Consider the following 113,054-nt stretch of genomic DNA (forward strand, 5'->3'; position numbering starts at 1 on the left):
GATTGGCCCCAACGATGCCCTGATGCGCGTGACCACCACCACGATCTGCGGCACCGATATCCATATCCTGAAAGGTGAGTACCCGGTGGAGCGTGGCCTGACCATTGGCCATGAACCCGTGGGCGTGATCGAAAAACTGGGGGCCAACGTAAAAGGCTACCAGGAAGGCCAGCGGGTAATTGCTGGCGCCATTTGCCCCAGCTTTACTTCTTACGCCTGCCAGGATGATTGCTGCTCACAAGATGGCGGCCACCACGGCCACGGGTATAAACCGATGGGCGGCTGGCGCTTTGGTAACACCATCGATGGTGCCCAGGCCGAGTACCTGCTGGTACCGGATGCCCAGGCTAACCTATCGCCAGTGCCGGATGGCCTAACCGACGAACAGGTGCTGATGTGCCCGGACATTATGTCCACCGGTTTTGCCGGTGCCGAAGCCGCCGGTATCAAAATCGGCGACACGGTGGTGGTCTTCGCCCAAGGGCCGATTGGCCTATGCGCCACGGCGGGGGCGCGGCTGCGTGGGGCCGGGATGATCATTGCGGTAGACGGGGTTGATGAGCGTTTGGCCATGGCCAAGCAGATGGGCGCGGACGTAACGCTGGATTTCCGCAAGGTGGATGTGGTCGAGGAAATTCTCAAGCTCACCGGCGGGCGCGGCGTCGACTCCGCGATTGAAGCGCTTGGCCTGCAACAGACCTTTGAATCCGCCCTGCGGGTGTTAAAACCCGGCGGAACGCTCTCCAGCCTGGGCGTTTACTCCCAAGACCTAACGATTCCGCTGAGCGCTTTCTGTGCTGGCCTCGGCGACCATAAGATTATCACTTCGCTATGCCCCGGTGGTAAAGAGCGCATGCGCAGGCTGATGAGCATCATCGACGCCGGTCGGTTGGATCTTGGGCCCATGGTCACCCACCGCTATGCGCTGGAGAATATCGTCGAAGCCTACGATCTCTTCGCCCACCAGCGAGACGGCGTATTGAAAGTGGCGCTTGAGGTCTCCTGAGGTTCAAAGCTAAGATTGATGTTCAGCAGCAAGGCTGTTCTTCAGTAGGAGGTGTGCTCAGCTCACGCCTCCTGGTACAGTACTCTGCTTTTGTGGCGAAATTTCTCCGCCCGTTCTTTTATACCTGTCATCATTGCTTATCTGCGCAGAGCACTAGGCAGTGGTGGTAAGACGCAGCTGGGTTGAATTTCAATTACTATATTCGGTTAGGTCTTGATGCAAGATACGCCTGATTTCCAGAATCGCTTGGGCCGTTTCCTGGACGCTGTGCCCAGCGATAAACACTTTTTCTGATATGGCTCCCGGCAAATGTGCGCTGGCGTACGGCACTATCCCATCATCTGAAACCTCTAACGGTACACTGGTGTCACGCTGGGCAATGATAGAATGGTAGTGAACTTGAGGGGAGATAGGCAGATTGGCCGTTGCTCTAATGAACGGATCTGCCTCACTCAAATTATCGATACTGTTGGGAAGGCGCAGGTATGCCCCATCTGATTCGGCGTCAGTATTAGCCAGAGCCCTGATGACATCGTCGAACTCTTCCAGCAGGGTGAGTGGTAGACGAACGAAACGAGCGACTGCTCTCCCTAGACGATTACCGGCCACCGGTGTGCCGCGATGTGGTGCTGCGATGAAAATTGCTCGTTTTATCTCTGGTAGCGATTCGAAACGTAGTAGGGGGGCTAGGCGTTGTTGGGCGAGCTGCCTATGTGCCTTTGGCAATTGGCGTTGTTCCACGAATTCGCTCCACAACCTACCTTGGCTAGAAGAGACCATCAGGCGCGCCAATACACCCCCCATGCTATGGCCAATTAGAACGATACCTTGTGAAGCCAGCGTTTCTGTGGTGGGGTCAAGTTCCAGTAGTGTTTCATTCACAGTGCGTCGTATCGCCGTATGATTAATCGGCAGTGGCATATTGGTAGGGTAGTAGATTTGCCATACCTGAAAATGTTGCCGCAGGCTCTCATCGCCCAGCACTTCATTAGCTACATTTACCCAGGCTTCGGGACTACTGCCAAGGCCATGCAGCATGAGGATGATGCGTCGCTCAGGATCGAAGGGCTGCATCATATAAAGGTGTGGTCGGTTGATACCTTGGCTGTGGCCTAGCAGAGAGCGTATGGCCTGACGCGAAAAGCCTGAATGCGCCAGCCATAGTCCATAGCCCGCAGTGAAATTTGCGGCTAGGGGAATCTGTTGCCCATGCAACTGTATGCTGGCGTCTTGGTAGGGGTCTCTTACGATCACCTCTAGTGATTGAGTCGATAGCACCTGAGCTAAATCCTCACCGGAAAAATGGATTAGTGCGGTGAGTGCCGGAAAAGGCATTTCGCTATAAGGTCGAGCGCGATGAAGCGCGAGGCTATCGTCTATTACCGCGACCAGTTCGGCACCAAAGCCGTCACGGCGATAAGTGCTACGCAAGCCGGAAAAGACCAGTGAAGATGCTGGAACTAGGTTCTCGGGTAAGTCGATGTCGCCGGCGAAGCGTACGCCGGTGAAGTCGGTTGTAACCTTCCAGCCAGAAAGCCTAGGCGTATCCAAAGAATAGGAGCGGCTTTTATCTTCAATGGCTGAGAGATTCTGTTGAAAAAGCCATGAAACAATCTGTTGAACTGAATAGTTATAATAGTCGCGTACTTGTATCTGACGATCTTCGAAGGCGCGTTCCCCAGGAGATCGTTCGGAGAAAAACAAGTAAGCATAAGTATGTCTGGCAACCTCAATCCAAGCGTAAATGTCAGCCTCGGTACTCGGGATATCACTTGATGATCCTGCTTTTGACATCGCTTCTTGAAGCCACAGTTCTGCCAGTGCGGAAAGTCTGCGTTCTTCAGCTATGCCAGCGGTGCTGGATAATATATCTATACAGTTTTGGGAGTGCTCACGACATCTCCCTTCATCCAGCCCGATAACTTTGATGGTTTCCTGGGTAGCTGCGCTTAGCTCGCCACTGGTAAGCAGGTCTCCGCGTTTAAGCGCGGTATACTCACCAGGGCTAAGCGAAGAGACGCCAACCATGGCACAACCATTCACTATTAGGATAATAAGTAGCGTGTTGAGTAAGGTGATAAGCTTAGCTGGTTTCACAACGACACCTTATTAATCGGTCATGTGGCGCTTTCGGGGCGATTTTTAGTGAATGAACTTTACCTACAGTTAACGGTGATTTGGGAGTCAACCATCAGTTGATCATGGTGCTAAGAATTCATGCAGCATTCGCAAATGGGCTCGGCGCAGCGAGCCAACGGTGGCGGCGGCAGTCGCTTCATCAAAAATCATTTGCCAAATGGCACCATATAGCGCTGGTGCCATTAGCAGCGCTGCGTCTTCAAGGAAGGCGCTGTGACGAAGGTGCCCTTTATCGGCTGCAGTTTTCAAAATGGCCTGTTGTTCTGCGAGGTATTTGTCAATTACCTCCCTGCGCCAAAAATCAACAAGATGAGGGATGCGTCGGCTTTCCGTCATCAGCAGCTTCAGCATAGCTATGACATCTGGATCACTCAGTTGGCTATAGAGGTGATCAATAAAGGATTCGATAGCTTCGCTCAGAGAGTCGCCGCCGCTGAGCACCCACTGCTGATTGTTGAACCTTGGTGTCAGGCGTTTTAATAGTAGTGCTTCAAATATCGATTCCTTGCTCTTGAAGTGAGCATAGAGGCCGCCTTTCGAGAGTTCCGCCCGCTGAGCAATATCCTCCATGCGGGCAGAGGCGAACCCGTGTTGCGAAAACTCGTACAAAGCCGCACAGAGGATCTGCTCTATACGCACATCGGGGGGGAGTCGGCGATGTTTGCGAGCTTGTTTAGTAGGAGAGGAAGGCAAGGTGCAGTTACTCATCAGTTGGTTGCTTTAATGCGGCACCTTTTATCATTTCTTTGTCTAGAGTACGAGAAATTGCTTGTGTGTTTACGTCTCTGACCAGCATGACGGGCACCGGCGCAATACGTGCCACTTGCTCGGCGTCGCTGCCGAGGAGAAGTCGTTGCATGCCACGTCGGCCATGGGTGCCTAGAATTATCAGATCGAACTGACACTTAGCTGCGTGATCCGCAACGTGTTCTGATACTCGTTTGCCCTCGGCCTCGACAAGTACTGTGGTGACATTGAGTTCTTGGGCTTCCAGCTGTATCCGAGCGTTGTCGAGCAGATCATTGCCGACTTTCAGAAAATAGGGTCTGACTTTTTTTATATAGGCGCGCGGGCTTTCGAAACCATTGGAGTACTCCATTGCATTAACCACATGTAGTAGCTCGATGCTGGCTCCCGTCAGCTTTGCTAAATAGCTTGCCTGTGCCAAGGCTAAAAGTGAGGTGCAGCTGCCGTCTATAGGTACCAGCAATTTGGTGTACATGGATGACTCCTAAGTGAATACTTCTAATATAAGTCAGGCACGAAGCTTGGCGGTTATGGCTCTCCAGGCTTGGCAGTGTTATTTTCGTTCGACCTTCCTAGGCTGCGTTTACCTGCTGTGATGATGGCTTCCTGTTCATGGGCTGCATCGTCGAACACCTTCAGCATTTGCGCTAAGCTTGCCTCTTCTTCTGGCAATAATGCTTCCGTGGCGGTCAGCATCTGCTCAAGAAGCCGCGCCTGATCGCGTATCTCGTTCGCGGCGCTGTCCGCCAGCAGTCGCGGGATGGCAGCGGTTGCAGCATCAAGATCAAGGCGCATCAGGTTGGCCTGGCGACGTACTAGCTGTCGGAATGAGGCCATATCTAAGTGGACTAGATAGTCCGGCTGTTGCAAGCTGGCCGCTAGATTAAAGCGGCGCTCGTCGGCTTCGCCACGAAAGCGGCTGACGTAGAGCAGCGCGCGGATACTGGCTTCAAGCAGGCCTCCCTGATAAATTCCGGCGCGCAGCCGCTCAATTTCTTCAGCAACGAAAGTGAGATGCTCGGGCGAGACCCCAGGATGTGTACGCGGGGGGCAGTCATCGGCAGATAGCCCTGCCATGGCTTGTACCCACGGCGATCCATAGACTACGTTGAATATTTGTTCGTAAGCGTTATCGCGCCGTTTCCTCCAATGATCCAACGCAGAGATCACGGTATCGGAATAGGCTTGTTGCCACTGCAGGAAAGGATTGTCTGCCGCTACTGGTTGGCGTGCTGCGAGGATTTTCTGTGCATATTCAGCCACTGTCAAAGCCATCGGGTTGCGGCTCGACCAGCGTTCGTAAGAGAGACGCAACGGATGTACGCTCTGCAGCCATCGTGCCGATTCGGGAGTAGTCCAGGTACGTACCCAGGGCTGAACGAACTGGCGATAAAGACCTAAGTTAATTCGCGATATATGGTTGACTGCGGCGAATTTGCGGTCGTTCTCAGCATCCACTTGCACAATCTGGCTCACATCCTCGACGCTGCGCCGCTGGATCGACATCACATAGTCACCCTCGACGAGTTCCGCAAGGGGCATATCCACTCGCTTATCCTGAATCTGCGTCTGGTAGATACCGGCGGGTAGCACATCAATTAAGTCGATATTGTTGGTGAATTCGCGGTGCTCTTTGCGGCCGACGCTGCCCGAAACAAAGATGCCCAGATGTCCAATGTTATCGTGCGTGGCATAGACAATGGTTTGGTCGTGGCTGAGTACTTCATCATCATCGCGATAGAGGTCGGTGATCCAGCCCATTGCTTGCGGCGGTGGCGAGATATTGTCGCCGTTGGAGCAAAAAACCACGATGGGCGAGCGGATATTGCGCAAGTCCAGGCGAATACCTTCGGAGGTTATCAGTTCGGAACTTGACAGCCGATTGCCGATGAAAAGGTTGTCGACGATGTATTGCATCTCTATATCGTTGAGGAATACGTAGCCACCCCAGTATTTTTCGAAGCCCAAGTAGCGTGTTGCCTCACTGTCGGCATTTGCATACAGATTGTACTGCTTGCCCCATAGTGTGTTGGCCGGATTGAGGTTCTCGAAGTTCTGAACCAGGTAAGCACCATCGAAGCGGCCATTGCCCAGGTCGCTAGCGAGTGCGGTTAGCCAACTGCCGCCGAGCAGACCGCCAGCGTAGCGCATCGGATTTTTGCCTGGCCAACCCGCCCAGTACGACACCGGCGTACCAGCCACGATGATGGGCCCGAATAGCTCGGGGCGAAGGGCTGCGGCCATCAATATCTGCCAGCCAGCCTGGCAGTTGGCGACCACTGCCGGCTTGCCCTCGCTGTGTGGATGAAGTGCGATGACTTTCTCAAGGAAAGCGACTTCGGCGAGCACCACATCTTCTATTGTCTGACCGGGCTCAGGGTCGGGGCCAAAACCGATAAAATAGCAAGGATGTCCTGCGCTGAGAGCAGCGCCAACCTCGCTTTCGGCCTTAAAGCCGCCGATGCCGGGGCCATGGCCAGCACGCGGGTCAACCACGACGAAGGGGCGTTTGCTTGTGCTTGGCGCGGGGGGAGAGCCCTCTGACAGCAGAATGCGCGCCAGCCCATAGTTGACTGGGCGCGGCAGCTCATGGCCAGATATCACTACCTCATAGGGAAAGTCGAGCACGTGAGGAGCGTCATCCTCAAGGTGTGCTTGGTACTGATCACCACGCTGACGCATCACATCGGCGTAGAGTATCGAGCGTTGCCATGCATCGGTTGTGTAGCTTAGCGCGGCAGCTACATAGTCTTGAGCCATGCTCAATAGTGGCCATGCGTCCGTATACCAGGGGCGATCATTGGAACCTTCGCTTGCCATGAGAACTTCTCCTGCGTGAGTGCGAGAAAATACCGGACGGGATAGACGACATGGCCACCCATCCCGCTAGGCCGCATGTTCAAAACATATGCTGGCCGCCATTCATTGCCACGTTGCTGCCGGTCATGAAACCGGCTTGTTCGCTGCAGATGAAGGCGACCAGCGCCGCTAACTCGTCTGGTTTGCCTAACCGCCCAACCGGGATCTGCGAGATCACCTTCGATTCCAGTATCTCCTTAGGAACCGCTAGCACCATCTTGGTCTCCAGGTAGCCGGGTGAGACGGTATTGACAGTGACACCCCGCTTTGCCACTTCCATTGCCAGCGACTTGGTGAAACCGTGGATGCCGGCCTTCGCCGCGGCGTAGTTGGTCTGGCCAAACTGGCCCTTGGAGCCGTTAATCGAAGAAATATTGACGATACGGCCCCAGTTGCGCTCGACCATACCTTCGCAAAACGGCTGGGTTACATGGAACATCGAGTCCAAATTAGTTCGCATCACTGCATCCCAGTCGACCTTGGAGAGCTTCCGGAAAGTGGTATCGCGAGTGATGCCAGCGTTATTGATCAATATGTCGACAACGGTGCCTTCGGCTTGGATATCGTTTGCGAGTCGCTGGCAGTCGTCAAAATCGGCCACATCGACAGAGTAGGCAGAGAAGTGGTAGCCCTCACTGGCCTGCTTCTGCAGCCAGGTCTGGACATGGTCGTTGTTTGGCGAATGGGTGACGAGAACGCTATGCCCTGCATCGTGCAGAGTTCGGGCGATGCTTTCACCCAGGCCACCCATACCGCCGGTGACCAGAGCTGTGTGCTGATAAGTCATCGGTTCAATCTCCTTTATTTGTTGTACCCGGATCGTCTTGCGAACTGGCGGTTAACCAGTAGAGTGCTGGGGAGACAACGCTGACAGTCTCAATCAAGGCTTTTCCCGTTTGTACCTGCCAGGCTTGCATCGTATCGAAGAGGCCAAGCAGCAGAGCGCTCTGATTATCAAAGATCTGCTGCATTGGGGGGCCGCCAGCGAAGGGTTGTGTACCCAATTCGTACCATGTCTGCTGACTTTTCTGCACTAGCGCTATCGTTTGTTGGCAAAGGTTCTGATTAGCTTGATAAAGTGCCAGAGGTAAGATGGTATTGTGGTTCATTGTATATTCCTTCTGGTGTGATGCGCCGATGTGCGCGCGGGTTGCATCAGGCCATCTGGCTGATGGTCTTGCGAAAGCGAGAGAGCGAAATGGCGAACAGAGCGCTGCCAATGACTAACAGTGTCAGAAACTGTCCCCATACAACGTCGATGCCGGCACCGCGAAACAGAATGGCCTGGCTTAGCTCGACGAAGTGGGTTGTGGGTGCCAGCAGCATAAGGTTCTGGACGAGCTCGGGCATGCTCTCGCGGGGCGTGGTGCTTCCTGAGAGCATCTGTAGGGGTAGCAGGAACAGGATCATCAGCATGCCGAACTGGGGCATGCTACGGGCCAGCGTCGCCAGGAAGATGCCCATTGAGGTGGTGGCAAACAGGTGCAGGGCCGCGCCAGCCAGAAACAGTGCAACCGATCCCTCTATCGGCACTTGAAGCAGGCCGCGTACGACGAAAGTCAGCGATAACGTCACCGCTAGCAACACCACAACCCCCATCGACCACACCTTGGCCAGCATGATTTCGGCAGGGGTCACTGGCATCACCAGCAAGTGCTCGATGGTGCCGTGCTCGCGCTCGCGAATTAGTGCCGCGCCAGTGAGGATGATTGAGAGCATGGTCACGTTGTCGATGATCGACATCAGTGAGCCAAACCATGCTTGGTCAAGGCCCGGATTGAAGCGCGCTCGTAGTGCCAAGTTGACTGGTGGGATGGTGCTTGCGCGGTAGCGGCTTACGAACTCATTGATCTCGCCCATGACGATCTGCTGTACATAACTATTACCCGAGAAGGCCTGGCTCATGCGCGTGGCGTCGATATTGAGCTGAATGTCGGGGCCGCGTCCGGCCAGCACGTCGCGCTGAAAGTTGGCGGGAATAACCAGTACGAACGTGTAGTCTCCGGCATCTAGACCCGCATCCATTTCCTGGAAGGTGATGATTTGCGGGTGCACGAACTGTGGTGGGTAGAAGGCCGATACGATACGCGTGGAAAGCGGTGAGTCGTCTTCGTCGACGATAGCGATAGGAGCGTTGTTCAGCGTCTCGGGCATTGCCGTCGCGGAAGTGTAGACCGAAGCAGTGAACACATAGACGATCAGCACCAGCATTATGGGGTCACGCAATAGACTCCAGAACTCTTTGACGCCCAGGCGATAAATGTTTGCAATCCTGCGCATCTCAGCTCTCCTGCTTTTTCAGTAGGGCGATCGCCATGCCCATGATCACCGGTACCGCCAGCAGCATCGGCAGGAACGACCCGATAAGGTCACCTAGCCCTAGGGACTTGCTGAATACGCCGCGGCTAATGGTGAACATGTAGCTGGCTGGATAAATATTGCCGATGAAGCGTCCGGTGCCTTCCAGCGACGAGACCGGATCGGTGAGGCCCGAAAATTGGATGGCGGGAATCAGCGTACCGATCATAGCGAAGAACATAGCGGCGATCTGGCTGTGGGTGATGGTCGAGGCCAGCAGGCCCATGCCGGTGGCGATGATGGAAAATACCAGGGCCGACAGCGCTAGGGTCGGGAAGCTACCGGTGATCGGTACGCCGAACAATGTGATCGCCAGCCCGGTCATCAATAAAAAATTGACCATTGCCAAGCCGATGTAGGGAATTTGCTTGCCGATCAGAAACTCGGCGCGGGTGACAGGGGTGACATAAAGGTTGATGATTGAGCCCATCTCTTTTTCACGCACCACCGAGAGTGCCGTGAGCATTGCTGGCAACATCAGCAACAGCAGTGGAATCACGGCAGGAACCATTGCTGGCAGGCTCTGAATGTCAGGATTGTAGCGGTAGCGGTTCTCGATATTGGCTGCCGCTCCGCTGACGGCGGTTCCGGATTGCCTTGCTTGCGCCAGCAGCCACTGCTGGTGGATGCCCTGTACGTAGCCTTGCACGGTTTCGGCGCGTTGAGGCATGGCGCCGTCGATCCATGCTCCGATCTCGACATTGTGGCCACGCTTTACATCACGACCAAACCCGGGGGGAATTTCGATTGCCAGGGACAGCTCCCCGCTGCGCATACGTCGATCCAACGCGGCATAGTCTGAGATAGGCGGGCGCTCTCTAAAGTAATGGGGCGATCCCGAGAGGTTCAGCGCGTAGCTCTGACTTAGCGACGTCTGGTCGCGGTCAAGGATGGCGTAGCTGAGCTCCTCCACGTCCATGCTGATGCCAAAACCCATAACGAACATCAGGATCAGCGAGCCAACCAGCGCCAGGGTCGCACGCACCGGATCGCGGCGTAGTTCGAGAGTTTCGCGCCACATGTAGCTGAGCATCCGCTGGAGACTGAAGCGTCGATGGCGTGTTGTGTCGTGATGAGTCTCTGCGGTGACGAGCGGCGTATCCGGGGCATCGCTGGCTTTTTGTGGTGAAGTCTCCTGCGCGGAATTCTCCTGATCGGCGCCAGCTTCGAGCAGGTAGCCGATGAAGGCTTCTTCCAGGGTCGCCGCACCGCGTTTCGCTACCAGTGCTGAGGGGGTATCGCTGTCGAGCACCTTCCCTGCGTGCATCATCGACATGCGGTCGCAACGCTCGGCTTCGTTCATGAAGTGGGTGGAGATGAAGATCGTCACGCGGTCGCGGCGCGACAACTCAATCAGCAGGCGCCAGAAGGCGTCGCGGGCGATGGGGTCCACGCCGGAAGTGGGTTCGTCAAGAATCAGTAGCTCGGGTTTATGGACCATTGCCACCGCCAGGGAGAGACGCTGACGGATGCCCAGTGGCAGGCTCTCCGGCAGGGCGTCGAGCGCCTGCTCGAGACTGAACCGTTCGACCATCTCGGCGACCTTTGCCGATATGTCATGTTCTGCGATCTGGAACAGGCGCGCATGCAGCACCAGGTTCTGACGTACGGTCAGTTCGCCGTACAACGAGAATGCCTGGGACATGTAGCCAACCCGGCGACGCGTGTTAATGTCGCGGGGATCCACTTCCTGGCCAAACAGCCAGGCTTGGCCCTCGCTGGCGGGTAGCAGCCCCGTGAGCATCTTCATGGTGGTCGACTTACCGCAGCCGTTGGAGCCGAGAAAGCCAAAGATCTCGCCACGCCGGATGCGGAAGCTCACATGGTCGACGGCGATGAAGTCGCCAAAACGCATGGTGAGGTCCTTGGCCTCGATGGCGACTTCATTGTCATCCTGCGCCAGCGGCGGGATGTGCACCGGCGCATAGCCGCGCTTTTTTTCTTCCGGCAACAGCTCGATGAACGCCATTTCCAGGGAGTCGCTGTGGGTGCGTGCAAGTAGTTCCTGCGGGGAGCCGGTGGCAAGTATTTTGCCGGCGTCCATAGCCACCAACCAGTCGAAACGCTGGGCTTCGTCCATGTACGCGGTGGCGACCAACACACTCATCTGCGGGCGGTCAACACGAATGCTTGCAATTAACTCCCAGAATTGGGCGCGGGCCAGCGGGTCCACGCCGGTCGTGGGCTCGTCGAGAATCAGCAGGTCGGGGTCGTGAATCAGCGCGCAGCAGAGTCCGAGCTTCTGCTTCATGCCGCCAGAGAGTTTGCCAGCGGGTCGCTCGAGGAAGGTATATAGCCCGGTGCTGCGGGTCAGGTCGTCGATACGCCGCCGGCGTTCACCGGCTCCGTGGCCGAATAGTCGGGCGAAGAACTGCAGGTTCTCCTCCACCGAGAGCGTAGGGTAGAGGTTCTTACCTAGCCCTTGTGGCATATAGGCGATGCGCGGGCCAACTGAGTTACGGTGGCGCTTGTCGCTCATGTCGCCGCCCAGCACCTTGATCACACCCTGTTGCACGGCACGAGCGCCAGCGAGCAGCGACAGCAGGCTGGATTTGCCGACGCCATCCGGGCCAATCAGCCCGACCATACAGCCGGACGGCAGTGCCAGATCCAGCGCGTCCAGGGCTATGGTGCGGCCGTAGCGTAAGGTGAGCGCGCTGACTTGGGCTACGGGTTGCGTCTTCTCGCTCATGGGGTGACGTTGACCTCTAGGTGGTCGGGCCAGGTGGCGTCATCCTCGAGCTTCAGGTAGGCCATGCCGGGCAGGCCTGTTTTGACCTGCTCGATATGCTCAAGCAGCAGCTTTGGATCGATCTGGGCGCGCACGCGGAACATCAGTTTCTCGCGTTCGCTCTCGGTTTCCACGCTCTTGGGGGTGAACTGGGCGACGCTGGCCACGAAACTCACCCGTGCCGGGATCACGAAGTCAGGGGCAGCATCCAGCACCAGGCGTACCTCGTCACCAATGCCCACCCGACCAGCATCTCGAGTGGGCATAAAAAAGGTCATGTAGACCTTGGTGAGGTCGATCAGGTTGAGTACCTTGCCACCGGCACTGAGCACCTCGCCCGGTTCGGCCACCCGGAGCTGTACACGGGCCAAGCGGTCGGCTTTGAGCTCGCTGTCGTCCAGGTCGGCCTCAATGCGCTGGATCGCGGCAAGGGTGGCTTCTATCTCTGACTCGGCCTCAATGACCTGGGATTCGGAAGCGCGGATGGCGGCCTGAGCGGAGAGTACTTGGGCATTGGCTGAGGCCAGGGCGGCCTGCTGGCTCTGGTAGTCGGCCAAGCTATCGTCGAACTGCTGGCGAGAGATGGCGTTGCGCTCCACTAGGCTGGCTGAACGCTCGTAGCGCTTGCGAGAGGCGTTTAGTTCTGCCTGGCGCTGGTTGACGATGGCTCTGGCGGTTTCCAGCTCGCTCTGGCGCATGGCTACCATGGCTCGAGCTGTCTCCAGGGCGTTTTCGGCCCGGCGGGACTGTGCGCTGGCCTGAGCCAGCTCAGCCTCCAGGGTGGCGGTATCCATACGGGCGACCACTTGGCCTGGATCGACGAACTCACCTTCCTCGACCAGTACTTCCTCGAGGCGGCCAGCGACCCGGGTGGCGATGTCGATCTCGGTGGCTTCGATGCGCCCATTGCCTTGGGTGATGCCCTCGCCTAGGCCCTCCGGCTGCAGTTCCCACCAGGTCAACCAGGCCGCGATGCCTATAACAACTATGGCTGCCAGGCCCTTGAACCACTGTCTTTTACTGCTGAACTTCATAATGTTGCATCCTCGGTTGGCGGATGGCCAGACGATTGATGAGCAGCTCAGAGGATGGGCCAGGGCCAAAGGGCTTAAGCTCGTCGCTCTGTGCCAGCGGTGGCGCATCACAGAACGTAATAAACGGATTCTATTATCCTATTATTATTAATTGTGATTTTGATTTAGGTCAATTAAATACCGACTAGTCGGTATTTAATTGATAGTATTTGCTATGAGCTGGGTAGCTATACCAAGGTTTTTTTCGTCACTCTCAAATGTTAAATGAGCTACGTTGCGCAAAACTACTGTTAAGCCATACTTTTGGGGCAGCGCTAGAAAACAAAGGAGCACACAAGCGATGGGAGGTTGCGGCCATTTTTTAGCGCTCCCCAGGGAAAAGCCGCAGCAAGCAGTAAATTATCGTGCGTTGGTAGATTTAAACTTCCTGATACAGCTCACTCCCTTTGTTGCGGAACTTCTCCGCCTGCTCCTCCATGCCTTTCATCACCGCTTCCTGATCACCGTTCAGGCCGTGCTCATTGGCATAGTCACGCACTTCCTGGCTGATCTTCATGGAGCAGAACTTCGGCCCGCACATGGAGCAGAAGTGCGCCACCTTGGCGGAATCCTTCGGCAGGGTTTCATCGTGGTATTCACGGGCGGTATCCGGGTCTAGGCCCAGGTTGAACTGGTCCTCCCAACGGAATTCGAAGCGCGCCTTGGAAAGCGCGTTGTCGCGCCGCTGTGCCGCCGGATGGCCCTTGGCCAAGTCCGCTGCGTGGGCGGCAATCTTGTAGGTGATGATGCCGGTTTTGACATCGTCTTTATTGGGCAGGCCCAGATGTTCTTTCGGAGTGACGTAGCAGAGCATGGCGCAGCCAAACCAGCCGATCATCGCTGCCCCAATACCCGAGGTAATATGATCGTAGCCGGGAGCGATATCCGTCACCAGCGGGCCGAGGGTATAGAAGGGCGCTTCGTCGCAGTATTCCAGCTGCTTATCCATGTTCTCTTTCACCAAGTGCATGGGCACGTGGCCGGGACCTTCGATCATCACCTGCACATCGTGTTTCCAGGCGATATGGGTCAGCTCGCCAAGGGTCTTGAGCTCCGCCATTTGCGCTTCGTCGTTGGCATCCGCCACCGAGCCGGGGCGCAGACCATCGCCGAGGGAGAACGCCACATCGTACTGCTTGCAGATCTCGCAGATGTCCTCGAAGTGGGTGTACAGGAAGCTCTCCTGGTGATGGTACAGACACCACTTGGCCATGATCGACCCGCCGCGGCTAACAATGCCGGTGACTCGTTTGGCGGTGAGCGGCACATAGCGCAGCAGCACGCCCGCGTGAATGGTGAAGTAGTCCACCCCCTGTTCGGCCTGCTCGATCAGCGTATCTCGGAAGACTTCCCAGGTAAGGTCTTCGGCCACGCCTTTGACCTTTTCCAGTGCCTGATAGATAGGCACCGTGCCAATCGGTACCGGCGAGTTGCGCAGAATCCACTCGCGGGTTTCGTGGATGTTCTGCCCAGTGGAGAGATCCATGATGGTGTCCGCGCCCCAGCGGATACCCCAGGTCATCTTATCCACCTCTTCCTCGATGGAAGAAGTTACCGCCGAGTTACCCAGATTACCGTTAATCTTGACCAGGAAGTTACGGCCAATAATCATCGGCTCGCTTTCGGGGTGGTTGATGTTGTTAGGAATAATTGCCCGCCCTCGGGCGACTTCATCGCGCACAAACTCTGGCGTGATCTCCTCCGGCAAGCTGGCGCCAAAGCTCTGACCTTTGTGCTGGTGGCCCAGAATCCGCTCTACTTCAGCGGTACCTAACGTTTGGCGACGCTGGTTTTCCCGCAGGGCGATGAACTCCATTTCCGGCGTAATAATGCCCTGGCGGGCGTAGTGCAGCTGGGTCACGTTTCCAGGCCGCCCGTCTTTTGTAGAGAGGGCACGCCGCGGGGTGCGGGTTAAATCAAAGCGTAGCTGGGCAAGCGTCGGGTCGTTGGCGCGGCGGTTGCCGTAATCCGATGTTGGCCCCGCTAGAAATTCGGTGTCGTTGCGCTCTTCAATCCAGGCGCGGCGCAGGGCGGGCAGGCCCTGGCGTAGATCAACCTGTGCATTGGGGTCGGTATAGGGGCCGGAGGTATCGTACACCAGCAGCGGCGGGTTCTCTTCGTCAATGCTGCTGGTTTTGGTGGGCGACAGCGAAATTTCCCGAAACGGCACGCGGATATCCGGGCGCGAACCTTCGATATACACCTTACGTGAGCCGGGAAGCGGCGCAATGGCGGCGGCATCGACCTGTGCGGTTTCGGCTAAAAAATGGTTGGTTTTGCTCATTACGGTCTCCATAGTTTGTTGTTGTGCTGTATTAAGCTGTCAGGTCTTGGTCTATTAGCGCTAACCCCATCTGCCAGAAGTCGATTTCCAGGCGAGTGGCATCGCGGAAGATCTTGCTGAGTTCGGCAAAGCGGGCGGGGGTGACATCGGCTAAGCGGGTATTGAGCCATTCAAGCTCTGCCTGCATGGCGGCCTGAAACTCCTCGCCTTCGTACATGGCAATCCAGGCGTCAAAAGGGTTTTGGCTACCGCGTAGGGTAGAGGGCTGGGCGTTCAACCAGTTGGCGATTTCGCCATAGCCCACTAGGCAGGGGGCCAGCGCTACGTGCAGATCGAGCAGATCGCCGCGGTTGCCGGTATCCAATACATAGCGGGTGTAGGCCAGGGTGGCCCTGGCTTCGGGGAGCGCTTCCAGCTCCTGCTCGGAAATCCCCCACTCCTGACAAAAGCCCACGTGCAGGCCCAACTCCACATCCACAATGGCTTTTAAGCCTTCATGGGCCTGGCGAAGATCGGCAAGGGTGGGGCTTTTACAGGCAGCCAGCGCGTAGGCGCGAGCGAAGTGAATCAAAAACAGGTAGTCCTGCTTTAAATAGTGGCGAAACGACGCCTCAGGCAGCGTGGCAGTGCCCAATTGGCACACAAAATCGTGCTCAATATAGGCGCGCCAATCTTCATGAGAGGCGGTGGTGAGATCAGTAAAGCGGTAGCCCATGACTTCTCCGGTGGTAATGATCCGGAGGGGGGCGAAAAAGATCGAGGAAATGGCACTAAGGGAGGCGTGAAATGAAGCCGTGGCCATCGCTTGATCCCTACGCCGGTACCCGCGCTGCGACTTGTGTAAGTAGCAGTGCATTAGCCGGATCAGGTTCAGCGGGACCAGCACTTGGCAGCATTAATTGCTACGCCCTGCGCCATCTCAGCCGGATATCACCGGCACCCCGTCAAGCTGTTCGTGGGTGGAGTGTAGGAGGCGGGTGGGGGAGATGCAAGGGGGGGCTGCCGAATTAGGCTTTGCTTGGTTGTGAAAGAGTGGAGTAGAGTCAAGCTAGAGTTGATAGAACTTCAATGGAAGAGCCGCCATCACTGAAGAAAAAGGCGATATGAACACGGCTCCCGATCCGCTCGACACGCCCGGCGCTCTGCCGTTCGTCGATCAGCATGCTGTGGATTATGTGGGCAGCGTCAACTTGCTGGTGGCGCCCGTCCGCGATCGTGTACTGTTACCTATCGACCTAGACCGGAGAACGCCATGTCTTCCCCCCTTGTGACCACCGACTGGCTTCAGGACAATCTGGATAACGAACATTTGGTACTGATCGACGCTAGCATGGCCAATGTCGTTGGCAAGGAGCCGATTGTTTATGACCGTCCGATGCTGATCCCGGGAAGTTTCCGGATCGACCGGGAAGGAGCGCTTTGTGATACCGGAGCTTCCCAAGCTCACGCCTTCCCGACGGAAGAGCAGTTCACTGCGGAGGTTCGTAGATTGGGCATCGAGCCCGAGAGCCTGGTGGTGTTGTACGACGATCAGGGGATCTACTCGGCACCACGCGCCTGGTGGATTCTGCGGGCTATGGGCCTCAAACAGGTGTTTGTTCTGGATGGCGGCCTGCCGCTGTGGTTGGCCGAAGGGCGGGAGGTCGATTCTGCTTCGGTGGCAGATGCGGCCAAGCATGGCAGCGTGGTTGGCAAACTCGACCACACTCTGGTTCGAGATGCTGCTTATGTTTTCCAGCATCTGGAGGACGAGCGAGTAACTGTCATCGATGCGCGATCACAGGCACGTTTCCTGGCGCAAGCGCCAGAACCCAGACCTGGTGTGCGCGGTGGCCACATCCCCAACTCCCTCAACCTACCGTTTACAGAGGTGCTGGAGGGCTATCGGTTCAAGCCAGCCAGCCAACTGGCGTCAATGTTTGCCCACCTCGCTCCCTCCCTTCAGCCCAGCAACGGGCACCAACTGGTGTTGTCCTGTGGTTCTGGCATCACCGCCTGCATCATCCTACTGGCGGCCGAGCTGGCCGGGTATACTCAGCTGTCGCTGTACGATGGTTCTTGGGCCGAATGGGGCAGCAGTGAATCGTTGCCTGTGGCGTAGCGGACATCATCCCACTATGACAGGAATTGGCAGTTCCTAACAATCACAGGCACGGTACGTCTACTCCATAGGAGCTTCTTCTCCATGGCGCAGCCGCAGGTGCTGTCTGCGTTAAATCAGTAGTGGTACCGAAGTTGAGCAATAAGCAAAGCTTCATCCGTGACTTGTAAACCATTCGGGGTTCTTCGTTGATTCGCCGAGACGAGTAACCGGCGAGGCTGTGTTTGAGAGGCGCTGGTTTGCCGACCCCTTCAAACGGCTCTCGCTGGGTCTCTTTGATGAACTTTTTTCAGATCTGAGTCGATGATCGAAGTGCCTCTACTTTCCCGGTAGAGGCGCTTTTGTAACAAAAACTTACCTATCGCAACCGAATCCTCCTTGTTATCGAACAGTGTTTTTCCTATGTTTGATACGTGTGAATCAAACGACTGTCACATTATGTGAACCAAGGCAGGATCGCCTTTCAATACCATGACGATTCATAGAATCTTTCATAGAAAGTCGTCACAAGGAGAAGACACGTGAAACTCAGAACCCTACTTACCGCCTCGTTTGCCTCTACCGCGCTGCTCACCGCGGCGCCGTCGGCATTCGCCGCACCCAATGCTGATGGCCTTTATCTGGGCATCGGTACCGGTTTCAGCTCACTGGAGAATGACGACGACGAAGTCGACAATTTCATCTCCGATGGCGCTGAAGATTTTGATCTGGATGATGACGAAGACAACGTCTTCAAAGGTTTCGTCGGCTACGAAATCAATCCTTATTTCGCTACCGAAATCTTCTATGCCGATCTGGGTCGTACGCGCCTAGAGGGTAACAGCGGCGCCAATACCGATTTGGAATCCAACGCCTACGGGGCGAGCTTGGTCGGTCAATTGCCCGTCACCTCCTGGTTTACCGCTTTCGCCAAGGCCGGTGTGGCCAAGTGGGAAACCGACGTCGACGGTAACCTTGGCGGTGCTAGCGTTGATCTTGAAGATCAGGACGGCACTGACCCAGTCTACGGTGTCGGCGCGCAGTTCAACTTCGACCCCTTCCTGATTCGTGCTGAATACGAGCGCTACGACTTTGACAGCGACTACAAGATCGACACCTTTACCGCGTCAGCCGGTATCCGCTTCTAACCGTCAATCTGTTTTGCCATGTACGATATCAGCGCCGGGGCTTGCCCCGGCGCTGTGGTTTTATCTCACGCAACTCTCCCATACTTCCAGGCGGTACGCTGTCAGCGCGTTAAGGCGCTGGGCTAGCTCTGGCTCATAACCATTATCGGCCCCGTTACGATGCAACTTGCACTGATCGTGCTGTTATGGATGCCAACGTCTCTGGCAAATTGTCGCTGGAACATACAGTAAACAAGGGAGCATCTATGAACCTTCTATTCATCTGCAGCGAAAACAGGCTACGCAGTCCGACGGCGGAAAGTGTATTTTCAGCTTATCCCGGTATCCAGGCAATCGGCGCTGGCACAGGGGTACATGCCCAAACGCCTGTTTCCCGGGACTTGATTGAGTGGGCCGATATCGTTCTGGTGATGGAAAAGCACCACCAGGGTGAGGTCGCAAGGATGTACAAGGACGTGTTGAAGGAAAAGCCGCTGGTCTGCCTGGATATTCCCGATCACTATGAGTTCATGCAGCCGGAACTCATTACCTTGCTCAAGGAAAGGGTTCCTGAGTATGTGCGGTTATCGACGGATGAAAAGTAGCCAGGTTAGCCACAGTGATAACAACCCAGACGCATAGGATCGTCCTTGTGCTCCAGTGTCGTAAGTATTGGTGCTGAGATGCTATCGCTTGAACTCGATACTCTTCCAAACAAGCCCAACCAGCGCAATCACCAGTACGGCGAACAGCACAGCGGCACCCGTCGACTCTAGTACCTGCAACGTCAGGCCTGAAACCACCAGCCATAGCGCTGGGATGATGGCGGCGAGCCAGAGGGCAAAACTTCGTAGCATGATAAGCACCAGGCCCAGCGTGGTAACCGCCGTGGGGTCGGCGTGTATGCCGAACACTTCCGCCTGGTACCAGGTGCCGCCGCTTAGAGGCGCTATCAGCGGCATGATGATCAGGCCGAAGAGGGTGATGGCGGTGCCCATAACAACGGGTGGGCTGGTGCGGCGCGAGGCTTTATCCATTCCCCATCCCGTTAGCGCCATCAATACCAGCAGCAGGGACTGAGCGATGAAAGCGTAGCCAACATAGCCCCCGGCCCAGTTGAGCGCTGCATAGCGCTGAAAGAAAAACGCGACGGCGACAAAGGCCCACAGCGGGGCGGGTAGCAGGCAGGCGATTCGCGGGCGGTGTTGCAGCGCCAGCACAAGGGCCGCGGCGCCGAGTGCGAGAGTGAGCAGATGCAGCGGCCAGAAGGTTTCGCCCATGCGCTCCAGCAGGCGAAAGTAAACCTCCGCAGTGAAGGGAATAAAGTCCTGCAGTTGGTAGCTCGTCCACGCATTCATAGCGACTCGATATAGTCGGCCATCCGCTGCCGGGCTTCGGGCGAGGGCATGGGGGCGTGGCCGGCGCGCATGTTCTCGCGCATGTGCTCGACTTGGGTGGTGGCGGGTATCGCGCAGGTGATCGCCGGGTGGCTGACGATAAACTTCAGCAGGAAGTCTGCCCAGGTGTTGCAGCCGCATTCCTCGTTGACCCACTCGGGCAATGGCGCGTCACGGCGCTTGAGGTTCTTGATCAGGCTGCCGCCATCGTAAGGCCGATTGGCGATCACACCGATGCCCCGCTCTTCTGCCAGGGGCAGTAGCCGGTTTTCGGCCTCGCGGTGGGTGATGTTGTAGGTGAGCTGAACGAAGTCGATATCCTCTGACGTCATGATCTGCTCGATCTCGCTGTGGCGGCGCCCGTGTGAGGTGGTGATGCCGACATGGCGGATGATGCCTTCGGCTTTCATCTCCTGCAGCGCGGCGAGGTGCTCGCGCCAGTCGGTCAGGTTGTGTACCTGCACCAGATCGAAGTGTTCCACCTTCCAGCGCTCTTTAAGCTCGGCCACCTGCTCGCGGGCGGAACCACCGGCGGGGCTCCAGACTTTCTCTGCGGCAAACAGACTCTCGGGCGTGCCGAGCTGTTGCAGGGCATAGCCCATCACATCCGGCGCCGAGCCATACATGGGCGAAGAGTCGATCAGGCCGCCGCCATGCTCGAAGAATGCCTTGACCACCTCGGTACGCGCATCGAGCAACTTTGGGTCGTTGCCAACGTTGAAGGTGCGCCAGGTGCCCATGCCAATCACGGGCAGCGTTTTGTCCGTGCCCGCAAAAGCCTTCTGACGCATCCCTCTCGTGTTGGCAAAAAGCGATGCGGTGGGGAGCGCCATGGCGGCGAGCGTGGCGCCGATGAGCGTAAGGCTTTGTCTTCGCGTGATGCGATGTTTGATGCGAGAGTTCATAGTGGTCGCTCCTTCCGATTTTTTTGAATCGGCACCGTGGCAGCCAACACCAGCACAAAGCAGGTCAGTACAAATACCTTATTCACAAACCAGTTGGTGCGCCAGATCGACCATTCAGGGTCGGCGAGAAAACGGGCGAAAAGCGTGCCGATGATGAGGATTTCAATGACGGACATGCCCACCGCCAATGCACGCGTATAGCGAGGCCGTTCGAGCAGCGCCCAGCCTAGCCAGACGTGCGCCAATGGCCATAGATCCCAATAGATATAGCGTGCCCAGGGCTCGCCGTATGCCAGCGCGTAACCAACGGGAAACAGGTATTTGATGAACAGCGTCCACGCGGCAAGGATAAACAGCAGGTGGGCGAGGAAGCGGCTCCAGCCATTGGGTTTTGGGGCGGGCAGTGACATGACAGCGCTCCTGTCCTAGTCCGTTAATCCTGATCCGTTAATGGCGCGTCCTCACACCATCTGCAAAGGCTGCTTGCGCGTTGGCGGGGGATAGGCGGCGTCGATTTGTGCCAGATCATCGCCGTCGAGTCTGACGTTATCTGCCCCGGCGTTCTGTTTGAGGTGATCCAGATTCACGGCCTTAGGAATTGCTATCACGCCGGGGTGGCGCAGTGCCCAGGCGAGGGCGACTTGCGCGGTGGTGGCGCTGTGTTTGTCGGCTATGTGTTGGAGTGTGGCATCATGCAGTAGCGCGCCGCCTTGCCCGATTGGGCAGTAGGCCATGAGCGGCATGTTGTGTTGTGCTTGCCAGGGCAGCAGGTCGTATTCAATGCCGCGTGCTTCGGGGTTGTAGAGCACCTGATTGGTGGCGCAAGCTGGCGCGTCGAGCTCTGCCAAGTCGTCAAGGTCAAAGTTCGACACGCCCCAGCGCAGAATCTTGCCCTGCTCGCGCAGCCGCTCAAACGCTTCCACTGTTTCGCTCAGCGGGTACTGGCCGCGCCAGTGCAGCAGGTAGAGATCGATAGTGTCTGTGCCCAACCGGCGCAGGCTGCGCTCGCAGGCGGCTTGTACACCCTTAGTGCTGGCGTTGTGGGGATAGACCTTGCTGACCAGATACACCTCATCGCGCCGACCGTGGATTGCTTGGCCAACGATCTCTTCAGCGCCGCCCTCGGCATACATCTCGGCGGTATCGATCAGCGTCATGCCCAGATCGATACCTTCACGCAGTGCCCTGACCTCAGCCTGCCGCTGCCCGGCATTCTCGCCCATATGCCAGGTGCCCTGGCCTATACGGGGTATGCTTTTTCCACCTAGCTCAATCATCTGCATACCGCTGTCTCCTCCTGTATTGACTGCTGTGATACTGGCTCTGACTTCCCGTCGCCATTGCAGTTCATGGATCAAAACCAGTACCTTACGCAAACCTGCTATCGCTATTGATAGAGCGTTGTGCAGCTTGAGGAAGTGCTGTTTGTTACCCTACTTCTCGGCGGTTTTGTCACCGGAGATAAGCGTCGTTAAATGCGTATTGGAGTCCCATGTTTAGGATCGAACTCACAGCATTAGTTACTGGTTTAGCAAGTATTGTAATTGCTTTGCTCATCCCTTTTGCCTGGAGTTTGTTTCCCGAAATAATGCGCGCCTACTTTCTCGGTGGCGAGCCAGGGGCGATAGTTGTTGGATTAGGTGTTTTAGTTGGGATGGTAGGAAGTATGCTGTTTGTTATAAACCTGTTTCGCAGGCAGTTTACGCTATGGTGGGTTAGGTTGTTAGCAGCGTTAGCTCTCTACCTGGGTTTAGCCATCGTAGGTGCAATCGGAATTTAACAAACGTAAGCAGCAGACAGCTATCTGCAAACAACGAGTTTCTTTTAGCGTGTGATTGGGTCTCCTTTACGCACCCCGCTAGGTTAACCATAAAATGAACATCATCTAATTTCTAATTGATTGATATTAAGCTTTATTAGAGTATGAGAGCGAATCGGTTAGAAATGGACATATGATTAGCAACTTCACGATTGCCGGGTGGGGCAGTTATCGCCCCCGTATCCTGCTAACTTCGCGCAGCCTGGACGAGCGCCAAGGTCATCCGCCTGGCTGGACTGAACGCCAGTTTGGCATTGCCGCGCGCCATGTCGCGAGCGGGGATGAGACAACCTCAATGATGGCGACTGAGGCCGCTCGCGAGGCGCTGAACCGCGCAGGCTGGGGCAACTCGCCTCCCGACGTCATCATTGGCGGTTGTGGTGTTATGGAGCAACCGATTCCGTCTACAGCCGCTTTAGTCCAGAACCGACTCGGCTTTGGCCAGTCCGGCGTGCCTAGCTTTGACGTTAACCAGACCTGCTTGTCCTTTATGGTGGCACTGGATATCGCCGCCATGGGAATTGCCTGCGGACGCTGGCGGCGAGCGCTTGTATTTGCGAGCGATATCGCGTCGGCAGGGCTTAACCCCGATGAACCGAAAACGCGTTCCATCTTTGGCGATGGCGCAGCGGCACTGGCGATTGAGGCGACGTCAGACCCTACCTGCGGAATGCGTTCAAGCGTTTCGGTTACCCATGGTGCTCACCACGCGCTAGCGCAGCTTCGCGCGGGCGGCACAAAGTTGCGCATTGCTGAAGGTTACCAGGCGCTGGTCGCCGGTTCCTATTTCGAGATGGACGCCTTTGGCATCTTCAAGGCCGCTGCCAAAGCGTTGCCTGGCGTCATCGAGCGTGCACTCACACAGGCGGAAATAAGCAAGGATGATCTTGCCTGCGTAATTTGCCACCAGGCCAGTGCACCTGGGGTCGAGCATATCAAGCGGCTTTTCGCACCCAACAGTGACCGCGTGGTCAATATTTTCCCAACGACCGGTAACCAAATCGCCGCCTCAATCCCGTCCGTGCTCGCCCACGCACTTACGACGGGTGTCGCCAAGCCGGGTGACTATATCCTGCTGCTGGGTACCGCTGCTGGGATCAGTGCCAGTGCTATGGTGCTCAAGCTATGAGTCAACGGCGCATCCTTATCACCGGGGCGACCGGCGGGCTGGGCATGGCGCTAGTGCGCGAGGCGCTAAAACGCGGGAATGCTGTGCGTGCCACAGGGCGTTCGCAGGCGGCGGGAGGCGCGCTAAAATCGCTCGGCGCGCAGTTCGTTAGGGTGGATCTTACCCACCCAGAAACTGAGCTTCGCGAGCTCCTGAAGGATGTCGATAGCGTGATTCATGCCGCCGCCTTATCGGCCAGTTGGGGCCCACGGCGAGCATTTGAGATCCACAACATTCAACTGACCGAACGCGTGCTTGAAGCGGCCAGCCGCTCGGGCGTTGGGCGTTTCGTGTTTGTTTCTTCGCCGTCAATTTTTGCTGCGTATCGTGACCGGATAGCTATCGGCGAACATGACGGCCCCGCGCTTCAGCCACTTAACCACTACGCGCGTACCAAGCTCGCGGCGGAACGCCGCGTGCTTGCGCCGCGGGAAGACGCCATGGCCTGCTGCGCCATTCGCCCGCGCGCACTGGTGGGGCCGGGCGATCGGGTGATCCTGCCCAAGCTGGCCGAACTGGCGGGGCGTGAGCGGATGCCGCTTCCGCGTGGCGGTAGGGCGCTGATTGAGTTGACCGATCTGCGCGACGTCGCGTGGGCCATCTGCGCCGCTGAAGAGCGGGTAGCCGGGCTTGCCGGAAAGGCGATCAATATATCGGGAGGTAGCCCCATTAGGGTACGCGAAGTGGCTGGTAAGCTCGCCGATGCGTTAGGCAAAACACCGCAGCTTGTCTCACTGCCGGTTGGCTTGGCGCGTGCTATTGCTGTGCTCAGTGAAAACGCTGCGCTGCTGATGCGCTCCGCCCGCGAGCCGATGCTGACACGCTACAAGCTGGCGACGCTGGCCTACTCTCAGACCTTTGATCTCGAGCCTGCTCAACGATTACTCGGCTACCGACCCCAGCATGATGCATTGGCGACCCTGCTGGCCGAAGCGCGGCAGCTTGCCACGCAGGAAAGGCTGTCATGATCCGCGTCGGATTCCGTTGGCTTGAACGCGGTTTATGCTGCCATCCAGAGATCGCCACTCTCTCGGGTGGGAGCCTATGTGCGGTTGATTTTCCCGCCATGGTGGGTGTGATTGAGCACCCGTCGCGGGGTATTTTGTTGTTCGATACCGGATATGATCCTGCTTTTATCGATGCAACCGAGACGTTTCCCGAGCGGTTCTATCGCTGGACAACGCCGGTCAACATCGATGCGCAGCAGGCGTGGAGCGCCTGGCTCGCGACTCATGGGATTGAAGACAGCGCGATTGTTGGCACCATTATCTCGCATTTTCATGGCGACCACGTCGCGGGAATGACCCACCTTGCCCAGCGGCCGGTCTACTGCGCCCGTGCGGGCCTATCCGAATTGCGTCGGCCGGGTCGCTTTGGCCGCGTGCGCCAGGGCATGCTGCCTGCACTGGTTCCCCAGGCGGCCGATGCTAACGCTCGCTTTTTCGAAGATGCGCCAGCAGTGGCGCTACCCAGTGGATTTGCGCCCTTTAGCGAAGGTCGTGACATTCTGGGTGACGGTAGTCTGATCGCCGTCGAACTACCCGGTCATTGCGTCGGCCACTGGGGGCTGGCACTGCGCACCACCGACGATCGCCAGGTCTTGCTGGCTGCCGATGCGGTGTGGCTTGGCAAGTCAATCACGCAGCGCCGACCGCCGCCGCGGCTGACCACCACACTTCTCGGCGATACCCGGCGTTATCGCGCTACGCTAAACCTGTTGAGCGAGGCGGCGTGCTGCAATGGCGACTTGGTCATCCTACCTTCGCATTGCGCTGCCAGTGCCAAGCGCTTTGGCGGCCATGATGCGAACTGACCGGGTCTTAGCCGCGTGGCTACGAACGCGGCGTGCGCTGAGCCTGTCGCCGGTGCAACTGGCTGCGCGACGAGCCAATATGTGGCGCAAGCTGCAGCCTGTCATTGCCCGTACGCCCGCACTGGCAAACTATGCTGGTCGTGATCTGGCTGAGTTTCCGGTCACTGACATCGCGGATCTTCGTGCTGATTACGGTGCCTGGAACAGCCTAGGCATGAGCGATGAGGAACTGCGCGGGTTGGCCGCCGCCGCAGAGCAAGGGACTGCCGTTGGCGAATTGTCGGCAGGCTGGTCGACCGGAACGGGAGGCGGTGCGCGAGGGCTCTTTCTCGCCAGCCCCGCCGAGCGTGCCGACTACATCGGCCAGAGTCTTGCCCGACTGCTACCGGCGCGTGCTTTGCTCAAGCGCCAACGGCTCGCCCTGCATTTGCGCGCCAGTAATGCGCTCTACAGCGATGTTGGGCGAGGGCGGTTTACGTTTGCCCATTTTCCGCTCGAAGCGTCGATTGAACAGAGCATTGCGGAATTAACGCAGTTCGCACCCACGATTCTGATCGCACCGCCGCATAGATTGGCCGCTTTCGCTGAAGCAGGGGCGCATTTCCCCTCGCTGCAGCATCTGTTTTGCGGCAGCGAACCCGCCGGTGATGCTGAGCGCCACTTCTTTACTGAGCGGTTGGGGGTAAGGCCACGTCAAATATACCAAGCGACCGAAGGGTTTCTGGCCGCTGAGTGTGCGAACGGCCGGCTGCATCTCAACGACCATGCGTTGGCTATCGAGCTTGAGCCGGTTCCCGGCACGCCCGGCTATCGACCGATCATTACCGACCTTCGCCGCACCAGCCAACCGATTGTCCGTGTTCGCGGCGACGATTATCTTGAGCTCGACGCTTGTTCCTGCCCGTGCGGTTTTGCGGGTCGCGTCATCCATGCGCCTCAAGGCCGGGTGAACGATATCTGGCGTTTTGCAGGTCGCAGCGTTACGCCACCTCAAGTGGTAGCCGCGCTTGAGGCGGTGCTTGGGGGCGACAAGATCTGGCAGGCCGAAGCAGGGCCTGAGCGCGTCGCGCTGCATTTGTCGCCGCCTTGCCCAGATGCTAATTCCACCCCGATTTACACCCCAAGCGCAACGACTGCTGCTCGGGCGCTGAGCCAGGCATGGGATTTGCCGGTGCCGGTTGAGGTCTTTCATGATCTAAGCGCGTGGAGCGGCCCCAAGCGCCGTAAAGTGGTGTGGCGTGATGGCTAGACGCGTGCTTATTACCGGCGCCCGGGCGGTTGCCGCGCTGGATCTTGCTCGGGATTTCGCCGCCGCCGGATGGGAGCCGCATCTGGCTGACAGCGTACCGGTGCGCATGGCGCGCTGGTCGAAAGCACCTGCGCGGGTTCACCGCTATCCCGCGCCACGGCAGCAGGGCGCAGCCTTTCGCGCGCGTATTGTCGAGCTAGTCGATACCTTCGGTTTCGAGCGGGTGGTGCCGACCTGCGAGGAGGTTTTCCATCTTGTGGCGCCCGCCCTTCAGTGCCGATTGGGTGAGCGCCTGTTTGTGCCTAACCTTGCCACGTTGCGCCAACTACACGACAAGCTCGCCTTTGCGCGCCACTGTGGCGAATGGGGCCTGCCCGTGCCGGAAAGCCATCCGATAGACTCCGTAGAAGACTTGACTCGCTTCGTTAGCAGAAGTCGCGAGTGGGTGTTCAAACCGCGCTTTAGCCGATTTGGTGATAGCGCACTGGTCGCCCCAGGCCGGCGTGCGTTGTCCGCTATTACACCCAGCCCCGACAACCCCTGGATGGCACAAGCGCGTATTTACGGCGAAGAAGTCTGCTTTCACGGCGTGGCGCATCGGGGAGAGTTGGTTGCCTTTGCTGCCTACCGTTCCAGCTGGCGCCTGGGCGGAGGGGCTGGCTATGCTTTCGAACCTGTCACTGACCACCATCGCGAAACGCTGCGTAAAATAGCTTCTCGCCTGGCGCAGTGTGCCGCCATTCATGGGCAGTTCGCCTGCGATGCAATGTTCGATGAAGCTGGCGCTGCCTACTTGCTTGAATGCAATCCGCGCGCGACCAGCGGTGTGCAATTGCTCACTGGTGCCGGTCATCTTGCCCATGCAATCGGTGACGGGATCGCCGCACCTGAGGCCGCGCCACGCACTCTTTATCTTGGCCCGGCAATGGTCGTATTTGGCCTGCCGCAGGCGGTGCGTGGTGCGCGTATGCGCGATTGGTGGCGCTGCGTTGCTACCGGGCACGACGTGGTGTCTCGGCCTGGCGATCGTGGGCCTTTGCTTGGTGCGCTTTGCGATGCCGCCTCTTTCGCCCTGACGGGGTTCAAACACAATATCTCGACAAATGCCGCCGCCACTTACGATCTCGAGTGGAATGGTGAGGAGTTGCCTTAATGACATTCCCCCAGTCAGTCCGTGATGCCTGGCACCTGGTTGCCTTATCGAAAGACCTGAAACGCGGCAAAGCGCAAAAGGTCATGTGTTGCGATACACCGATTGCACTCTTTCGCAGCGAAGAGGGGATTGGCGCCTTGGTCGATCGCTGCCCGCACCGCAATTACCCACTTTCTGAAGGGCGTGTGCACAAGGGGGCACTTGAGTGCCCTTACCACGGTTGGCGCTTCGCAAGCGATGGAACCTGCACCGAAGTGCCCGGTTGTCTGGTCGATACGACTCATGATCAAAAGCTGAAGGCCGATGCACTGCGCGTAGTCGAACGGCACGGAGGGATCTTTGTGACGCTTTCTGACGCGGCACCGCTCGAACCCGAGTTACCCCCTGATTTTGGCAACCCTGAACTTGATCATTTCTGGTGGCAACAAGGCACCTGGGTGGGTCGCGCCTACGATGCGGTTGAAAATGTGATGGATCCGTTCCACACCAATCATCTGCATCATGGTTTTATTCGTCGCCGGGATCGACGCTTGCCAGTGGAGCTGATTGTTACCAGCCACGGCGACGGGATCGATATGGCCATCGAGCAAACCCAGCCTGACTATGGTCTGATGTCGCGCTTTTTGGAGCGCGACCGCTCGCGCAGTGTATCGCGCTATTATCCGCCCACTACGGTTCAAGCGCGGTGGGAAGGTGAGACCAAGCTAACCCTGTGTGTCACCGCCATTTTCACGCCAGCGACAGGAAGTAGTTTCACGCCTTTCGCACGTTTTTCGACGCCCAAGGGGTTGGCGCCAAGTTGGCTTAAACAAGCGGCCATTCGGTTGTTCCTGGCCCCAGTTGTCTCGCAGGATCGTCGTGCACTAGAGCGCCAGCACGAAGTGATGACTCACTTCGGACAACCTAAATTCATCTCTGGGCCTGGCGATATTCTCAAAACCCGATTGCATCAGCTCTGGGTTGGTGAGCAGTTAGAGCCCGGCACTGATCCAGCCGTTGAGGTAAGGCTTTAGCCCCCGCGTAAACCGTAGTCAATGCGGGGAGCAGGCACCTTAATTAATCCGAACATCGTTTGCCTCTAACGGGCTTGTATTTGTTGCCTGACGCTTTCGAGGCTGGGCTGCAAGCTATATAGGCAGATACCACTCTGGTAGGCATTTAACGACCCTGGTATGGGCTGTAAATCGGTTGGCGGTTTGGTATTTCGACAGTCGTCAGCATTTTCATTCTGCGCTGCGCCTAACTCAGTCAGCGTGCCTAGATGCTGCCAGCCTGCATTGTGCTCGGTATAGACCTGTCCATGCGAGCTGTAGGACGCGTAGATAAGCCATTGGAACCCTGATCCATTGCTTACCTGCAACGCTTGGCAGGGTTCAACTTGGCTCAGACAGGCTGAGCCCTGCTCAATTAACAAGGCGAGCAGTGGCTCGGGTAGCGTGGCGTCTTCAGGGGTCACGCTAAACTGCTGGGCGACATCATCCAGGTTGTGGGTATCCACTAGTGGATCCTGGTTCCAGCGATTGGTTTGCTTTAGCGAGAGATCAATACGCCGTATCAGCTCAGGTCGCGATTGGGCAAACTCGCTGTCAGCGAGTGCTTGTAATGCCAAACTGCCCGGCTGGCCGAGGTGAAAGCGTAGATAGCGGTAGTCGAAAGCATCCGCAGTGGTGCGTCCGTCTATCAACCGCTTGACCTGATGCTGGGCCACCCAGTGGCGCATATCCGCCAGCGGCGTATTAACCACGATCAGCGCCCCGGCCACCAGCAGGGCCAAGCCAACATTGGCGCGCTGTAGATTGGGTACTGCTGCTTGCCGTTGCCAAAGCAGAATCAAACTATAGCTGAAGGTAAAGGCCGCGGTTAGCACTTGCAGCAGTGCCGCCCAGAGCCTATCCAAGCTGAGTCCATATTGGTCGATTCGTAGCCAGAGCGCCCAGGCGGCCAGCAGGCTACCTATCGGCAGCAATACGACGGCGAGCATAACGGCGCTGCGTAACCATATAGGATAGGGCAGCTTGTTATCGGTTTGATAGAAAACGGCGTTGAAGAACAGCAGCAGGGTCAACATCAGCGCCATAAGTATTTGCGCGGCTCTGCCGGTATCCCATATCGGCTGCAGGCCGGTCCAGGGCAGCACGGCAAAGAACATCAATAATATTAAAGCAACCAGCGGCAGTAGCGCCTTGATAAGCGCTTCGCACATCAGTCTTACGCTCGCGATAAAACGAAAGCGATTGCGGACCATCACCAGCCCCATGCCAATCACCAGCCAGGTGACTGGATAGAAAAAAGCGGGTGTTTGGAACAATGTTTTGAAAAAGTCTAAGCCAATGGCTGAAAAGAGCGCTGCCCACAAAGATAGCAAGCTCCAAAAAACGCCAATGAATAGGCCTAGTTGGGCGATTGTCAGGGCATGCTCCCATGAGTAATTCAGCATGGGCTGATAGGTTTTTGGCCAAGTGCCACTGGCGGCGCTGCTACGAAAGAACAGCGCAAGAATAAACAAGGCAGTTCCTACGGCCATGCAAAAGGCAAAGGTAAACGGGTGGCCTCCCCACTGCTGCGGCTCGGGCACCTGCTCAACCCAGCCAAGGTGCCAGCCCAGCCAAAACAGTAGGGGAGCCAGCAGCAGCGGTAGGAAGTTGATGCGATCACGCAGTCGCACGATGCTGATCAGATAAAACGCTGGCAAGGCGACTGCGACGGTGTAGAGCGCCTTAAGCCAGCGCTGGTCGGCGACCAGCCAGTACTCATGGTCGATAGCCAAATGCAGCACATAGAGCGCACAACCCTGTACGAAGGCGAGAAAAATCAAGCCCAGGCTAGTGGCCCGATCGAGGGTGTTTAGGCGATTATCGTCCATGACAGCTCTTCTACGGTTGAGTGGTGGCGTGGGGGCCGTAATTCTTCTAAGCAGCTAACGAGCCCTAAGTAACTAGCTGGCCCTAAGTAATTAACTAGCTCTAAGCAACTATAATAACGTGAGAAAGTGACAAAGGTTGCAAAGTGCAAAGATAGACGGAACGAAATACTGCTAATTAATTATGCTGTGCTTTAGGCACGTCGTAAAGCCGGGCCAGGGAGGAGCTTTGAATCTTCTGTTTATATGCAGCGCAAATAGACTCCGCAGTCCGACGGCTGAACGTATCTTTTCAGCTTACCCCGGTATTCAAGCAATTGGAGCTGGGACAAGTTCGAGTGCTAAAACGCCGGTTTCTTGGCGCTTAATTGAGTGGGCTGACATCGTCCTGGTGATGGAAAAGAGTCACCGGGATGAAGTCGCTAAGAAGTACGGGGAGTTACTCAAGGGGAAGAGATTAGTCTGCCTGGATATTCCCGACCACTACGAGTTAATGCAGCCTGAACTCATCACCTTGCTCAAGGAAAGGGTTCCTGAGTATGTGCGGTTGTCAGCAGTCGAAACATAGCGAGGAGCTGGTGCGCCGTAGGATTGATCATAGCGATGAAGAGTCGTTCTCCTCCCATTTCAGGTTTATATGAAATTATACTTATAAAAAACCCTGGTTTTTTAAAGCTCTGGTCAGGTAAAGTTTACTTGGACTGCCATAGACCATAACCAGGAGGGAAGCATGTATCGAGTAGTGATCGTTCTATGTATTTTTTTAGCGGGCTGCACCACAAAACTGTGGGAGCCCAAGCCAGAGAGATTGATGGCCGTTAACGGCTTCTACGTTAATAAAGAAACGAACGATTTAGTGGTCACTACGCGGCGTGAAGCTTTTTTGTTTCCCTCTCAGCAGCAACTTGGCCAGGCGCTGGTGCTTAGCCGAGAAGTTGAGTTTCTTCCCGAATTTAGCGGCTTCTCGCTCTCTAGCTCCAATGTGGTGACCGGCAGCATTAAGCTCACACTGCATGAACAGAACCCTTCAGCCGAACTTGTCAGTCAATTAACCGCATTGGGCTTTACGAAAAACCCCGTCACCGATAGCTTCCAGTTGATACGGGAGATTAGAGGCGAGCGATATACCATTGAAGGAAGTTTGCCGCTTGAAAAACTCGAAAAGGAGTATCAAGTCAGGATGAACATGCCCAGGGGGCCCATCGATACAGCCGGGCGTGTTATCGCAACGCCAGTTGCCATTACATTTGATGCGGCCGCAACGGTCGTGGCAATTCCTCTCTTCGCACTCTTTGCGGTGTCACAGGGTTTGCTTGGGCCATGAGTAAACAGAGCGTCTTAACGAGCGCACAGGGGACGTTTAAAATCTGTTGCCTATAGAGTCAGACTAATGTCTAGGCTTTTTCTGAAAAGTCGGCGTGCGCAGGCCAGGTAAGGCCACAGCCTATTAAAAAGAATCGGATTCGCGTGCGAATTTACGGGTTGTAAATGAGTACTTTGATTGGACTCGTGCACGAGCCGATTCTTAATAGAGTATGGCCAAGCGTAATAGTTAACCAGAGGTTTCCTGGTATTTATTAAAGAACGGAGGTTAAGGGTGGGGCTACTCGATAACTTTAAGAAGAAGCGTGCTATTAAAAGCTACATAGAGAAATTGCCTAACGTTTTGGTCAACGATTATGGCCGCCAGGAATATTACACACAGCTGCAGGTAAGGCGGAGTATTGAGCGTGCGGGGCTAAATAGCCAGCATCAGCACTACGCGCTGGCGATGTATACCAATCATCCAGAATTTGTCGTTTATCAGAGCGAGCTACATGAAAATTTCAGCTATGAAAAGCTGCGTGAAGAGGTCGGCGGTGCCTACTTTTCGGGTAGTACTGAGTTCAACTGTTCAAGCGTAATAGCAGCGTCAGCGAGTTTTGGAGGTGACGCGTCTAGCATCGATTGCTCTGGCGGCGGAGGAGATGGCGGCGGTCAGTGAGCCAGTAATAGCCCATGGCGAGGCTACTTGCATCTGTTTTAGCCAATATGTTAAAGCTGCCAATGCATTGTTCCAGCAAGCCGATAGCCATCTTAAAAGCTAAAGCTGTTTGAAAAGTCGTGTGTGCTGCCGCATCAAGCAGCCAGTGCTGGTCATCACAAAGCCGCCTATAAGCTCAGTCCCGTGGCCGATGAACTTGTCCAGCTTGTTTTTCATTAGGCCACTGTCCTGATGAATTATCTGCTCGTGATGCGTGAGAACATTCCTACTTTGGCTATGTAGATTGTGAAGGTTTCGCCGAGATTGTTCACGACTATCAGCGTCGTGGAGTTAATATCTTTTAGAGAATCACTGATAAACCGTGGGGCCTGCATGAGTTTGGGGTAGTAACACCCGAGGTCATAAGCTTATGTTTGATGAAGATATTGGGCCACCTAAAAACTCAAAAACACTCTCTATCTGGTTCGATTTTTACCATCGCCGCATTTCGTCAGTGTAGGAAACTACATTCCAGCAAAAGTGGTGTGACCCGTGATTCCATATGAAGCACAACAAGCGCAATCCATCGCGGAAGACGTGCTTGGCGAGTCGATTGTGGGTATTTATCTTTTTGGTTCTGCCGTTGCCGATGGCTTACAGCGTAACAGCGATGTTGATGTTCTGGTGGCAGTGAGCGACTCACCAACCTGTAAGCAGAGGGAGGCTCTGGTTGCGCAGCTGATGAAGGTCTCTGGCACGATTGGCAATGCACAAGCTACCAGGCCAGTAGAGCTGACGGTCATCACGATCTCTGATGTTGTGCCCTGGCGGTTCCCGCCGCGGGCGGAACTTATATACGGTGAGTGGTTGCGGGATGAGTTCGAGGCAGGGCACATCCCGAAACCAGCCTGTGATCCTGATCTGGCGATTGTGCTGAAAAAGGTGATCGATAACAGCCTGCCGCTATATGGGATCAACGCCGCTGAGGTGTTTGAGCCAGTGCCAATGGCTGATGTCCAAAGAGCGATTCGTGATTCCTTGCCTACGTTGCTGGCAGAGACAGCAGGTGATGAACGCAATGTGCTCTTAACCTTGTCTCGCATGTGGCTGACCGTAGCAACGGGTGATATTGCTTCAAAAGATGTGGCAGCAGAGTGGGCAAAGGAACAGCTGGCAAAGGAAGATGCGGCTTTATTGGACTACGCTAAGCAAGGCTACCTCGGAAAGGTCGTCGACCAATGGCAGGGGAAGCAGGGGGAGTTCCAGGCGCTAATTTGTTCCATGCGGCAATCCATCGAAACGTGCCTTGCCACCCCGCATTGATAGAAGCGCTGACCCTTACCGAAAGGGAGGTGACTATGGTGCTACTCAAGCACTGAGTCGGCTATTGGTATCAACCCATGAATTAGATCTTTCTGCGGAGCGAGAACAAACGGGCTTTAAAGAAGAAGGGCCAAATATGCCAACAACTAAACACCCTTTACCGCAAGTTGTCTCCCCTGAAGAGTGGGAGGCGGCACTCAACCGATTGCTCATTAAAGAAAAAGAACACACTCGGGCACGCGATGCCTTGAGCGCTGAGCGGCGCAAGCTACCCATGGTGAAAATGGAAAAGCCTTATGTCTTCCAGGGCGATGAGGGCAGCGTGTCATTCCTCGACTTGTTCGCTGGGCGACGTCAACTGATTGTTTACCATTTCATGTTTGCCCCCGATTGGAAGGCGGGGTGTGATGGGTGCTCGTGGGTGGCCGATGCCATGACGCACCCGGCGCACCTCCATGCACGTGACACCTCGCTAGTCATGGTGTCACGCGCTCCGCTAGAGAAAATCAATCAATATAAGACGCGCATGGGCTGGACGATTCCCTGGTACTCCTCTTACGGAAGCGACTTCAACGAGGATGTCGGCGCAACGACAGAGGAGGGCGAAAAGCATGGCGCGAGTGTCTTCCTCCGCGATGGAAACGACATTTATCGCACCTACTTTACCGGTGCTCGTGGCGTCGAATATTTAGGTAGCCACTGGACATACCTGGATTTGACGCCGTTTGGTCGCCAGGAAACCTGGGAGGACTCACCGGAAGGTTGGCCACAGACGAAGCCGTATGTGTGGAACCGCCGCCACGACGAGTATGGCGGCTGAAACTCATATGTGAGCTAAACAACCATTGAAGCGAGGCGTTTTTTTGCAGATCGTGCATGCGTTTCAAAGGCCGTTCTGCTTCAGTCTGATCACCTCGGTTTGCAATCTTATAAGGAACCGAAAAAGCTAAGCCTTAAAAAGCTCTTCAACCATAAAATCAATAAATACCCGTAGCTTGGGGGCCAAGTGTTTGCTGGAGGGCCATAGCATGCGAAATGTTCCTTGGTGCTCGATATGCTCATTCAGGACAGTAACCAGCTCTCCCTTACTAATAGCTTCTCTCACCATAAAGTCCGGTAGGCACGCGATGCCCAGTCCTGCACGGGCCACTGCGATTAACGCTTCAGAGGTGTTGCACACCATGGCTGTATTTAGCGTGGGAGTTGTTTCGTTGCCAACTGCCCGAAGCGGCCAAGCCTCATATTTACCGGTACTGGGAAACTTGTGCTGCAAACAAGCATGATCGACCAAGTCAGCGGGTGTTTGTGGGTGACCGTGCTGGGATAGATACTCCGGTGAGGCCACAAGCACCAGGCTATAGTTCCCAAGTGGGCGTGACATCAAACGAGAATCTGCTGGCTCTCCGGTGCGAATAACGGCATCGAACCCTTCCTCGATTACATCTACCATCCGGTCTGAAAAATCCACATCTAGCTCGATCAAAGGATAACGATGCATAAAGGAAGTCAGCACTGGCATCACAAGCTGCCCAACGAGTGGAAAACTCACCCGAAGTTTGCCCTTGGGCTCCGTATGTATCTCTGACAACTCCAGTTCTGCTGCTTCCACCTCACTTAATATACGACGGCAGCGCTCAAGAAAGAGTACTCCCTCCGCCGTCAACGTGATACTGCGAGTGCTTCGATGAAGTAAACGAACACCTAGGCGAGTTTCCAGTCGGGCTACGCTTTTTCCTACTGCTGAAGAAGACACGCCCAGGTTTCGCCCAGCTGCAGAGAAGCTACGGGTTTCAGCCGCCTGTACGAAGTACTCAATGCCGCTTAATACATCCATATTTTTCCATTAAGGAATTTTGTTCCGATATATTCGGAAAATTAGCATTATTCTCCTAATTGCTCAATATGCCTAATGTGAGTGCCTATTCTCACATGCGGCAGGTAAGCGTGCTTTAGCACCTGAACCTTCGCTTTAGACGGGGCAATAATGATGTCTACATCGGAAATGAGTAACTTAGATCGGGAGAGAAGCGAAACCGAACAATCGGATCGACTGCCCATTACGGCTTTGCTCGCACTTGCATTAGCGGGTTTCGTGACTATCTTGACCGAGGCTTTGCCAGCGGGCCTGTTGCCTCAGATCGGAGCAGGACTGGAGGTTTCAGAATCTCTTGCGGGACAACTTGTTACCCTCTATGCCATCGGCTCCTTAGTAGCCGCTATTCCATTGATGGCAGCCACGCAAGGGGTGCGGCGTAGGCCCTTATTGCTGGCCGCTATCGTGGGCTTTGCTATCGCCAATACGATCACGACGCTTTCAACGAGCTATATCTGGACGATGATGGCCCGATTTCTCGCTGGTGTAGCAGCAGGCCTATTGTGGGCTCTATTGGCAGGCTATGCCGCTCGAATGGTGCCAGAGCATTTAAAAGGGCGCGCTATTGCTATTGCGATGGTGGGAACACCATTGGCACTCTCTTTGGGTGTCCCGGCTGGCACGTTTCTAGGCACACTGATGGGGTGGCGCGCTTGCTTTGGAATAATGACGCTTATGGCGCTGATCCTGATCGTGTGGGTTCATATAAAGGTGCCTGACTTCGCGGGTCAATCCGTTGGTAAGCGGCTAACGCTTAGGCAGGTATTCACCCTTCCAGGTATTCGTCCGGTGCTATTTGTAGTACTGGCCTTCGTGCTCGCGCATAACATCCTTTACACCTATATCGCTCCTTTTTTGGCTGATGCTAATCTGGCTGAGCGAACCGATCTGGTCTTGCTGGTATTCGGTATTGCTGCGTTGGTCGGCATTTGGGTCATTGGCGTGTTGATTGATCGCTATCTTCGTGTAATGACGCTCGCCAGCACCTCCCTGTTCGGGTTAGCGGCACTGATGCTTGGTATCGCAGGTGATATGCCTGTTGCCATTTATGTAGCTGTCGGCGCCTGGGGACTCGCATTTGGGGGAGCTGCCACGCTGTTCCAAACAGCTCTCGCCAAGGCGGCTGGAGAAGCGGCAGACGTTGCGCAATCGATGCTGGTTACTGTCTGGAACTTGGCTATCGCTGGCGGTGGTATCGTCGGAGGCGTGCTTTTAGATCGCTTTGGCGCTGGCTCTTTCTCGCCCGCGCTCTTGGTGTTACTGACGGCAACTCTGTTGGCTGTCTGGGCCGCTCGAAAGCATGGTTTTCCAGTTTCGTAGCGTTAAACAGGACGACTGCTGGGTGAAAACTCTTTGATAGGCAAGATTGGTGAAAAGCACTGGTCGGCTCACATCGATGGATCCATCTCGATCTAGATGTAATTGACACTTACTGATCTTCCCGCCGCAACGCCCAGACAGGATGTTCAGCGAGCCGCTCTCCCAGAAACGCCACAAACGCCCGCACCCGAGGTGGCACCAACTGGCGCTGGGGCATCACCGCGTAGATGCTGGTTTCCGTTAACCGGTAATCCGGCAATACCACGCTCAATTGACCGCTGTGCAGGTATTCGTGGATGTGCCACACCGAGTGCTGTGCGATGCCCAAGTCGCCGAGTACCCCTTCGGTGAGCATTTCTCCCTGATTGCTGCGTATGCGGCCGCCTACCTGTACCGCCTCGCTTTGCCCTTGTTTGTCGGTGAGATGCCAGATGTCCTGTCGACGCCGATTGCTGGAAAGCACCAGGCATTGGTGATCGACCAGGTCGCTGGGGCGTTGCGGGGTGCCGTGGCGGGCCAAGTAGCCGGGAGAGGCGCACAGTATCCGCTCGTCGTCGGCCAAGCGCCGGGCCACCAGGCTGGAGTCTTCCAGCATGCCGATGCGAATGCCCAGGTCATAGCCCTCGCCGACCAGGTCGACCACCTGATCCGTCAGGCTGACATCCAGGTTCAAGCGGGGGTAGCGGTTAAGGAACTCGGGCAACAGCGGCGAAATGTACTGGCGCCCGAAGGAGTGGGGTAGGGTGACGCGCAGGGTGCCGGTGACGTTGTCGGCGCCGCTGCGTAGATCCTGGGTGAGTGCTTCCAGACCCTCCACTAGATCGCGGCCCTGTTCCGCCAGCGCCAACCCCTCGGGGGTGGGGTGAAGGCGTCGGGTTGTGCGGTGCAGTAGTCGTACATTGAGGCCCTTTTCCAACCGTTGCAGACGTTGGCTGGCCACGGCCACCGAGAGGTCAAGGCTGCGGGCGGCGGCGCTGATCGTACCCAGATCCACCACGCGCAGAAAGAGAGCGATGTCGCTTAGACGATCCATGATGGCCTCATTATCAATAAAATCTTGAAAGTCATTAAAGATCCTAAAGGTATCAAGGAGGGTGATGCAGGTCTAGCATTCGCCTCATCATTCCCTGATGGACGTTTTGATGATGACTTCAACCTCTTCGCGCCCGATCCCCTGGGCGCTCTACGCTTTGACCATTGGTGCCTTCGGCATCGGCACCACCGAGTTCGTGATCATGGGGGTGCTGGAGCAAGTGGCCGCCGATCTGGATGTGAGCATCCGCCAAGCGGGCCTGCTGATCTCCGGGTATGCCCTGGGTGTGTTCGTGGGCGCGCCGTTGCTCACCATTGCCAGTGCCCGCTGGCCTCGCAAGAAGGTGCTGGTGTTGTTGATGGTTATTTTTACCTTCGGCAACCTGGCTTGCGCGCTGGCTCCGAACTACTCGATGCTGATGGTTGCCCGGGTGGTGACCTCCCTAGCACACGGCACTTTTTTCGGCGTCGGTTCGGTGGTCGCCACTGGCTTGGTGGCGCCGGACAAACGGGCCAGTGCCATCGCCACGATGTTCACCGGCTTGACCGTGGCGACGCTGCTGGGTGTGCCCGCGGGCGCTTGGCTGGGGCACGAATATGGCTGGCGCTTCACCTTTTGGGCAATTACCGGCGTGGGGGTGCTGGCGACCCTAGTGATCGCCCTCATGGTGCCTCGCAACAGTGGCGACGGCGAGGCATTGGGTTGGCGTAAGAGTCTGGCGTCGATCGGTCGACCCACAGTGTTGCTGGGGTTGCTGATGACAGCGCTTGGCATCGCCGGGGTGTTCACCGTGTTTACCTACATCCAGCCGATGCTGACCGGCATCGCCGGTTTCTCCCAGGATGCTGTGTCGCTGATTCTGCTGGTATTCGGCGTCGGCATGATCGCCGGTAACCTGCTCGGCGGACGTCTTGCGGATCGGGGACTGGCACCGGCCCTTATAATCACATTGGCAGTGCTGGCGGCGGTGCTGGGTCTGTTTCCGTTTGCGCTCGGCTATCAGTGGACAACGGTGGTCTTCGTCGGACTGCTTGGCATGGCCGGTTTCGCTACGGTGGCGCCCTTGCAACTGTGGGTACTTAACCGGGCGGAAGGCGCGGCCAGCCTGGCGTCCAGCTTCAATATCGGTGCGTTCAATCTGGGCAATGCCATTGGTGCGGGCTTGGGCGGTGTGGTGATCGAGCGCAGCGGCAGCTTTACCGCCGTGCCTGGCGCCGCCGCACTGGTTGCTCTTACCGGACTGGCGGTGGCCGTTTGGGCAATCAAACGTGAGCATGGCGAGTCCCTTCGGCCCGCCTCGGCAATTTCCTGCGAACAGGAGTGAGTGTGATGGAATATCGTTATCTAGGGCGATCTGGTTTCAAGGTGCCTGCATTGGGTTTCGGGGCCGGCACCTTTGGTGGCAAGGGGCCGCTGTTCAGTGCCTGGGGCAATACCGATGTTGAGCAAGCGAAGCGGTTGATCGATATATGTCTGGACGCTGGGGTCAATCTGTTCGACTCCGCTGATGTTTATTCCGACGGTAAATCGGAAGCGATCCTTGGTGCGGCGATCAAAGGCCGTCGTGACCGGGTGATCGTGTCCACTAAGCTGTCATTACGCAGCGGGGAGGACGCCAATGACGTGGGCAGTTCTCGACACCACTTGATCCGCGCCACCGAGCGCGCACTAAAAAGGCTGGGAACCGATTATATCGATGTGCTGCAACTGCATCACTTCGATGCCATGACCCCGGTGGAGGAGGTGATGTCCACACTGGATGATCTAGTGCGGGCTGGTAAGGTTCGCTACTTAGGGGCGTCCAACTTCTCTGGTTGGCAGTTGATGAAGTCCCAGAGCGTTGCTGAGCGTTATGGCTATGCGCGCTTCGTGGCGAACCAGACGTATTACTCCCTGGTGGGCAGAGATTACGAGTGGGAGCTGATGCCGTTGGGGCAGGATCAAGGTCTGGGTGCTCTGGTGTGGAGCCCTCTGGGCTGGGGCCGCCTGACCGGTAAGATTCGTCGCGGCCAACCACTGCCCGCCGGGAGCCGTCTTCACGAGACCGAAGGATTCGCGCCACCTGTGCCGGATGAAAGACTGTACCGGGTATTGGACGTGCTATTCGAGATAGCTGACGAAGTCGGCAAGAGCGTGCCCCAGGTAGCGATTAACTGGTTGCTGCGCCGTCCGACGGTGTCATCGGTTTTGCTGGGTGCCCGGGACGAAACCCAGTTACGGCAGAATCTTGGTGCGGTTGGCTGGCGCCTTGATGAGTCTCAGGTTGCACGATTAGACGTGGCGAGCGCGGTAACTCCACCTTACCCCTATTATCCCTATTGGAACGGCCAGTTCGCTGAGCGTAATCCACCACTGGTATGACTGAAATAAACTGAAAAAGCCGGGCCCACGACAGGCACGGCGACTGAGGGGGGACCACCTCGGGTGAACGTTGCACTATTTATTACAACCAGTTACAACCGGTGGACGGTTAACGCTAGGTTGGGGGCTAAGGGCAACCGTGGCAGCAACGTGGACTGGTAGGCATGGTAGAGATCGGGTTTGACGTCGCCTTCGGCGGGGTCGATCTGCAACTCACCGCTGAGCTCCTGGTACCAGCCGCCCCGTTTACGATCGATAAAGAGGGTGTCGATCGCATCCCAGAGTTGCCGATACCAGTGCTCGTAGTGGGCCTCGCCGGTGCGCTGTAGGAACGCGGCCGCCGCGCCCGCCGCCTTGGCGTGGGTCCAGTGGCGTCGCCGCAGGGAGTGCGGGTTACCCTCCCAATCGACGGTATATACCAGCCCCGGGGCGCCGTCGGTATTCCAGCCGTCGCGCAGGCTGGCGTCAAATAGCGCCGCAGCGTCGGTGAACAGCCAGGCAGGAACCGTTCGGCCGCGGGATTGCAGCGATGCTTCCAGGTGCAGCATCAAACGCGACCACTCAAAGCCGTGCCCCGGCGTAGCGCCATAGGGGTAGAAGCCGTCGTCAGGGCGGTCGGCGTTGTGTTCCGGCCACTCCGACCAGTCGCCGTGAAAATGCTCGAGGATGCGGTATTCCCGGGGAGTCGCGTGGCGGTGAATCAGTCGTTCGACGATGGCCAGCGCCCGATCAAGCCACAGCGGTTCGTCGCGCACATCGGCTAGCGCCAAGCACAGCTCTACGCCGTGCATGTTGCTGTTACCGCCGCGGTAGTCGCTCAGTTCGCTCCAGTCCTGACTGAAACTCTCGACGAAAGCTTGCTCATCCATCGACCAGAAGCGGGTGTCGATCACCCCAATGGCCTCTTCGAGCAGAGCAGCCGCGCCGGGAATATCGGCGTGGGTCGCAGTGGCGGCACCGAGGGCGACGAAGTGATGGATATAGCACTGCTTGGTGCGGTCGTCGCTGGTGGCGGGGTCGGCGCCGAACCAGCCGCCGTGTTGCTCGTCGTGCAGCTTACCTTCCAACGCGCGAATAGCATGCTCGGCCAGCGCGGCAGCGCCCGGCACGCCCTGTAGCGCTGCTAAGGCACAACTATGCGCCATGCGCGCGGTAAGCATGGTGTCGGCCACGGCGTCGTCGGGTATGCGCCCGTCACCATCGAGCGGTGCGAAGCCGCCGGAGTCCAGTCGCGCCTGGCGGTGGAACTCAAACAGCGCGAGCCCTTCGCGGGTCAGCCAGAAGGGTGGGTGGCGCTATCGAGCCAGCGCCGGGGCTTTTGATCGGTGTCATGGGGCTTTGTGCCGTGGTTCATTGCATCCATATCCTTATGTGATCAAGAGGGCGCTCGCCTCAGCCATTGACGATGGTGCCACCGTTGGGGTGGATCGTTTGGCCGCTGACGAAGGCGGCCTTGCTACCGGGCAGTGTCTGCGACTGGGCGTGGATCCTGAGCTTGCTAACAATATTCACCTCCGTGTGATGCGTGAAGGCACGGCAACAGGCTGCGCCTGCATCCAACGTAGACCTTGATCTATATCATCACAAGGTCGATGATCTCTTGAAGGCTATGCGCGTTGCGTCGCTCAGGTGTGCGGATCGAAAGTAACCGTTCGCTTTGAGACTGATTAGTTCCAAAACCTAACAAGCCTGTTGAGCGACATTAGTCGCCCAAGTCCTAATTATTATTTACTGGATATGTTTCATGGCGAAGAAAGTAGTTATGTTTGAATACGAGAAAGAAACCAAAAACAGCGTTCGCTATAAAGAAGTGCCTGATGAAGGAACGGCGCCTATCGTGGGCACTCTGTATGTTCAGAAATGGTTTGCTGGCGATAGCAAATCGATTGAGGTAACGATAGACAAAAAAGACTAGCTGGCTGGCCATTTTTCAGTATAGTTAATGATCTTAACTATTTGAAAAATTAGTTATTTTTCTCCAGCCCTAAATAATGCTCTATGCCTGTTATCTGATCTTCCGCGTGGTGGTTGACGTAGAGCACGGTGGTTTCTGAGCCTTGGCAGATTTTCTCGATCAGGGCGAGGACGAGTTGGCGGTTTATGTCGTCCAGGCCAAGGCAAGGTTCGTCTAGAATCAACAGGGGCGGATGTTTGACCATGGCGCGGGCAATGAGTAGCAGGCGCTGGTCGCCGTAAGAGAGTTTGTTAAACGGCTGGTCGGCGCGGTCTTGCATGCCCAGTAGTTCGAGCCATTGGTCGGCAATTTTTTTCTGGCTGTCAGTGGGCTTGGTGTACATACCGATGCTGTCGTAGAAACCGGAAATAATCACGTTTTTGCAGCTGGTGCTAACCCGGTATTCCCACTGCAGGTTAGTGGATACATAGCCGATAAACTGTTTAATCTGCCAGATGCTTTCGCCGTTACCGCGCTGGAAACCAAACACGAAAATATCGTTGGTATAGCACTGCGGATGATCGCCGGTGATCAACGATAAAACGCAGGTTTTGCCGCTACCGTTAGGCCCACTCAGTTGCCAATGCTGGCCCCGTTCTATCGTCCAATCGAGCTTATCGACAATCACGGTGTCGCCGTATTGGATGGTCGCTTGCGTTAGTTTTACTAATGGCTGGCTCGGGTCGAGAGCGGGTAGCTTATTGGTGGGGTCGGCCTCTGGCACGCTTAGGTCGGTGGTTTTCAAATGCAGTAATTGGTAGAGCTCATTAAAGGCGGCGTCGTCCAGACGATCTACCGTGAGCTTCAAGCGGCCTTTGTCGCTACTCTGTTTATCCCCTCTCTTTTTATTCCCACTATTGTTATCCGAACGGTCTTTATCCCCACGTTCTTTATCTAAGTAGGCCACATGGGTGATGAAGTCGGGCATTTCATCAAAGCGATTCAGCACCATGACCATGGGAACGGTGTCGATGATAGACGCTAGATGTGCTTGAAGCATGGCGAGGGTATCGACATCCAGGCCATCGAAGGGCTCGTCTAAAATAAGTAAATCAGGCTTATTGGCCAAAGCGCGAATCAACATGACTTTACGGGTTTCGCCGGTGGAAAGTTTGCGAAACGCGCGCTCGAGCAGTTTCCCTAGGCCAAACTTTTCGACCAAGGATTGGGCAAGTTCAGTGTCTTTGCAATGGTCGAAAATCATTTCACTGACGGGAGTGCCGAGTGAAATGACGTCCATAATGTCGGCGTCGTCTTTTTTCAACTCTTGGGCGATGAGCTCTGCCTGTGCTTCAAAAGAGACGATTTCCACGTTGTTGGGAAGGCCTTGAATGCTTCCGCTCTGGATGTCACCAATGCCCGCGAGCGCAGCCGCAAGGGCGGATTTACCTGCGCCATTGGGGCCAGTGATAACCCAATGCTGTTCTGGCGTAATGGTCCAATCAATCTCGCTTAGTGTGAAACGATCATCAAAGCTAACCGTCGCTTTTGATAGGCGTATATTGTCTAGGCGGGTTAACGAATCCATTACTCTCTTCCTTACGCTGTTCGAGGTACCAAAAAAGCCGAGCATATCGTGATGATATCTCGGCTTTTTTTGGCGGCTTAAACGTCTATCGGTTAATCAGGCGATTAAACGATTTTTTTCATGTCAGCCATGTAGCCGCGAAGAACCGAGCCAACGGCTTCTACGGGGTGTGAACGAAGGGCGGTGTTAACTTCGATCAGGCGTGCGTTATCAACGCCGTTGTCGTCTAGCGAAAGCCCTTTACCGATCACGTCGGATTTGATGCCTTTCATAAAGTCTGCCAACAGCGGCACACAGGCGTGGTTGTAGAGGTAGCAACCGTATTCCGCCGTATCAGAGATAGTCGCGTTCATTTCGTACAATTTCTTACGCGCGATGGTGTTCGCGATGAGCGGCGTTTCGTGTAGCGACTCGTAGTAAGCCGATTCAGCGATGATGCCCGCCGCTGTCATGGTTTCGAAAGCAAGTTCAACACCGGCTTTCACCATAGCGACCATCAAAATGCCGTTGTCGAAGAACTCTTGCTCAGAGATTTCTACATCGCCAGCGGGTGTTTTCTCGAAGTTCGTCTCAGCCGTTTCTGCACGCCATTTTAGAAGGTTCGCATCATCGTTCGCCCAGTCTTCCATCATCGTTTTAGAAAAGTGACCACTCATGATGTCGTCTTGGTGCTTGTTGTACAGCGGACGCATGATGTCTTTTAACTCTTCAGAAAGATCGAACGCTTTGATCTTCGCTGGGTTAGAAAGACGATCCAGCATGTTCGTCACACCGCCGTACTTCAGCGCTTCGGTGACTGTTTCCCAGCCGTATTGAATCAAACGTGAGGCGTAGCCCGGGTCGATACCTTCTTCGACCATCTTGTCGAAGCAAAGCAGGGAGCCCGTTTGCAGCATGCCGCAAAGGATCGTTTGCTCGCCCATCAGGTCGGATTTCACTTCCGCGATGAAAGAGGACATCAGCACGCCCGCTTTATGGCCGCCAGTACCTACTGCGTAAGCTTTGGCGAGCGCAAGGCCTTCGCCTTTGGGGTCATTGTCTTCGTGAACAGCGATCAAGGTGGGAACACCGAAACCACGCACGTATTCAGCGCGAACTTCAGAGCCAGGGCACTTCGGTGCCACCATGATGACGGTTAAGTCGTCGCGAATTTTCATGCCTTCTTCTACGATGTTGAAACCGTGAGAGTAAGACAGGCAGGCGCCTTCCTTCATCAGCGGCATCACTGTGTTCACTACTGAAGTGTGCTGCTTATCAGGGGTGAGGTTCAAAACAACGTCTGCGGTGGGGATCAACTCTTCGTAAGTTCCTACCACAAAACCGTTTTCAGTGGCGTTTTTCCAGGACTGGCGCTTTTGCTCAATGGCTTCAGGACGCAGTGCATAAGAAACATCTAGGCCGCTGTCACGTAGGTTCAAACCTTGGTTAAGGCCTTGTGCGCCACAGCCGATAACCACCATTTTTTTGCCTTTTAGCGCTTCGACGCCATCAGCAAACTCAGCGGTGTGCATGAAGCGGCATTGCGCTAGCTGAGCCAATTGCTCGCGTAGCGGTAACGTATTGAAATAGTTAGCCATCGTTAGCATCCTAATTTTATGATCAATGTGTCGGTGTAAGGTACACCGATATTAAAAAGGTGACACCGTCGCTAGGGGGAAACGCTAGCGCCATGTCGGTAAGAGCATGTGATGAGAGGTAATGTATAGAAGAGTGACTCTTTCTTAAATTGATATATTTGCAATAACACGTCCCATTTTTCGCAACTGTCGGTTAGTATTCGGACATCGCCACAAGCGCAGTCGCGGAGCGTCGGTCTTATTATGAATATTAAACTTTTAAAACAATTCCTTGCCCTGGCAGAAACGCTGCATTTTGGACGCGCCAGCGATGAGTGTCATATCAGCATTTCTGCGCTGTCGCGCAACATTCGTCATTTAGAAGACGAGCTGGGTGTACCGCTGTTTAATCGCGACAATCGGACTGTGGCATTGACCCAGGAAGGCCAGAAATTTCTTAAATACGCGCGCGATACCAGCAGCCAGTGGAACTTGATCCGCCATGAGTTAACTGACAACTCTGATCAATTAAGCGGTGAAATCAGCTTGTACGGTTCAGTCACCGCGAGCTACAGTTTTCTGTACGAGCTGCTGCGCCGCTTTCGTATCGCCTATCCTGCGATTGAAATAAAGCTGCGCACAGGGGATCCAGAACACGCGATTGCGCATGTGCTGGACGGTAAAGAAGACCTCAGCATCGCGGCACGCCCCGCAAACTTACCTCGCGGGTTAGCATTCAAGCCCATTGCCACGTCGCCTTTGTTATTTATCGCACCACTTGAGCAGCAAGTGCCAAATATTCCCACGACCTCGCCAACCGCACCCGGAGAGTGGGCGAATATCCCGATGATTTTATCTGAAAGCGGTGTCTCAAGAACTCGTGTGGACGAATGGTTTCGCCAACGCGATATTGCCCCGCGCATTTATGCACAGGTCACGGGCAATGAGGCGATTGTAAGTATGGTGAGCTTGGGCTTCGGCATTGGCGTAGTGCCAAAAATTGTGCTCGATAACAGCCCATTGAAGGATCGTATTCGGGTGCTTGATGTGAAGCCTGAGCTGGAACCCTACGATATTGGCTTGTTTACGTTAAAGAAAAACTTAAAAAACCCGCTGGTCGATGCATTTTGGAGCTTGATGTAGGCCTGTAAGCCTGGATTCATAGAATAACCCCTATAAATCGATTCACTATAGGCTTGAAGATGGCCGAGCGGTTGAGGTGCAATTTATAGAAACACAGCATAGCGTTTAGCTCATAGAAACGTTTGAAGTTGAAGATGAATATTCAGCGGATCTGCAAAAGCAGGGTTGGCTCGGTATTCTTAACAATGTTAAGAAGCACGTTGAGAGCAAAAGCAATTAACAATGGGGCTCGCCCTTGAGCGGCTGCTCCAAACAGAATGGCCCGGATATTATGGCGTAGCTAGCCCCGGTAATGCGCGCCGAGATCTTATGGCGTATTCAAACCGCAATCAATTGCCTGTCGGCCTCGTGGCATTTGTCGGCTCGGAACCTTGCGGTGTTGTAGCGCTTAAGTCAGAGTCCATCACAACACACAGACCTCTTTCGCCGTGGGTGAGTGGGGGGATGGTCGCACCGCAGTACCGGCGCCACGGTATTGGTGCCTGTATGGCCTCTGCCCTTGAGAAGGTAGCCCGCAACCTCGGTTTCAAGGCTATCAATATCGATCCCCGGCGTCATCCTGCCCAACGCCGCTTCGGCCCTCTTCACTTTTCCGCGAGATTACAGACGATGGTCTCCGGCAAAGTCGTCTGCCAGGTGGCGCATTACCAGCTTGATGCGTTCCACCTGGCGCAGATCCGGGTGAGTTAGCAGCCACAGGTTCGATGTCTTGCCTGGCGGTAAAGCGAACAGGGCTTCCAGTTCTGGTCTCTGCTGATCGTTCGGCAACAGGGCCAGGCCGTGGCCACTCTGGGCTAGTGAAGACATAGCCACCAGGTCGTCGCTGCGCGCCGACACACACTGCGCCAAATTGCGTTCCACCCAGACGAAAGCTGGTAAGTGCTGCATACCACCGCTGGCACCGATTAGACGATGATGCTGTAAAGCGTCCAAGTCGTCCGGAAAGCCGTATTTTTCCCTGTAGGCCGCACTGCCGTAAACACTCCAACCTATAGACCGCACTTGTCGGCCAACTAGATGCTCTGGCGGAGCATCGGTAACGCGAACTGCAATGTCCGCTTGCCGACTGTTCATATTGACCTCGAGATTACTGACCAACAATTCGACCTTGATATCCGGATAGCTCCGATTGAAGTCGGCTAGATAATCCGGCAGGTACCTGTACGCGAGATTGTTGGGCGCGGTGATCCGTACTTTACCTTTCGGCTGCACGTCGCGACCCGCAATGTGACGCTCCATATCGTTGAAGGCGCCATCGACGCGATTGGCGATATCTCTCAGCTCCTCCCCCAGAGGTGTCAGCGCATAGCCGCCGGACTGGCGTTCGAACAGACGGGAGCCCAGATCCTTCTCGAGGGCGTTCAACCGGCGAAACACGGTCGAATGGTTCACACCCAGCGCCCGAGCCGCGCCAGCCAGAGACCCCGCCTGTTCGATGGCGAGAAATATCTTCAGTGCATTCCAGTCCATCAGGGTTTTCCCAGTGTTTGCAAAAATGCAATTTTAACTTGCTGGTATCGTGAATTCCATTCGCCAGATGCAAGAGCGATATTGAACCCGAAACCAATGCCAAGGAGAACGCAGATGTTAGACAGATTAACCCCCCAACTGGCCGCCCTGATACTGCGACTATCACTCGGGTTGGTGCTTCTGGCTCACAGCCTCTATCTGAAAATGGTGGTCTTCACTCTGCCCGGTACCGCCGAATTCTTTGACAGTGTCGGCCTGCCTGGCCTGCTGGCGTACGGGGTATTCCTGATCGAAGTCCTGGCCGGAACAGGCCTCATCGCAGGCTGGCACAGCCGGGTATGGGCATTAGCGGTAATACCCGTCTTGTTGGGCGCTACCTGGGTACATGCCGGCAATGGCTGGCTTTTTACCAATACCGGAGGTGGCTGGGAGTACCCGTTGTTTCTGACCGCCATGGCCGTGGTTCAGCTGTGTCTGGGCGACGGACAATATGCGCTCAACGCCCGACAATCTTTTGTTCACCACAAGGAGCCTCACCAATGAGCCCAGAATTCGAACTCATCACCCATGTACTTTGCCCCTACGTACAACGCTCGGTCATTGTGCTGCATGAGAAACAAATTCCTTACCGTCGCACGGACATCGACCTGGCCGACAAGCCGGATTGGTTCCGGCAAATTTCCCCGCTGGGAAAGGTGCCGGTACTGGTGGTCGGAGCACGGCAGTCCTTGTTCGAGTCTGCGGTGATCTGCGAATACCTGAATGAGGTTACTCCGGGCTCACTGCATCCGGAAGATCCATTGGAGCGTGCCGATCATCGCGCCTGGATCGAATTCGGATCCGGCCTGCTGAGCAGCATCGCTCAACTCTATAACGCCCCGACACAGGAGAGGTTCAGTGCCGCGCTCGCGATGTTACGGAAGGGGCTTTTACAACTGGATGAACGGCTGGGCAATGGCCCCTATTTTTCCGGACATAACTTTCGGATCATCGATGCCGTTTATGGCCCGATTTTCAGGTATTTTGACGTATTTGATTCGGTGATAGGGCTGGATTTGTCTCGGGAAGCGGGGAACGTTCAGCGCTGGCGAGGCCATCTGCGATCTCGCGAGTCTATCCGGCAGGCTGTCACCGTTGACTACCCTGAGCGCCTGTTGGCCTATATTCAGAACCGGGGAAGCTATATGTCCACGCTGGTAACAGGCGTGGCTCATGAGTGATTGGGAACTTGCCAGGTCTTATGACTATATTGAGGATGCCGGACACTTGATTATTGAAGAGACGCCTGATGAATTGGTAAAGGAAATTCTGGATTTCACTCAGGCTTAGAAATACGTTGTTAAGAAAAAATTATTTCAAATTCCTAGTGACTGGAAAATTGATGAAAAATTATTAAGAAATCTAGTAATAGCTCGGCTTGCTGAGCTGGAATGATTTTGACTCAACTTTCGTTTAAAGCGAAGTCAGTCCATTCCAGTCTTAATATTCCATACAATGCTGCTATGCAGTGCGGCTGAAATAGGATTTTAGGGTAATGAAAGCTACCAGCGAATTTATCGCAAACCTCAGCGACGTATTTGCGCTATTTGGTGCAATAGAAACTAAGCGCATGTTTGGAGGATATGGCGTTTATCGCGATGGTCTTATGTTTGCGCTCGTCGCCGATGATGTTCTTTACCTCAAAGCGGATGAAAGTTCGGTAGGCTCCTTTATCGAATTGGGCATGGAGCAGTTTGAATACGAGAAGAGGGGTAAAAGGGTGAAAATGGCTTATTACGCTGCACCCGAGGAAATCTTTGAAAATCCAGTTCATGCCCAGGAATGGGCCGATCGTGCTTATGAAACTGCCTTGCGGGCGAAACGCCTGAAGGGTAAGGCCAGAGTAAAGAGAAAGTAAATAGGTAATTATATCTCTATCAAAGAGTAGAATAGACTAAACATCCGCCCAAATTTTCGTTGTAATGACCCATATAAGCCGACACCTTTTAGTTACATCGTGGACTTATTCCGGAGCAGTATAAGCAACGGCTCGCTGCGCCATAACAGGACTCTGATGTAATCAGCATCTGCGTACCCGCGTAATATAGCAAGTTTCGGGTCGGCGCTGGGTAAACGACCTCTTATGATCTTCGCTGTTGGTGGAGGGTTGTTCCTTCTTTTGAACAGTGATGGAGGTCACAAAGATGAAAGCACTCGAAAATAAAGTCGCCATTGTTACTGGTGCCAGCGCAGGCATCGGTTATGCGACTGCCCGACTTTTCGCTAAGGAGGGGGCTACTGTAGTGGTAGCTGCCAGAAGAGAGGCAGAGCTGGATGCGTTGGTCGACGCTATAAAAGAGGAGGGTGGCCAAGCGTTAGCGGTTGCTGGCGACGTAGGTGATGAGGATTTCGCCAGAAAGCTCGTTGACGAGACGCTCGCGAGGTTTGGTCAATTGGACGCGGCATTTAACAACGCAGGCATTTTAGGTGCGATGGGGCCGGTGCCCGAGATGTCGTTGGCCGATTGGAATCAGGTGATCACGACCAATTTAACGAGCGCTTTTCTGGCAGCTAAGTATCAACTGCCGGCCATGCTAACGAGTGGCGGTGGTTCGTTAATTTTCACTTCAACATTTGTTGGCTATAGCGCTGGAATGCCAGGCATGGCTGCTTATGCGGCCAGTAAAGCGGGATTAATCGGGCTGACGCAAGTACTCGCTTGTGAATATGGCTCTGATAACATTCGAGTGAATGCGCTACTACCGGGAGGCACGGATACTGCTGCAGCCAGGGAGTTTGCCAACACTCCCGAAGCATTAGCGTTCGTAGCCAACCTACATGCAATGAAGCGGACGGCAAAGCCTGAAGAGATTGCTCAATCCGCACTCTACCTGGCTTCAGATGCATCCAGCTTTACGACCGGAACGGCACTATTGGCAGATGGTGGAGTATCAATAAATCGCGTCTGAATATAGGGCCTCACTCTGACTATAATCAGGATTAGGGGCCTTGAGCTATGCAGCAGCATGCCACAGGCAGCCCGTTCTGAAGGAGGGGCTGCCCCTTTTGATTGGAGTACTGTTAATTGCCACACTAAAAATAGGATACAAAGAGCTATGACATCTCAGTTTAAAGCAACGCTTCTTCGGCCCGCCAAGCAGGATAGCGATAATTCATGGGCTTTTGTCGTGCTGCCCAAAAGCGTGAGTGAGAAGCTCCCACGGCGAGGCAGGACAACGGTAGAGGGCACTCTCAATACTTATGCCTTCCAGGCTACTCTTGAACCGGACGGCCAATTGAGCCATTGGTTGCGGGTAAGTAAAGAGCTGCTTGAATCGGCAGGCGTTAACAGTGGCGACGATGTCACCTTTGAGATTACGCCCGTAGAGCAGGAGCCTGAACCCGAGGTGCCCGCTGATTTGCAGGATGCCCTTGCAGAGTCTCCAGAAGCTCAAGCCGTTTGGAGCGATACCACGACGATTGCTCGCCTGGACTGGATTCATTGGATTACGTCCGCCAAGCAGTCCAAGACTCGAGCGAAGCGGATTCTCGATGCTTGCGACATGCTTGCTTCTGGAAAGCGCCGCGTTTGCTGCTTCGATCCATCTGGCTATTACAGTAAAGCGTTTAGCCCACCTAAAACGGCAGGTTAGCGTTGCAGTTTCTGTATTACTGTTCAAGATTAATAGCTTTTAAGCAGGGCAGCGCATATTGCACTGCCCTACTACTGCTTAAGGATTTATGCTTTGCTAGCCAAATCAGTCGCTAGTAATCCTGCATTTTTAAGCGCATTAGCAACTGATTCCTGATGCCTTTCGTCCCCAAATTCTTGGTACTCTGACGTTATTTCATAAAATGACTCGACACCCAAGTATCTGCCCAATGTTTTAATGTGTGGCCCGAGGTGATTCATATGCTCACGTTCACCTCCTGGCCCAAACCCAAATTCTCCGCATGAGGTCACTAAAATAAGTGTTTTTCCAGACAAAAGTGGCTCTATAGGATGGTCGCCACGAGCCAAGTCAAAGCTAAATGTTTTATTTATACGCATTACCTGATCGAACCATGCTTTAAGAGGGGCGGGCATGCCGTAGTTATACATAGGTGAAGATATTAAAATGACATCCGCTTGAGATAACTCGTTAAATAGCTGATCTGATAAAGCCAGTTTTTCGCGTTGCTCAGAACTTTTTCGGTCATCCGGAGTAAACACAGCGCCTATCCAGTCTTGGTCAATGAAAGCTGGTGGATTTAAGCCAATATCACGATAAATGTAATTATCTGTACTTTTAGCAGACCTCCATTTATCAACAAACTGCATAGCAATGCGCTTTGATATTGAGTTGTGGTCGGGGTTTGGGTTGGACGTCTTGCGTACGCTGGCGTCTATATGAAGTAATGTGTGCATAGTGGGCTCGACGGATAGTGATGTGGAGTGGCTATGCTGCCTTTTTGCCAATACTGCGACAAATGAATAAACTGGCTCGATAGATGAGTAAAACTTACCTATTGAGAAACGAGATTGAGTCCAAAATGGGGGGCTGGCGGTGAAGGCTTCATTGCAAGCGATTAAGGTGTTTGAAGCAGCAGCTCGACTGGGGAGCTTTAAAGATGCCGCTGAGGAGCTGTCGATAACGCCAGCAGGTGTGTCGCACCACATCAGCAACCTTGAGAGTAGGTTGGGAGTGCGGCTGTTTAACCGAAAAAACCGAAAAGTGATATTAACTTCAGAGGGGCACCAGCTCGCTGAGGCAACAACAGCAGGTCTGCAGAAAATTCAGACTGCGCTAGATAATATAAAGTCAGGGGCATCACGGCTGAATGTTGATACCACTTCATCCTTTGCTGCCCTGGTGTTAATTCCGTTATTACATGATTTCAATAAAATCTATCAAAATATTGATGTTGAAATATCAACAGGTGAAGTGGTGGCATCTAAAATTAATGCCCTCTCTATCCGTTTGGGAGACGTAACCCGTGTTGATGAGTCAAGCTTATTGAAAAAAGAACGTTTTAACGTGTATGGAGGCTCTTCTTTTATCAACTCTATCACAGCGGATAAGCCTCCTATTGTCTACCTGACTAAATGGAAGAATAGTAAATTACCGGATTCACCTTGGGAAAGCTGGTTAATGGAAAATGGGGAGTCTCTTCCAAACTTTGAAATAAGATATTTTGATCAGGAGCTCTATGGCGTGTATGAAGCTATTGCTGGGAAAGGGCTGGTGTTTTGTTCAGAGACTCTGGTTTCTGACTTTGTGAAAGCTAACACATTGCAGCCAATGTCGTATCAAGGCGTTGATTCAATGCTGTGTTACTACATCCCGACCCAAAGTTGGCAGCATAGCGCCAAAATGCAGGCCTTTGTCGATTGGCTTAAGTCTAAAGTTAATTAAATTTAACATTGTGTTTGCTAAATCTACCCTTATAAGAGTGAGTAAGGCATGGCAATTCAACACATACAAGCGAGCCTACATGCAGGCCCTTGAAAGCCTTTTGTTAAATAAAGGTGCGCTTACCAGCATTGAGCGAGCAACTGGTCTGTTGATTGCAACGTTTGAACGGAAAGGCCGTGTTCACTCTTGTGGTGGCGGGGGGGCAATGTGCAATGCACTTTGCCGAAGAGCTTGCTGAGACAACGCTGGAAAATCGATGGTGTTGTCTCAGATTCCGCGCTATATGGAAAGACCCCCTACAACACACTGTTGGGCTCAGCTTGGTAGGCTTTATGAAGCAGACTGATGAACGGGGTTATTTCTGCAAAAGCAGTGGTAGCAATGGCAGTGACTGCGATCCCAGGTGTCCATGAATTCATCACCGCGGCACCGGGCAGTTCCTGAAGACGCTCAATGGTGATCTCCTCGTGGCGCTGGGCAATACCGAGGCGGTTTAGTTGGCGTTGAACAATACCCATCATGGTGCCCTGCAATATCGTTGCCTGTGGCCAGATCACCGTCTCACCGTCCCAGAAGGCAAGGTTCCAGATGGTTGCCTCGCTCAATCGCCCATGGCGGTCGACAAAGGCTGCATCGTCGAAACCCTGGCGCAGAGCTTGATGTAGATAGTAGGTTTTGCCCGCCTCACCAACGTGCTTGATAGAAGCTAGAGGTCGCTCGTGATCTACCCTACTCAGCCTCAACGGCCCTTTAGGGCCATTAGCCGGTGCGCTGCTACGGACGAGCACGTCTGGCTCCGCATCCATGCTGGCCGCGGTGAATTCACCGTGGCTGGAGAAGAGAGTAACCGTTAATGACTGGTCTTTCGGGCCTTCATCAATAGCTGTTCTGATGTAGGAGATTAGCTGCTCTTCGGGAAGCATCTTTCCAAAAAACTCTTTTGACGCTTTCTGCAGACGGGCAAGATGAAGATCTAGCCCTTTGATCTCTCGATCTCGTACCTGCATGGCCGTGAAATGGGCAAACCCTGCAAAGGCCAGGGGTATCAGCTCTGAAAGAGTGGCTGGCTGCCCATTAATATGGGCCTGAAAATTGCTGGCGTTAGTGGACATAGCAGTGACTCCTGATTGAACTTGCAGTGAAGAATCACTACCCTAAACCCTAACAGCGCTGTAAGAGTCAATAGAGTGAAATGAAAATAGGCGAGCTGGCAAAACGCACCGGAGTAAGCATTCGCATGCTGCGCTACTATGAAGCGGAAGGTTTGCTTAAGCCAACGCGCGCCACCAATGGGTACCGTCATTACGGGCAGGGTGAGATTCGCACTGTCGAGCGGATCAAACTGCTCGGTTCAGCAGGCATGACTCTGGCAACCATCAAGCAATTCCTACCGTGTGTGAGAGGGGAGGGCCCAGTCTTCGAGCTCTGTGACGAACTACGCAATGTCTTGCACGAACAAATTGAGTTTGCCGACCAGAAAGCAGCCAAACTGGCCCAAAGCCGTGCCATTCTGGAGAGTTTCCTGTGCGATATTGAACGGTGATGAACAGTGGGTAACGGGAACTGCAAGAGGCATGTAACGCTTGAATCACCGCATTTCCGCTGGGTGGTCTAGTCAACTGAGGAGCCGGGAAGTCTCACTACTCCCGGCTCTCTTGCTATCAGGCCGGGCTTTGTGAGCGTGGCCCAAATGACAGCACAAGCAGGGTTCCCAGGCTGGTAGTGATCAGGACTAATAGGGGCCCACCCAGCGCGCCGAGGTAATCCACTAGTATGCCGCCGCCTATAGCGCCACTGGCGATAGCAACCTGAAAGGCGGCAACTATCAAGCCCCCTGCAGCTTCAACTTGATCCGGCGCGGCACGAACTATCCATGTTTGAAATCCGATGGGAAAAGCGCCGAAAGCAAACCCCCACAGTGCGATAGACACGGCAGTAACGCTGGCCAAACTACCCGCGAACAGTAGCGTAATGGTGATCGCAATAATGAGTGCCCCACCAAACATAATGGCGTTGCGCTCGCTACGCTCCGCGATAAATGCACCGGCGAAATTGCCAAAAAAACCACCAATACCAAAGCCGAGCAGTACTGCAGAGATTGCACTGACGGATAATTGCGCCACCTCTTCAAGGAGCGGTCGTATGTAGGTAAATCCGGCAAAATGGCCTGAAATCATCAGCACTACGGCTAACAGCACAACGCGAACCTGCGTGCGTTTAAGCAGTTGGAAGAGAGTGCGCAGGCTTGGGTTGTCTTTTGGCGGCATAGCGGGAATGGTGAAAAGCTGAGTCACGAGCGTTATTAGACTAAGGAAACCAGCGGCAATAAACGCACTTCGCCACCCCCAGAGACCACCGATATAGGCGCCCAAAGGTGCTGCACAAACGGTAGCGACAGACACGCCGGTCAAAACAATAGACATGGCGCGTGCAAACAGATTGTCGGGCACCATGCGCATTGCCAGGGCAGCGGCCATCGACCAGAACCCTCCCAAGGCAATTCCCAGCAGTACTCGAGCAAAAATTAAAACAAAAAAGCTATTCGCCGTTGCCGCCAAAGCGTTGGAAACGACAAGCAGCAGCGTTAAAAAAAGCAGCACAAACCTGCGATCAAAATTGCGGGTCAGAAGTGGGATTGTTAGCGCGGCAAGCGCAGCTACTGCAGCAGTAGCCGTGACCGCTTGGCCCGCGGCGCCAACGGAGATGTTGAGATCCGCTGCCATGGCCGTCAGCAGGCTGGCCGGTAAAAATTCGGCAGTCACTAAACCAAAAACCCCCAGCGCGAGGCTGACAATGCCCATCCAATTGGCTGAGGTAGGTTCAGCGGTGGGTGTTGCCGTTAGTAATGACGGGCTAGCGGAGCAAGTAGTGTCGTTCATTGCAGGCCTACTAAAGTGTTAGTTGAAGCTGCAGTGTAAAATTAAGGGTTTGGCTTTTCTATGATATAAAATCCGTAAAGAATGACTATTTGTCCAAACCGGGTTCATTAATATGCGCGACACCTTAACTGAAATTCTGCTCGGCCTGCGCCTTGAGGGCGTGGAGTATGGGCGCTGCCTGCTGCGCGCCCCTTGGGCCGTCGCAACCTCTGCCCAGCCAGCAGCACTTTTTCTTTTTGTGGCTCAAGGCGGGTGTTGGTTGCGTACCGAGACAACCGAGTGGACATACCTGAACGCTGGCGATGCGGTGCTCTTTCCGCGTGGAGCGTCCTACGTAATGGCCAGCTCGCAGGACGTGCCTGCAGTGGATAAGGCTACGTTGGCTCGTAGGCCGGTCTCCGAGAATATTTATCTGGTGAACAGTGAGTCAAAAGAGAGTGATATTGAGCCGGATGTGCTTTTTTGTGGCGCCATGCACTTCAATCTCGACCCGCTACACCCTCTGATTGCGATAATGCCTGACATGATGCGCGCTAGCGATTTGGCTAAACGTGATCCCTCGGTACCTGCCTTATTGGAGGCAATGGAGCGAGAAATTAGCCTGGATCGAATCGGTGCCTGCGGCATACTTGCCCGTTTGGCCGATGTGCTGGCCGCCACTATTATTCGTGCTTGGATTGAGTGTGCCTGCAGCGACTCTAGCGGCTGGATTGCAGCCGTGCGCTGCCCACAACTCGGCAAGGTGCTGGTAGCCATCCATACGCAGCCGGAGCGCGATTGGTCAGTCGCCGAGTTAGCGGATGTCATGGGAGCTTCGCGCTCAAGCTTTAACGATAAGTTCAGCCGGATGTTAGGGGTGACTCCCGCCAAGTATGTGGCGCGGGTAAAGATGTTTCAGGCTCGACAGTGGATAGCGCGGGACAATATGCGCATCGCCGTGGCCGCGAACCGGCTTGGCTATGACTCTGAAGCCTCATTCAGTCGCGCGTTCAAACGCATTATTGGACACCCGCCGAGTGAGGCACGTGAAGCAGAGACCGTGTGACGGTTGAGTCTTCTCTTCAATATTCCGTGAAAGAAGATGGCATAGGAACGATTTAGCTGTCGAAGTAAACAACCATCTTGAGATGACGGTGCTCATCAACGATTAGCGTCTCATGGGTATAAGTATGATGCCCGCCCTCTGTATCGAGGAGGCTGCTGATTCCTCGATGGTAGCCTTCCATACTTGAAGCTTCCCACCAGCGCCGAAAGTCTGGAGATAACTGACAAAGCTCGTCGATCAGCGTTTGCATGATCGGGTCTTCAGGGGCGACAGCTAAGTCACAACGAAACTGCGCCAGCATATGCGAGGCATCCAGTTGCCAGTCAGGAAGTCGTCGGCGTAGATCGGGGGCGGTAAATACCATCCTTAGCAGGTTGCGTTCAGACGCCTCTCGGCTGCTGAACTGAAGTAGCTTATCGGCCTGCGCATTCCAGCCAATAACATCCCAGCGCAGGTTCATGACGTAGCTAGGGCGAGAGAGATCATCCATCAGCGATCGTATCCGGGGAGATATGCTCTGCTCTTGATACGCTTCTGCTGGCGGCGCTCGGCGGTGTGCCAACAGAAAAAGATGACAGCACTCGGCATCATCCAGTTTCAGGGCACGGGAGATATTGAGCAGGAAGCGTTCGGAGACCTTAATGTCACGGCCCTGCTCAAACCACGTGTACCAAGTCAGTCCTACCCCAGCAAGCGCCGCAACCTCTTCTCGCCTTAGGCCCGGTGTACGCCTTCGCCCGCTGGTGGGAAGTCCAACGTCCGCGGGCGTCAATTTGCGACGATGCCGCAGCATGAATTCGGTGAGATCACTCTGTGTTCGTTCAAGCCTATGATTCGACATGCTATTACCTTTGGTAATAGGATAATTGGCTATATTGTAACCCCATATTGAGTGTCTGAGAATGCCTGCTTCCATGATGAAGTCGGAGGCTACATGTCATTCAATTGTGATGTTCACACCCCTCTCTATACGGTTGCAGGAGGACGGCCTTATAACAAGGCTGGCCTTAAAGAGTGGGCGGGGCTTGCGGTATTGGCACTGCCCACCATGCTGCTTGGGCTCGATGTAACTATTCTCTACTTGGCGCTTCCAGCCCTGGCGGTAGAGCTACAGCCAAGCAGTACCCAGGCGCTGTGGATTATGGACGCCTACGGCTTCATGATCGCCGGTTTTCTGATCACTATGGGCACGCTAGGGGATCGGATTGGCCGGCGTCGGCTACTGATGATGGGAGCCTCTGCGTTTGCGGTCGCGTCGGTGTTTGCAGCTTATGCATCCAATGCCGAGTGGCTCATTGTGGCGCGGGCAGCACTGGGTATTGCCGGAGCAACCCTGATGCCTTCTACGTTGGCCCTGATTAGCAATATGTTTTTTGATTTGCACCAGCGGGCACTGGCGATCGGTATATGGGCAACCATGTTCGCACTGGGTATGGCGTTAGGCCCGGTGGTCGGTGGGTTGCTGTTAGCACCCTTTTGGTGGGGAGCCGCTTTCCTAATTGCCGTGCCCATCGTCATCATACTGTTGTTAACTGCCCCATTACTCCTGCCGGAGTACCGTAACCCACAGGCAGGCCGTCTGGATCTTTTGAGTGTTCTGTTGCTGTTGATAGCAATTTTGCCAAGTATCTATGCCATAAAGGAGTTCTCTAAAGCAGGATTGACGCCACTGGTATTGGTTACTCTCGCACTAGGCGTAGTGGGAACACAGTTCTTTGTGCGTCGCCAAAAGCAGCTTCTCGATCCACTGCTTGATCTCAAACTGTTTGCCAGTAAAACCTTCACTGCCGCCCTTTTTATACTCCTGATAGGGCTGGTGGGCGTGGCAGGAATGATGCTCTTAGTTACCCAATATCTTCAGCTAGTGGCGGGCTACACGCCGCTGATTGCTGGGTTGTGGATGGGGCCGCCAGCGCTGATGATGGTACTAGCCGGTATCCTTGCCCCTATCTTTGCGCGCCGAATTCGGCCAGCGTTTGTTATTGCTTTAGCGTTTATGCTTTCAAGCATCGGTTGTGGTTTTCTGGCTCAAGTAGACCCACTCTCCGTTCAGGTACTCCAGGTCGTAATCGGATTTTCACTGGTATACCTGGGGCTGGGTACCATCGCCGCGCTGGGCACAGACTTGGTGGTAGGGTCTGCACCTCCGGAAAAAACCGGGTCTGCATCGTCGATGTCCGAGATGGTTCAAGAGTTGGGGGTGGCACTAGGCGTAGCACTTCTCGGCAGCATGGCGACCCTGTTGTATCGCGTGCAGATTGCCAGTGCGATCCCTAACGGGATGCCAGACGATATCTCCCGTGCCCTTGGAGAAAGCTTGTGGGCAACAACGTCAGTTGCTGAACGACTTCCCGATGGGATACTTGAACAAGCCCAGTCTGCGTTTACGCAAGGTATGAATATGGCCGCCGTAGTAAGTGGCGCCACCCTTTTGGCGCTTGCGTTGATATCAGCCGTTACTCTACGGCATGTGAAAGCCGTTGGAAAAGAGAGTGATTGAGTGGCCCACAGGGTAGGGGAGATAGCGATAAGTATCCGAAATGCCCTGGCCACTAGCCAATGCTTTGGCGTACTCCTCGTCTCCCAGGCGTTTTATTTTCTAAATTATTTCTCACCATGTCACAAACATTAAGGCTGTTCCGTCTACCTCTGTAGAACGACCGGTGGATAGCTTTCCACTCCATATAAAACAGAGGAGCAAGACAATGGAAACACGCCTGAACGCCTTTAAAGCCTCTCAAGAGGGCATTACCGCGATGACTAAGCTAGAGGAGTACGTTCGCCACTGTGGACTGGAGTTTAGTCTGATTGAGCTAGTTAAAACACGCGCCTCTCAGATCAATGGCTGTGCATTTTGCCTGCATATGCACACCAGCGATGCCCGCGCAGCGGGTGAGAGCGAGGCACGCCTTTACCTGCTGTCTGCCTGGCGCGAGTCCACTCTCTATACGCCACGGGAACGGGCGGCGTTGGCCTGGACCGAGGCATTGACAAAGCTACCCGACACAGGCGCTCCTACGAAGGATTACGAGCAGGGCGTGGCGAATTTTACCGAGAAAGAGTTCGTTGACCTTACCTTACTGATTGGAGCGATTAACGTCTGGAACCGCATTAGTGTGGGGTTTCGTTCGCTTCATCCGAATGAAACCCAAAGCCGTCAGTAATCAGAGCTGAGGGTTAGTGGTATGTTTTGTTGCATCATAAAACGCTTTAAATGGGGAATTATCGCTATGGCGCTGAACACAGCTCACGCAGGTGGAGTGACAACAACCATCGTCAATTCTGATGAACTTTATGATCCTGCACCTAACGGCTATAGCCACGCGGTGGTTGCCAGCGGAGGCAGCCGGGTTGCCTACATTGCCGGTCAGGGAGGCGAAAATGCCCAGGGAGTACTGCCTGAGTCGTTTGCGGATCAAGTTGCCCAAGCTTATCGCAACCTTAGAACTGTGTTGCAAGAACTTGATGCGAGCCCGTAACAGGTTACTCGTATTAACACCTATGTCGTCAATTATGATCCTTCGATGTTGGAGGTTATGACCCGCTATGTGAAGGAGACCTTTGGCGATGCGCTGCCTGCGCAAACACTTGTGCCGGTACCGCGGTTAGCGCTGGATGGTATGTTGTTTGAAGTTGACGCGACCGCCGTTCTTGAGTAACGGGAGTCAGGCACCATGACGGAACAATTCGCGCGCCAGTTTAATCACTGGCGCCGTTATCTGACCGGTATCGCCTATCGAATGCTGGGTTCGGTGAGCGAAGCGGAGGATGTGGTACAGGATGCCTACCTGCGCTGGCATGATGCTGACCACCTTTCGGTGAACGATGTGCGTGCCTACCTGACCACTGTCACCAGCCGGCTTTGTCTTGACCGCCTTAGGGTAGCTCATCGGCAACGGGAGGTTTATGTGGGCCCCTGGTTGCCTGAACCGCTGGTGGAAACGCTGGATACTCCGGTAGACCCCGAGGCGCTAGCCAGCGATGTCTCTTTCGCCCTGATGCTGGCGCTGGAGCGGCTGTCGCCTTTGGAACGGGCTGCTTTCCTACTGCACGATGTGTTCGGGCTGGATTTTGGTCAGGTCGCCATCAGCCTCGAACGTAGTGAAACAAGCTGTCGCCAACTTGCCAGCCGGGCTCGCAAAAAGGTGCGGGCCGCACGCCCGCGCTATCAGGTGGCGGCTGGAGAGCACAGCCAACTGACCCAACGCTTCTTTGAAGCAGCACGCAGTGGCGACGTCACCGAATTGAAGGCTTTGTTGAGCGCCAGCGCGACGCTGCATGCCGATGGAGGCGGCAAGAGAGTTGCTGTACGCAGACTCATTATCGGCGCAGATAAAATAAGCCGGTTCTTTGCAGGCTTGGCCCACAAGTCGACGTCATCCAACCCTTGCTGGGTAAGTCATGTAATTGTCAATGGGCTTCCGGGGTGGTTAACGATCGAACACGATGGGCTACCTCAGGTCATGACTCTGGAGGTCGTGGATAGTCGTATCCAGGCACTTTACGTTGTGCGTAATCCGGATAAATTATGCCACTTGGCTGACCAGCTACCGCAGCTTTAGTCTTTAGTTAAGTAAATAGATTTTTCTCAAGCTTTTCTTTTACGACAGCTTCATGTGTAAAAGCTCAATCGCTTAAGAAGGACTTTCAGGTTTAAAAGAGGTCAAGGTTATAAATTGCTGGTTAAGCATTAAAAAAAGCTGTGTGCTCGGCCAATACTGCTAAGCCAATTCCGATTAGCACAATACCGCCGATAAGTTCTGCCCAGTGACCGACGAACTTGCCAAGCTTATTGCCCAGAAAAGTGCCTATAGAGGCCATTACCGTAGTAGCGAGGCCGATAGCTAGGCTGATGGCGATGATATTGGCATCGATAAAGGCGAGGCTGGCGCCCACAGCCATGGCATCAATGCTGGTTGCTGTGGCGGTCAACACCAATAACCAGAGCGTCTGTTTGCGATGCTCTATCTTGTCTTCCTTTTTGAGCCCGGCATGCATCATGTGAAGGCCGATAAGCGTCAGCAGGGTAAAGGCCACCCAGTGATCCCAGGCTTGCACATACTGCTGAGATGCCTTGCCCGCTACCCAGCCGAGTACCGGGGTAATGGCTTCGATCACACCAAAGACCAGGCCAATCCCGATGGCGTGACGATACCGTGGCTTTTGCAGCTCGGCGCCTTTGCTGATGGAGGCGGCGAAGGCATCCGCCGACATGGATACGGCCAGAAACAGCAGGGTAATCGGTGTCATGGAGTGTGAACTCGCTCGCTGGAAAAGTACCGCGCACATTTACCCAGTGGCAGAGTAGTAATACTATGCTTGAGTGTAAAAGTCGGGTATTCAATAGCGATGAATCCTACCACGATTTATTAAACAAACAAGACAGAGTCTTAAAAATTAAGTTTGTAATAGTGAACTAATATAGCCTTGGCTAACAATGTGTGTGTTAGCTGATTTTGTTTGCTTTTAATATACTTTTTGCGGCTTGTGCGAAAGATGTGAACCTATTGTGTTTGTCATGTTTAATGACATTGTGATGTGCTTTTAAGGTTAAGGGTTTATAGTCATCTATAGCGTTATTGTTGCTGGTAATTTAGTTGCAATAATTCAATATTAAGTGGCTTGAAGTTATAAAAGACTAAATAGCCGTTATCAGAATCATCGGGAAAACCAGAAGCCGATCACACTGGAAGTCATGCAGTCTGCGGTGCTGTTCCCGCTGCCCGCAGTTGAATAACATCAGCTCGGGGTGGCGCACCGAACATGCGGCTGTATTCGCGGCTAAAGTGGGAAGGGCTTTCATAACCTACCCGGTAGCTGGCGGTAGCCGCCTCGAGCCCTTCGGCCAGCATGAGTCGTCGGGCCTCGTGCAGGCGAAGTTTCTTCTGGTACTGCAGGGGCGACATGCGTGTGACTTGCCGGAAGCTATGGTAAAGCGTCGATTCACTCATGTTGGCGGTTGCTGCCAGTTCACGGATCTTGAGCGGTTGCGTGTAGCGCTCTTTAAGCGCATAGATGACCCGCGCAATCCGGTTGGCCTGGGAGTCGGAGGCGGCAAACCGGCGCATGTGAGGCCCCATGGCACCCATGAGTGCCCGATAGATCAACTCCCGACGGGCCAAGGGGGAAAGCACCTTGATGTCTTCCGGGGAGTCGAGCAGGCTCAACAATCGATAAAGTGCACCCTGCATGCGTGCATCCATGGGGGCCGATTTTAATCCGCAGTCCGTCTCGGAGCAGATAGTATCATTTCCCGCGGGCGGCGCTGTGTCGCCCAGTTCCAGTATCAGTCCTGCTACCTCCTGGGGATCCACCGAGACTTTTACCGCCAAGTAGGGCTTTTCCGGGGTGGCATGGTCAATCCTGCCTACCACCGGTAGGTAAACGGCGCTACCCATGTAGCTGGGCCCGGTGTAGACGATCTCCTTGTCACCTAGTAGCACGGTCTTGCTGCCTTGAATGACAAAACACAGGCACGGCTCGTATACCGCACAGTGAAAGCTGGTAGGGGCGTCAGCGCGCACCAGTTGCACTTCGGCAATCGCCGTATCCTGAAGCTCTTCAAGTGGGCTCCAGCGACGGGCAACGCTGATTAACTGTTGCGACAGGTTGTCGCTGAGCTGGACAATCTGCTCAGGCAAGATAGTGGTCAATGGCTTTCCTCCCTATTAGTTCGCAGTATATGCCTTCGATTTATAAATCGTAGGCTTTTTCATTTGATTCTGCAGGATCAGGCAAGTACCCCGTAGAAATCGACAACCCGCATCAGCTGTCACCTGACCGTCATGCTGTGCAAGTCCGAAAATCGTTCGTTTGTTTGATTGGGCCTGCTTATTGGGCCGCTCTCTGCCCGTGACAGAAACAGGCAAGCTTTCCGCAGGAACACGATACCTCCCTCGCGCTCGTACCGCCTATTGTAGGTAGCGTCTGATGGGCGCTAAGCCCGCAGCCTGGTGCTGCGGGCTTGCCTGTCCTCCGTATGACCAGAGCGTCTTTCAAGAACGCTACCGGTCTGAGACTCCCCCTCACGGTGGAAGCCGTAGGGCAATGTCGAAATGGATCGTGCTGAACCGACTAATTAAATGCCAACCGCCAGCGCGGTGAGGCGTTATATAACGAATGCTGCTATCGGCGTCCGATAGCCACTGGAGCAAGTAATCATGGGAAGTCTGTCTCTAAGAACCCGCTTTGCAAGCAGCCGGGCGATATTCCTGTTCCTGCTGCTGATGGCCTTGCTTACCGGCTGCGAAGCCAAGAGTGAGGAGGCGGCTTCTGCATCGCCCCCGCCACCCCCAGAAGTCGAGGTGGCAGAAGTGACCGCTCAGCCAGTGGTGTTGAGTGAGTCATTCACCGGGCGGGTGGAAGCGGCTGAAACGGTTGAATTAAGGTCGCGAGTCAGCGGCTATATCCAGGAAGTCGCTTTCGAGGAGGGAGAGCTGGTAGAGCAGGGAGATCTGCTGTTCTTGATCGATCCACGCCCATACCAGGCCCGTGTTAACGCCGCCCAAGCGGATCTTGCCCAGGCCAGGAGCCAGCAGGTTCAGGCTGGCAGTGAAGCTGAACGCGCCCGGGTGTTGCTGGGGCGTCAGGCCATTTCCCAGGAAGTGCATGACCAGCGTCAATCGGCCCTGAGTAATTCGCGTGCCATGGTCGATGCTGCTGAGGCAGCGTTGCAGACCGCCGAGCTTGACCTTGAATACACCCGCATTACAGCACCGGTCAGTGGCCGCGTCGGTCGGGCGATGGTCACTCGCGGTAACTTAGCCAACGCCGACCAGAGTCTGTTGACCACGCTGGTCACCATTGATCCGATCCACGTCTACTTTGAGGCCGACGAGCAGGCCGCGTTTGCCAGCCAGACACTTCTCACCGGTGACGCGTCGAACAGCCTGAATATCGAGCTGGGCGGCGACCCGCAGCGCCAGTACAAAGGCACCCTGGACTTTATCGACAACCGCTTGAACCCCAACACCGGTACCCTGCAATTCAGGGCAGTGCTGGACAACCCGGATGGCCGCATTCGGCCCGGGGAGTTTGCGCGGGTCGAAATGCCGGTCGCGCGGTTGGACCAAGCGTTGCTGGTGGATGGCAAGGCGGTCCTGACCGACCAGGATCGCCGCTACGTCTACGTGGTGGATGAGAACAACCTCGCCCAGCGTCGCCAGGTCGACACAGGGCGCCGGGTGGATGAACGCACGGTCATCAGCGAAGGGCTTGCTGCCGGCGACCGGGTGATCGTCAACGGGGTGCAAAAAGTCTTCATGCCGGGTATGGAAGTGAGCCCCCAAACGGTGCCCGCCGCCCCGGCTGCTGACGCCCAACCCGCCATTGCTGCCAGGGAGGACTAGACCGCCATGAATTTCTCGCGTTTCTTTGTGGATCGACCGATTTTTGCAGCGGTGCTGTCGATCATTATTCTAGCGGTGGGGCTGATCTCCATACCCAACCTGCCCATTAGCGAGTACCCGGACGTGGTGCCGCCATCAGTGGTCGTTCGCACGGTCTACCCCGGCGCTAACCCGAAGGAGATCGCCGAAACGGTCGCCACGCCACTGGAAGAAGCCATCAACGGCGTTGAGGATATGATGTACCTCAAGTCCGTGGCGGGCTCTGACGGTGTGCTGCAAATGACCGTCACCTTCCGCCCTGGTACCGATGCTGAGCAGGCCGCCGTTCGGGTGCAGAACCGCGTCAGCCAGGCGGAAGCCCGACTGCCGGAAGCCGTGCGTCGGCAAGGCGTCACCACCCAGAAGCAGTCGCCAACGTTTCTGATGGTCGTTCACCTGACCTCGCCCAGCGGTGAATACGACACCCTCTACCTGCGCAACTATGTGCGACTGAATGTCCGTGACCGGCTGGCCCGGATCGAAGGGATCGGGGACGCGCAAATCTTCGGCGGAGGGGACTACGCCATGCGGGCGTGGCTCGATCCTGATCGAATAGCTGCCCGTGGCCTGACGGCCAGTGATGTGGTGGGGGCCATGCGTGAACAAAATGTACAGGTCTCCGCCGGGCAGTTGGGAGCTGAGCCCATTGAAGATAGTGACTTTCTTACCCTGATCAACGCCCAAGGGCGGCTGGAAACAGTAGAGGAGTTTGGCGACATCGTGCTGAAGCGCGGCGAGGGCGGCGAGATACTCAGGCTTTCGGATGTGGCCCGGCTGGAAATGGGCGCCGGGGACTATACGCTGCGCTCGCAGTTGGACGGCAACAACGCGGTGGGGGTGGGAATATTCCAGGCACCGGGTGCCAATGCGCTGGATATCCGAGAGCAGGTGATCGCTACCATGGAGGAGCTGTCCGAGCAGTTCCCTGAAGGTGTTGAGTACGAAGCGGTCTACGACACTACGATCTTTGTTAATGACTCTATAAAGTCAGTGATAGCCACCCTACTGGAGGCCGTGTTGCTGGTAGTGTTGGTGGTCACGCTGTTCCTGCAGACCTGGCGGGCCTCCATTATCCCGCTGCTGGCGGTGCCGGTCTCGGTGATCGGCACCTTTGGGGCGCTTTACCTGCTGGGGTACTCTATCAACACGCTGACCCTGTTTGGGCTGGTGCTGGCTATTGGTATCGTGGTGGACGACGCCATCGTGGTGGTGGAAAACGTGGAGCGGAACATCGAGGAGGGCCTGAAGCCCCAGGCCGCTGCTCATCAGGCCATGAAAGAAGTCTCCGGGCCCATTATCGCCGTGGGGCTGGTGCTGTGTGCGGTGTTTATTCCCATGGCCTTCCTGTCGGGGGTGACCGGTCAATTTTATAGCCAGTTCGCGGTGACGATTGCCATCTCCACGGTGATCTCCACCGTCAACTCGCTGACCCTGTCGCCCGCGCTGGCGGCGATGCTGCTCAAGCCCCATGACGCGCCCAAAGATCGACTCACCCGAGTGATAGATAAGCTGTTCGGCTGGATTTTCCGTCCCTTCAACCGCTTCTTTAACGCCAGCTCCAACAAGTACCAGGGCGGCGTGGCTCGTTCCCTGAAGCATCGTGGCGCGGTGTTTGTGGTCTACGCGCTGTTGCTGCTGGGTACCGGCGTGATGTTCAAGGCAGTGCCGCCCGGGTTTATCCCGGTGCAAGACAAGCTGTACCTGATTGCGGGCGTCATCCTGCCGGAAGGGGCGTCTCTGGAGAGAACCGACCAGATGCTTCAGGATGTTGTGGATATTGCCATGGAGACCGAGGGCGTGGAGCACGCCATTGCCTTTCCCGGCCTTAACGCGCTGCAGTTCACCAACACCTCCAACACCGGAGTGGCGTTTCTTACCCTCAGTTCCTTTGGTGAGCGCAGCCTTAGCGCCGCGGAGATAAACGCCCGCATTAATCAGGGCATTGGCGGCCTGAAAGAAGGCTTTGCGTTCTCCTTCATGCCACCGCCGATTCTTGGCTTGGGCAATGGGTCGGGGTTTCAGCTGTTTATCGAGGATCGCGGCAATCTTGGCTATGGGGCGCTGCAGCAGGCGGTCAATCAACTCCAGGGCGCGATTGCGCAAACGCCCGGAATGGGCTTTCCGATCAGCAGTTATCAATCCAACGTGCCGCAGCTGGATGCAGAGGTGGATCGGCTAAGGGCCAAGGCCCAGGGCGTGCCGTTGACCGAACTGTTCGACACCCTGCAGACCTATCTTGGCTCGACCTATGTGAATGACTTCAACCGCTTTGGGCGCACCTGGCAGGTGATCGCCCAGGCGGACGCCCCCTTCCGGGCCAGCGTGGAGGACATCGCCCGGCTGCGCACCCGTAACGACCAGGGGGAAATGGTGCCCATCGGCACGATGGTGGATATCAAGCAAACCTTCGGCCCGGACCCGGTATTGCGCTACAACGGCTACCCAGCAGCAGACCTGGCCGGCGAATTTGACCCCCGCGTGCTTTCTTCCGCCCAGGCGATGGATGCCATCAACGCCCTGGCGGAAGAGGTGCTGCCCCCGGGCATGGCGCTGGAGTGGACCGACCTGAGCTACCAGCAATCCACCCAAGGTAATGCGGCTCTAGTGGTCTTCCCGCTGTCGATCCTGCTGGTATTCCTGGTGTTGGCGGCCCTCTACGAGAGCTGGACGCTACCGCTGGCGGTGATTCTGATCGTGCCCATGTCGATGCTCGCGGCGCTGATTGGTGTCTGGTTTGGCGGAGGTGACAACAACATCTTCGTGCAGGTGGGGCTGGTGGTGCTGATTGGCCTGGCCTGTAAGAACGCCATCCTGATCGTGGAGTTCGCCCGGGAGCTGGAACTGCAGGGCAAGGGCGTAGTGGAAGCGGCCCTGGAAGCTTGCCGGTTGCGCCTGCGGCCGATCATCATGACCTCGATCGCTTTCACCGCGGCGGTGTTGCCTTCGGTAGTTGCCACCGGCGCAGGCGCCGAGGTACGGGCGGCGCTGGGAACTGCGGTGTTTGCCGGCATGATCGGCGTCACCCTGTTTGGCTTGTTCCTCACGCCGGTGTTCTACGTGGCGCTGCGTAAACTGTCTGGCCCATTGGTCAGCCATCATAGCGCTACATTGGACACTTCACCTCACCCTACCAGCCATGCCCAAAGTTGATGATAGAGAGGTATGCCCATTAACACGTTAAAAGGGAAGGTGAGCCCCAAAGATGCCAGCATGGCAAGGCCAATGTTGGCATCTGGAATGGCGGCGCGAATAGCAACGGGGGCGGCAATGTAAGAGGCACTGGCGGAGAGACTGGCTAGAATAACCGCTGATCCAGCGGGTAGCCCTAGCCAGTACGCCATTAGCAGGCCAAAGCAGGAAAGCACGATAGGTGCCGCGAGCGCGAATATAATCAGACGGCTGTGCCCCCACCGCAGGCTGCGCAGTGTTTCTGCCGCGACCAAGCCCATCTCCAACAGGAACAGCGCCAGAATGCCATGGAAGGCTTTGGTATACAGCCCGGTGACTGACTCACCTGCATTTGGGCCGTATAGCCAGCCAATAAGCACACCGCCCACCAACAGGATTACACCGCGATTGGTCAGAGTCTCGTGCCACAGCCCGGAAGTTTTGATCGGCTCTGACGTTGTGTCAGCGGCCTTTTTACGGCTGAAGCGCCGGTAGAGCAACAGGCCCAGCATGATGGCCGGTAGTTCGAGCAGTACCAGGTAAAGCGTCACCTGCCCACCTGTTATTAGGCTATGCGCTTCAGTATACGCCAGGGCCACGGCGAACGTACCGGCGCTAACGGAGCCATAGTGGGCTGCAAGGCTGGCGCTGTCGGCGATGGATAGCCGTACTAAATAGTGAACCACCGGAAAGATAAGCAGTGGAATGATGATCCCCAGCAGAGTGACGCCAGATAACTCGACCAGCAGCGATATGCTCAAACTGCCATGCAGCGCCATGCCGCCTTTAAGGCCAATGGTCAGCATCAGCAGTAAGCTCAATATGTCATAAGCGGCTTTGGGAATACTAAGATCGGAGCGCACCACACCGGCAACCACACCTAGCACAAAAAACATCACCACAATATCCGGCACGGACAATCTCCTTGATGGGTTTTAAAGCAGTTACTTTAGCGATCCAAAGAGATTGATGAAAACAAATAAGATTTATATAGTCATAGATGATTATCTATGGAGCTGGCTATGAAAGTACGACAACTCACTTTTCGCTTGCTACAGGTCTATGCCGACGTGGTTCGCACAGGCTCACTGACGGCCACGGCAAATCGGCTCCACCTGACCCAACCCACGGTGTCTCAGCAGCTAAAGCGGCTGAGAGAAATTGTCGGTGAACCGATTGTGCGCCACGAGGAAGGGCGCCTGGTGCCCACTGAGGTTGGTCAGGCGCTTTATCAACTCAGCCAGGACTTGCTTAGCCGTGCTGATGTGTTTAGTCAGTACCTGGAGGAGTACAACCGCGGAGGGCGCGGACACTTCAGTATTGGCTTGGTGAACACCGCGCAATATGTACTGCCACGGCTGTTAGGGCCGTTTGGTCAGGCTAACCCCCAGGTAGATGTCACGGTGGAGATAGGTAATCGCCAGCAGATGCTCAATCGTTTTGAGCGCCATGAGGATGATATCTACGTATTTAGCCACCCGCCCATTGATGACGATGTGTTAGCCGCGCCTTTTCTGAGCAATCCATTGGTAGTGGTGGGGCCGCAGCATTGCCGCTGGGCAGGCGTAGAAGGTCTCAGCATGGACGCACTCAAAGAGGAGCGATTTCTGCTGCGCGAACCGGGCTCTGCGACTCGGCATACCTTTGAAGCCTGGCTGTACAGTGCGGGTATTGAGCTACGCTCTACCCAGCAGATCGCCAGTAACGAGGCTATTCGGCTAGCGGTGGCGTCAAACATGGGTCTAGCGGTGCTGTCTCGCCACGTTGTTGCAGATTCGCCCAACGGCGTCCAAGAGCTGCCGTTGCCGGGCTTTCCGCTGAAAAGTCGTTGGCACTTTGTGGTCAGACGGCAACGCCGCTTACCCCCCGCCGCCATTCGTTTTTTGAGCTATGTACAAGCTTCGCTGGCACAAGCGTTTGACGAGCCCGAAGGGGAGATGGCCGTGGCTGAATTGCTCCAAGCCTTAAAGCCTGAACGCTGATGCATTGACTCACAAACAGCGTCAATTATCCCCGTTGAAAGCGACGTAGATCCTATGCGCTAAGCTAAGATATTAAGATAGAGCCTGAGAGCGCACTTAAGAGAGTACTAAAGAGAGTACTTAAGATCGCACTCGGTTCATGCAGTCGCACCTTGATATTTGTCTTGGGTAACCGCTGCAAACGGAGGTAACTATGCTGCTCAAAGGATCATGCCACTGCCAGGCAGTGACGTTCAGTGTGAAGTCAAACCACCCCTATCCTTTTAATCGCTGTTACTGTTCTGTGTGCCGCAAAACGGCTGGCGGGGGTGGGTACGCAATCAACCTCAGTGGAGAAAGCAAAACGCTCAACGTTAGCGGCGAAGAGCATATTACTGTCTACCGCGCCTTCATTAAGGGGGAGCAGAGCACGGGAGAGCGGCATTTCTGCAAGCACTGTGCATCGTCGCTGTGGGTTTATGACCCCGAATGGCCCGAGCTGGTACACCCTTTCGCTTCGGCGATTGATACGGACTTGCCGACCCCTCCCCGGAAAACGCACATGATGTTGGGAAGCCGGGCCGATTGGGTCGAGGTCAATGGGCATTTCCAAGATAAATGCTTCGACGAATACCCGGATGAAAGCCTGGCTGAATGGCACCAGCGCCTGGGATTGGAGTGCTAGCTTCGCTCGCTATGCTTTGATTTGCGGTATAGCCACCAAACGTCAAAGCCAAACGAATAGGTTAAAGAGATCAATGCGCTAACGGCGAGAAGGCTGGCAACAAGGTGGGAGGTTAGTGGCGTTAATGCTAGCAGTAGCGCCACCGCCTGCCAGACACAAACGGCTTTACGGCGAAAGCTTGCAAACAGCGGCTTTGAAAGCCACGGGAACTGCCAACTGGCGGCGATAAACAGGTAGCGCATTGCGCCTATCAACAGCACCCAAAACCCCAGTGATTCCAGCCGCAACAAACCTGCGCACAGTAGCAAAATCAGCAGGGCATCCAACTCCATATCAAAGCGCGCCCCGAATCGGGTGTGGCTTTTGGTGCGCCTGGCTATCCAGCCGTCAACGCCATCCAGCAGTAGGGCGATCACCGCGATCGCCAGCCATTGCCAGATTGCCCCTACAAAGGCATTGGCGGCGAGCGCACCTGCCACTAATGAAACCACAACCGCACGCACCAACGTGACCCGGTTAGCCCAACCCAGTGTGCCGTGGGGCCAGAAGATGATGACCAGAGCGGAAATAAACGTGTAGAAGGCAAAGGCCACCCACCAATTGGCCGGAGTAGCCATTAAAAGTGGTAAGCCTTTGCCTACAGCAATTAGCAGCAAGCTGCCCAGCAGTAGTTCTGCAGCGCCATAGAGACGCTTAGGCAGGGTGTAAGAAGAAGCGTTGGAAAAAAGCGGCATGGTGGCTCACGAAGCGGCGTCGCTATCCGCAGTTGAAATAAATGATGCAACTATTTTTATATGTACCATTCTTGTAGAAGAAGGTAGTGTTGTCCATAAGATCAAGAAATAGACGGGTTAGTTTCAATTGTTCCAAATGGTTAATCGAATATATTCTTTTCACCCGCTACGCTGAAGATGGTGAACCATTGAAAACTGTTCTGCCTAAGGCCATGCAATGCATGGCCACACATTATACTCGGGGGCTGAGACACACGGCGTGTCTCTTACCCCTAACTTGTCGCGCAATGGTGCCACGCCACATTCAACGGAATGAAAGAGAGCCCGAATCAAGTGGGCTCGTAACGAAAAGGAACGCTCATGTCGGCGCTTGACGATGTTGGCAAAGCTCCCAATGCCGCTAAAAAAACCTGGGCCACCGCCTTTTGGGTGACCAACCCAGCACAAGGCGAGATGAGGCGTGAACAACTAAGTCCTCCCGCCCAGGATGAGGTGCATATACGTACCTTATACAGTGGTATCAGCCGCGGCACCGAATCGTTGGTGTTCAATGGTCGTGTGCCTGAAAGCGAATTCTCGTGCATGCGGGCCCCCTTCCAGTCGGGTGAGTTTCCTGCCCCGGTCAAATATGGCTACTGCAGCGTTGGCCGCGTTGAGCAGGGGCCAAGCGTTCTCCTGGATAAAACCGTTTTTTGCCTGTTTCCCCACCAGGATCACTACATTGTGCCTGCTTCGGCAGTGCTGGAAGTACCCACCAATGTGCCTGCTAAACGTGCCGTCTTGGCGGCCAATATGGAAACCGCCATCAATGGCGTGTGGGACGCCGAGCCCATGCTGGGGGAGCGAATCACTATTATTGGCGCCGGTGTCGTCGGTGCGCTGGTTGCGTACCTGTGCGCCCAAGTGCCCGGCGTTACCGTCCAGTTAGTCGATATTAACCCTGAACGTCGCCAGCTTGCCGAGCAGTTGGACGTGACCTTCTGTACTCCCGAACAAGCCCTTCATGACCAAGATTGCGTGATCCACGCCAGCGGCCAGTCCGCCGGCTTGCGCCAAGCACTGGCGTTAGCGGGCAGCGAAGGGCGCATTATCGAAATGAGCTGGTTTGGCGAGGGGGATATTGCGATACCGTTAGGCGGTGCTTTTCACTCCCAGCGGCTGACGCTCAAGGCCAGCCAGGTAGGTCAACTGCCGCCCAAGTTACGCCCACGCTGGGACTACCAGCGCCGCCTTCAATTAGCGCTGAGCCTGCTGGTAGACGAGCGGTTGGATGCGCTAATCAGCGGTGAAAGCGACTTTGCACAACTGCCCACGCTTGCTCCTCAGTTGTTTGGCCGTGGTAGCGTTGAGCTCTGTCACCGCCTGCGCTACCCCTCATAACCTATTTACTTATGGAGCCTCTGATTAACGTAATGAGCGAAGGCCAGACAAGGCAAAAATCAACGAAAAAGCGGAGTTTACGGGTTGTAAATGAGCATTTTGAGGCGATTTTTAACGCCGTATGGTCGAGCGCAATAGTTAATCAGAGGTTTCTTATCATTTGGAGTCTCTATGTTTCGTTTATGTGTTCGTGACCACTTTATGATTGCCCATAGCTTTAATGGTGAGATCTTTGGCCCTGCCCAGCGTACCCACGGGGCTACCTATGTTGTCGACGTAGTTTTTCAGCGCCCCGAGCTGGATGAGGACGGCCTGGTGATCGATATCGGCCTTGCCAGTGAAACAGTTAAATCGGTACTGGCGGGTTACAACTTCTGTAATTTGGATGAAGTGCCTGAATTTGCCGGTAAAAATACCACCACCGAGTTTATGGCCAAGGTGATCTTTGACCAGCTCGCCAAGGCGATTGGTGAGGGCAAAATGGGCATCACCGCCAAAGGGATTACCCATATGGAGATCAAGCTACATGAATCCCATGTAGCCTGGGCAAGCTATGAAGGCGCTCTATGAGTAAGCGGTTTAACCTTATCGTTGCCGGTGACCCTGCTCAGCGTACCGGCGGCTATATTTACGACGCCCAAATTGTCTCGGCCCTGCGTGACCAGGGATGGGAAATTGACGTCGTCGGCTTGGCTGGCACGTTTCCTGATGCGGATGCCGAGGCAGCAGAAGCGCTCACTCAGGCCCTAGCGTCGCTTCCCGATCAGGCGGCGGTGGTGATTGATGGCCTGGCCATGGGAGCGCTACCGGAGGTGGTTGCCCAACATGCCCAGCGGCTGGAAATCACAGCGTTGCTGCACCACCCCTTAGGCGATGAGTTGGGGCTTGATGAGGCTGATCAGCAGCGCTTTCATCGCAGCGAGTTAAACGCGCTTGCCCACGTGGCGCGGATTATCGTCACCAGTCACTTTACCGCCCGGCGCTTACCTGAGCTGGCGGCTCACTATGAAATGCCACTCAATCCCAGTGTCACTGTGGTTGAGCCGGGTGTTGCCCAGGCGCCGATCAGCTCCGCAGCAGAACCGGGTGAGCTACTACGTTTGCTATGTGTGGCAACGTTAACGCCGCGCAAAGGGCAGGATATTCTGGTAAAGGCATTGGCGGGCGTTAGCGGCGATCACTGGCAATGCGACTGCTACGGTGGCGCCCGGGATGCCACTTTTACCCAGCGTGTACAGCAACTGATTGATCAGAACGGCTTGCAAGACAGCGTACGGCTTCACGGCGAGTGCGATGGCGCTACGCTGGAAGCGGCCTATCGCAGCGCCCATGCGCTGGTACTGCCCTCTTGGTATGAAGGCTACGGCATGGTGGTCACCGAAGCCCTGGCCCACGGCCTGCCAGTGATTACCACTACCGGTGGTGCGCTTCGCGATACCTTGCCTGCAGGCGCTGGTTTGAGCGTTGAACCGGGTGACGTCGACGCGCTTCAAGATGCCCTCAGCCGTTTTTGCCATGACGACAAACTACGCCACCAACTGCGCCAGGGAGCGGCCCAGGCCCGGGATGCGTTAAGCGACTGGCAAGAAGCGGGGGCCAAGTTTGCCGCGGCGTTAACTGCGCCCGCCGATTCTCCAAATTTGCGCCCAGGCAGCCAGTTTGCGTCCGACTGGCTGACGCTGCGGGAGGCGGCTGATGTCGATTCCCGTAGCCAGCCCTTGGCTGAGCTTGCCGCGGAGTGGCTGAGCGCGCGTACTCCGGCGCCGCTGATAGCGGATCTTGGCTGCGGCCGGGGCAGTAATATGCGCTTTCTGGCGCCGCGCCTGAATGGCCAACAGCGCTGGAAGCTGATCGATCACGACGCCATTTTGTTAGCCCAGGCGCGCCAGCGTGCTGCCGGATTAAGCAATAGCCAAGGGCAGCCCGTGGCCGTTGAGACGCACTGCGTATCGTTGGAACTGCTTGCTGAGGTGCCGCTTGACGACGCGCACCTCGTCACCGCATCGGCGCTGCTGGATCTGGTCTCCGAGCAGTGGATCGATGCTTTTGTGGCTCGCATTGCCGGGCAGCAGCAGGCGCTGCTGATAGCGCTAAGCGTGACCGGTGAGTGGCACTTTATTGACCCTCAAGGCGCGCCGGTGCTGGATGACGAAGACCGCTGGCTGCAGGCGATGTTTATGGCTCACCAGCAGCGCGATAAAGGTTTAGGTGATGCACTAGGCGGGCAGGCGCACGGGGCATTAGTTGCCGCGTTAGAGAGGGCTGATTATCGCATTGAGCAAGCTGAAACACCGTGGCAGCTCGCTGCTGGCAGTCAAGAACAGCAGCCGTTAATGATGGCGCTACTCGAAGGCTGGGCCGAAGCTGCCACCGAGCAAGCCCCGGAAGCGGCGGCGCGTATTGCCACCTGGTTACAGCAGCGCCAGCAGGCGGTGGCCAATGGCGAACTGGGTATTTGGGTGGGGCACCGCGACCTGTTTGCTACGCCTCTGTTTGCCAATCCCAGGGAAGAGGCCTAATCCTATGGGGCCTGATCAAGGTATGTTCACTCGACTGGGTGCTTGTTCTAAAAAGCTGGCGCGGAGAAGCCCATGGCTACGCCGCGTGGTGGTCAGCCTAGCGTTGCTGGGTGCGGTGGCGATGTGGGTGGAGCCCCAGGCGATTGTGGCGGAGGTGCAACGTTTCTCCGCGGAGTGGGTCGTGCTGGCGTTAGCCATCAGCACGCTACAGATCATGCTTTGCGCCTGGCGCTGGCAGTTTACCGCGGGTCTTATTGATGTACCGCTGCGGTTTGCTTACGCGCTACGGGAGTACTACCTGGCCCTACTGGTCAATCAGCTGTTGCCCGGCGGTGTATTAGGCGACGCCGGGCGGGCGCACCGCCATGCCACTCAAGCGCAGTCTAGGGGACGCGCCTGGCGAGCGGTGATTATTGAGCGCGCCTCGGGGCAGGTCGCCGTGGTGATGCTAACGCTAACCGCGCTGCTTTTCTCACCGCTCTGGCATGCCGCGCTGGGTGGGGCAGTCATCACTGCGGTGGGTTTAAGCGCATTAGCTGCTCTTGCGGCGATCATCGTCAGCGGCCTACTGTTGCGCCAACGTTTTAGCCCTTGGTTAGCAGGGCTGCCCAGTTGGTGCCAAGCCCTGGCTCGCGATGTAAGGCGTGGCTTGCTGCGGCGCGGTGTGTGGCCCCAGCAACTGCTGTCTTCGTTGGCGATTGTGCTGAGCTATGGCCTGGTAATGGTCTGTGCGGCTCGGGCGATTGGCGTTGAGCTACCGTCGCTGCAAGTGCTGGCGCTGACACCGGTACTGCTACTGGCCATGCTGATCCCGTTTTCGGTAGCCGGATGGGGATTGCGTGAAGGCGCCGCTGCCGGGGTCTGGGCGCTGGTCGGCCTGCCACCCGCTCAAGGCGTGGCGGTGTCATTGGCTTACGGGGTGCTGGTGTTGCTGGCGAGCCTACCGGGTATCTGGGTGGCGCTGAGTCGTCGTGAAAAAGCGCAACCTTCAGGCGGTAGTATCCCGCAGTCGCAGATCGAACAGCGTATCGTCACCGCAGCGGAAAGTTCGCGCGGGCGGGCGCAGCGCACTCTCAAGGGTCTCGATGGGCGTCATTTGCAGCCCTGGCCTACCGGAGCCGATCAGCAGCGGGGCGACCAGCAGATGCAGTCGATCAACGGTTCCCGCTTCGATAAACTGAGACACCGTAATGCCGCCGCCTTCTATCAACACCCGCGGCAGGCCCTTCTTGGCCAGCAGGGTGACAACACCATGGGGAGCGAACTGACCGCTGGCGTTCAGGGGCAGTACGCAACGTTCAACGTGGGCCAGGCTCGTCGTTGCCTGCAGCTCAGACCTTACGTCAGACCCCACGATATGCAGCGTCGGGGCGCTATCGGTGTTCAGCAGTGCCAAGTCGCTGGGAATGCGGCCGCGTGGATCCAGCACCACCCGCGTCGGGTTAGTGCCGCTAACATGGCGCACGGTCAGCTGCGGGTTATCGGCGCTGGCGGTACCCGCGCCGACCACCACTGCGTCGACCAAAGCGCGCAGACGATGCAGGTGAACCAAACTTTCATGGCCGTTGATGTAGTGGGAGTGGCCGCTTTCCGTGGCAATGCGGCCATCCATACTCTGTCCCAGCTGCGCCACCACCCACGCCGGTCGACTGGCCAGCGGGGTCAGGCAATCGAGCAGCTCTCGCGCCTCAGCGGTGATCGCTTTAGCCGTTTGCCACTCGCCGGTTGGCGCCAAGGTGATCGCCACATCGCAAGAGCGCCGATGACGCAACGCCAACAGCCATTCCCAAGCATCGGACAGCGCAATAATGTTGACATGGGATTCGGGCATGACGCCTCCGTGCTAGAAAATCCGCTTCATCATGCGGGCTCTCGTCAGTTGAGAGCAAGTTGTTTAGAGCAAGCATGCGCCATCCCCCTCGTAAGGAAGCCAGGAGGCCTACATGTACCAGATTGAACGCGCTATTTTCGACATCCGCCGTGGATTGCCAGTGGTGGTGAATGCCAGTGGGCAGCGTTTGCTCGTGCAGGCGCTGGAAGGCAGTGAATCGGTCGAAGCGCTGGCTTTGCTAGCAGGCGAGCGGCCTTCGCTGGTGCTTACTCGTCACCGCCTGACGGCGATGGGCATGAACTTGTCCGCCGAGGCCGCCAGCCTACCGCTGGTAGCTCACATTAGCACCAATGAGCTGAATGGCTTGGCCACGGCGGAAACGCTTTCACAACCTGCGGGTGGGTTACTGAGCGGGTTAAAGCCCGCCGGAATAGCCGAACTAGGCGCCGTGACGCTGATGCGCAGAGCCCTGCTGATTCCCGCAGCGCTCTGCGCTTTTGTTAGCCAAGAGGCTACAGCGACCATTGAGCAGCAGTTGGCAGAAGGACGCCTGCTGCAAGTCAGCGCTGAAGACGCTACACAATGCCTTGCCGGGGCGCCGGGCATGCTCAAGCGGGTGAGCGAAGCGAATATCCCCCTCGAGGATGCTGCCGACAGCCGCTTTGTGCTTTTCCGTGAGCCGGACGGCCTGCGTGAGCACGTTGCTGTGGTGATCGGTAAACCGGAGCGCTGGGAAGGCGCGGTGCCGCTACGCCTGCACTCGGCGTGTTTAACCGGTGACCTGTTCGGCAGTCTGCGTTGCGACTGCGGCGAGCAGCTACGCAACGCCGTGGCGGATATTCAAGCCATGGGTGGCGGTGTGCTGCTCTATTTGGCTCAAGAGGGCCGGGGCATTGGCTTAGCCAATAAACTACGCGCCTACACCTTACAGGATGGTGGCCTGGATACCGTGGATGCGGATCAAGTACTCGGTTTTGGTGACGATGAGCGCCAGTATGCGGTGGCGGTGGATATGCTTAACGCGCTTAACATTGACCAGGTGCAACTGCTGACCAATAACCCCTTGAAGATGGAGGCATTGCGTCAAGGCGGTATCGAGGTGGTCTCACGCCAGGCGCTTTACGGCAGCGTTACCGACCATAACCAGCGCTACCTCAATGCCAAGGCCACCCGTGGCGGACACTTGTTGGAAGACGTATTAAGCGGCCAGCGCTAAACCGTACTAAGCGGTGAGCGCTAACCTAATGATGGGGATCTCGCTAGCTGGTTAGCGGCGGTAGGTGGGCGGTTTCCGTCACTACGGCCACCAGTTGGCGGGCATAGTGCTGAACCAGCCGTTCGCCTAGTTCAGCGCTGGCTTGGCTGGCATCGCCCGCCACACCTTGGATGCTTAAGTCTTCTGCCAGCCAGGCAACAGCTGCAGCACCTTCTGCGCTCACTAATGCATCGCCTTGGGGCGCTGCAGGCGGGGTGGCCTTGTAGCCGTCCAACTGCACCAGCGCGGGCGCTAAATAGCGCATCATCGCAGTTTCGAGCAGTCCCCCGTGTAAGCCGTAGCGCAACTCTTCCGCATTAATGGCACCCTCTAACGGTGGTAGTCGGGTATAGGTCGCTTTTACCACGCGCATGCTATGCCGCCGCCGTAGGGTTAAGCCTGCCAAATCCATCACCGCCTTATTGCCACCATGGCTGTTAAGCAGCACCAGTCGGCGTATGCCGGCGCGAGCCAGGCTATCCCCATAAGCCTCTAATGTGGCAATGGCCAGCGGTGCTGGCAGGCTAAGCGTGCCGGGGAAACTGGCGTGCTCATCGCTTGCTCCGACGGCAATGGCGGGCAGGCAGATGACATTAAGGTTCGGATCAAGCGCCTCCAGCATCGCGGCTTGCAGGCCCTCGCCAATGGTCAAGTCGGTGGCCAAGGGGAGGTGAGTGCCGTGTTGTTCAATGGCGCCGAGTACCAGCACCGCTACCGGGTCGCATTGGGCGAACTCGGCTAACTGCGGAGCGGTTAGGGTTTGCCAGTGGTGAATCATAAAATGAGAAGCCTTTAGGTATTAAGCATCATTCAGAAGTAATCGATGATCCGAGCGGCAGGCGTACAGGTCACCGGAAGGCAATCCTTCGGCCCCTGCGCTTAGCCACTCGCTAACCGCTTGTGGCGTTTGCCACTCGGCCCAGCGAAAGTGGCGCTGCTCACCAGCTACCACGTTGTAGCGGTACTCGCCAAGGCGGCTTAAGTGGTTCACGCAGGCGTCGTTTATTTCCAGGGCACCTGCCACAAACTCCACCGACAGCGCGGCCACCGGGCAATTTAGCCCCGCCAAAACCTCCGCCTCAAAGCCTTCAACGTCGATTTTTATAAAGCTGGGTTCGCCATACTCGTCAATTAACGCATCCAGCGTGGTCACTGGCACCCGTAAACGCTGCTCCCACCGTACCTGACTAAAGCCTGCGTTGCGTTCGCCGATCTGCTCCCGCCACTCGGTGGCCAGGGTGGAAAGGGTCGGGTTGCTGGGGCTGATCGCGATCTCGGCAAAGCCCACCGTAGGGCCCGCCGCCATCGGCAGCAGGGTAATGGTCGGCGGTTTTACCAGGCGTTTAAACCATTTGGCGAGGTCGGGCTGGGGCTCCAGCGCCACCACCTTGGCGCCGAGCGCATGAAAAGCTGCGCTACGGTCGCCTAGATGCGCGCCAATATCAAAGGCAACGGTGCCGGGTTGTATGAAAGGCTGATAGAGGCGCTGCAGGCCACGCTGACGCCCAGGCCGCCAATAAATAAACAGCGAGCGGGCTAGCCCACCCGCGCTGCGCAGTCGTCGTAGCGCCATGCGCCGCATTAGTTGGGCTCTCTGAATGGACGTGCCTTGATCCACACAGGCGCTGGCGAGATAAGGTTGGCTTGATAAGTGCTATTCGTCATCGGGATACCACACGTAATTCCAGGTTTCGCTAACTGGTTCGCCGTTTAAGGTGAGCCTTAGGCGAACATCGCTGGGTTGATCGCTGGCGGGTAGCCGGAAGCTGGCTCGCCAGCCATTGTTGGGCAGCGCGGTGACCTGGGGGAGCAGTACCTCGCCGTGTTGGGCGCTAATATCTAACTCGACGGGCTGGTCAGCGGTGAGCTCCTCTAAGGCACCTCCCTGAAAGTCGACAATAAACTGGCGCTGGCCTTGTGAGGCAGAGTCCGCTTGCCCCGGCACCGCCGCATTGCCATGACGAGTGCGAATGGCGCGGCCAAGATTGTGCGCATCAGGCTGAGTGTTCAGCGTGTGAGTGAGATAGTGCAGGCGGCGCGATTCGCCGGCATCCAGGGTGTCGTCCGCCATCCAGTAGGCGACTATATTGTCGTGAGTCTCATCGGGGGTAGGGATTTCGACAAGTTCCACGTGGCCCGGCCCCCAATCATCCAGCGGGACAACCCATTGGCTGGGGCGACGGTGATACTGGGCTTCGGTATCCAAATAGCGGTTAAAATCCCGTTCCCGTTGCATTAATCCAAAGCCTTGAGGGGAGTCGTCTACAAAGGCGGATGTATGCAGGTGAGATGGGTTACTCAGCGGGCGCCAGATCCACTCACCGCTACCGGCATGTATCAGTAGGCCGTCGGAGTCGTGCACCTGTGGACGAAAATCGTCCGGCCGCTCGCGGCTTGCCTCACCATAAGTAAACATACTGGTGAGCGGTGCAACGCCCAGCTTGGTAATATCTTGCCGGGCAAACAGCTCCGCTTCGACCTCGACCTGAGTATTCTCACCGGGTTGGATAACAAAGCGATAGGCGCCGCTGACCGAGGGGCTATCCATTAACGCCAGCAGTTCAATCTGTTCGGCATCAGCCTCGGGTTTATAGAGCCAAAACTCGCGAAATGCCGGAAACTCTTCGCCATCTGGTGAGGCGGTATCGATCGCCAGCCCGCGGGTAGAGAGTCCGTAAGCCTGGTCACGCCCCACAATGCGGAAGTAGCTGGCACCGAGAAATACACCAAATTCGTCGGCGTAGTCATCGCTGTTAAGAGGGTAGTGGAGGCGAAACCCCGCATGGCCGCTGCCGGCTAAGTCTTGCTCTTTCAGTGCGGCGGCATTGCCATCGTAGGTGTAGTCCTCTGCTGAAAAGGGCAGGGGCGTTACCGTGTCGTTTTCGATAACGTTCAAGGCAATCGGGGTTTGAAACAGAAAGCCGCTATGAAATAACTGTAGGTTAAAAGGGCTCTCGTCTTTCCAGTAGGCGTGTTCGGGATCAAAGCGAATTTGCCGGTAGGTATCGTAATCAAGCTCACGCAATACCTCTGGTAAGGTCTCTTCCGGGGCTTGGTAGGTTTCTTGAGCAAGCTGTTTGGCGCGTTCAATAACCTGCCTGAAGTGCGCATCGTCTGCGGCCAACGCTGGCAAGGTCAGCGCGCAGCCAATTAACACTATCCATTTGCCAGGCCGCCACTTGGCAACCGGCTTCCTACCAACTTGATTACAACGCATGGGCGAAATCCTTTCCGGTGAGGGCCTGCAAAGCGCATGGCCTAAAGCCAAGCAAAGCGTGAAATTTTTACACAACAACTATACGATAAAATATTACAGTACATGATTATTGCGCTTTTCAGCAGCCTTATTCCTTGCTCTCTTATCTTGCGATTGGGTACAGCTACTCAACGAGACCAAGCGCTGACAGACTGTACCTTTGACACTGTAAGCTAAAGTAGGCACCTATGGGGATGCGATGAGTCGATTATTACTAATGCTTCTAACGCTGAATTTCTTACTCATCGCGCCGCTCTGGTGGCGTTTTGGCGAGATCAGCTCATATTTGCTCGCTTGGGAGGCGCTTATCATTGCGCCGCTCATGTTGCTGCTTCCCGTCGGTCAAGCGCGCCGCATAGTGTCCATCGGACTCGTTAGTTGGGTGATGTTGGCAACCGCCGCGAATCTAGGCGCAGCCGCCACCCAAATGGCCTTTGCCCGGCCACTTAATCTTTATCTTGATATACCTTTGCTGCGCTCAATTTATCACCTGCTAGTAGGTAATGTAGGTCAACTGTTGGCAGTTTGCGCAATGCTGCTGGGGGTTGCCCTGCTGATAGCCATCACTCTGGTTTTGGCACGCCTGATGATGCCACCCGTTGCCTACTCTGTTAAGCGCCTGCCTGGCGTGGTCGCGTTAACGCTGCTGGTCACTGCCACTACCGGCGCGGCGCTTGAACTCAATGGAGTACGGCTGATAGAAAGCGCGCGCTTGCCAGCGGTGGACACCACGCGTTTTCAGTGGCAGCAAATTACCGATACCCACGCCGCCCGCCTCGCCTTTACTGCACAGCTGGAGGCCGCACCCATGGAGGCGCGACCACTGCCGGGATTGGCGGGGCGCAATGTACTGCTCACCTTTATTGAGTCCTACGGTATCTCGGCGCTGGAAAACCCACGTTACTCCGACGTTCTACTGCCTACTCTAGCCGAGATGCAACAGCGCCTGGGGGAGCATAACCTTCACGTGGTCTCTGGCATGTTGGCCTCACCCATTCGTGGTGGGCAGTCATGGCTAGCCCACGCGACAGCCCTCAGCGGCCGCTGGATCGACAACCAGCTGTGGTATCAGCTGATGTTGGACAGCGGCCACTCCACTTTGATCGATGATTTTCGTGCCACTGGTCAGCGAACCCTCAGTGTGATGCCCGCCATTACCCTGGCGTGGCCGGAAGGGGAGGCCTACGGTTTCGATGAAATTGCCGCAGCGAAAGATATCGCTTACGCCGGGCCTACTCTCAACTGGGTAACCATGCCGGATCAATTCACTCTCGATTACACCCAGCGCTACTTGCTAGGTGAGACACCGGTGTTTGCCCAATTGGCACTGATCTCCAGCCATGCCCCATGGACGCCGATTCTGCCGGTACTGGACAATTGGTCATCCATTGGCGATGGGCGTATTTTTGCCCCCTGGGAGGATGCCGGTGACCCACCAGAAGTGCTGTGGCAGGACATTGAGCGCATTCGTGACCACTACGCCTGGTCGGTGGACTACGCTGTGAAAGTCACCGGCCGCTGGGCTGAACGTGTAGTGGATGATAATACCTTGATGATAGTGCTGGGGGATCATCAAGCCGCGCCGTTGATTACCGGTGACGATGCCAGCGCGGCAGTACCGGTGCATATTATTAGTGGCGACCCTGAACTATTGGCGCCCTTTATAAAGCGTGGCTTTGTTCCTGGCACGTTGCCTACGCTCAAAGAGTCGCGCGACGCGCCCAGAATGAGCCAATTACGCCACTGGCTGCAGGCCGATTTTGGAGAGTTAGCGGTGGATGTAGCCACTGATGTGGCAACAGGAATGACTGCTGGGGTAAGTGTTGCCTCTGATGTACGGCCAGTCACCGTTTCAAACACAATGACAAGGACGCAGGAATGATTCAGCCAGTGATTTTAAGCGGAGGCAGCGGCACGCGGCTCTGGCCGCTTTCCCGAGAGCAGATGCCGAAACAGTTTTTGCGCTTAACCTCCTCCCAGAGTCTGCTCCAGCAAACCCTAAGCCGCTTAGCCGGGCTAACCGACACAGCACCAATGCTGATGGGCCATCATAGTCACCGCTTTTTAATGGCCGAACAGCTGCGCGAAATGGATCAAGCCGCTACCCTGGTGCTTGAACCTGAAGGCCGCAATACCGCTCCGGCAATTGCTTGTGCGGCGCTATTGGCGCGCCAGTCTGGCGATGACCCGCTACTGCTAGTGCTCCCGGCTGATCATGTGATTGGTGATGTCCAGGCGTTTCAATATAGCGTTTCACTGGCTGTGTCGTTAGCAGAAGCGGGTTATCTCGTAACTTTTGGCGTTGTGCCCACACAGGCTGAAACGGGTTACGGCTATATAGCTTGCGGGGAGCCGCTGGAAGGCGGCCATCATCTGGCGGCCTTTATTGAAAAACCCGATGCCAAGCGGGCGACAGCGTTAGTCGACAGCGGCGATTACCTATGGAACAGCGGCATGTTTCTACTTCGCGCTTCAAGTTACTTAGGTCAACTAAAACGGCTCCAGCCAAATATGCTGGAAGCCTGCGAAGAGGCGGTTAGCAGTGCGCATCATGACTTGGATTTTCTACGTTTGGGTGAAGCGGCGTTTCATCGCTGTCCTGCAGACTCCATCGATTACGCGGTGATGGAGCACTGCGATCGTGCTGCGGTAGTGCCATTGGCTGCCGCTTGGAGCGATATCGGCAGTTTCGATGCGCTGTGGTCAACCGTTACGCCTGACGCGGCGGGTAATGCTACCAAAGGCGATACGTGGTTGACCGACACGCAGGATTCGTTGGTGTTTGGCGAGCACCGCTTGGTGGCCACACTGGGCGTGAATAATCTGATTGTCGTGGAGACATCGGATAGCGTACTAGTGGCCCACCGTGATCAGGCGCAGCAGGTAAAGCAGCTAGTCACATCGCTTACCCAAGCGGGGCGTAGCGAACCCTGCACGGCAGCCCAGATCCAGCGTCCCTGGGGCAGCTTTCAGGCCATGGACAGAGGCGAGCGTTATCAGGTCAAACGCATTACCGTTAAGCCTGGTGGGCGTTTATCGCTGCAGCGCCACCATCACCGGGCTGAACACTGGATCGTGGTGAGGGGAACAGCGCAGGTAACGCTAGAAGAGAGTCGCTTTTTGGTAACTGAAAACCAGTCCACCTATATACCTATTGGGGCACTGCACCGGCTGGAAAATACCGGCAAAATACCCCTTGAACTGATCGAAGTGCAGTCGGGGAGTTATTTGGGCGAGGACGATATCGAGCGTTTAGATGATGTTTACGCCCGTGGCAGCAGTGAATGACGTCTAACTCACCAAAGCCAGCTATTAGGGCGTGCCGGTGTTAGCCCTTTGCGAACATCGACCCAGCCGAGTACGCAGCGCACGCCTAGCCATACCGCTAGCAGCGGCCAGAGCAGGGTGCCGACTATCACAATGCTTAGCAAAAAGGCGATGCAGGCATAGAGCGTGCCGATCCAGAAGGTGCGGATCAGATACCGGTAGTGCTGCTGCAGCCAGGGCGCCGCTTCTTTACGATAAACATAGGCGATGATTACGCCAATCAGCAGGGTGATATTGGCAGTGACAATACCCGCTAAGTAAAGCGCGTAGATAATCTGCGGAGCGCGTATCTCATCGCGGGGTATAGGGGGTTGTGCCATCAGTTCTCTCTTTTTCAGCCTAATAAAGACGATAGTCGCGGAAGTTGGCTAGATTTTGCTGCTCCTGCACTACTTTACGGTAGCGCTTGTACTCCCATTGATACTGTGCAGGCTCCAAGGCAATCGCACTCTCGACGCTGGCATTGACGCCTGTGGCAGACTGCACATCATCGTCGCTATAGACCCGCTCGTCGGCATCCAGAAAATGGATCTCAAACCCTTTACCAGGAATACGTAGCGCGACGCCGGTGACTACCCGTGCCTGGGTGCGGGCGACCAATTTCGGCAGCAGGGTGGCGGTGTAAGCCTCGCGACCAAAGAAGGGTGCAAAAACGCCGCTGCCCCAGTTGGGCTCCTGGTCAGGTAGTATGCCAATCGCTTCGCTGCGTTTAAGCGCTTTAAGTAGTGCCGCAACGCCGCGGGGGTTGGTGGGAACCAAACTTGCCCCCATACGCTCGCGGCCATGACGAATGACGGGATCGAGGGCGGTGATTTTGGGTGGCTCGTACATGGCGGTGAAAGGGAAATGGCTCGAGAGCCAAAAGTTAAGCACCTCCCAGTTGCCGAAGTGCGGGGCAAGCACAATCACGCCGCGGCTTTCGGTGCGGGCGTTATCGAGCTTGTCGCGACCGTGCACCGCTAAAATGCTGGTCTCTACCTTGTTTGGTTCCGCCATCCAGGCGTGGCCCAGCTCCAACATCGTAGCCGTTGAGTGGCGTAAACTGTGCTGACCAAGGGTTTTACGTTCAGCAATGGAGAGGTCTGGGTAAACGATCGCTAAGTTGCGATCGGTTACCCAACGCTCACGCTTATTAAAGCGGTAAACCAGGGGGCCGAGCGCCGAAGAAATACGCCACAGGCGCGCAAGCGGCCAGCGTGACAGTTGACGCCACAGCCAACTGATCGCACTGGCTTTGGAAAAACGCCTAGCGTTATTAGCCCCCTGTGGTGTCATCGTTAAATCAACCAAGTATCTACATTGGAAGGTGCGCGCTTCTCTTGCAGCCCTTTGAAACCTTTAACACAGCGAATAATGAACCACACGGCTAGCGCCAGCAAAAGTGGGAAACCGATCACTGCAAAGAGCAATATCGAGAAAATAATGCCGTACACCAATCCTATCCAGAAGGTGCGGATCTGGTAGCGGTAGTGCTCGTCCAGCCACGTAGGGCCTTTGCCCTTATAGACATAGGCAATGACCACACCAATAATCGACGTAAAACCAAGGATAAAACTGGCCAGATAGAGCGCATAAATAACCATTGCCATGGTTGTGTCGGGCTGGGAGCTCTGCTCTTCGCTTACGACTTGGCCGTCGAGTGGGGATTCACTTTCGTTATCAAGCATAACGTTTCCTTTCATTCAATTGTATAGATGCTGAAGTGGGTGATGGTGCTTGGCACATCAGTGCGCGCTATTTAAGCGCGATATATAATACCTTGATTCATTAGACTTAGCATTAACGCGAAGAGGGGCGGCAAATCTCTAGCAGGTTACCGTCCGGGTCACGCAGATAAATCGACTCAATCGGGCCTGTGGCGCCTTGGCGGGCGACGGGGCCTAGCTCTACGTCTATCGCCAGCGCATCTAAATGCTGCTTGAACTCATCCAGCGGCAGCTGGCAGCGCAGGCATAAGTCCAGGCTGCCAGGGGTGGGTGTGGCTGAAATGGGGGCAATATCGGTGTCGGTTTGATGTAGGCGAAGTGCCGTATCACCGAGCATTAAATCGACCCGTTGGGCATCGCGATAGCGCACGTCTAGGCCCAAAACACGTGAGTAAAAATCGACTGCGCGACCCATATCGGTCACGGTTACAACAAGATGATCCAGACCTGATAGCATGCCACCTTCCTTAATACGTAACGATAAGCCAGAGAATACGATGATGCGCTGCTGTCCGCTCTGTGTGGAGCCCACTACTGCGCCCTACCACCGGGATCGGCGTCGTGACTACTACCAGTGTGCCACGTGCAAGCTGGTATTTGTCCCCCCCGAGCAGCATTTAAGCGCCGCTGCAGAAAAGGCCGAATACGATAAACATCAAAACTCGCCGCATGATACGGGATACCGGCGCTTTTTAGGGCGTTTATTTACCCCGCTGTTAGCTAAGCTCGAACCCAACGCCCGCGGTCTTGATTTTGGTTCAGGGCCAGGGCCGACGCTGTCGGTTATGTTCGCAGAGCAGGGGCACTCGATGGCTATTTACGACCTTTTTTACGCCCCCGATGCCTCAGTTTTGACACAAATATATGATTTTATCACCGCCACAGAAGTTGTTGAGCACTTGGTGCAGCCCGGCAAGGTGCTTACGCAGTTGGCGGCTCAGCTCTCGCCAGGTGGCTATCTGGGCTTAATGACCAAGCGCGTCACTTCGCCGGAGGCTTTTGCCCGCTGGCACTATATTAGCGACCCCACCCATATCAGCTTTTTTAGTGAGGAGACCTTCCGTTGGTGGGCACAAAAGAATAGTTTAGTAGTGGAATTTCCTGGGCCAGACACGGTTATTCTACACAAAACGCTAACGTGAATAATTATAACGTTAGAAAAGCATTGACTTTGCCCCCTTTGGGGTAATAATTGCGCGCCGCTATCCCGGCCTGACTCGATGTGCCAGGTGAGATGACGGTTCCTGTGAACACGCTTAGTAGCGTTTTTACGCCTGTTTTCAGTCCTTTGTTTCACCACTTTTAGGCAAGACGAGGTTTTCATGTCGCGGCAACTGCTAGCCATGGCGCTGGCGCCCCTGTTAGGGCTCTTCATTCTCGGGATTGGCAACGGTTTTCTTGCCACCTTAATTACCGTGCGCTTGGATGCTGCCGGTGAGTCGGCCACGGTCATCGGTATTGTCTCGTCGGCTTACTTTATCGGTTTAGCGTTGGGCGCAATGGTGAATGACCGCCTGTTGCTGCGCATTGGCCATATTCGCGCTTACGGCAGTTTTGCCTCATTAGTGGCCGTCACGGTGCTGCTGCAAGGCTTGTTCTTCGACCCCTGGGCCTGGTTTGTACTGCGCCTTATCGGCGGCTGGGCCACGGTTGGGGTTTATCTGGTTATCGAAAGCTGGCTGCTCACGTCAGGCGACCAGAAGGTTCGCGGCCGCCTGCTGGCGCTTTATATGATTTCACTTTACGCCGCCGGTGTATTGGGCCAACTGCTGCTGGGTGTTACCAACGCCATGGGCGTCACTGCGCCCTTTATGGTGATTGGGCTACTGGCCTCGCTCTCTGTGCTACCTATGGCGATGATTCCTCGCGTGTCACCGATTATGGAGCACGCCGAACCGCTTCCCCCGCACCGTTTGATCACCCTGACGCCCACCGGTGTGATGGGTAGTTTAGGCTCTGGGATGGTGGTAGCCGCAGCGTACACACTGCTCCCGCTCTATTTACAGCGTATTGGCATGAGTGTCAGTCAGGTGGGGCAGATGATGGCGGTGGTGATTATGGGCGCGATGCTGCTGCAGTACCCGATTGGCCGTTGGTCGGATCGCCATGACCGACAAATGGTACTGATTGGCATTAGCGGTTTCTGCGTGCTGATCTCGGCGGCGATGCTTTGGCTGCCGCTCTCTACGCCGCTGTTGGCGGTACTGCTATTCTTGCTTGGCGGTGGGGTATTTGCGCTCTACCCGGTGGCGGTGAGCCACGCCGCCGACCGCGCCCCCGCAGGGGCGCTGGTGCGTATGAGCCAGGGCCTGTTGCTGATCAACTCCATTGGCGCCACGATCAGCCCGCTAATGATTTCTCCGGTGATGACCGCGATGGGCGATGCGGGTCTGTTTTGGGCCTTCGGCTCACTAAGTCTGTTCTTTGTTATGTTCTTCTCCTGGCGGCGTAGCGTGCGCCCGGCGCCTGTGCCTGTGGCACCCTTTACGCCGACTACGCCAATGACCGCTGCTGGTGCTGAGCTGGTGGTCACCGAGGAGTTGATGCAGGGGGCACTGGAGCACGAGCACTTGGAGGATCTCTCAGATGCCGTATGGGACGTCGACGCCGCTGAACCGGTGGTAGGGCCGCCTGCGGAAGATGAGAGCCATATCACTTATTATGATGATGTGGAGCAAGCAAGTGAGCGAAAGTAAAGACGGGTGAGGACGCTAATCATAGCGGGTGATACCTTGGGCTAATGGTGTGGGCAAGAGAGTGTTACTACTATCAAGGGTACACTTTCAAACAATTGTTTAATTTTCAGCCCGAGGTTCGCTATGAATGTTTACGCCGCACCGGTACGCGATTTGCGCTTTGTGCTTGAAGAGCTGCTAGCGCACCGTTCGCTTAGCCTGCCGGGCTTTGAAGAGGCCACGCCAGACTTGGTCGAGGCGGTACTCGAAGAGGCCGCAAAACTGGCCGGTGACATTTGGGGCCCGCTTAATAAGATTGGTGATCAGCAAGGGGCCAAGCGCCACTCCGATGGCAGTGTGACGACGCCAGAAGGCTTCGCGACGGCTTACCAGGCTTATGTCGAGGGTGGCTGGAACGGTATTGGTGTATCAGAAGCACTAGGTGGTCAGAACCTGCCCGAGGTGGTTGCCAGTGCGGTGCAGGAGATGCTTCACGGCGCGAATATGGCGCTGGGGCTCTGTCCCATGTTGACCGCTGGTGCTATCGAAGCGTTGGCTCATCACGGTAGCGATGCGCTCAAAGCGACCTACTTGCCCAAACTGGTGGAAGGCACCTGGACGGGCACTATGAACCTGACCGAATCCCAAGCGGGCTCGGATCTCTCCCAAGTACGCACTCGCGCGGTACCTGAAAACGACCATTACCGCATCAGCGGCCAGAAGATCTATATCACCTGGGGCGAACACGATGCCGCCGAAAATATTATCCATCTTGTGCTAGCCCGCAAACCCGATGCGCCGGAAGGCAACAAAGGTATTTCCCTGTTTCTGGTACCCAAGTTCCTGATCAATGAAGACGGCTCCTTGGGTGAGCGCAACGATGTCACCTGTGCCTCTATTGAGCATAAGCTGGGCATCCACGGCTCGCCGACGTGCACCCTGAGTTTTGGTGAAAACGGTGGTGCCATTGGCTACTTGGTCGGTGAAGAGGGGCGTGGCCTTAATCATATGTTCACCATGATGAACGAGGCGCGCCACAAAGTCGGCATCCAGGGTATTGGCGTGGCCGAACGTGCCTGCCAGCACGCCTTTGCCTATGCGTTGGAACGTCGTCAAGGTCGCTCTCCCAAAACCCGTGGCGGCGCTGAATGCACCATCAGCGATCACTTGGACGTGCGCCGTATGCTGCTCTCCATGCGCTCACGTACCGATGCACTGCGTGCGCTGGCGCTCTACTGCGCTGCCGAGTTGGATACTGCCCGCCACGCTGAAAGTAACGAAGCCCGCCACACCGCCCAGGCCCGCGCGGATATTTTGATTCCAGTGATCAAAAGCTTCTCTACCGATCAGGCAGTGGATATCGCCTCCATGGGGATTCAGGTGCACGGTGGGATGGGCTATGTGGAAGAAACCGGTGCCGCCCAGCTACTGCGCGATGCACGCATTGCCCCGATTTACGAAGGTACCAACGGCATTCAAGCGCTCGACTTGGCGGGGCGTAAACTCCAGCGTGATAACGGTGAAGCGCTCGCCGCGCTGCTTCACGACGTTTCCGCCACCGTGGAGCAACTCAATGCCGACCCCGCTTTGTCAGCGTTGGGCAGTAGTTTGGCCGCAGGGCTTGAGGATTTGAAAGCTGCCCAGGCAATTGTGCTGGAACAAGGCAGTGACCCTGAAACCGGCGCAGATGCGGTGCAGGCTTACGCAACGCCGTTCCTTAACTTGGCGGGCCACGTGCTGTGTGCTTGGCAGATGGGACAGGCGGCTCTCAGCGCCCATGCTGCCCTTAACAACGGCAGTGATGATCCCTTCTATACTGCCAAGATGCGCAGCGCCGAATTTGCCATCACCCAATGGCTGCCGGTAGGCCGCGCCCAGCGCACGGTGATTGAGGCGGGTATGCAGTGCTTAAGCGATTTTGAGGTTCACTAACGCTAATTTTCAGCTTCACGCCGCCGCCGCCCCTTGAGGCGGCGGCGCTGTTTCTAAGCGATCAAAACAACCATTTTAAACAAGACATTAAAACGAACGCTTTCAATAACATCAACAAAAGTCAGGAGCCGACCATGACCGCTACCTTTGAGCAAGGCTTGCCCAAAACTGCTGCCAATCACGTGCCGCTTTCACCGCTGACCTTTATCGAGCGCTCGGCGTCGATCTATCCCGATTACCCGGCGGTGGTACATGGCAGTACGCGACGCACCTGGGGCGAAACCTGGTCGCGCTGCCGCCAGCTTGCCTCGGCGCTCGAAAAGCGGGGCATTCAGCCGGGTCAGACAGTGGCGGCGATGCTGCCCAATATCCCCGCCATGTTTGAAGCACACTTTGGCGTGCCGCTGGCCGGCTGCGTGCTTAATACGCTGAATATTCGCCTGGATGCTGAGGCGATCAGCTATATGCTGGAACATGGCGAGGCGAAAGCCATTCTGGTTGACCCCGAGTTTGCCGAGGTCATCCAGCAAGCCGTAGCCAAGCTACCCCACAAGCCGCTTATCATCGATGTGGCCGATGTGGAGTTTCTTGGCGAGACCCCGAGCATTGGGGAAGTGGAGTACGAAGCGCTGCTTCAAGAGGGCGACGCTGACTTTGCCTACCAGCTTCCTGCCGATGAGTGGGATGCGATCTCGCTCAACTATACCTCTGGCACCACCGGCAAACCCAAGGGCGTGGTCTACCACCACCGCGGCGCTTACCTCAATGCGGTGAGCAATATCATGGAGTGGGCGATGCCCCACCACCCGATCTACCTGTGGACGCTGCCGATGTTCCACTGCAACGGCTGGTGCTTCCCATGGACGATTGCCGCCAACGCCGGGGTAAACGTGTGTCTGCGCCGCGTCGATCCTAAAAAGATCATGCAGCTCATTGCCGAAGAGAAGGTCACCCACTTCAGCGGGGCGCCGATTATTCTTAATGGCCTCGTGAACCTGCCTGCGGAAGATAAGCATCAGTTCGATCATCCGGTCAAAGTCACCACCGCCGGTGCCGCGCCGCCTGCCTCGGTGATCGCCGGGGTGGAGAAGCTGGGCATTGAGGTAACCCACGTTTATGGCCTGACGGAAGTCTACGGGCCGGTAACCGTCTGCGCCTGGCGGGAAGCGTGGGATGAATTGCCGCTGGAAGCACGAGCCAAAATTAAAGCCCGCCAGGGGGTGCGCTACCACATGCTCGAAGCGCTGTGCGTGGCTGATCCGCTCACCATGGAGCCAGTGCCCAAGGATGGCCAAACCATGGGTGAGATACTGATGCGTGGCAACAACGTCATGAAGGGCTATTTAAAGAACCCGGAAGCCACCGAGCAGGCGCTGGAGGGCGGCTGGTACCACACCGGCGATTTGGCGGTGTGGCATCCGGATGGCTATATCGAGATCAAAGACCGCTCGAAAGACATCATTATATCCGGTGGAGAGAACATCTCGACCATTGAAGTAGAAGACGCCATTTACGGCCATCCTGCGGTCGAAGAGGCGGCGGTAGTGGCCAAACCTGATGAGAAGTGGGGGGAGACGCCCTGTGCGTTTGTGAAGCTCAAAGTCGGTTACGGTGAAGTGACCGAGGCCGATATTATCGCCCACTGTCGCGAACATTTGGCGGGCTACAAAGTCCCCAAAACGGTTATTTTCAGCGAGCTACCTAAAACCTCGACAGGCAAGATCCAAAAGTTCGTACTGCGTGAAGAAGCTAAAAACCATTGATAACCCTAGTGTAGCGATAATCGATAGAGGAGAGAGTGCATGAGTGACCAACTTGTTGGCGTTGTAGGAGCCGGTACCATGGGGCAGGGGATCGCTCAGGTAGTGGCTGCTAGTGGCTTTAACGTGTGCCTTTACGATGTGGCCGAAGAGCAGCTTGGCCGTGCCAAAACGAACATCGATAAAGGCTTGGGTAAGTTGGTCGCTAAGGAGAAAATCAGCGAATCGGATAAAAGCGCCGCTCTAGCCCGTCTATCTACCACAACCACGCTGAGTGCCCTAGGCGACTGCGCAATTATTATCGAGGCCGCACCCGAACAGCCTGAACTCAAAGAGAAGTTGTTTCGCGATCTAAGCCGCTTGAGCAGCACCGCTATTCTGGCCTCCAACACCTCGTCGCTGTCGCTCACTCGCTTGGCAGCGGTGTGCGATCACCCCGAGCGCGTAGTGGGCATGCACTTCTTTAACCCAGTGCCAGTGCTCAAACTGGTGGAAGTGATTCGTGCCGAACAAACCTCGGACGCTACCGTGGCCGAGATTGAAACCCTAGCTAAAGCGTTGGGTAAAACTGCTGTGCCGGTAGGCGACGCGCCGGGCTTTGCGGTAAATCGCCTGCTGGTGCCCATGATCAATGAGGCAGCGTTTATCGTGCAGGAGGGCACCGCAACGCCGGAAGCGGTTGATAACGCTATGAAACTAGGAGCGGCTCACCCCATGGGGCCGCTGGCGCTGGCGGATTTAATTGGGCTGGATGTCTGCCTGGCGATTATGGACGTGCTTCAAGAGGGCTTTGGCGACCCCAAATACCGTCCTTGCCCACTGCTTAAGCGCATGGTCGCAGCGGGCTACCTAGGCCGTAAAAGTGGGCGCGGCTTCTACTCTTACGATTAGCTTGTACTGAAGGGAAGAGTGCGGCGTAAAGAAGTGATTGCCACTCAACCAAGCGTTCGCTAGGGTTGAGTGGTGTTCACTTTAATGTTCCATAACAAATCAAATAAGGAGTCCGCCATGAGCGAAGCAGTGATCGAAAAGGTTGATAACGATGGGATGGTGCGTCTGACCATCAATCGTCCCAAAGCACTGAATGCGTTAAACAGCGAAGTGCTTGCCGCACTGGAAGCGCACTTAGTAGAGCTTGAGGCTCACCCGAACCTGCGCGCCGTGCTGATTACCGGTGCGGGCGAGAAGTCTTTCGTCGCGGGTGCTGATATCACTGAAATGCGTGAAAAAACGCCCGAAGAAGCGCGAGCTTTCGCCAGCCAAGCGCTGCGTACTATTAAACGCCTAGAGACTCTCCCCGTGCCGGTGGTCGCGCTGGTGAACGGGTTTTGCCTTGGCGGCGGCTGCGAATTGGCGCTGGCCTGCGACTGGGCCGTAGCCAGTGACAACGCCGTATTCGGCCAGCCTGAAGTACTGCTGGGCGTCATCCCCGGCTTTGGCGGCACCCAGCGCCTACCACGTCGCGTTGGCCCTGCCATGGCGATTGACCTGGTGACTACCGGGCGCAAAATCGATGCCCAAGAGGCGCTGCGTATCGGCCTAGTCAATCGCGTGATGCCGCAAGCGGAGTTGGAAAGCTACGCTGAGGAGCTTACCAAGCAACTCAAAGGCAACGGCCCGCAATCAGTGCGTGGTGCCAAGCAGGCCGTTCACGATGGAATGGATCAGGATCTGGATAGTGCACTGGCACTGGAAACCAGCTTGTTCGCCTTCTGCTTTGCCGGTGACGAGCAGAAAGAGGGCATGTCAGCCTTTGTTGAAAAGCGTAAACCTAACTTCTAAACCACGCCTCATTCCAGCTTTACTTATTTAGGGGGTGGCGCTTACGTCACCCCCGTTTTATTCTCGAAACCTAACCATTACCTTCAAGAGAATCGCCAATATGCAATGGGCCGCATTCATCCTCGCCGCGCTGGGTTTCGCCTATCTCCCTGGGCCTGCAATGCTGTATACCGCAGCGCAAACCCTGGGGCGCGGCCGACGAGCAGGATGGTTAGCGGTCATGGGTGTGCATATGGGCTGCTACGTTCATGTGGTGGCGGCCGCATTGGGCTTGGCGCTGCTGTTTGCAGCGATTCCGCCTGCTTATATCGCCATGAAAATCATCGGTGGGCTTTATTTACTCTGGATGGGGCTGAGGCTATGGCAGCAGGGCATTCGTGCCCATAATGATGAGGTGCCGCTGGCAACCACTAAACGCGTGCTTCGCGACAGTTTTTTGGTGGAGGTGCTCAACCCTAAAACCGCGCTTTTCTTTGTCGCGTTTCTGCCTCAATTTGTGCAGCCCGAGAGCGCTATGCCGGTAGCGTGGCAACTGCTCTGGTTAGGTATCGCCACTAATGTGCTGTTCTCATCAGCGGATGTTGTTGTGGTGCTGCTGGCCAGCCCGTTGCGTGAGTGGCTAAAAAAATCCCATGGCTCCTCCCAGCTCATACAGCGCATTGGCGGTGGCGTATTAATGGGATTAGGCGGTAATACACTGGCTCAGACAGCACGTTAAGGTGGCTGCCTAATTGATCGGCTAATTCGATTTCCCACATAAGGAGCGCTGCATGTTTGATCTCTATATTGCCAACAAGAATTACTCTTCTTGGTCGCTGCGCCCTTGGGTGCTGATGAAAGCGCTGGAGATTCCGTTTAACGAACACCTGATGCCGTTCGAGGGTGGTTTGGGTGCAAGCCATGCCACCTTCATTCGCTTCTCACCTTCAGGTTTGGTGCCCTGCTTGGTGGATGTGGCGGATGAAGGCGAGCAGGCGGTGTGGGACTCCCTGGCGATTATCGAGTATCTGGCCGAGCAGCACGCTAATGTTTGGCCGAGTGATAAAACCGCCCGCGCTTGGGCGCGCTCAGCCACAGCAGAGATGCACAGCGGCTTTAGCGCCCTGCGCGACGAGTGTCCAATGAACTGCGGTATGCGGGTGGAATTGAATAGCTTATCGGCCAATCTTAAGGCCGATGTGGCACGCTTGGATGCGCTATGGCAGCAGGGGATTAAGCGCTTTGGCGGGCCGTTTTTAGCGGGTGAGCACTTCTCAGCAGTAGATGCGTTTTATGCGCCTGTGGCGTTTCGCGTGCAGACATTCAACCTGCCGATTCATGAAAAATCCCAGGCATATGTCGAGCGCTTGCTAGCGCTGCCAGCAATGCAAGCGTGGTATCAAGCCGCGCTCGAAGAGCCATGGCATGAGCCCATGCACGAGGCCGATACGCTGAAAAACGGCAGCGTAACGGCCGATTACCGCAAAGCTTGACCTGTCAGACTATTCACCAGGGACACCCGGCATCGGGTACACTGACGCAAATTTCGTTTGGACATTTTCATGGCTCTTAGCGCAACGCCCTACAAAGTTGATATCAATCTGACCGATCTGGATCGCGGGGTGTATGAAACGCTGCGCTTTACCGTGGCTCGCCATCCGTCAGAGACCGAAGAGCGCATGACCGCGCGCTTGCTTGCTTATGTGTTGTGGTACAGCGAGACGCTGGCCTTCGGGCGTGGGCTTTCAGATGTAGATGAACCGGCACTGTGGGAGAAAAGCCTAGACGGTCGCCTACTGCACTGGATCGAAGTGGGTTTGCCCGATGCCGAGCGGATTACCTGGTGCTCACGTAGGGCAGAGCGCGTGTCGCTACTTGCTTACGGCCGGGTAGATCAATGGGAGAGTAAAGTGTTGCCCAGCGTGGCATCACTGAAAAATGTGCATGTGGCGGGGCTGCCACAAGAGGCCCTAGCGATTATCGCTAAAGACCTGCCTCGGGCGATTAACTGGGCAGTAATGATCAGCGAAGGATCGCTGTTTATTACCGATGAAAACGGCCAACATGAAATCACTCCGCAGTGGCTTCTGCGCGACAGATAGTGATTCAACTAAGTCATTAGCCTACCAACTTTACTCTAGTCGACTACGCTAATAAATCTAAACAAATGACAGCAGAAGGGGTGGCCTACAAGCCACCCTTTGATGTTAGTTTAGCTCTTTTCTGTAGAAGACAGTAAAAGTATGCTTGCTATCTTTTTGCACAATTACATACAATCAACAATGTTTGTTGATGTTCTTCAAAAGTGGCCTCAAAACACAGCCCCAAAAAACACTCCCCAGGACAATCTCAAGGAACGAGCAATGAAAGATACCCCCCCTCTACGATGGCAGCTGCTACCGCTAGTGGCTGTAGTAACCCTGCTGTCAACGCTGGCACAAGCCGACGATAGTGTCCTCTCGATTAAGCACGCAAATGATGGCATGGCCAGCAGCGATGATGGCCACTTTACCAGTGGCTTTGAGCTCAATTGGACGTTTCAGCCTGAAGCACAAAGCTGGACGCAACGCTTGGCCACCGCTTTGCCCGACAGCCTTATTGGCAGCGCTGATATGGCAGCTTTTCGTTTGGTGCATCAGATTTATACGCCAAACAATATTGAGCAGCGTGGACTGATTGAAGATGATCGTCCCTACGCTGGGATTGTTTACGGCGGTATCTCACTTTACGAAGACGTGCCCATGGGCAATTGGCGCCAAGCGACTGACCTGCACCTGGATATTGGTTTGGTAGGGCCTTCGTCGCTTGCCGATAGCATTCAACGTGAAGTGCACCGCATCACCGAAAGCGACCGCCCCAGCGGTTGGGATAACCAGCTTGGCGATGAAGCCATCGTCAACGTCGCCATGCGTCGCCAGTGGTGGTATAGCTCCCCTTTGATGGGTAAGCAGTTTGTCCATGGCCCCAGCGTTAGCGCCGCTTTGGGCAACCTTTACACCTATGCAAGCGCCGGGTATAGCGTTCGCTGGGGTGATGAGGCGCCTAGCATTCCTACGCTAACGCCAAGCCCTGGTAGCCGCTACCACATGACCGGTAAAGAGGGGTGGCAGTGGTACCTGTTTGCCAGCGTAGACGGTTACTACATGGCGCAAAACCTGACGCTTGACGGCAATACGTTTAGAAATAGCCACTCGGTTGATCGCAAAGAGTGGGTAGGCGACGTATCAGCAGGGCTGGCGCTGGCCTGGGAAGATTGGCAAGTCACTTACGCGGCAGTTCAGCGCTCACGTGAATTTGACGGCCAGGAAGAGCAGGATAAATTCGGCTCTATCACGCTATCTAAGCGCTTCTAAACGGTTAGGTGAAATGAGGTGAGTAGAAGCGCCCAACGGGAAAGGAGTATTGCTTATGGCTAACAAGTATCCTCACACTCCCGATGGACGCTATTTTGTCGCCAAAAATCGGCTTTGGCGCTGCACTGACCCGCGTTTAGATGAAGACGAAAAGCGAACCCATATCAAAGCATTGATGAAAGCCCGCAGGGCGGTCAGAACAGCCCAGCAGCAAGATGATGAAGACGCGCTGCGCCAAGCCCGCAACGCGGTGCAAAGCGCTAAAGAAGCCCTCGGCGAGCGTGGCCCGGTATGGTGGGATGATGACGCCCCCGATGAAGGCGGTTTGGCGCCCCATAACAGTTCCTATGCCGAGTGGTGGGAGAGTAAACGGCAGCTCCCCTAATTTATATTAATTTATAATTCACGGTTGGGGCTTGCGGTGTTACGCTCTGCCGCTTTCCACGCATACTAAGGGCAACCTGTGAAGATCAAAGCAGACCTCTCCATTTTAGATATCATTGGCCATCTACTTGTCTGGGTGGTGTTGAGTATTATCACGTTTGGCATAGCGTTATTTTTCTTTCCCTATTCGTTTGCGCGGTTTGTCATCAATCGCACATCGCTAGTTGATGCCAGCACTGGCGTCGAGCGAAAAATGGTTTGCGATATCAACCTGTTCAGCAATATCGGCCATATCATCCTATGGATGTTGATTTCGCTGGTCACCTTTGGTTTAGGGTATATTTTCTACTTCTATCGAGTTTGGAATTACGCGTTGAATAACTCGCGGATTGAGTCAGTTTAGTTTTTCTCGTTAAACAGAACTCGGCTTGGAGTATTGATGCTGCACCGGGGCCTACGCTGAGAGTTCAAGCGTAGGCCCTTTTTTGGGTGACTAATTACTCGCTATCAGCCAGCTTATCTTGTGTGCGAAGCTCAAAGTCGCTGGCATCATGACGTTCATGCAACTGCTCGTGCGGCTCGCCAAAAGAGCGGTTGACCATACGGCCACGTTTAACGGCGGGACGTTCATCAATCTCTTCAGTCCAGCGCAGAACGTTCTTGTAGGTATGGGCTTCCAAGAATTCAGCCGCTTCGTAAACGCGATTTTTCACTAGTGCGCCATACCAAGGGTGAATCGCCATATCGGCAATGGTGTACTCATCACCCGCCATAAAGCGGTTTTCCGCCAAGTGGCGGTCAAGCACATCAAGCTGGCGTTTTACTTCCATGGTGTAGCGGTCAATCGGGTACTGATACTTTTCCGGTGCGTAAGCGTAAAAGTGGCCAAAGCCACCGCCTAACATCGGTGCGCTGCCCATTTGCCAGAACAGCCAGGAGAGACACTCGGTGCGTTTCGCCGGGTCGCTGGGTAAGAACTCGCCAAATTTTTCAGCCAAATAGAGCAGGATTGCGCCAGACTCAAACACCCGCTGGGGGGGATTGGTAGAGTGATCCATCAGTGCGGGAATTTTGGAGTTGGGGTTCACCTCGACAAAGCCGCTGCTGAACTGACCGCCTTCGCTAATTTGAATCAGATAAGCGTCGTACTCGGCGCCTGCTACGCCTTTCTCCAGCAGCTCTTCCAGCATCACGGTGACTTTGACACCGTTGGGTGTGGCAAGGGAGTAGAGCTGAAGAGGGTGTTTGCCTACCGGCAGCGCCTTGTCATGGGTAGGGCCTGCGATTGGGCGATTGATATTGGCAAATTTACCGCCGTTGCCAGGTTCCCACTTCCAAACGCTCGGGGGAGTATAGGTGTTGTCGCTCATTAGTTTCCTCGCTATAAATATTCTATCGGTGACAAAGCGGCTACAAGGGTTAGCTAGTGCTTAGCCTGATAATAAAGTAGTGCATTTTCTCAAAGAGGTGGCGGATGCGTGTTATTGGTGTGCTAGGCGGTATGAGTTGGGAATCTACCCAAGGCTACTACCGAGCCTTAAATGAGGGCGTAAAAGCAGCGCTAGGTGGCTTCCATTCGGCTAAGATCGTGATGGTTAGCGTCGATTTTGCCGAAATTGAAGCGCTCCAGCAGCAGGGCGATTGGCACGCTGCTGGTGAATTGCTGGCCAGCGCTGCCCAAAGCGTCGAGCGCGCGGGTGCCGACTGCCTGCTGATTGCCACCAACACCATGCATAAAGTGGCGCCCGCTATTGAGCAGGCAGTGACTATTCCGCTGCTGCATATTGCCGATGCCACGGCTGAACAGCTCACCGCCGACGGAATCACTCGCGTTGGCCTATTGGGTACGCGCTTTACCATGGAGCAGGACTTTTATATTGGCCGCTTAGAAAAGCAGTTCGGTATTGAAGTCGTGGTGCCCGATCAGTCTGAGCGCGACACTATTCATCGGGTGATCTTTGATGAACTCTGCCAGGGCCGTATAGAAGATGTATCGCGGCAGCGCTACTTGGCAATCATTGACTCCCTGCATGCTCATGGCGCCCAGGCGGTGATTTTAGGCTGTACTGAAATCGCCATGCTGGTGGGCCAGCGTGATACCAAGGTACCCCTTTACGACACCACCGCTCTGCATGCCCAGAGAGCGGTGGCATGGGCACTAAATGATTAATCTAGGTAACGACGCTTAGACCAGTGTCAGGGTGACATTAATATTGCCACGGGTGGCATTGGAGTAGGGGCAGACAACATGGGCTTTCTCGACCAACTGCTGGGCAACGTCTTGCTCAAGGCCGGGCAGACTGATTTTTAGCTCGACTTCGATGCCAAAGCCGGTAGGAATGGCGCCGATACCTACGTGGCCATCAATTTTCGTATCCTGAGGAAGCTTTACTTTCTCCTGGCCAGCGACATGCTTAAGCGCACCTAAAAAGCAGGCCGAGTAGCCAGCAGCAAATAGCTGCTCAGGATTGGTGCCATCACCGCCTGCGCCGCCCAGCTCTTTGGGCGTGCTGAGTTTAACATCCAGCGCGCCATCGGACGATTTGGCCTGGCCTTCACGGCCGCCAGTAGCAGTGGCGTGGGCACGATAAACAACGTTTTCAATAGTGGTCGTCATTCTGTATCTCCTGTCGGTGTTTTCATTATGAATCTGCGCTATTAACTTAGCGCAGCTTTATTTTGCGCGCAATATAAATGGTAAATAAATCTCTATGCCCTGCGCTAGAAAGCGAAGGCTATTGGTTCTTTTGCAGGCTATCACGCAGCCGCACTAAGTCCTCTTTCAGCGTGGTCAGTGCCTCGATCGATTGCTCGCTGGCATGCACCACACAGCTTGGAATATGGCACGCCTGTTCGCGCAACGCTTTGCCTTTTTCAGTGAGATAAAGCTCGACCACGCGTTCGTCTTCGTGGCTGCGTTTGCGATTCAACAACTGATCGGCTTCAAGGCGCTTGAGCAGTGGCGTCAGTGAGCCAGGATCGGTTAGTAGGCGCTTACTCATTGTGCCTACCGTGATGCCATCGTTTTGCCACAGCACTAGCATGGCTAGGTATTGCGGGTAAGTAAGCCCCAGCTTTTTGAGCAAGGGTTTATAAACTTTGGTCATCATCAACGAGGTTGAATAGAGCGCAAAGCAAAGTTGGTGATCGAGCTCTAATTCGCTACAAGATGGTTGCACAAGTATGGTTCCGATCCGAAATACGTAGGCTAATGTAGCGTGATGACGCGCCAGTGACTAGATCTAGACGTTGGTCGTAAGTTGGCAGTTTTGTTTTGACACGCACAAGGCAGGTAGCTAGCCTTCGCATACTAAATGTTACCGGTAACAAATTGCCGTTCATTGAATCAGCCATTAACGACTCAGTTATTAGCAACCCAGTCATTAACAACAATGAGTATTTGGAGACAACGCTATGACCCCTATTTGGCGCAACACACTGACCTTAGTCGGCGCGACCACCCTGACATTTGGTATGGCTCATGCCCAAAGCCCCGAACTCTCTGATCCGCCTGAAATTGAAGGCGAGGTAGTCGGCGACCACGGCTCGCATACTTTGCGCATGGGTATCGGCCTGGCGGAAAGCTCTCCGCAGTACCTATCCAGCCAATACTTTGGTGAGATTCTGGAGCAGCGCACCGACGGCCGCATTACGGTTAACGTTTTCCCTAACAGTCAGTTAGGCGACGACGTTCAAATGATGGAGATGCTACAAACCGGTACGCTGGATATGACCTATCCGTCGAGCTCAGCCACCACGGGTTACGTTGAAGAACTGGCCGCTTTTGATCTGCCCTTCCTGCTACCTAGTCGTGAAGCCGCTGTAGCGGTCATGCAGAGCGATGTTGCCCAGGACATGCTGGACGCCTTTGAAGGCACCGGTCTGAAAGCACTCGCTTTCTCTGAAAATGGCTATCGTCAGCTTTCGAACAGCGCTCGACCGGTGGCTAGTCCTGATGACGTTGCAGGTCTAGATGTGCGCGGTTTAAGCGTTCGTACCATGGAAAACCCGGTACACCTAGCGATTTGGGAAGCCTTAGGTGCCAACCCCACGCCAATGGCCTTTGGTGAGCTGTTCTCCGCCATGGAACAGGGCGTGGTTGATGGTCAGGAAAACCCCTGGAGCACCATCCTGACCTCTAACTTCAACGAAGTGCAGGACTATGGCACTGAAACACGCCACGTCTATACTCCCTTTATCATGATGCTTTCCGAGCGTACTTGGGATCGCATGGCGCCTGAGTATCAAGAGTTGGTGCTGGAAGCCGCTCGCCAGTCCGCTGAATATGAAATTCAGCTGTCTGCTGAGTATGATGACTGGTCTCGGGATCAGCTAGCAGAGCGAGGAATGGAAATTACTCGCCTGGACGACGAGCAGTTAGCCGCGTTCCAAGATGCCGTTCAACCGGTTTATGAAGAGTGGGCGCCGCGTATTGGCGAAGACCTGATCGCCGACATTCAAAAGATCGTTGAAGAGAGCAGCAACTAAACCTTACGTTTAGCGCACCGTTGGGCAGGCCATCGAGCCTGCCCAACGTGTCAGTGCTTCTGGAGCTCCTATGTCACTCTCCTCTACACCCCCAAATACCCCCACGCCGATTGAAGATCCATCGGTGTATCTGGATGACCCCAATCGCAAGTTGCTGGAAATCGATACCGATACCCGCCAAGGCCCTGCACTGTTCCGCTGGCTAACCTTAGGTATGGAGTATCTTATCGGCGTTATTTTAGTGGCGTTGATTGTGTCCGTTTCTTGCAACGTGGTAGGGCGCGCGCTGTTTAATTACTCACTGCCCTGGGCCGATGAGCTGGCGCGCATGCTGTTTATATGGCTGGTGTTTATCGGGGCCGCTGCGGCGTTTTCCCGTTACGAGCACATTGCCGTTGATGCCTTAGTACGGCGCTTGCCGCTGCGCTTGGCACACATGCTCTATTTACTGCAGCACCTAATTATTACCGGCCTAATGGTGGTAATGATTTGGGGTGGCTACCAAGTGCTGTCGCGTTCAAGCGGGCGCTCAGCGATTATGGATGTGCCATTGAGTTTTATCAGCCTTTCTCTGGTGCTGTGTGTCATCTTTATTGCGGTGGTAGCGGTGTGGCGAATGTGGGTCAGCCTTAACGTTATTCGCCACTCTGAGCGGGAGCGCTAATCATGCTATGGATTTTCCTGGCCATTTTATTGGTCTCTATCGTTATTGGGCTGCCCATTGCCTTTGGTTTAGGCGTGGCGGCGCTGGTCATGGCGGTACTCTCAGATATTCCGCTGTCGATTATGATCGAGCAGTCGATTCGTGGGGTGAACAGCTTTCCGCTGCTCGCCATTCCGTTCTTTATTTTAGTCGGTGAGGTGATGAGTAATGGCGGTATTGCTCGTCGCTTGATGGAACTGGCTGGCGCTATGGTCGGCTTTATGCGCGGCGGGCTAGGGCAGGTTGCCATTACCGGTTCGATGTTCTTTGGCGGCATCAGTGGGTCAGCGGTGGCCGATACGGCCGCTACTGGTGCGATGATGATTCCCTCTATGAAAGAGCAGGGCTACACCGCAGCTAATGCTACCGCAATCAATACCGTGTCGTCGGTGATCGGAATTATTATTCCGCCCTCCATCCCGCTGATTCTGTACGGCATCGTCACTGAAACCTCGATTAGCCGCCTGTTTATAGCCGGTATCATTCCAGGGCTGTTGATTGGCTTTGCGCTGATGGTGACCACCTATATTCTTGCCAAAAAGGATGGCGGCGGCGTGCAGCAGTTCCGCTGGGATCGTCTCTGGAAAGCCTTCAAAGATGCTTGGCTTGCACTTGTTCTGCCGGTCATCGTGATTGGCGGTATTATTGGCGGCGTATTTACCGCCACCGAAGCGGCCGTGGCGGCACTGCTTTATGCGCTGGCTATTTCGCTGGTGGTTTACCGTGAGTTCAAGATCAAAGAGCTCGGCGGTATGCTGATTCGCACTGCTCGTTTGACCGGCATGGTGATGATGCTGCTAGCGTTTGCGACGGTTATTGCTTGGTTCCTTACCATCAATATGGTGCCACAAACCCTGGTCAGCCAAGTGCAGGCGATCACTCAAGATCCGTTTATGCTGCTGCTGATTGTGGCGACTTTGCTGCTGTTGGTAGGTTTCGTAATGGACTTAACGCCGGCCATGGTCATCATGGCGCCCATGCTGGCACCGATCGTGACTTCGGTAGGTGTTGATGCCGCTTACTTTGGCGTACTGATGGCGTTTGTATTGGGCATTGGGCTGCTAACCCCGCCGGTAGGCACCTGCCTTTACGTAGGTTGTGGTGTGGGTAAAGTCTCCATGGAGTCGTTAGTCAAAGCCATGCTGCCTTACTATGTGGCGCTCTTAGTCGTGCTGGTAATTCTGATCGCTTTCCCTGGCATCGTGACTTGGCTGCCTGATCTTACCGCCGTGCGCGGCAATTAAGGTTCTTGGTAATGAATAGGAGAGCCGCAGTGAAGACCCACTCGCATCGTATTTTGGTGATGGGCGTGTCCGGCTCCGGAAAGTCGCACATTGGTCACCAGTTGGCGTTGACTCTGGGTGCCACGTTTATCGATGGCGATGACTATCACTCACCCGCCAACGTGGCCAAAATGGCCAGTGGCAAGCCGCTCAACGACGATGATCGGAGTGAGTGGTTGGACACCTTGGCGGCGCTGTTTGCCGAGTATCGGGCAAGGGGGGAGTCACTGGTGATTGCCTGCTCCGGATTAAAAAAGCGCTACCGTGATCGGCTGCGGCAAGGCGACCCAGCGCTGCAGATTCTCTATTTAGAGGGCAGCCGGGAGCTACTGCTTGAACGGCTTGAAACCCGGGCTGGACACTTCTTCAAAGGCGATACCATGTTAGCCAGTCAACTGGCCGACCTGGAACCGCCCAGTGAAGAGGAGGCCTTCAATGCCTCGATTGCCTTATCGCCCCAAGCGATCATTACGCAATTTGCTGCCACGCTACCGACGCCCAGCCGCTCGCCCATTTAAAGGAAGTAAGTTAAAGGAAAAATAAGCATTGGGGTCAGCTTTAGGGAAGACCTCAATGCTTACACCTTGAATAAGGCAGTTACTTTTTGAAGAAAAAACGCCCCACCCTGCAGGATATTGCCGACCACGTAGGGGCTACCAAAATGACGGTAAGCCGCTGCCTGCGTGACCCTGAAACGGTCTCGGAAGGCCTGCGCGAACGCATCTTCTCGATTGCCGAACAGATTGGTTATATTCCCAACCGTGCGCCGGATCTGCTTTCCAGATCGACCAGCCACTCCATCGGGGTGCTGGTACCATCGCTTACCAACCAGGTATTCGCCGATGTTATCCTCGGTATCGAAACGCTGACGGAGCCGGCGGGGTATCACCTGATGCTTTCTCACTATGGCTATAGCCCAGAGCTTGAAGAGCGCAGCCTGGCATCGCTGCTCTCCTATAATGTCGACGGTATCATTCTGTCAGATCGTGACCATACTTCGCGCAGCCTGCGAATGCTGGAAACCGCCGGTATTCCAATTGTGGAAATCATGGACACCCACCGCCCCCCGCTACAACAGGCGGTGGGCTACGACAACGTTCAAGCCGCCTACGACATGGTCAGCGAGATGATCTTACGGGGTCGGCGCCAGGTGATATATCTGGCGGTACGTTTGGATGAGCGTACTCGCCAGCGCGAACAGGGCTACCGCCGTGCCATGGAAGAGCACGGCTTGACGCCCGTTACCCTGCAGAGCACCCAGCGCTCCTCTTACAGTGTGGGAGCGGCGCTGCTGCAACAGGTGATCACTGACTACTCCACGGCGGATGGTCTGTTCTGCACCAACGATGACGTCGCGGTTGGGGCATATTTCGAGTGTCAGCGGCGGGGCATTGACGTACCAGGGCAGATGGCGCTGGCGGGCTTCCACGGCCACGATGTAGGCCATGTAATGACACCACGCCTAGCCAGTGTGGTCACCCCCCGTCAGGCCATCGGTGAAGCAGCTGCGGGGGAGCTATTAGCGCGGCTTCGCGGTGAGAAGCAGACCCAAAAAGTGGTTGATTTGGGCTATCGTATTGAAGTGGGGATGACCTTATAGAGCGCGTTATCAAGTAGCCGTTAGCGGCGTAAATGACTAAAGTAGCCTTTTACTTTTGTCGCGAGGCCGTCGTGCAGATTACTCAACTCAATATTTACCCCGTCAAATCGCTAAAAGGCATCAGCGTGACTCAAAGCGAGCTGCAAGAGCACGGGCTAGCCTGGGATCGCCGCTGGATGCTGGTAGACGCGCAGCAGCGTTTTGTGACCCAGCGCCAACTCCCGGCGCTTGCCACCGTTGAGGTCGCGCTGACCGATGAGCACTTGGTGCTGTCGCATCCTAACGTCGAGCCTATGAGCGTACCGCTGGCCGAGCCAGAGGGAAATTTGCGCCTGGTCAGCGTGTGGAATGACCACTGCAAAGCTCTGCCGGAGAGCGATGAAGTATCGCGCTGGTTGGTCGCCGCCCTAGGCGAGCAGGTTCAGGGGTTTAGCATGGTGCGCTTTGCTACCGAGTTTACCCGTGCCGTTGAAGAGGATTTCCTTGATGGCGGGGCGGCGCATACCTACTTTTCCGACGGTTACCCTTTTTTGGTTGCCACTACGGGGTCGTTAGACGCTCTAAATCAAGCGTTAGTGGCAGGCGGGCATGCTCCTGTGCCCATGAACCGCTTTCGGCCCAATATCGTCGTAGAGAGTGACGAGGCGTGGGCGGAAGATCGCTGGGCAACGTTGACTCAGCAAAACGGCACCTTTCAGCTAGCGTTACGTAAGCCCTGTAAGCGCTGCAAAATCACCACCATCGATCAGCATACGGCGGCAGTGCCTGCCCCTGCTGAACCGCTAAAAACCTTGATTGAACTCAATACGCAACCCAACCTTAAAGGCGCGCATTTTGGCCAAAATGCCACGCTGCTTGAAGGCGCAGGCAGCGTTATTCGTGTGGGGGATAGACTGGCGGCGGCGACTCGCGACGCTTAATGCGCAGCAGCTTAGTGGCAATCGCCGTGCCGATAAGGGTTATCACCATACCGGCGATAATCTGAAGGTTGAGCGTTTCGCCAAGCAGCAGATAGCCCCATATCAGCGCGCTCACTGGCACCAGAAAAGTGACCGTTGAGGTGGCAGTAGCGCCCGCGCTGGCGAGTAAGCCAAAGTAGAGCAGAAAAGCCAGCGTGGTGCTAAGCGCAGCCAAGGCCAAGGCATTGCCCCACGCCAGTGGGCTAATGGGTTCGCTTGGCCACAGCAATATGCCGGGAATCATCAGCACCAGCGCCGACATGGCGCTGCTGCCTGCGGCCAGCACACGGGTTGGTAGATGGCCAAGGCGTGTTTTTGAGTAGTTGCCCGCAATACCGTAGCAAAACGTGGCGCCTAAAACGGCCAAAATGAACCAGCCGTCGCCGCCCAGGGCAAAATCGAGCCGATCGGCAGAGAGCACATAAACACCCAGGAGTGCCAAGGCAAGTCCTAGGTACTGCTGGCGCTGTATCGCGGTAGCGAAGAATAGCGCACCAATTAGTGCAGTGAAAATCGGCGTGGTGGCATTAATCAGCGAGGTAAAGCCCGCTTCAAGGCGCGTGGTGGCAAGTGCCAGCAGTGAAAAAGGCAGTACGTGATTGACTACCCCTAAAAACAGCAGCGGCCCCTTATGCTGCCAGATGAGTCTCAGGTAGTGCAGGCTGATCAGCAGCGGCATCAATAGCAGCGCGCCAATGCCCATGCGCACCAGCACTAAAGGCACTGCACCGAATTCGGGGGCGGCCACGCGCATAAAGATAAATGACAGGCCCCATAGCGAAGAGAGCAGTATCAAGCGCAGCGCATCAGCCGACGACATGGCGAGTCCTTAACGTTCAAGAGGTGATCCAGTTAGGTAGCTAACTAGCTTAAGGCCGAATAGAAGGGGATGGAAGTGATTGAAGCACGGGTTCGGCAGAACAGGAGAAAATCAGCTACGCTGGTTAGGTGGTCGAGCGGCAACTGCCGTTAGGCCTTGTCTGATAACATGTCTATGCATAATCGCACACACAAGGAGTTGTTCATGGATCGTAAAGCTAGCGCACGTTGGGAAGGTGGTCTCAAGGATGGTAAAGGCACCGTTTCAACCGAAAGTGGCGTTTTAGATGCCAAGTACTCCTTCAGCAAGCGCTTTGAAGATGAAAAAGGTACCAACCCCGAAGAGCTGATTGGCGCAGCGCACGCCAGCTGTTTCTCAATGGCGCTCTCAATGATTTTGGGCGAGAAAGGCTATACCGCTGACGCCATCGAAACCAGCGCCAAAGTGACTCTTTCCCAAAGCGATGCTGGGTTCAGTATCTCGAAAATTCACCTGGACGTGGAGGCTGAGATCAGTGGCGCTGACGACGCCGCATTCCAGGAAGCAGCGGAAACGGCTAAAGCGAATTGCCCAGTTTCCAAAGTACTTAATGCGGATATTAGCATGACGGCTAAACTGAAGGCCTAAATTTTTTTTAGACTGTGATTTGCTTATAAGAAGATAGTTTTTTAATAGAGATGGCTCGCGTATAAACAGTGTGCGCGAGCCATTTTGTTGACTAAACTAATTTTAGCCTCTTAGGTATTTTTTTAAGTTATAGGCATTAAAAAAGCCTTGGCAATTGCCAAGGCTTTTATTTGCTGACTGGTGCTTATTTGTTGTCTTCGTCTTCGTTGCGATTGTACTCTTCAGCTGCTTCTAGCGCATCTTCTGACGCATTAACGGTAATGACATAATCATCGTCATCTTCGTTTTTGGTCAGCTCAAGCGAGTCCCATTCAATAGCGACGTTTTTCTCGCCCATACCTAAGAAGCCACCAACGCCAACAACAACAGCATTGATTTGGCCGTCTTCACCGATTACCAGATCAGTGATGGTGCCGATATCTTCGTCATCTTCGACGCTGCTTTTGACTTGGTTGCCGGTTAAAGCGTCAGCATGGAAAGTGTTTTCTGGCGTTTCCGTCAGGTAAGTTGCTTCCATGGTGGTGGTACTCTCTTCAGCATTTACACTGCCAGCGGCAAACATAAAGGCCGGAACCATGAGTGTACCTAGAATAGCGGGTTTGATCGTTTTCATTTTGCTTGCTCCTTGCGATTTTATTGGGCTTAACGACTCCGCGTAACAACCCGAATAAATCAATAGTGGCGGTATTGGCTTCGTCTAAAATAAGCGATAGCAACGCCGATACTATTATTCCTAAGTGTGTTAATTACCCTGGTTATTTAATGCACTAGGATAATTGACGCTATCTTGCGCTTCACTGCGCCAAGACGACTATCAGGTTAGTCGCTGTGTTCAAAAATACAACCTTTCAAGTGAAACTTTTAAGTAACATAACCGCTGCTGTTCCGCCCTCATGGGCCTACACCGCGCCTCGTGCGGCAGTCTGTCGAGTTGACCCGCCTTCGCTCAGTGTTCATATTCGTCTCCAAATGGCTCGCTTTTTATCCTTGGTTTGATAAAAGTGAGGTCACATAAAAAGGAGAATCCTGACCATGACTTCCCACCCTTTGCAGATTATTAAGCAGCTCTGCGTCAGTAGCGTTGCGCTAGGCGCTTGGCTATTAGCCTCAAGTGCTGTGGCCGATAGCAGCGAGCTGCCTAAAGGGCATTTTCTGCTGCCTGAAGAGGGCAATATGGTGGGCCAGGTGTATACCGTCACGGCGACCGAAGAGGATACGCTGCTGGATATTGCCCGGGCACACAACGTGGGCTACGAAGAAATTCGTATGGCCAACCCGGATACCAGCCTATGGGTACCGGGAGAAGGCACCGAGGTGACGATCCCCGGGCAGTATATTCTTCCCGATGAGACGCGTAGCGGCATTGTGATTAACGTGGCAGAGCTACGCCTTTACTACTACCCCGAGGTAGCAGAGGGCGAGACGCCGCGGGTCGAAACATACCCTATTGGTATCGGGCGGGATGCTTATAACACCCCGCTGGGAATTACCGAAACCACCATGCGGCTTGAAAACCCGGCCTGGTATCCACCTGAGTCGATTCGTCGTGAAGCCGCCGAGCGGGGCGAGCCAGCCCCAGCGGTGGTTCCCCCTGGCGCCGATAATCCCTTGGGTGAATACGCTATTTTGCTGGATATTCCCGGTTACCTGATCCATGGCACTAACCAGCCAGATGGCATTGGTATGCGTGCCAGCCGTGGCTGTATACGAATGCACCCGGAAGATATTGAGTCGGTCTTCTGGCGGGTACCGGTAGGCACCCAGGTCAATATTATCGATTCACCAATCAAAGTCGGCTGGGGTGAAGGGGGGAAGCGTTACATACAAGCCTTCACTGCGACGGATGAGCAAGTATTTGGTATGGAAACGCTGTTAAACGTTGTTGGCTTAATTGAAAAGCATGACGGTATTGGTGCCTCCAGCGCCAACTACGAGCAGGTAAGTGAAATATTAGAGCGAGCGAATGGCCAGATTGTGCCGATTAGCTAAACGATCGTGCAGCGCTAGCGTGCTGGATCCAACACCCCACCCAGCGATGCATTGCGCCGAAACCAGCCCGCGATGCTGGTACGCGGGCAGCGAGTAGGCAGTACTTCGTGGGGAATGGTCTCAGACAAGAAGCAGGCGAAGGTACCCGCTTCGGGTACCACCCGGGCGACCTCTTGGCTGGGGTCGTCCGGATGGTAGATCACCATCTCACCGCCACCGTCGCTGGGCCAGTCCGGCGTCAAATAGCCGACCGTGGATATCACGCGGTTAGCGCGACCACGAAAGCTATCCAGGTGGCGCTGATAAAAAGCCCCCGGCGGATAGTGGGCAAAGTGGGCTTCGTACTCAAATAAGCCCAAAAACAGCGCGTGGTTAAGCGCCTGCTGTAGCTCGCTCATGGCGTCTAAGTAACGCCGCTGGGCAGCGCTTTCTCGATCAAGCCAGTGAATAGCGTCACCGCGGATATCTTTACGCAGCAGGTGCTGTTGACCGCGGCCAATGCCCGCTTCATCCAGTCCGTTATAGGCCGCCCGGTGTAGAAGCTCATTATTCAGCGCGCCGCATAGCTCCAGGTCAATAACCCCGCGGCCCACATACCAGCCCTGTTCAACCAGCGCATCCACAAGAGCGACCTGCGTCGTGGGCTGAAGCGCAGGTGAAGATGTAGCAACACTGGGTGTCATTGGTTGGATCTCGATGGCGCCGAACTGGAAACGGTTGTCGAGGGTGTCGATAGGCGGTTTTTGCGCTCAGGGTGGTGGCGCAGCGGCCCCTGGGGGCGCTGATATAAATCAATTGGCATACCGAAGCCCTCGGCCAGTAACTCGACCAGCATCATGGCAGATAATCCCCAGATCACATGGCCGTCCACATGATAGCTGGGCACGTAGTGGGCAACGCCATCCACGGTAATCACGTCG

Annotated in this window: 111 protein-coding genes, 2 pseudogenes and 1 riboswitch (2 of these 114 running past the window's edge); of the genes and pseudogenes, 67 read left to right on the forward strand and 46 right to left on the reverse strand. The window is 55.4% G+C overall.

What is annotated here, in order from left to right:
- Positions 1–1,006, forward strand: partial view of an NAD(P)-dependent alcohol dehydrogenase gene (locus E0L35_RS06790; protein ID WP_035559355.1) — the 3' portion only. The gene continues 74 nt to the left of window position 1, outside the view; the window shows 1,006 of its 1,080 coding nt (coding positions 75–1,080); its start codon lies beyond the left edge, outside the window; the stop codon is at positions 1,004–1,006.
- A gap of 189 nt (positions 1,007–1,195) precedes the next feature.
- Here E0L35_RS06790 and E0L35_RS06795 read toward each other — a convergent pair whose 3' ends face one another.
- From E0L35_RS06795 to tenA, 11 genes are all read right to left on the reverse strand, one after another.
- Entirely contained in the window at positions 1,196–3,103 is a 1,908-nt protein-coding gene (locus E0L35_RS06795; RefSeq protein WP_052475535.1) for an alpha/beta fold hydrolase, read from the reverse strand.
- 102 nt (positions 3,104–3,205) lie between these two features.
- Positions 3,206–3,853 (reverse strand): TetR/AcrR family transcriptional regulator, encoded by a 648-nt coding sequence (locus E0L35_RS06800; RefSeq protein ID WP_045812156.1) that lies wholly within the window; start codon positions 3,851–3,853, stop codon positions 3,206–3,208.
- Positions 3,846–4,367, reverse strand: coding sequence for a universal stress protein (locus E0L35_RS06805; protein ID WP_041157794.1), 522 nt, complete (start codon positions 4,365–4,367; stop codon positions 3,846–3,848). Before E0L35_RS06805 ends, E0L35_RS06800 begins: the two co-directional genes overlap by 8 nt.
- 53 nt (positions 4,368–4,420) lie before the next feature.
- The gene (locus E0L35_RS06810) at positions 4,421–6,712 is read right to left on the reverse strand and encodes a DUF3141 domain-containing protein (protein ID WP_052475536.1); all 2,292 of its coding nucleotides are present in this window, start codon (positions 6,710–6,712) and stop codon (positions 4,421–4,423) included.
- A gap of 79 nt (positions 6,713–6,791) precedes the next feature.
- Complete coding sequence (gene phbB / locus E0L35_RS06815) at positions 6,792–7,538, reverse strand: acetoacetyl-CoA reductase (protein ID WP_035559361.1); 747 nt, start codon at positions 7,536–7,538, stop codon at positions 6,792–6,794.
- A 4-nt stretch (positions 7,539–7,542) separates the two neighbouring features.
- Positions 7,543–7,860 carry a hypothetical protein gene (locus E0L35_RS06820; protein ID WP_041157795.1) on the reverse strand — a complete coding sequence of 106 codons (318 nt, stop codon included), beginning with the start codon at positions 7,858–7,860 and terminating at the stop codon, positions 7,543–7,545.
- Between the two features lie 46 nt (positions 7,861–7,906).
- Positions 7,907–9,031: an ABC transporter permease gene (locus tag E0L35_RS06825; RefSeq protein ID WP_035559367.1), complete on the reverse strand. Its 1,125-nt coding sequence runs from the start codon at positions 9,029–9,031 to the stop codon at positions 7,907–7,909.
- Between the two features lies 1 nt (position 9,032).
- A complete protein-coding gene (rbbA, locus tag E0L35_RS06830) occupies positions 9,033–11,801 on the reverse strand; it encodes a ribosome-associated ATPase/putative transporter RbbA (protein ID WP_041157796.1) in 2,769 nt (922 codons plus the stop codon).
- Entirely contained in the window at positions 11,798–12,874 is a 1,077-nt protein-coding gene (locus E0L35_RS06835; protein ID WP_041157797.1) for an HlyD family efflux transporter periplasmic adaptor subunit, read from the reverse strand. The genes rbbA and E0L35_RS06835 overlap by 4 nt, the downstream gene beginning before the upstream one ends.
- 418 nt (positions 12,875–13,292) lie before the next feature.
- Entirely contained in the window at positions 13,293–15,197 is a 1,905-nt protein-coding gene (gene thiC / locus E0L35_RS06840; RefSeq protein WP_138799915.1) for a phosphomethylpyrimidine synthase ThiC, read from the reverse strand.
- A gap of 31 nt (positions 15,198–15,228) precedes the next feature.
- Positions 15,229–15,912, reverse strand: a complete 684-nt coding sequence (tenA, locus tag E0L35_RS06845) for a thiaminase II (protein WP_138799994.1) — start codon at positions 15,910–15,912, stop codon at positions 15,229–15,231.
- A 77-nt stretch (positions 15,913–15,989) separates the two neighbouring features.
- Positions 15,990–16,151, reverse strand: a riboswitch (TPP riboswitch).
- 298 nt (positions 16,152–16,449) lie between these two features.
- Here tenA and E0L35_RS06850 point away from each other — a divergent pair.
- Complete coding sequence (locus E0L35_RS06850; protein ID WP_138799916.1) at positions 16,450–17,298, forward strand: sulfurtransferase; 849 nt, start codon at positions 16,450–16,452, stop codon at positions 17,296–17,298.
- A 116-nt stretch (positions 17,299–17,414) separates the two neighbouring features.
- Here E0L35_RS06850 and E0L35_RS06855 read toward each other — a convergent pair.
- Positions 17,415–17,596: pseudogene (locus tag E0L35_RS06855) on the reverse strand (Txe/YoeB family addiction module toxin); the annotation flags it as partial.
- Positions 17,597–17,819: 223 nt separating this feature from the next.
- On the opposite strand from E0L35_RS06855, the gene E0L35_RS06860 reads away from it, so the two are divergent.
- Both E0L35_RS06860 and E0L35_RS06865 read left to right on the forward strand, forming a co-directional pair.
- A complete protein-coding gene (locus E0L35_RS06860; RefSeq protein ID WP_138799917.1) occupies positions 17,820–18,425 on the forward strand; it encodes a porin family protein in 606 nt (201 codons plus the stop codon).
- Positions 18,426–18,670: 245 nt separating this feature from the next.
- A complete protein-coding gene (locus tag E0L35_RS06865; RefSeq protein WP_138799918.1) occupies positions 18,671–19,009 on the forward strand; it encodes a phosphotyrosine protein phosphatase in 339 nt (112 codons plus the stop codon).
- Positions 19,010–19,090: 81 nt separating this feature from the next.
- Here E0L35_RS06865 and E0L35_RS06870 read toward each other — a convergent pair whose 3' ends face one another.
- Genes E0L35_RS06870 through E0L35_RS06885 form a run of 4 tightly spaced genes read right to left on the reverse strand, consistent with a single transcriptional unit; the run spans position 19,091 to position 21,989 of the window.
- Complete coding sequence (locus E0L35_RS06870; protein ID WP_138799919.1) at positions 19,091–19,762, reverse strand: MFS transporter permease; 672 nt, start codon at positions 19,760–19,762, stop codon at positions 19,091–19,093.
- Complete coding sequence (locus E0L35_RS06875; RefSeq protein WP_208797153.1) at positions 19,759–20,706, reverse strand: aldo/keto reductase; 948 nt, start codon at positions 20,704–20,706, stop codon at positions 19,759–19,761. Before E0L35_RS06875 ends, E0L35_RS06870 begins: the two co-directional genes overlap by 4 nt.
- On the reverse strand, positions 20,703–21,116 hold the full coding sequence (locus tag E0L35_RS06880) for a hypothetical protein (protein ID WP_138799920.1): 414 nt from the start codon (positions 21,114–21,116) through the stop codon (positions 20,703–20,705). Before E0L35_RS06880 ends, E0L35_RS06875 begins: the two co-directional genes overlap by 4 nt.
- A 51-nt stretch (positions 21,117–21,167) precedes the next feature.
- Complete coding sequence (locus E0L35_RS06885) at positions 21,168–21,989, reverse strand: aldo/keto reductase (RefSeq protein WP_138799921.1); 822 nt, start codon at positions 21,987–21,989, stop codon at positions 21,168–21,170.
- 209 nt (positions 21,990–22,198) lie between these two features.
- Between E0L35_RS06885 and E0L35_RS06890 the strand changes: the two genes are divergently transcribed.
- The 7 genes from E0L35_RS06890 (at position 22,199) to E0L35_RS06920 (ending at position 28,921) form a co-directional block, all read left to right on the forward strand.
- Positions 22,199–22,486: a hypothetical protein gene (locus E0L35_RS06890; protein ID WP_138799922.1), complete on the forward strand. Its 288-nt coding sequence runs from the start codon at positions 22,199–22,201 to the stop codon at positions 22,484–22,486.
- A 172-nt stretch (positions 22,487–22,658) separates the two neighbouring features.
- On the forward strand, positions 22,659–23,654 hold the full coding sequence (locus E0L35_RS06895) for a 3-oxoacyl-[acyl-carrier-protein] synthase III C-terminal domain-containing protein (protein WP_138799923.1): 996 nt from the start codon (positions 22,659–22,661) through the stop codon (positions 23,652–23,654).
- Positions 23,651–24,661, forward strand: a complete 1,011-nt coding sequence (locus tag E0L35_RS06900) for an SDR family NAD(P)-dependent oxidoreductase (protein WP_138799924.1) — start codon at positions 23,651–23,653, stop codon at positions 24,659–24,661. Before E0L35_RS06895 ends, E0L35_RS06900 begins: the two co-directional genes overlap by 4 nt.
- Positions 24,658–25,506, forward strand: a complete 849-nt coding sequence (locus tag E0L35_RS06905) for an MBL fold metallo-hydrolase (protein WP_138799925.1) — start codon at positions 24,658–24,660, stop codon at positions 25,504–25,506. Before E0L35_RS06900 ends, E0L35_RS06905 begins: the two co-directional genes overlap by 4 nt.
- Positions 25,433–26,755 carry a cell division protein FtsA gene (locus tag E0L35_RS06910; RefSeq protein ID WP_138799926.1) on the forward strand — a complete coding sequence of 441 codons (1,323 nt, stop codon included), beginning with the start codon at positions 25,433–25,435 and terminating at the stop codon, positions 26,753–26,755. The genes E0L35_RS06905 and E0L35_RS06910 overlap by 74 nt, the downstream gene beginning before the upstream one ends.
- A complete protein-coding gene (locus E0L35_RS06915; protein ID WP_138799927.1) occupies positions 26,748–27,908 on the forward strand; it encodes an ATP-grasp domain-containing protein in 1,161 nt (386 codons plus the stop codon). Before E0L35_RS06910 ends, E0L35_RS06915 begins: the two co-directional genes overlap by 8 nt.
- Positions 27,908–28,921 carry an aromatic ring-hydroxylating dioxygenase subunit alpha gene (locus E0L35_RS06920; protein WP_138799928.1) on the forward strand — a complete coding sequence of 338 codons (1,014 nt, stop codon included), beginning with the start codon at positions 27,908–27,910 and terminating at the stop codon, positions 28,919–28,921. The genes E0L35_RS06915 and E0L35_RS06920 overlap by 1 nt, the downstream gene beginning before the upstream one ends.
- Positions 28,922–28,986: 65 nt before the next feature.
- Here E0L35_RS06920 and E0L35_RS06925 read toward each other — a convergent pair whose 3' ends face one another.
- Positions 28,987–30,771: a DUF4153 domain-containing protein gene (locus E0L35_RS06925; RefSeq protein WP_138799929.1), complete on the reverse strand. Its 1,785-nt coding sequence runs from the start codon at positions 30,769–30,771 to the stop codon at positions 28,987–28,989.
- A 226-nt stretch (positions 30,772–30,997) separates the two neighbouring features.
- Between E0L35_RS06925 and E0L35_RS06930 the strand changes: the two genes are divergently transcribed.
- The 5 genes from E0L35_RS06930 (at position 30,998) to E0L35_RS06950 (ending at position 34,874) form a co-directional block, all read left to right on the forward strand.
- Positions 30,998–31,336 carry a phosphotyrosine protein phosphatase gene (locus tag E0L35_RS06930; RefSeq protein WP_138799930.1) on the forward strand — a complete coding sequence of 113 codons (339 nt, stop codon included), beginning with the start codon at positions 30,998–31,000 and terminating at the stop codon, positions 31,334–31,336.
- A gap of 162 nt (positions 31,337–31,498) precedes the next feature.
- Positions 31,499–32,092, forward strand: coding sequence for a hypothetical protein (locus tag E0L35_RS06935; RefSeq protein ID WP_138799931.1), 594 nt, complete (start codon positions 31,499–31,501; stop codon positions 32,090–32,092).
- 273 nt (positions 32,093–32,365) lie between these two features.
- Positions 32,366–32,752, forward strand: a complete 387-nt coding sequence (locus tag E0L35_RS06940; RefSeq protein ID WP_138799932.1) for a DUF6559 family protein — start codon at positions 32,366–32,368, stop codon at positions 32,750–32,752.
- Positions 32,753–33,283: 531 nt separating this feature from the next.
- On the forward strand, positions 33,284–34,054 hold the full coding sequence (locus E0L35_RS06945) for an aminoglycoside nucleotidyltransferase ANT9 (RefSeq protein WP_027959835.1): 771 nt from the start codon (positions 33,284–33,286) through the stop codon (positions 34,052–34,054).
- Between the two features lie 136 nt (positions 34,055–34,190).
- Complete coding sequence (locus tag E0L35_RS06950; protein WP_138799933.1) at positions 34,191–34,874, forward strand: DUF899 domain-containing protein; 684 nt, start codon at positions 34,191–34,193, stop codon at positions 34,872–34,874.
- Between the two features lie 126 nt (positions 34,875–35,000).
- Here E0L35_RS06950 and E0L35_RS06955 read toward each other — a convergent pair whose 3' ends face one another.
- The gene (locus tag E0L35_RS06955) at positions 35,001–35,888 is read right to left on the reverse strand and encodes a LysR family transcriptional regulator (RefSeq protein ID WP_138799934.1); all 888 of its coding nucleotides are present in this window, start codon (positions 35,886–35,888) and stop codon (positions 35,001–35,003) included.
- Positions 35,889–36,038: 150 nt separating this feature from the next.
- Between E0L35_RS06955 and E0L35_RS06960 the strand changes: the two genes are divergently transcribed.
- Complete coding sequence (locus E0L35_RS06960; protein WP_249362099.1) at positions 36,039–37,247, forward strand: MFS transporter; 1,209 nt, start codon at positions 36,039–36,041, stop codon at positions 37,245–37,247.
- A 109-nt stretch (positions 37,248–37,356) separates the two neighbouring features.
- Here the strand turns inward: E0L35_RS06960 and E0L35_RS06965 are convergent, their stop codons facing one another.
- Positions 37,357–38,280 (reverse strand): LysR family transcriptional regulator, encoded by a 924-nt coding sequence (locus E0L35_RS06965; RefSeq protein ID WP_138799935.1) that lies wholly within the window; start codon positions 38,278–38,280, stop codon positions 37,357–37,359.
- Positions 38,281–38,389: 109 nt separating this feature from the next.
- Between E0L35_RS06965 and E0L35_RS06970 the strand changes: the two genes are divergently transcribed.
- Together E0L35_RS06970 and E0L35_RS06975 are read left to right on the forward strand one after the other, a co-directional pair.
- Positions 38,390–39,604 carry an MFS transporter gene (locus E0L35_RS06970; RefSeq protein ID WP_249362100.1) on the forward strand — a complete coding sequence of 405 codons (1,215 nt, stop codon included), beginning with the start codon at positions 38,390–38,392 and terminating at the stop codon, positions 39,602–39,604.
- A gap of 5 nt (positions 39,605–39,609) precedes the next feature.
- Positions 39,610–40,641 (forward strand): aldo/keto reductase, encoded by a 1,032-nt coding sequence (locus E0L35_RS06975; RefSeq protein ID WP_138799937.1) that lies wholly within the window; start codon positions 39,610–39,612, stop codon positions 40,639–40,641.
- Positions 40,642–40,733: 92 nt separating this feature from the next.
- On the opposite strand, the gene E0L35_RS06980 is transcribed toward E0L35_RS06975, so the two are convergent.
- Positions 40,734–41,801, reverse strand: a complete 1,068-nt coding sequence (locus tag E0L35_RS06980; RefSeq protein WP_231500701.1) for an AGE family epimerase/isomerase — start codon at positions 41,799–41,801, stop codon at positions 40,734–40,736.
- Here E0L35_RS06980 and E0L35_RS26585 point away from each other — a divergent pair.
- Together E0L35_RS26585 and E0L35_RS26240 are read left to right on the forward strand one after the other, a co-directional pair.
- Positions 41,785–42,213: a hypothetical protein gene (locus E0L35_RS26585; RefSeq protein WP_236614955.1), complete on the forward strand. Its 429-nt coding sequence runs from the start codon at positions 41,785–41,787 to the stop codon at positions 42,211–42,213. The genes E0L35_RS06980 and E0L35_RS26585 overlap by 17 nt on opposite strands.
- Positions 42,214–42,385: 172 nt before the next feature.
- The gene (locus tag E0L35_RS26240) at positions 42,386–42,556 is read left to right on the forward strand and encodes a hypothetical protein (RefSeq protein WP_022520572.1); all 171 of its coding nucleotides are present in this window, start codon (positions 42,386–42,388) and stop codon (positions 42,554–42,556) included.
- A 49-nt stretch (positions 42,557–42,605) separates the two neighbouring features.
- Here E0L35_RS26240 and E0L35_RS06990 read toward each other — a convergent pair whose 3' ends face one another.
- Both E0L35_RS06990 and ilvC read right to left on the reverse strand, forming a co-directional pair.
- A complete protein-coding gene (locus E0L35_RS06990) occupies positions 42,606–44,123 on the reverse strand; it encodes an ATP-binding cassette domain-containing protein (protein WP_138799939.1) in 1,518 nt (505 codons plus the stop codon).
- Positions 44,124–44,227: 104 nt separating this feature from the next.
- Positions 44,228–45,700, reverse strand: coding sequence for a ketol-acid reductoisomerase (gene ilvC, locus E0L35_RS06995; protein ID WP_027959828.1), 1,473 nt, complete (start codon positions 45,698–45,700; stop codon positions 44,228–44,230).
- A 243-nt stretch (positions 45,701–45,943) separates the two neighbouring features.
- On the opposite strand from ilvC, the gene ilvY reads away from it, so the two are divergent.
- A complete protein-coding gene (gene ilvY, locus E0L35_RS07000) occupies positions 45,944–46,822 on the forward strand; it encodes an HTH-type transcriptional activator IlvY (RefSeq protein WP_009287237.1) in 879 nt (292 codons plus the stop codon).
- A gap of 600 nt (positions 46,823–47,422) precedes the next feature.
- Here ilvY and E0L35_RS07010 read toward each other — a convergent pair.
- Positions 47,423–48,292, reverse strand: coding sequence for a LysR family transcriptional regulator (locus E0L35_RS07010; protein WP_138799941.1), 870 nt, complete (start codon positions 48,290–48,292; stop codon positions 47,423–47,425).
- Positions 48,293–48,406: 114 nt separating this feature from the next.
- On the opposite strand from E0L35_RS07010, the gene E0L35_RS07015 reads away from it, so the two are divergent.
- The 5 genes from E0L35_RS07015 (at position 48,407) to E0L35_RS07040 (ending at position 51,924) form a co-directional block, all read left to right on the forward strand.
- Positions 48,407–48,835 (forward strand): DoxX family protein, encoded by a 429-nt coding sequence (locus E0L35_RS07015; protein ID WP_035538570.1) that lies wholly within the window; start codon positions 48,407–48,409, stop codon positions 48,833–48,835.
- Complete coding sequence (locus tag E0L35_RS07020) at positions 48,832–49,512, forward strand: glutathione S-transferase family protein (protein ID WP_138799942.1); 681 nt, start codon at positions 48,832–48,834, stop codon at positions 49,510–49,512. Before E0L35_RS07015 ends, E0L35_RS07020 begins: the two co-directional genes overlap by 4 nt.
- Before the next feature lie 314 nt (positions 49,513–49,826).
- Positions 49,827–50,189, forward strand: coding sequence for a TfoX/Sxy family protein (locus tag E0L35_RS07030; protein ID WP_138799943.1), 363 nt, complete (start codon positions 49,827–49,829; stop codon positions 50,187–50,189).
- A 286-nt stretch (positions 50,190–50,475) separates the two neighbouring features.
- Complete coding sequence (locus E0L35_RS07035) at positions 50,476–51,240, forward strand: SDR family oxidoreductase (protein ID WP_138799944.1); 765 nt, start codon at positions 50,476–50,478, stop codon at positions 51,238–51,240.
- A gap of 147 nt (positions 51,241–51,387) precedes the next feature.
- Positions 51,388–51,924 carry a YdeI/OmpD-associated family protein gene (locus E0L35_RS07040; RefSeq protein ID WP_027959822.1) on the forward strand — a complete coding sequence of 179 codons (537 nt, stop codon included), beginning with the start codon at positions 51,388–51,390 and terminating at the stop codon, positions 51,922–51,924.
- Between the two features lie 86 nt (positions 51,925–52,010).
- Here the strand turns inward: E0L35_RS07040 and E0L35_RS07045 are convergent, their stop codons facing one another.
- Entirely contained in the window at positions 52,011–52,679 is a 669-nt protein-coding gene (locus tag E0L35_RS07045; protein WP_027959821.1) for an NAD(P)H-dependent oxidoreductase, read from the reverse strand.
- A gap of 139 nt (positions 52,680–52,818) precedes the next feature.
- Here E0L35_RS07045 and E0L35_RS07050 point away from each other — a divergent pair, with 139 nt between their 5' ends.
- Complete coding sequence (locus E0L35_RS07050; protein WP_039859286.1) at positions 52,819–53,667, forward strand: LysR family transcriptional regulator; 849 nt, start codon at positions 52,819–52,821, stop codon at positions 53,665–53,667.
- Between the two features lie 296 nt (positions 53,668–53,963).
- Here the strand turns inward: E0L35_RS07050 and E0L35_RS07060 are convergent, their stop codons facing one another.
- On the reverse strand, positions 53,964–54,779 hold the full coding sequence (locus E0L35_RS07060) for an aminotransferase class IV family protein (RefSeq protein ID WP_027959819.1): 816 nt from the start codon (positions 54,777–54,779) through the stop codon (positions 53,964–53,966).
- Between the two features lie 80 nt (positions 54,780–54,859).
- Here E0L35_RS07060 and E0L35_RS07065 point away from each other — a divergent pair, with 80 nt between their 5' ends.
- Entirely contained in the window at positions 54,860–55,210 is a 351-nt protein-coding gene (locus E0L35_RS07065; protein ID WP_138799945.1) for a MerR family transcriptional regulator, read from the forward strand.
- Between the two features lie 118 nt (positions 55,211–55,328).
- Here E0L35_RS07065 and E0L35_RS07070 read toward each other — a convergent pair whose 3' ends face one another.
- Positions 55,329–56,546 (reverse strand): MFS transporter, encoded by a 1,218-nt coding sequence (locus E0L35_RS07070; protein ID WP_138799946.1) that lies wholly within the window; start codon positions 56,544–56,546, stop codon positions 55,329–55,331.
- A 112-nt stretch (positions 56,547–56,658) separates the two neighbouring features.
- Here E0L35_RS07070 and E0L35_RS07075 point away from each other — a divergent pair, with 112 nt between their 5' ends.
- Positions 56,659–57,591, forward strand: coding sequence for an AraC family transcriptional regulator (locus E0L35_RS07075; RefSeq protein ID WP_022520559.1), 933 nt, complete (start codon positions 56,659–56,661; stop codon positions 57,589–57,591).
- A 52-nt stretch (positions 57,592–57,643) separates the two neighbouring features.
- Here the strand turns inward: E0L35_RS07075 and E0L35_RS07080 are convergent, their stop codons facing one another.
- Positions 57,644–58,432, reverse strand: coding sequence for a helix-turn-helix transcriptional regulator (locus E0L35_RS07080; protein WP_022520558.1), 789 nt, complete (start codon positions 58,430–58,432; stop codon positions 57,644–57,646).
- A 93-nt stretch (positions 58,433–58,525) separates the two neighbouring features.
- Between E0L35_RS07080 and E0L35_RS07085 the strand changes: the two genes are divergently transcribed.
- The 5 genes from E0L35_RS07085 to E0L35_RS07100 all read left to right on the forward strand — a co-directional run bounded on the left by E0L35_RS07085 (position 58,526) and on the right by E0L35_RS07100 (position 62,153).
- Positions 58,526–60,091: an MFS transporter gene (locus E0L35_RS07085; protein ID WP_212751668.1), complete on the forward strand. Its 1,566-nt coding sequence runs from the start codon at positions 58,526–58,528 to the stop codon at positions 60,089–60,091.
- 205 nt (positions 60,092–60,296) lie between these two features.
- Positions 60,297–60,755 (forward strand): carboxymuconolactone decarboxylase family protein, encoded by a 459-nt coding sequence (locus E0L35_RS07090; RefSeq protein ID WP_027959817.1) that lies wholly within the window; start codon positions 60,297–60,299, stop codon positions 60,753–60,755.
- Positions 60,756–60,821: 66 nt separating this feature from the next.
- A complete protein-coding gene (locus E0L35_RS26440) occupies positions 60,822–61,070 on the forward strand; it encodes a Rid family hydrolase (protein ID WP_196518170.1) in 249 nt (82 codons plus the stop codon).
- A gap of 45 nt (positions 61,071–61,115) precedes the next feature.
- A complete protein-coding gene (locus tag E0L35_RS26835) occupies positions 61,116–61,250 on the forward strand; it encodes a hypothetical protein (protein ID WP_269318618.1) in 135 nt (44 codons plus the stop codon).
- Between the two features lie 15 nt (positions 61,251–61,265).
- Positions 61,266–62,153: a sigma-70 family RNA polymerase sigma factor gene (locus E0L35_RS07100; protein WP_027959816.1), complete on the forward strand. Its 888-nt coding sequence runs from the start codon at positions 61,266–61,268 to the stop codon at positions 62,151–62,153.
- A 121-nt stretch (positions 62,154–62,274) separates the two neighbouring features.
- Here E0L35_RS07100 and E0L35_RS07105 read toward each other — a convergent pair whose 3' ends face one another.
- The gene (locus tag E0L35_RS07105; protein ID WP_027959815.1) at positions 62,275–62,841 is read right to left on the reverse strand and encodes a manganese efflux pump MntP family protein; all 567 of its coding nucleotides are present in this window, start codon (positions 62,839–62,841) and stop codon (positions 62,275–62,277) included.
- A gap of 443 nt (positions 62,842–63,284) precedes the next feature.
- Complete coding sequence (locus tag E0L35_RS07110; RefSeq protein WP_022520552.1) at positions 63,285–64,244, reverse strand: AraC family transcriptional regulator; 960 nt, start codon at positions 64,242–64,244, stop codon at positions 63,285–63,287.
- A 507-nt stretch (positions 64,245–64,751) separates the two neighbouring features.
- Here E0L35_RS07110 and E0L35_RS07115 point away from each other — a divergent pair.
- Together E0L35_RS07115 and E0L35_RS07120 are read left to right on the forward strand one after the other, a co-directional pair.
- Positions 64,752–65,939 (forward strand): efflux RND transporter periplasmic adaptor subunit, encoded by a 1,188-nt coding sequence (locus tag E0L35_RS07115; RefSeq protein WP_027959814.1) that lies wholly within the window; start codon positions 64,752–64,754, stop codon positions 65,937–65,939.
- 6 nt (positions 65,940–65,945) lie between these two features.
- Positions 65,946–69,128: a multidrug efflux RND transporter permease subunit gene (locus tag E0L35_RS07120; RefSeq protein ID WP_027959813.1), complete on the forward strand. Its 3,183-nt coding sequence runs from the start codon at positions 65,946–65,948 to the stop codon at positions 69,126–69,128.
- Here the strand turns inward: E0L35_RS07120 and E0L35_RS07125 are convergent.
- Positions 69,101–70,060: a sodium-dependent bicarbonate transport family permease gene (locus tag E0L35_RS07125; RefSeq protein WP_027959812.1), complete on the reverse strand. Its 960-nt coding sequence runs from the start codon at positions 70,058–70,060 to the stop codon at positions 69,101–69,103. The genes E0L35_RS07120 and E0L35_RS07125 overlap by 28 nt on opposite strands.
- Positions 70,061–70,168: 108 nt before the next feature.
- Between E0L35_RS07125 and E0L35_RS07130 the strand changes: the two genes are divergently transcribed.
- Positions 70,169–71,128, forward strand: a complete 960-nt coding sequence (locus E0L35_RS07130) for a LysR family transcriptional regulator (protein WP_027959811.1) — start codon at positions 70,169–70,171, stop codon at positions 71,126–71,128.
- 193 nt (positions 71,129–71,321) lie between these two features.
- Positions 71,322–71,792 (forward strand): GFA family protein, encoded by a 471-nt coding sequence (locus E0L35_RS07135; protein WP_027959810.1) that lies wholly within the window; start codon positions 71,322–71,324, stop codon positions 71,790–71,792.
- Here E0L35_RS07135 and E0L35_RS07140 read toward each other — a convergent pair.
- Positions 71,789–72,526 carry a CDP-alcohol phosphatidyltransferase family protein gene (locus tag E0L35_RS07140; RefSeq protein WP_138799947.1) on the reverse strand — a complete coding sequence of 246 codons (738 nt, stop codon included), beginning with the start codon at positions 72,524–72,526 and terminating at the stop codon, positions 71,789–71,791. The two genes, E0L35_RS07135 and E0L35_RS07140, sit on opposite strands and share 4 nt — an antisense overlap.
- Before the next feature lie 360 nt (positions 72,527–72,886).
- On the opposite strand from E0L35_RS07140, the gene E0L35_RS07145 reads away from it, so the two are divergent.
- From E0L35_RS07145 to E0L35_RS26590, 4 genes and pseudogenes are all read left to right on the forward strand, one after another.
- Entirely contained in the window at positions 72,887–73,906 is a 1,020-nt protein-coding gene (locus E0L35_RS07145; RefSeq protein WP_051430557.1) for a zinc-binding alcohol dehydrogenase, read from the forward strand.
- 171 nt (positions 73,907–74,077) lie between these two features.
- Entirely contained in the window at positions 74,078–74,476 is a 399-nt protein-coding gene (locus E0L35_RS07155) for a 6-carboxytetrahydropterin synthase (RefSeq protein ID WP_027959807.1), read from the forward strand.
- Positions 74,473–76,425, forward strand: a complete 1,953-nt coding sequence (locus E0L35_RS07160; protein WP_027959806.1) for a glycosyltransferase — start codon at positions 74,473–74,475, stop codon at positions 76,423–76,425. Before E0L35_RS07155 ends, E0L35_RS07160 begins: the two co-directional genes overlap by 4 nt.
- A gap of 22 nt (positions 76,426–76,447) precedes the next feature.
- A pseudogene (locus tag E0L35_RS26590) lies at positions 76,448–77,356 on the forward strand (lysylphosphatidylglycerol synthase transmembrane domain-containing protein); the annotation flags it as partial.
- A 57-nt stretch (positions 77,357–77,413) separates the two neighbouring features.
- Here the strand turns inward: E0L35_RS26590 and E0L35_RS26595 are convergent.
- A complete protein-coding gene (locus E0L35_RS26595) occupies positions 77,414–78,256 on the reverse strand; it encodes a RibD family protein (protein WP_161463351.1) in 843 nt (280 codons plus the stop codon).
- A gap of 112 nt (positions 78,257–78,368) precedes the next feature.
- Here E0L35_RS26595 and ribA point away from each other — a divergent pair, with 112 nt between their 5' ends.
- Positions 78,369–79,472, forward strand: a complete 1,104-nt coding sequence (gene ribA / locus E0L35_RS07170) for a GTP cyclohydrolase II RibA (RefSeq protein ID WP_027959804.1) — start codon at positions 78,369–78,371, stop codon at positions 79,470–79,472.
- A gap of 43 nt (positions 79,473–79,515) precedes the next feature.
- Here the strand turns inward: ribA and E0L35_RS07175 are convergent, their stop codons facing one another.
- The 3 genes from E0L35_RS07175 to E0L35_RS07185 form a co-directional block, all read right to left on the reverse strand.
- Positions 79,516–80,289, reverse strand: coding sequence for a creatininase family protein (locus E0L35_RS07175; RefSeq protein ID WP_027959803.1), 774 nt, complete (start codon positions 80,287–80,289; stop codon positions 79,516–79,518).
- A 21-nt stretch (positions 80,290–80,310) separates the two neighbouring features.
- Positions 80,311–81,093 carry an FkbM family methyltransferase gene (locus E0L35_RS07180; protein WP_035538567.1) on the reverse strand — a complete coding sequence of 261 codons (783 nt, stop codon included), beginning with the start codon at positions 81,091–81,093 and terminating at the stop codon, positions 80,311–80,313.
- A 72-nt stretch (positions 81,094–81,165) separates the two neighbouring features.
- Positions 81,166–82,728 carry a glucan biosynthesis protein G gene (locus E0L35_RS07185; RefSeq protein ID WP_249362101.1) on the reverse strand — a complete coding sequence of 521 codons (1,563 nt, stop codon included), beginning with the start codon at positions 82,726–82,728 and terminating at the stop codon, positions 81,166–81,168.
- 238 nt (positions 82,729–82,966) lie between these two features.
- Between E0L35_RS07185 and E0L35_RS07190 the strand changes: the two genes are divergently transcribed.
- Both E0L35_RS07190 and E0L35_RS07195 read left to right on the forward strand, forming a co-directional pair.
- A complete protein-coding gene (locus E0L35_RS07190; RefSeq protein WP_081742627.1) occupies positions 82,967–84,649 on the forward strand; it encodes a sulfatase-like hydrolase/transferase in 1,683 nt (560 codons plus the stop codon).
- The gene (locus E0L35_RS07195; protein ID WP_027959800.1) at positions 84,646–86,055 is read left to right on the forward strand and encodes a mannose-1-phosphate guanylyltransferase/mannose-6-phosphate isomerase; all 1,410 of its coding nucleotides are present in this window, start codon (positions 84,646–84,648) and stop codon (positions 86,053–86,055) included. Before E0L35_RS07190 ends, E0L35_RS07195 begins: the two co-directional genes overlap by 4 nt.
- Before the next feature lie 8 nt (positions 86,056–86,063).
- Here the strand turns inward: E0L35_RS07195 and E0L35_RS07200 are convergent, their stop codons facing one another.
- The 4 genes from E0L35_RS07200 to E0L35_RS07215 all read right to left on the reverse strand — a co-directional run bounded on the left by E0L35_RS07200 (position 86,064) and on the right by E0L35_RS07215 (position 88,257).
- Positions 86,064–86,414 carry a hypothetical protein gene (locus E0L35_RS07200; RefSeq protein ID WP_027959799.1) on the reverse strand — a complete coding sequence of 117 codons (351 nt, stop codon included), beginning with the start codon at positions 86,412–86,414 and terminating at the stop codon, positions 86,064–86,066.
- Positions 86,415–86,433: 19 nt separating this feature from the next.
- Entirely contained in the window at positions 86,434–87,369 is a 936-nt protein-coding gene (locus tag E0L35_RS07205) for a lysophospholipid acyltransferase family protein (protein WP_027959798.1), read from the reverse strand.
- Between the two features lie 2 nt (positions 87,370–87,371).
- A complete protein-coding gene (locus tag E0L35_RS07210) occupies positions 87,372–87,761 on the reverse strand; it encodes a DUF4870 domain-containing protein (protein WP_022520530.1) in 390 nt (129 codons plus the stop codon).
- Between the two features lie 112 nt (positions 87,762–87,873).
- Positions 87,874–88,257, reverse strand: coding sequence for a VOC family protein (locus E0L35_RS07215; protein ID WP_022520529.1), 384 nt, complete (start codon positions 88,255–88,257; stop codon positions 87,874–87,876).
- 40 nt (positions 88,258–88,297) lie between these two features.
- Here E0L35_RS07215 and E0L35_RS07220 point away from each other — a divergent pair, with 40 nt between their 5' ends.
- The 12 genes from E0L35_RS07220 (at position 88,298) to E0L35_RS07275 (ending at position 100,068) form a co-directional block, all read left to right on the forward strand.
- Entirely contained in the window at positions 88,298–88,942 is a 645-nt protein-coding gene (locus E0L35_RS07220; RefSeq protein WP_027959797.1) for a class I SAM-dependent methyltransferase, read from the forward strand.
- A 180-nt stretch (positions 88,943–89,122) separates the two neighbouring features.
- A complete protein-coding gene (locus E0L35_RS07225) occupies positions 89,123–90,496 on the forward strand; it encodes an MFS transporter (RefSeq protein ID WP_009287257.1) in 1,374 nt (457 codons plus the stop codon).
- Positions 90,497–90,619: 123 nt separating this feature from the next.
- A complete protein-coding gene (locus E0L35_RS07230) occupies positions 90,620–92,407 on the forward strand; it encodes an acyl-CoA dehydrogenase (RefSeq protein WP_138799948.1) in 1,788 nt (595 codons plus the stop codon).
- Positions 92,408–92,541: 134 nt separating this feature from the next.
- Positions 92,542–94,170 (forward strand): acyl-CoA synthetase, encoded by a 1,629-nt coding sequence (locus tag E0L35_RS07235; RefSeq protein ID WP_138799949.1) that lies wholly within the window; start codon positions 92,542–92,544, stop codon positions 94,168–94,170.
- 39 nt (positions 94,171–94,209) lie between these two features.
- Positions 94,210–95,058: a 3-hydroxybutyryl-CoA dehydrogenase gene (locus E0L35_RS07240; RefSeq protein ID WP_022520525.1), complete on the forward strand. Its 849-nt coding sequence runs from the start codon at positions 94,210–94,212 to the stop codon at positions 95,056–95,058.
- Between the two features lie 117 nt (positions 95,059–95,175).
- Positions 95,176–95,949 carry an enoyl-CoA hydratase-related protein gene (locus tag E0L35_RS07245; protein ID WP_027959793.1) on the forward strand — a complete coding sequence of 258 codons (774 nt, stop codon included), beginning with the start codon at positions 95,176–95,178 and terminating at the stop codon, positions 95,947–95,949.
- Positions 95,950–96,049: 100 nt separating this feature from the next.
- Positions 96,050–96,667 carry a LysE family translocator gene (locus E0L35_RS07250; protein ID WP_138799950.1) on the forward strand — a complete coding sequence of 206 codons (618 nt, stop codon included), beginning with the start codon at positions 96,050–96,052 and terminating at the stop codon, positions 96,665–96,667.
- A 52-nt stretch (positions 96,668–96,719) separates the two neighbouring features.
- Entirely contained in the window at positions 96,720–97,421 is a 702-nt protein-coding gene (locus E0L35_RS07255) for a glutathione S-transferase family protein (RefSeq protein ID WP_138799951.1), read from the forward strand.
- Positions 97,422–97,490: 69 nt separating this feature from the next.
- Positions 97,491–98,030: a YaeQ family protein gene (locus E0L35_RS07260; RefSeq protein WP_039859297.1), complete on the forward strand. Its 540-nt coding sequence runs from the start codon at positions 97,491–97,493 to the stop codon at positions 98,028–98,030.
- A 261-nt stretch (positions 98,031–98,291) separates the two neighbouring features.
- The gene (locus E0L35_RS07265) at positions 98,292–99,281 is read left to right on the forward strand and encodes a lipid A deacylase LpxR family protein (RefSeq protein WP_039859298.1); all 990 of its coding nucleotides are present in this window, start codon (positions 98,292–98,294) and stop codon (positions 99,279–99,281) included.
- Between the two features lie 55 nt (positions 99,282–99,336).
- Positions 99,337–99,666, forward strand: a complete 330-nt coding sequence (locus E0L35_RS07270; RefSeq protein WP_022520518.1) for a hypothetical protein — start codon at positions 99,337–99,339, stop codon at positions 99,664–99,666.
- A gap of 78 nt (positions 99,667–99,744) precedes the next feature.
- Entirely contained in the window at positions 99,745–100,068 is a 324-nt protein-coding gene (locus tag E0L35_RS07275) for a DUF6693 family protein (RefSeq protein WP_022520517.1), read from the forward strand.
- 94 nt (positions 100,069–100,162) lie between these two features.
- Here E0L35_RS07275 and yghU read toward each other — a convergent pair whose 3' ends face one another.
- Complete coding sequence (yghU, locus tag E0L35_RS07280; protein WP_138799952.1) at positions 100,163–101,035, reverse strand: glutathione-dependent disulfide-bond oxidoreductase; 873 nt, start codon at positions 101,033–101,035, stop codon at positions 100,163–100,165.
- Between the two features lie 104 nt (positions 101,036–101,139).
- On the opposite strand from yghU, the gene E0L35_RS07285 reads away from it, so the two are divergent.
- A complete protein-coding gene (locus E0L35_RS07285) occupies positions 101,140–101,835 on the forward strand; it encodes an aspartate/glutamate racemase family protein (RefSeq protein ID WP_138799953.1) in 696 nt (231 codons plus the stop codon).
- Positions 101,836–101,850: 15 nt separating this feature from the next.
- Here E0L35_RS07285 and E0L35_RS07290 read toward each other — a convergent pair whose 3' ends face one another.
- Together E0L35_RS07290 and E0L35_RS07295 are read right to left on the reverse strand one after the other, a co-directional pair.
- Positions 101,851–102,282, reverse strand: a complete 432-nt coding sequence (locus tag E0L35_RS07290) for an organic hydroperoxide resistance protein (RefSeq protein WP_022520514.1) — start codon at positions 102,280–102,282, stop codon at positions 101,851–101,853.
- Between the two features lie 118 nt (positions 102,283–102,400).
- Positions 102,401–102,844 (reverse strand): MarR family transcriptional regulator, encoded by a 444-nt coding sequence (locus tag E0L35_RS07295; RefSeq protein WP_022520513.1) that lies wholly within the window; start codon positions 102,842–102,844, stop codon positions 102,401–102,403.
- Between the two features lie 235 nt (positions 102,845–103,079).
- On the opposite strand from E0L35_RS07295, the gene E0L35_RS07300 reads away from it, so the two are divergent.
- From E0L35_RS07300 to E0L35_RS07325, 6 genes are all read left to right on the forward strand, one after another.
- Positions 103,080–104,153, forward strand: a complete 1,074-nt coding sequence (locus E0L35_RS07300) for a TRAP transporter substrate-binding protein (RefSeq protein WP_138799954.1) — start codon at positions 103,080–103,082, stop codon at positions 104,151–104,153.
- Positions 104,154–104,223: 70 nt separating this feature from the next.
- Positions 104,224–104,817, forward strand: a complete 594-nt coding sequence (locus E0L35_RS07305) for a TRAP transporter small permease subunit (RefSeq protein WP_009287267.1) — start codon at positions 104,224–104,226, stop codon at positions 104,815–104,817.
- Between the two features lie 2 nt (positions 104,818–104,819).
- Complete coding sequence (locus E0L35_RS07310) at positions 104,820–106,100, forward strand: TRAP transporter large permease (RefSeq protein WP_009287268.1); 1,281 nt, start codon at positions 104,820–104,822, stop codon at positions 106,098–106,100.
- Positions 106,101–106,129: 29 nt separating this feature from the next.
- Positions 106,130–106,657, forward strand: a complete 528-nt coding sequence (locus tag E0L35_RS07315) for a gluconokinase (protein ID WP_022520512.1) — start codon at positions 106,130–106,132, stop codon at positions 106,655–106,657.
- A gap of 86 nt (positions 106,658–106,743) precedes the next feature.
- The gene (gntR, locus tag E0L35_RS07320; protein WP_009287270.1) at positions 106,744–107,739 is read left to right on the forward strand and encodes a gluconate operon transcriptional repressor GntR; all 996 of its coding nucleotides are present in this window, start codon (positions 106,744–106,746) and stop codon (positions 107,737–107,739) included.
- A gap of 71 nt (positions 107,740–107,810) precedes the next feature.
- Entirely contained in the window at positions 107,811–108,659 is an 849-nt protein-coding gene (locus E0L35_RS07325) for an MOSC N-terminal beta barrel domain-containing protein (RefSeq protein ID WP_027959783.1), read from the forward strand.
- On the opposite strand, the gene E0L35_RS07330 is transcribed toward E0L35_RS07325, so the two are convergent.
- Entirely contained in the window at positions 108,613–109,518 is a 906-nt protein-coding gene (locus E0L35_RS07330) for a DMT family transporter (protein ID WP_022520509.1), read from the reverse strand. The genes E0L35_RS07325 and E0L35_RS07330 overlap by 47 nt on opposite strands.
- A gap of 204 nt (positions 109,519–109,722) precedes the next feature.
- On the opposite strand from E0L35_RS07330, the gene E0L35_RS07335 reads away from it, so the two are divergent.
- Complete coding sequence (locus E0L35_RS07335; RefSeq protein ID WP_027959781.1) at positions 109,723–110,145, forward strand: OsmC family protein; 423 nt, start codon at positions 109,723–109,725, stop codon at positions 110,143–110,145.
- Between the two features lie 184 nt (positions 110,146–110,329).
- Here the strand turns inward: E0L35_RS07335 and E0L35_RS07340 are convergent, their stop codons facing one another.
- The gene (locus E0L35_RS07340; protein ID WP_138799955.1) at positions 110,330–110,758 is read right to left on the reverse strand and encodes a PRC-barrel domain-containing protein; all 429 of its coding nucleotides are present in this window, start codon (positions 110,756–110,758) and stop codon (positions 110,330–110,332) included.
- A gap of 419 nt (positions 110,759–111,177) precedes the next feature.
- Here E0L35_RS07340 and E0L35_RS07345 point away from each other — a divergent pair, with 419 nt between their 5' ends.
- The gene (locus tag E0L35_RS07345) at positions 111,178–112,134 is read left to right on the forward strand and encodes a L,D-transpeptidase family protein (RefSeq protein WP_041157852.1); all 957 of its coding nucleotides are present in this window, start codon (positions 111,178–111,180) and stop codon (positions 112,132–112,134) included.
- Positions 112,135–112,148: 14 nt separating this feature from the next.
- Here E0L35_RS07345 and E0L35_RS07350 read toward each other — a convergent pair whose 3' ends face one another.
- Positions 112,149–112,817, reverse strand: coding sequence for a 2OG-Fe(II) oxygenase (locus tag E0L35_RS07350; protein WP_022520504.1), 669 nt, complete (start codon positions 112,815–112,817; stop codon positions 112,149–112,151).
- Positions 112,814–113,054, reverse strand: partial view of a CoA pyrophosphatase gene (locus tag E0L35_RS07355; protein ID WP_171051130.1) — the end only. The gene runs 431 nt beyond the window's last position; the window shows 241 of its 672 coding nt (coding positions 432–672); the start codon falls outside the window, past its right edge; it ends in the stop codon at positions 112,814–112,816. The genes E0L35_RS07350 and E0L35_RS07355 overlap by 4 nt, the downstream gene beginning before the upstream one ends.

This window comes from Halomonas sp. ATBC28, assembly GCF_005937175.1.
Classification (GTDB): Bacteria; Pseudomonadota; Gammaproteobacteria; order Pseudomonadales; family Halomonadaceae; genus Vreelandella; species Vreelandella titanicae.

Bases quoted from the DNA above. Each gene is read 5' to 3' on its own strand.
- E0L35_RS06800 (WP_045812156.1), bottom strand. From the start codon at position 3,853: ATGAGTAACTGCACCTTGCCTTCCTCTCCTACTAAACAAGCTCGCAAA.
- E0L35_RS06805 (WP_041157794.1), bottom strand. From the start codon at position 4,367: ATGTACACCAAATTGCTGGTACCTATAGACGGCAGCTGCACCTCACTT.
- E0L35_RS06810 (WP_052475536.1), bottom strand. From the start codon at position 6,712: ATGGCAAGCGAAGGTTCCAATGATCGCCCCTGGTATACGGACGCATGG.
- phbB (WP_035559361.1), bottom strand. From the start codon at position 7,538: ATGACTTATCAGCACACAGCTCTGGTCACCGGCGGTATGGGTGGCCTG.
- E0L35_RS06820 (WP_041157795.1), bottom strand. From the start codon at position 7,860: ATGAACCACAATACCATCTTACCTCTGGCACTTTATCAAGCTAATCAG.
- E0L35_RS06825 (WP_035559367.1), bottom strand. From the start codon at position 9,031: ATGCGCAGGATTGCAAACATTTATCGCCTGGGCGTCAAAGAGTTCTGG.
- rbbA (WP_041157796.1), bottom strand. From the start codon at position 11,801: ATGAGCGAGAAGACGCAACCCGTAGCCCAAGTCAGCGCGCTCACCTTA.
- E0L35_RS06835 (WP_041157797.1), bottom strand. From the start codon at position 12,874: ATGAAGTTCAGCAGTAAAAGACAGTGGTTCAAGGGCCTGGCAGCCATA.
- thiC (WP_138799915.1), bottom strand. From the start codon at position 15,197: ATGAGCAAAACCAACCATTTTTTAGCCGAAACCGCACAGGTCGATGCC.
- tenA (WP_138799994.1), bottom strand. From the start codon at position 15,912: ATGGGCTACCGCTTTACTGATCTCACCACCGCCTCTCATGAAGATTGG.
- E0L35_RS06850 (WP_138799916.1), top strand. From the start codon at position 16,450: ATGTCTTCCCCCCTTGTGACCACCGACTGGCTTCAGGACAATCTGGAT.
- E0L35_RS06865 (WP_138799918.1), top strand. From the start codon at position 18,671: ATGAACCTTCTATTCATCTGCAGCGAAAACAGGCTACGCAGTCCGACG.
- E0L35_RS06870 (WP_138799919.1), bottom strand. From the start codon at position 19,762: ATGAATGCGTGGACGAGCTACCAACTGCAGGACTTTATTCCCTTCACT.
- E0L35_RS06875 (WP_208797153.1), bottom strand. From the start codon at position 20,706: ATGAACTCTCGCATCAAACATCGCATCACGCGAAGACAAAGCCTTACG.
- E0L35_RS06880 (WP_138799920.1), bottom strand. From the start codon at position 21,116: ATGTCACTGCCCGCCCCAAAACCCAATGGCTGGAGCCGCTTCCTCGCC.
- E0L35_RS06885 (WP_138799921.1), bottom strand. From the start codon at position 21,989: ATGCAGATGATTGAGCTAGGTGGAAAAAGCATACCCCGTATAGGCCAG.
- E0L35_RS06890 (WP_138799922.1), top strand. From the start codon at position 22,199: ATGTTTAGGATCGAACTCACAGCATTAGTTACTGGTTTAGCAAGTATT.
- E0L35_RS06895 (WP_138799923.1), top strand. From the start codon at position 22,659: ATGATTAGCAACTTCACGATTGCCGGGTGGGGCAGTTATCGCCCCCGT.
- E0L35_RS06900 (WP_138799924.1), top strand. From the start codon at position 23,651: ATGAGTCAACGGCGCATCCTTATCACCGGGGCGACCGGCGGGCTGGGC.
- E0L35_RS06905 (WP_138799925.1), top strand. From the start codon at position 24,658: ATGATCCGCGTCGGATTCCGTTGGCTTGAACGCGGTTTATGCTGCCAT.
- E0L35_RS06910 (WP_138799926.1), top strand. From the start codon at position 25,433: ATGGCGACTTGGTCATCCTACCTTCGCATTGCGCTGCCAGTGCCAAGC.
- E0L35_RS06915 (WP_138799927.1), top strand. From the start codon at position 26,748: ATGGCTAGACGCGTGCTTATTACCGGCGCCCGGGCGGTTGCCGCGCTG.
- E0L35_RS06920 (WP_138799928.1), top strand. From the start codon at position 27,908: ATGACATTCCCCCAGTCAGTCCGTGATGCCTGGCACCTGGTTGCCTTA.
- E0L35_RS06925 (WP_138799929.1), bottom strand. From the start codon at position 30,771: ATGGACGATAATCGCCTAAACACCCTCGATCGGGCCACTAGCCTGGGC.
- E0L35_RS06935 (WP_138799931.1), top strand. From the start codon at position 31,499: ATGTATCGAGTAGTGATCGTTCTATGTATTTTTTTAGCGGGCTGCACC.
- E0L35_RS06950 (WP_138799933.1), top strand. From the start codon at position 34,191: ATGCCAACAACTAAACACCCTTTACCGCAAGTTGTCTCCCCTGAAGAG.
- E0L35_RS06955 (WP_138799934.1), bottom strand. From the start codon at position 35,888: ATGGATGTATTAAGCGGCATTGAGTACTTCGTACAGGCGGCTGAAACC.
- E0L35_RS06960 (WP_249362099.1), top strand. From the start codon at position 36,039: ATGATGTCTACATCGGAAATGAGTAACTTAGATCGGGAGAGAAGCGAA.
- E0L35_RS06965 (WP_138799935.1), bottom strand. From the start codon at position 38,280: ATGGATCGTCTAAGCGACATCGCTCTCTTTCTGCGCGTGGTGGATCTG.
- E0L35_RS06970 (WP_249362100.1), top strand. From the start codon at position 38,390: ATGATGACTTCAACCTCTTCGCGCCCGATCCCCTGGGCGCTCTACGCT.
- E0L35_RS06975 (WP_138799937.1), top strand. From the start codon at position 39,610: ATGGAATATCGTTATCTAGGGCGATCTGGTTTCAAGGTGCCTGCATTG.
- E0L35_RS26585 (WP_236614955.1), top strand. From the start codon at position 41,785: ATGCGCGCGGTAAGCATGGTGTCGGCCACGGCGTCGTCGGGTATGCGC.
- E0L35_RS06980 (WP_231500701.1), bottom strand. From the start codon at position 41,801: ATGCTTACCGCGCGCATGGCGCATAGTTGTGCCTTAGCAGCGCTACAG.
- E0L35_RS26240 (WP_022520572.1), top strand. From the start codon at position 42,386: ATGGCGAAGAAAGTAGTTATGTTTGAATACGAGAAAGAAACCAAAAAC.
- E0L35_RS06990 (WP_138799939.1), bottom strand. From the start codon at position 44,123: ATGGATTCGTTAACCCGCCTAGACAATATACGCCTATCAAAAGCGACG.
- ilvC (WP_027959828.1), bottom strand. From the start codon at position 45,700: ATGGCTAACTATTTCAATACGTTACCGCTACGCGAGCAATTGGCTCAG.
- ilvY (WP_009287237.1), top strand. From the start codon at position 45,944: ATGAATATTAAACTTTTAAAACAATTCCTTGCCCTGGCAGAAACGCTG.
- E0L35_RS07010 (WP_138799941.1), bottom strand. From the start codon at position 48,292: ATGGACTGGAATGCACTGAAGATATTTCTCGCCATCGAACAGGCGGGG.
- E0L35_RS07015 (WP_035538570.1), top strand. From the start codon at position 48,407: ATGTTAGACAGATTAACCCCCCAACTGGCCGCCCTGATACTGCGACTA.
- E0L35_RS07020 (WP_138799942.1), top strand. From the start codon at position 48,832: ATGAGCCCAGAATTCGAACTCATCACCCATGTACTTTGCCCCTACGTA.
- E0L35_RS07030 (WP_138799943.1), top strand. From the start codon at position 49,827: ATGAAAGCTACCAGCGAATTTATCGCAAACCTCAGCGACGTATTTGCG.
- E0L35_RS07035 (WP_138799944.1), top strand. From the start codon at position 50,476: ATGAAAGCACTCGAAAATAAAGTCGCCATTGTTACTGGTGCCAGCGCA.
- E0L35_RS07040 (WP_027959822.1), top strand. From the start codon at position 51,388: ATGACATCTCAGTTTAAAGCAACGCTTCTTCGGCCCGCCAAGCAGGAT.
- E0L35_RS07045 (WP_027959821.1), bottom strand. From the start codon at position 52,679: ATGCACACATTACTTCATATAGACGCCAGCGTACGCAAGACGTCCAAC.
- E0L35_RS07060 (WP_027959819.1), bottom strand. From the start codon at position 54,779: ATGTCCACTAACGCCAGCAATTTTCAGGCCCATATTAATGGGCAGCCA.
- E0L35_RS07065 (WP_138799945.1), top strand. From the start codon at position 54,860: ATGAAAATAGGCGAGCTGGCAAAACGCACCGGAGTAAGCATTCGCATG.
- E0L35_RS07070 (WP_138799946.1), bottom strand. From the start codon at position 56,546: ATGAACGACACTACTTGCTCCGCTAGCCCGTCATTACTAACGGCAACA.
- E0L35_RS07075 (WP_022520559.1), top strand. From the start codon at position 56,659: ATGCGCGACACCTTAACTGAAATTCTGCTCGGCCTGCGCCTTGAGGGC.
- E0L35_RS07080 (WP_022520558.1), bottom strand. From the start codon at position 58,432: ATGTCGAATCATAGGCTTGAACGAACACAGAGTGATCTCACCGAATTC.
- E0L35_RS07085 (WP_212751668.1), top strand. From the start codon at position 58,526: ATGTCATTCAATTGTGATGTTCACACCCCTCTCTATACGGTTGCAGGA.
- E0L35_RS07090 (WP_027959817.1), top strand. From the start codon at position 60,297: ATGGAAACACGCCTGAACGCCTTTAAAGCCTCTCAAGAGGGCATTACC.
- E0L35_RS26440 (WP_196518170.1), top strand. From the start codon at position 60,822: ATGGCGCTGAACACAGCTCACGCAGGTGGAGTGACAACAACCATCGTC.
- E0L35_RS26835 (WP_269318618.1), top strand. From the start codon at position 61,116: ATGTTGGAGGTTATGACCCGCTATGTGAAGGAGACCTTTGGCGATGCG.
- E0L35_RS07100 (WP_027959816.1), top strand. From the start codon at position 61,266: ATGACGGAACAATTCGCGCGCCAGTTTAATCACTGGCGCCGTTATCTG.
- E0L35_RS07105 (WP_027959815.1), bottom strand. From the start codon at position 62,841: ATGACACCGATTACCCTGCTGTTTCTGGCCGTATCCATGTCGGCGGAT.
- E0L35_RS07115 (WP_027959814.1), top strand. From the start codon at position 64,752: ATGGGAAGTCTGTCTCTAAGAACCCGCTTTGCAAGCAGCCGGGCGATA.
- E0L35_RS07120 (WP_027959813.1), top strand. From the start codon at position 65,946: ATGAATTTCTCGCGTTTCTTTGTGGATCGACCGATTTTTGCAGCGGTG.
- E0L35_RS07130 (WP_027959811.1), top strand. From the start codon at position 70,169: ATGAAAGTACGACAACTCACTTTTCGCTTGCTACAGGTCTATGCCGAC.
- E0L35_RS07135 (WP_027959810.1), top strand. From the start codon at position 71,322: ATGCTGCTCAAAGGATCATGCCACTGCCAGGCAGTGACGTTCAGTGTG.
- E0L35_RS07140 (WP_138799947.1), bottom strand. From the start codon at position 72,526: ATGCCGCTTTTTTCCAACGCTTCTTCTTACACCCTGCCTAAGCGTCTC.
- E0L35_RS07145 (WP_051430557.1), top strand. From the start codon at position 72,887: ATGTCGGCGCTTGACGATGTTGGCAAAGCTCCCAATGCCGCTAAAAAA.
- E0L35_RS07155 (WP_027959807.1), top strand. From the start codon at position 74,078: ATGTTTCGTTTATGTGTTCGTGACCACTTTATGATTGCCCATAGCTTT.
- E0L35_RS07160 (WP_027959806.1), top strand. From the start codon at position 74,473: ATGAGTAAGCGGTTTAACCTTATCGTTGCCGGTGACCCTGCTCAGCGT.
- E0L35_RS26595 (WP_161463351.1), bottom strand. From the start codon at position 78,256: ATGCCCGAATCCCATGTCAACATTATTGCGCTGTCCGATGCTTGGGAA.
- ribA (WP_027959804.1), top strand. From the start codon at position 78,369: ATGTACCAGATTGAACGCGCTATTTTCGACATCCGCCGTGGATTGCCA.
- E0L35_RS07175 (WP_027959803.1), bottom strand. From the start codon at position 80,289: ATGATTCACCACTGGCAAACCCTAACCGCTCCGCAGTTAGCCGAGTTC.
- E0L35_RS07180 (WP_035538567.1), bottom strand. From the start codon at position 81,093: ATGCGGCGCATGGCGCTACGACGACTGCGCAGCGCGGGTGGGCTAGCC.
- E0L35_RS07185 (WP_249362101.1), bottom strand. From the start codon at position 82,728: ATGCGTTGTAATCAAGTTGGTAGGAAGCCGGTTGCCAAGTGGCGGCCT.
- E0L35_RS07190 (WP_081742627.1), top strand. From the start codon at position 82,967: ATGAGTCGATTATTACTAATGCTTCTAACGCTGAATTTCTTACTCATC.
- E0L35_RS07195 (WP_027959800.1), top strand. From the start codon at position 84,646: ATGATTCAGCCAGTGATTTTAAGCGGAGGCAGCGGCACGCGGCTCTGG.
- E0L35_RS07200 (WP_027959799.1), bottom strand. From the start codon at position 86,414: ATGGCACAACCCCCTATACCCCGCGATGAGATACGCGCTCCGCAGATT.
- E0L35_RS07205 (WP_027959798.1), bottom strand. From the start codon at position 87,369: ATGACACCACAGGGGGCTAATAACGCTAGGCGTTTTTCCAAAGCCAGT.
- E0L35_RS07210 (WP_022520530.1), bottom strand. From the start codon at position 87,761: ATGCTTGATAACGAAAGTGAATCCCCACTCGACGGCCAAGTCGTAAGC.
- E0L35_RS07215 (WP_022520529.1), bottom strand. From the start codon at position 88,257: ATGCTATCAGGTCTGGATCATCTTGTTGTAACCGTGACCGATATGGGT.
- E0L35_RS07220 (WP_027959797.1), top strand. From the start codon at position 88,298: ATGATGCGCTGCTGTCCGCTCTGTGTGGAGCCCACTACTGCGCCCTAC.
- E0L35_RS07225 (WP_009287257.1), top strand. From the start codon at position 89,123: ATGTCGCGGCAACTGCTAGCCATGGCGCTGGCGCCCCTGTTAGGGCTC.
- E0L35_RS07230 (WP_138799948.1), top strand. From the start codon at position 90,620: ATGAATGTTTACGCCGCACCGGTACGCGATTTGCGCTTTGTGCTTGAA.
- E0L35_RS07235 (WP_138799949.1), top strand. From the start codon at position 92,542: ATGACCGCTACCTTTGAGCAAGGCTTGCCCAAAACTGCTGCCAATCAC.
- E0L35_RS07240 (WP_022520525.1), top strand. From the start codon at position 94,210: ATGAGTGACCAACTTGTTGGCGTTGTAGGAGCCGGTACCATGGGGCAG.
- E0L35_RS07245 (WP_027959793.1), top strand. From the start codon at position 95,176: ATGAGCGAAGCAGTGATCGAAAAGGTTGATAACGATGGGATGGTGCGT.
- E0L35_RS07250 (WP_138799950.1), top strand. From the start codon at position 96,050: ATGCAATGGGCCGCATTCATCCTCGCCGCGCTGGGTTTCGCCTATCTC.
- E0L35_RS07255 (WP_138799951.1), top strand. From the start codon at position 96,720: ATGTTTGATCTCTATATTGCCAACAAGAATTACTCTTCTTGGTCGCTG.
- E0L35_RS07260 (WP_039859297.1), top strand. From the start codon at position 97,491: ATGGCTCTTAGCGCAACGCCCTACAAAGTTGATATCAATCTGACCGAT.
- E0L35_RS07265 (WP_039859298.1), top strand. From the start codon at position 98,292: ATGAAAGATACCCCCCCTCTACGATGGCAGCTGCTACCGCTAGTGGCT.
- E0L35_RS07270 (WP_022520518.1), top strand. From the start codon at position 99,337: ATGGCTAACAAGTATCCTCACACTCCCGATGGACGCTATTTTGTCGCC.
- yghU (WP_138799952.1), bottom strand. From the start codon at position 101,035: ATGAGCGACAACACCTATACTCCCCCGAGCGTTTGGAAGTGGGAACCT.
- E0L35_RS07285 (WP_138799953.1), top strand. From the start codon at position 101,140: ATGCGTGTTATTGGTGTGCTAGGCGGTATGAGTTGGGAATCTACCCAA.
- E0L35_RS07290 (WP_022520514.1), bottom strand. From the start codon at position 102,282: ATGACGACCACTATTGAAAACGTTGTTTATCGTGCCCACGCCACTGCT.
- E0L35_RS07300 (WP_138799954.1), top strand. From the start codon at position 103,080: ATGACCCCTATTTGGCGCAACACACTGACCTTAGTCGGCGCGACCACC.
- E0L35_RS07305 (WP_009287267.1), top strand. From the start codon at position 104,224: ATGTCACTCTCCTCTACACCCCCAAATACCCCCACGCCGATTGAAGAT.
- E0L35_RS07310 (WP_009287268.1), top strand. From the start codon at position 104,820: ATGCTATGGATTTTCCTGGCCATTTTATTGGTCTCTATCGTTATTGGG.
- E0L35_RS07330 (WP_022520509.1), bottom strand. From the start codon at position 109,518: ATGTCGTCGGCTGATGCGCTGCGCTTGATACTGCTCTCTTCGCTATGG.
- E0L35_RS07335 (WP_027959781.1), top strand. From the start codon at position 109,723: ATGGATCGTAAAGCTAGCGCACGTTGGGAAGGTGGTCTCAAGGATGGT.
- E0L35_RS07340 (WP_138799955.1), bottom strand. From the start codon at position 110,758: ATGAAAACGATCAAACCCGCTATTCTAGGTACACTCATGGTTCCGGCC.
- E0L35_RS07345 (WP_041157852.1), top strand. From the start codon at position 111,178: ATGACTTCCCACCCTTTGCAGATTATTAAGCAGCTCTGCGTCAGTAGC.
- E0L35_RS07350 (WP_022520504.1), bottom strand. From the start codon at position 112,817: ATGACACCCAGTGTTGCTACATCTTCACCTGCGCTTCAGCCCACGACG.